Annotated in this window: 101 protein-coding genes, 1 tRNA gene and 3 riboswitches; of the genes, 29 read left to right on the plus strand and 73 right to left on the minus strand. The window is 40.1% G+C overall.

Features of this window, described 5'->3' with window-relative positions:
* Positions 1-98 precede the first annotated feature (98 nt).
* Both ABJL82_RS02815 and acpS read right to left on the minus strand, forming a co-directional pair.
* The gene (locus tag ABJL82_RS02815; protein ID WP_347273192.1) at positions 99-1,550 is read right to left on the minus strand and encodes a radical SAM protein; all 1,452 of its coding nucleotides are present in this window, start codon (positions 1,548-1,550) and stop codon (positions 99-101) included.
* 32 nt (positions 1,551-1,582) lie between these two features.
* Entirely contained in the window at positions 1,583-1,987 is a 405-nt protein-coding gene (gene acpS / locus ABJL82_RS02820; protein WP_347273193.1) for a holo-ACP synthase, read from the minus strand.
* 464 nt (positions 1,988-2,451) lie between these two features.
* Between acpS and ABJL82_RS02825 the strand changes: the two genes are divergently transcribed.
* On the plus strand, positions 2,452-3,192 hold the full coding sequence (locus tag ABJL82_RS02825) for a phosphoadenylyl-sulfate reductase (protein WP_347273194.1): 741 nt from the start codon (positions 2,452-2,454) through the stop codon (positions 3,190-3,192).
* A 32-nt stretch (positions 3,193-3,224) separates the two neighbouring features.
* Positions 3,225-3,689 carry a hypothetical protein gene (locus ABJL82_RS02830; protein ID WP_347273195.1) on the plus strand — a complete coding sequence of 155 codons (465 nt, stop codon included), beginning with the start codon at positions 3,225-3,227 and terminating at the stop codon, positions 3,687-3,689.
* 55 nt (positions 3,690-3,744) lie between these two features.
* Here the strand turns inward: ABJL82_RS02830 and ABJL82_RS02835 are convergent, their stop codons facing one another.
* Positions 3,745-5,877: a sulfatase-like hydrolase/transferase gene (locus ABJL82_RS02835; protein WP_347273196.1), complete on the minus strand. Its 2,133-nt coding sequence runs from the start codon at positions 5,875-5,877 to the stop codon at positions 3,745-3,747.
* 104 nt (positions 5,878-5,981) lie between these two features.
* Positions 5,982-6,335, minus strand: a complete 354-nt coding sequence (locus ABJL82_RS02840; RefSeq protein WP_347273197.1) for a diacylglycerol kinase — start codon at positions 6,333-6,335, stop codon at positions 5,982-5,984.
* 379 nt (positions 6,336-6,714) lie between these two features.
* On the opposite strand from ABJL82_RS02840, the gene ABJL82_RS02845 reads away from it, so the two are divergent.
* Complete coding sequence (locus ABJL82_RS02845; RefSeq protein ID WP_347273198.1) at positions 6,715-7,017, plus strand: hypothetical protein; 303 nt, start codon at positions 6,715-6,717, stop codon at positions 7,015-7,017.
* Between the two features lie 115 nt (positions 7,018-7,132).
* Here the strand turns inward: ABJL82_RS02845 and ABJL82_RS02850 are convergent, their stop codons facing one another.
* From ABJL82_RS02850 to ABJL82_RS02870, 5 genes are all read right to left on the minus strand, one after another.
* A complete protein-coding gene (locus ABJL82_RS02850; RefSeq protein WP_347273199.1) occupies positions 7,133-7,672 on the minus strand; it encodes a shikimate kinase in 540 nt (179 codons plus the stop codon).
* A gap of 97 nt (positions 7,673-7,769) precedes the next feature.
* The gene (locus tag ABJL82_RS02855) at positions 7,770-9,254 is read right to left on the minus strand and encodes a shikimate dehydrogenase (protein WP_347273200.1); all 1,485 of its coding nucleotides are present in this window, start codon (positions 9,252-9,254) and stop codon (positions 7,770-7,772) included.
* A 4-nt stretch (positions 9,255-9,258) separates the two neighbouring features.
* Positions 9,259-10,764, minus strand: a complete 1,506-nt coding sequence (locus tag ABJL82_RS02860; RefSeq protein ID WP_347273201.1) for a 2-isopropylmalate synthase — start codon at positions 10,762-10,764, stop codon at positions 9,259-9,261.
* 105 nt (positions 10,765-10,869) lie between these two features.
* On the minus strand, positions 10,870-11,133 hold the full coding sequence (locus ABJL82_RS02865) for a DNA helicase (RefSeq protein WP_347273202.1): 264 nt from the start codon (positions 11,131-11,133) through the stop codon (positions 10,870-10,872).
* A complete protein-coding gene (locus ABJL82_RS02870) occupies positions 11,130-11,399 on the minus strand; it encodes an AbrB/MazE/SpoVT family DNA-binding domain-containing protein (RefSeq protein ID WP_347273203.1) in 270 nt (89 codons plus the stop codon). Before ABJL82_RS02870 ends, ABJL82_RS02865 begins: the two co-directional genes overlap by 4 nt.
* 325 nt (positions 11,400-11,724) lie before the next feature.
* Between ABJL82_RS02870 and ABJL82_RS02875 the strand changes: the two genes are divergently transcribed.
* The 4 genes from ABJL82_RS02875 (at position 11,725) to cobM (ending at position 15,577) form a co-directional block, all read left to right on the plus strand.
* Complete coding sequence (locus ABJL82_RS02875) at positions 11,725-13,407, plus strand: tetratricopeptide repeat protein (RefSeq protein WP_347273204.1); 1,683 nt, start codon at positions 11,725-11,727, stop codon at positions 13,405-13,407.
* Between the two features lie 329 nt (positions 13,408-13,736).
* Complete coding sequence (locus ABJL82_RS02880) at positions 13,737-14,135, plus strand: carboxypeptidase-like regulatory domain-containing protein (RefSeq protein ID WP_347273205.1); 399 nt, start codon at positions 13,737-13,739, stop codon at positions 14,133-14,135.
* A gap of 290 nt (positions 14,136-14,425) precedes the next feature.
* Positions 14,426-14,791 carry a hypothetical protein gene (locus ABJL82_RS02885; RefSeq protein WP_347273206.1) on the plus strand — a complete coding sequence of 122 codons (366 nt, stop codon included), beginning with the start codon at positions 14,426-14,428 and terminating at the stop codon, positions 14,789-14,791.
* A gap of 54 nt (positions 14,792-14,845) precedes the next feature.
* Complete coding sequence (cobM, locus tag ABJL82_RS02890; protein ID WP_347273207.1) at positions 14,846-15,577, plus strand: precorrin-4 C(11)-methyltransferase; 732 nt, start codon at positions 14,846-14,848, stop codon at positions 15,575-15,577.
* Between the two features lie 41 nt (positions 15,578-15,618).
* Here cobM and ABJL82_RS02895 read toward each other — a convergent pair whose 3' ends face one another.
* On the minus strand, positions 15,619-16,092 hold the full coding sequence (locus ABJL82_RS02895) for a 23S rRNA (pseudouridine(1915)-N(3))-methyltransferase RlmH (RefSeq protein WP_347273208.1): 474 nt from the start codon (positions 16,090-16,092) through the stop codon (positions 15,619-15,621).
* A gap of 122 nt (positions 16,093-16,214) precedes the next feature.
* Between ABJL82_RS02895 and ABJL82_RS02900 the strand changes: the two genes are divergently transcribed.
* Entirely contained in the window at positions 16,215-16,850 is a 636-nt protein-coding gene (locus ABJL82_RS02900) for a radical SAM protein (RefSeq protein ID WP_347273209.1), read from the plus strand.
* A gap of 3 nt (positions 16,851-16,853) precedes the next feature.
* Complete coding sequence (queC, locus tag ABJL82_RS02905) at positions 16,854-17,531, plus strand: 7-cyano-7-deazaguanine synthase QueC (RefSeq protein ID WP_347273210.1); 678 nt, start codon at positions 16,854-16,856, stop codon at positions 17,529-17,531.
* Positions 17,532-17,584: 53 nt separating this feature from the next.
* Here the strand turns inward: queC and hemA are convergent, their stop codons facing one another.
* Positions 17,585-18,892: a glutamyl-tRNA reductase gene (hemA, locus tag ABJL82_RS02910; RefSeq protein ID WP_347273211.1), complete on the minus strand. Its 1,308-nt coding sequence runs from the start codon at positions 18,890-18,892 to the stop codon at positions 17,585-17,587.
* Between the two features lie 199 nt (positions 18,893-19,091).
* The gene (gene ccsA / locus ABJL82_RS02915; RefSeq protein ID WP_347273212.1) at positions 19,092-19,988 is read right to left on the minus strand and encodes a cytochrome c biogenesis protein CcsA; all 897 of its coding nucleotides are present in this window, start codon (positions 19,986-19,988) and stop codon (positions 19,092-19,094) included.
* Between the two features lie 252 nt (positions 19,989-20,240).
* Here ccsA and ABJL82_RS02920 point away from each other — a divergent pair, with 252 nt between their 5' ends.
* The 7 genes from ABJL82_RS02920 (at position 20,241) to ABJL82_RS02950 (ending at position 25,402) form a co-directional block, all read left to right on the plus strand.
* Complete coding sequence (locus ABJL82_RS02920) at positions 20,241-20,465, plus strand: DUF1858 domain-containing protein (protein ID WP_099326601.1); 225 nt, start codon at positions 20,241-20,243, stop codon at positions 20,463-20,465.
* A gap of 18 nt (positions 20,466-20,483) precedes the next feature.
* On the plus strand, positions 20,484-20,702 hold the full coding sequence (locus ABJL82_RS02925; protein WP_099326600.1) for a NifU family protein: 219 nt from the start codon (positions 20,484-20,486) through the stop codon (positions 20,700-20,702).
* Positions 20,703-20,761: 59 nt separating this feature from the next.
* On the plus strand, positions 20,762-21,439 hold the full coding sequence (locus ABJL82_RS02930) for a hypothetical protein (protein WP_347273213.1): 678 nt from the start codon (positions 20,762-20,764) through the stop codon (positions 21,437-21,439).
* Between the two features lies 1 nt (position 21,440).
* Positions 21,441-22,466: a ThiF family adenylyltransferase gene (locus ABJL82_RS02935; RefSeq protein ID WP_347273214.1), complete on the plus strand. Its 1,026-nt coding sequence runs from the start codon at positions 21,441-21,443 to the stop codon at positions 22,464-22,466.
* A gap of 148 nt (positions 22,467-22,614) precedes the next feature.
* Complete coding sequence (locus tag ABJL82_RS02940) at positions 22,615-23,766, plus strand: aminotransferase class V-fold PLP-dependent enzyme (RefSeq protein ID WP_347273215.1); 1,152 nt, start codon at positions 22,615-22,617, stop codon at positions 23,764-23,766.
* A gap of 51 nt (positions 23,767-23,817) precedes the next feature.
* Complete coding sequence (locus tag ABJL82_RS02945) at positions 23,818-24,732, plus strand: NAD-dependent epimerase/dehydratase family protein (protein ID WP_347273216.1); 915 nt, start codon at positions 23,818-23,820, stop codon at positions 24,730-24,732.
* A 28-nt stretch (positions 24,733-24,760) separates the two neighbouring features.
* Positions 24,761-25,402: a hypothetical protein gene (locus ABJL82_RS02950; protein WP_347273217.1), complete on the plus strand. Its 642-nt coding sequence runs from the start codon at positions 24,761-24,763 to the stop codon at positions 25,400-25,402.
* Between the two features lie 91 nt (positions 25,403-25,493).
* Here the strand turns inward: ABJL82_RS02950 and ABJL82_RS02955 are convergent, their stop codons facing one another.
* From ABJL82_RS02955 to ABJL82_RS02970, 4 genes are all read right to left on the minus strand, one after another.
* Entirely contained in the window at positions 25,494-26,996 is a 1,503-nt protein-coding gene (locus ABJL82_RS02955) for a RimK family protein (RefSeq protein ID WP_347273219.1), read from the minus strand.
* 79 nt (positions 26,997-27,075) lie between these two features.
* Complete coding sequence (locus ABJL82_RS02960; protein WP_347273220.1) at positions 27,076-28,185, minus strand: GNAT family N-acetyltransferase/peptidase C39 family protein; 1,110 nt, start codon at positions 28,183-28,185, stop codon at positions 27,076-27,078.
* Between the two features lie 502 nt (positions 28,186-28,687).
* Complete coding sequence (locus ABJL82_RS02965; protein ID WP_347273221.1) at positions 28,688-29,014, minus strand: HU family DNA-binding protein; 327 nt, start codon at positions 29,012-29,014, stop codon at positions 28,688-28,690.
* A 255-nt stretch (positions 29,015-29,269) separates the two neighbouring features.
* Complete coding sequence (locus ABJL82_RS02970) at positions 29,270-31,057, minus strand: carboxypeptidase regulatory-like domain-containing protein (RefSeq protein ID WP_347273222.1); 1,788 nt, start codon at positions 31,055-31,057, stop codon at positions 29,270-29,272.
* Positions 31,058-31,721: 664 nt separating this feature from the next.
* On the opposite strand from ABJL82_RS02970, the gene ABJL82_RS02975 reads away from it, so the two are divergent.
* Together ABJL82_RS02975 and ABJL82_RS02980 are read left to right on the plus strand one after the other, a co-directional pair.
* Positions 31,722-32,726 (plus strand): radical SAM protein, encoded by a 1,005-nt coding sequence (locus tag ABJL82_RS02975; RefSeq protein ID WP_347273223.1) that lies wholly within the window; start codon positions 31,722-31,724, stop codon positions 32,724-32,726.
* Positions 32,710-33,399: a DUF6873 family GME fold protein gene (locus ABJL82_RS02980; protein ID WP_347273224.1), complete on the plus strand. Its 690-nt coding sequence runs from the start codon at positions 32,710-32,712 to the stop codon at positions 33,397-33,399. The genes ABJL82_RS02975 and ABJL82_RS02980 overlap by 17 nt, the downstream gene beginning before the upstream one ends.
* Before the next feature lie 265 nt (positions 33,400-33,664).
* Here the strand turns inward: ABJL82_RS02980 and ABJL82_RS02985 are convergent, their stop codons facing one another.
* The 7 genes from ABJL82_RS02985 to pgeF all read right to left on the minus strand — a co-directional run bounded on the left by ABJL82_RS02985 (position 33,665) and on the right by pgeF (position 45,465).
* The gene (locus tag ABJL82_RS02985) at positions 33,665-34,018 is read right to left on the minus strand and encodes a DUF2149 domain-containing protein (RefSeq protein ID WP_347273225.1); all 354 of its coding nucleotides are present in this window, start codon (positions 34,016-34,018) and stop codon (positions 33,665-33,667) included.
* Between the two features lie 60 nt (positions 34,019-34,078).
* The gene (locus tag ABJL82_RS02990; protein WP_347273226.1) at positions 34,079-34,741 is read right to left on the minus strand and encodes a MotA/TolQ/ExbB proton channel family protein; all 663 of its coding nucleotides are present in this window, start codon (positions 34,739-34,741) and stop codon (positions 34,079-34,081) included.
* A gap of 198 nt (positions 34,742-34,939) precedes the next feature.
* On the minus strand, positions 34,940-38,983 hold the full coding sequence (locus ABJL82_RS02995) for a cobaltochelatase subunit CobN (RefSeq protein ID WP_347273227.1): 4,044 nt from the start codon (positions 38,981-38,983) through the stop codon (positions 34,940-34,942).
* On the minus strand, positions 38,980-39,366 hold the full coding sequence (locus tag ABJL82_RS03000; protein WP_347273228.1) for a DUF4430 domain-containing protein: 387 nt from the start codon (positions 39,364-39,366) through the stop codon (positions 38,980-38,982). Before ABJL82_RS03000 ends, ABJL82_RS02995 begins: the two co-directional genes overlap by 4 nt.
* 63 nt (positions 39,367-39,429) lie before the next feature.
* Positions 39,430-41,622, minus strand: coding sequence for a TonB-dependent receptor (locus ABJL82_RS03005; protein WP_347273229.1), 2,193 nt, complete (start codon positions 41,620-41,622; stop codon positions 39,430-39,432).
* Between the two features lie 31 nt (positions 41,623-41,653).
* A riboswitch (cobalamin riboswitch) is annotated at positions 41,654-41,873 on the minus strand.
* Positions 41,874-42,043: 170 nt separating this feature from the next.
* Positions 42,044-43,264 carry a carbohydrate porin gene (locus ABJL82_RS03010; protein ID WP_347273230.1) on the minus strand — a complete coding sequence of 407 codons (1,221 nt, stop codon included), beginning with the start codon at positions 43,262-43,264 and terminating at the stop codon, positions 42,044-42,046.
* A 348-nt stretch (positions 43,265-43,612) separates the two neighbouring features.
* A riboswitch (cobalamin riboswitch) is annotated at positions 43,613-43,859 on the minus strand.
* Positions 43,860-44,059: 200 nt separating this feature from the next.
* Positions 44,060-44,272, minus strand: a riboswitch (cobalamin riboswitch).
* Positions 44,273-44,646: 374 nt separating this feature from the next.
* Positions 44,647-45,465 (minus strand): peptidoglycan editing factor PgeF, encoded by an 819-nt coding sequence (gene pgeF / locus ABJL82_RS03015; protein ID WP_347273231.1) that lies wholly within the window; start codon positions 45,463-45,465, stop codon positions 44,647-44,649.
* Between the two features lie 754 nt (positions 45,466-46,219).
* Here pgeF and ABJL82_RS03020 point away from each other — a divergent pair.
* On the plus strand, positions 46,220-47,794 hold the full coding sequence (locus ABJL82_RS03020; RefSeq protein WP_347273232.1) for a DEAD/DEAH box helicase: 1,575 nt from the start codon (positions 46,220-46,222) through the stop codon (positions 47,792-47,794).
* A gap of 1 nt (position 47,795) precedes the next feature.
* Here the strand turns inward: ABJL82_RS03020 and ABJL82_RS03025 are convergent, their stop codons facing one another.
* Positions 47,796-49,070 carry a replication-associated recombination protein A gene (locus ABJL82_RS03025; protein WP_347273379.1) on the minus strand — a complete coding sequence of 425 codons (1,275 nt, stop codon included), beginning with the start codon at positions 49,068-49,070 and terminating at the stop codon, positions 47,796-47,798.
* 557 nt (positions 49,071-49,627) lie between these two features.
* Here ABJL82_RS03025 and ABJL82_RS03030 point away from each other — a divergent pair.
* Positions 49,628-49,816, plus strand: coding sequence for a hypothetical protein (locus ABJL82_RS03030; RefSeq protein ID WP_347273233.1), 189 nt, complete (start codon positions 49,628-49,630; stop codon positions 49,814-49,816).
* Here the strand turns inward: ABJL82_RS03030 and ABJL82_RS03035 are convergent.
* The 7 genes from ABJL82_RS03035 to ABJL82_RS03065 all read right to left on the minus strand — a co-directional run bounded on the left by ABJL82_RS03035 (position 49,813) and on the right by ABJL82_RS03065 (position 54,423).
* Positions 49,813-50,832 carry a cache domain-containing protein gene (locus tag ABJL82_RS03035; RefSeq protein WP_347273234.1) on the minus strand — a complete coding sequence of 340 codons (1,020 nt, stop codon included), beginning with the start codon at positions 50,830-50,832 and terminating at the stop codon, positions 49,813-49,815. The genes ABJL82_RS03030 and ABJL82_RS03035 overlap by 4 nt on opposite strands.
* A 157-nt stretch (positions 50,833-50,989) precedes the next feature.
* Entirely contained in the window at positions 50,990-52,162 is a 1,173-nt protein-coding gene (locus tag ABJL82_RS03040; RefSeq protein WP_347273235.1) for a tyrosine-type recombinase/integrase, read from the minus strand.
* Between the two features lie 106 nt (positions 52,163-52,268).
* Complete coding sequence (locus tag ABJL82_RS03045) at positions 52,269-52,499, minus strand: hypothetical protein (RefSeq protein WP_347273236.1); 231 nt, start codon at positions 52,497-52,499, stop codon at positions 52,269-52,271.
* A gap of 35 nt (positions 52,500-52,534) precedes the next feature.
* Positions 52,535-53,077 carry a hypothetical protein gene (locus tag ABJL82_RS03050; RefSeq protein WP_347273237.1) on the minus strand — a complete coding sequence of 181 codons (543 nt, stop codon included), beginning with the start codon at positions 53,075-53,077 and terminating at the stop codon, positions 52,535-52,537.
* A gap of 135 nt (positions 53,078-53,212) precedes the next feature.
* Positions 53,213-53,623 (minus strand): hypothetical protein, encoded by a 411-nt coding sequence (locus ABJL82_RS03055; RefSeq protein ID WP_347273238.1) that lies wholly within the window; start codon positions 53,621-53,623, stop codon positions 53,213-53,215.
* Positions 53,614-53,736, minus strand: a complete 123-nt coding sequence (locus ABJL82_RS03060) for a hypothetical protein (RefSeq protein ID WP_347273239.1) — start codon at positions 53,734-53,736, stop codon at positions 53,614-53,616. Before ABJL82_RS03060 ends, ABJL82_RS03055 begins: the two co-directional genes overlap by 10 nt.
* A gap of 21 nt (positions 53,737-53,757) precedes the next feature.
* The gene (locus tag ABJL82_RS03065) at positions 53,758-54,423 is read right to left on the minus strand and encodes a hypothetical protein (protein ID WP_347273240.1); all 666 of its coding nucleotides are present in this window, start codon (positions 54,421-54,423) and stop codon (positions 53,758-53,760) included.
* A 310-nt stretch (positions 54,424-54,733) separates the two neighbouring features.
* Here ABJL82_RS03065 and ABJL82_RS03070 point away from each other — a divergent pair, with 310 nt between their 5' ends.
* A complete protein-coding gene (locus ABJL82_RS03070) occupies positions 54,734-54,952 on the plus strand; it encodes a hypothetical protein (protein ID WP_347273241.1) in 219 nt (72 codons plus the stop codon).
* 112 nt (positions 54,953-55,064) lie between these two features.
* Here the strand turns inward: ABJL82_RS03070 and ABJL82_RS03075 are convergent, their stop codons facing one another.
* From ABJL82_RS03075 to ABJL82_RS03100, 6 genes are all read right to left on the minus strand, one after another.
* Complete coding sequence (locus ABJL82_RS03075; RefSeq protein WP_347273242.1) at positions 55,065-55,877, minus strand: DNA adenine methylase; 813 nt, start codon at positions 55,875-55,877, stop codon at positions 55,065-55,067.
* Between the two features lie 26 nt (positions 55,878-55,903).
* Positions 55,904-58,516, minus strand: a complete 2,613-nt coding sequence (locus tag ABJL82_RS03080; protein ID WP_347273243.1) for a DUF927 domain-containing protein — start codon at positions 58,514-58,516, stop codon at positions 55,904-55,906.
* 354 nt (positions 58,517-58,870) lie between these two features.
* Positions 58,871-59,077, minus strand: a complete 207-nt coding sequence (locus tag ABJL82_RS03085; protein ID WP_347273244.1) for a helix-turn-helix domain-containing protein — start codon at positions 59,075-59,077, stop codon at positions 58,871-58,873.
* Positions 59,053-59,358: a hypothetical protein gene (locus ABJL82_RS03090; RefSeq protein ID WP_347273245.1), complete on the minus strand. Its 306-nt coding sequence runs from the start codon at positions 59,356-59,358 to the stop codon at positions 59,053-59,055. The genes ABJL82_RS03085 and ABJL82_RS03090 overlap by 25 nt, the downstream gene beginning before the upstream one ends.
* Before the next feature lie 16 nt (positions 59,359-59,374).
* Positions 59,375-60,196, minus strand: coding sequence for a hypothetical protein (locus ABJL82_RS03095; RefSeq protein ID WP_347273246.1), 822 nt, complete (start codon positions 60,194-60,196; stop codon positions 59,375-59,377).
* Positions 60,197-60,524: 328 nt separating this feature from the next.
* Positions 60,525-61,610, minus strand: a complete 1,086-nt coding sequence (locus ABJL82_RS03100) for a hypothetical protein (protein WP_347273247.1) — start codon at positions 61,608-61,610, stop codon at positions 60,525-60,527.
* Positions 61,611-61,961: 351 nt separating this feature from the next.
* Between ABJL82_RS03100 and ABJL82_RS03105 the strand changes: the two genes are divergently transcribed.
* Complete coding sequence (locus tag ABJL82_RS03105; protein WP_347273249.1) at positions 61,962-62,255, plus strand: hypothetical protein; 294 nt, start codon at positions 61,962-61,964, stop codon at positions 62,253-62,255.
* Between the two features lie 157 nt (positions 62,256-62,412).
* Here the strand turns inward: ABJL82_RS03105 and ABJL82_RS03110 are convergent, their stop codons facing one another.
* The 7 genes from ABJL82_RS03110 to ABJL82_RS03140 all read right to left on the minus strand — a co-directional run bounded on the left by ABJL82_RS03110 (position 62,413) and on the right by ABJL82_RS03140 (position 68,981).
* Positions 62,413-62,697, minus strand: a complete 285-nt coding sequence (locus ABJL82_RS03110; protein ID WP_347273250.1) for a hypothetical protein — start codon at positions 62,695-62,697, stop codon at positions 62,413-62,415.
* Positions 62,698-62,877: 180 nt separating this feature from the next.
* On the minus strand, positions 62,878-63,039 hold the full coding sequence (locus tag ABJL82_RS03115) for a hypothetical protein (RefSeq protein WP_347273251.1): 162 nt from the start codon (positions 63,037-63,039) through the stop codon (positions 62,878-62,880).
* Positions 63,036-63,263: a hypothetical protein gene (locus tag ABJL82_RS03120; protein ID WP_347273252.1), complete on the minus strand. Its 228-nt coding sequence runs from the start codon at positions 63,261-63,263 to the stop codon at positions 63,036-63,038. Before ABJL82_RS03120 ends, ABJL82_RS03115 begins: the two co-directional genes overlap by 4 nt.
* Before the next feature lie 2,535 nt (positions 63,264-65,798).
* Positions 65,799-66,446, minus strand: coding sequence for a fructose-6-phosphate aldolase (gene fsa, locus ABJL82_RS03125; protein ID WP_347273253.1), 648 nt, complete (start codon positions 66,444-66,446; stop codon positions 65,799-65,801).
* Positions 66,447-66,508: 62 nt separating this feature from the next.
* On the minus strand, positions 66,509-67,501 hold the full coding sequence (gene holA / locus ABJL82_RS03130) for a DNA polymerase III subunit delta (RefSeq protein ID WP_347273254.1): 993 nt from the start codon (positions 67,499-67,501) through the stop codon (positions 66,509-66,511).
* Complete coding sequence (cobU, locus tag ABJL82_RS03135) at positions 67,501-68,022, minus strand: bifunctional adenosylcobinamide kinase/adenosylcobinamide-phosphate guanylyltransferase (RefSeq protein WP_347273255.1); 522 nt, start codon at positions 68,020-68,022, stop codon at positions 67,501-67,503. Before cobU ends, holA begins: the two co-directional genes overlap by 1 nt.
* A 134-nt stretch (positions 68,023-68,156) precedes the next feature.
* On the minus strand, positions 68,157-68,981 hold the full coding sequence (locus ABJL82_RS03140) for an adenosylcobinamide-GDP ribazoletransferase (RefSeq protein WP_347273256.1): 825 nt from the start codon (positions 68,979-68,981) through the stop codon (positions 68,157-68,159).
* 196 nt (positions 68,982-69,177) lie between these two features.
* Between ABJL82_RS03140 and ABJL82_RS03145 the strand changes: the two genes are divergently transcribed.
* Positions 69,178-71,667 carry a glycogen/starch/alpha-glucan phosphorylase gene (locus ABJL82_RS03145; protein ID WP_347273257.1) on the plus strand — a complete coding sequence of 830 codons (2,490 nt, stop codon included), beginning with the start codon at positions 69,178-69,180 and terminating at the stop codon, positions 71,665-71,667.
* 60 nt (positions 71,668-71,727) lie between these two features.
* Here ABJL82_RS03145 and cysC read toward each other — a convergent pair whose 3' ends face one another.
* From cysC to ABJL82_RS03180, 7 genes are all read right to left on the minus strand, one after another.
* The gene (gene cysC / locus ABJL82_RS03150; protein WP_347273258.1) at positions 71,728-72,285 is read right to left on the minus strand and encodes an adenylyl-sulfate kinase; all 558 of its coding nucleotides are present in this window, start codon (positions 72,283-72,285) and stop codon (positions 71,728-71,730) included.
* 39 nt (positions 72,286-72,324) lie between these two features.
* Positions 72,325-73,713 (minus strand): alkaline phosphatase family protein, encoded by a 1,389-nt coding sequence (locus ABJL82_RS03155; RefSeq protein WP_347273259.1) that lies wholly within the window; start codon positions 73,711-73,713, stop codon positions 72,325-72,327.
* A gap of 171 nt (positions 73,714-73,884) precedes the next feature.
* Positions 73,885-73,957: transfer RNA gene (locus ABJL82_RS03160), tRNA-Thr, on the minus strand.
* A gap of 71 nt (positions 73,958-74,028) precedes the next feature.
* Positions 74,029-74,862, minus strand: coding sequence for a 3-deoxy-8-phosphooctulonate synthase (gene kdsA, locus ABJL82_RS03165; RefSeq protein ID WP_347273260.1), 834 nt, complete (start codon positions 74,860-74,862; stop codon positions 74,029-74,031).
* Between the two features lie 47 nt (positions 74,863-74,909).
* Positions 74,910-75,470 (minus strand): HyaD/HybD family hydrogenase maturation endopeptidase, encoded by a 561-nt coding sequence (locus ABJL82_RS03170; protein WP_347273261.1) that lies wholly within the window; start codon positions 75,468-75,470, stop codon positions 74,910-74,912.
* Positions 75,431-79,009: a pyruvate:ferredoxin (flavodoxin) oxidoreductase gene (gene nifJ / locus ABJL82_RS03175; protein ID WP_347273262.1), complete on the minus strand. Its 3,579-nt coding sequence runs from the start codon at positions 79,007-79,009 to the stop codon at positions 75,431-75,433. The genes ABJL82_RS03170 and nifJ overlap by 40 nt, the downstream gene beginning before the upstream one ends.
* A gap of 482 nt (positions 79,010-79,491) precedes the next feature.
* A complete protein-coding gene (locus tag ABJL82_RS03180) occupies positions 79,492-79,773 on the minus strand; it encodes a hypothetical protein (protein WP_347273264.1) in 282 nt (93 codons plus the stop codon).
* An 89-nt stretch (positions 79,774-79,862) separates the two neighbouring features.
* On the opposite strand from ABJL82_RS03180, the gene ABJL82_RS03185 reads away from it, so the two are divergent.
* A complete protein-coding gene (locus ABJL82_RS03185; RefSeq protein ID WP_347273266.1) occupies positions 79,863-80,144 on the plus strand; it encodes a hypothetical protein in 282 nt (93 codons plus the stop codon).
* A gap of 188 nt (positions 80,145-80,332) precedes the next feature.
* Here the strand turns inward: ABJL82_RS03185 and ABJL82_RS03190 are convergent, their stop codons facing one another.
* The 7 genes from ABJL82_RS03190 to ABJL82_RS03220 all read right to left on the minus strand — a co-directional run bounded on the left by ABJL82_RS03190 (position 80,333) and on the right by ABJL82_RS03220 (position 87,785).
* Positions 80,333-80,881, minus strand: coding sequence for a rubrerythrin family protein (locus ABJL82_RS03190; protein WP_347273267.1), 549 nt, complete (start codon positions 80,879-80,881; stop codon positions 80,333-80,335).
* Between the two features lie 49 nt (positions 80,882-80,930).
* Positions 80,931-82,529, minus strand: a complete 1,599-nt coding sequence (locus ABJL82_RS03195) for an FAD-dependent oxidoreductase (RefSeq protein WP_347273268.1) — start codon at positions 82,527-82,529, stop codon at positions 80,931-80,933.
* A gap of 747 nt (positions 82,530-83,276) precedes the next feature.
* Complete coding sequence (locus ABJL82_RS03200; protein WP_099323696.1) at positions 83,277-83,453, minus strand: DUF1328 family protein; 177 nt, start codon at positions 83,451-83,453, stop codon at positions 83,277-83,279.
* Between the two features lie 150 nt (positions 83,454-83,603).
* The gene (locus tag ABJL82_RS03205) at positions 83,604-84,566 is read right to left on the minus strand and encodes a hypothetical protein (protein ID WP_347273269.1); all 963 of its coding nucleotides are present in this window, start codon (positions 84,564-84,566) and stop codon (positions 83,604-83,606) included.
* 184 nt (positions 84,567-84,750) lie between these two features.
* Positions 84,751-85,707: a hypothetical protein gene (locus ABJL82_RS03210; RefSeq protein WP_347273270.1), complete on the minus strand. Its 957-nt coding sequence runs from the start codon at positions 85,705-85,707 to the stop codon at positions 84,751-84,753.
* Between the two features lie 2 nt (positions 85,708-85,709).
* Complete coding sequence (locus tag ABJL82_RS03215; protein ID WP_347273271.1) at positions 85,710-86,048, minus strand: hypothetical protein; 339 nt, start codon at positions 86,046-86,048, stop codon at positions 85,710-85,712.
* A 36-nt stretch (positions 86,049-86,084) separates the two neighbouring features.
* Entirely contained in the window at positions 86,085-87,785 is a 1,701-nt protein-coding gene (locus ABJL82_RS03220) for a cytochrome P460 family protein (RefSeq protein ID WP_347273272.1), read from the minus strand.
* Positions 87,786-88,226: 441 nt separating this feature from the next.
* Here ABJL82_RS03220 and ABJL82_RS03225 point away from each other — a divergent pair, with 441 nt between their 5' ends.
* Both ABJL82_RS03225 and ABJL82_RS03230 read left to right on the plus strand, forming a co-directional pair.
* Positions 88,227-88,469, plus strand: a complete 243-nt coding sequence (locus ABJL82_RS03225) for a hypothetical protein (protein ID WP_347273273.1) — start codon at positions 88,227-88,229, stop codon at positions 88,467-88,469.
* A gap of 64 nt (positions 88,470-88,533) precedes the next feature.
* Positions 88,534-88,680, plus strand: a complete 147-nt coding sequence (locus ABJL82_RS03230) for a hypothetical protein (protein ID WP_347273274.1) — start codon at positions 88,534-88,536, stop codon at positions 88,678-88,680.
* Positions 88,681-88,957: 277 nt separating this feature from the next.
* Here the strand turns inward: ABJL82_RS03230 and ABJL82_RS03235 are convergent, their stop codons facing one another.
* The 5 genes from ABJL82_RS03235 to ABJL82_RS03255 form a co-directional block, all read right to left on the minus strand.
* Positions 88,958-89,872 (minus strand): formate/nitrite transporter family protein, encoded by a 915-nt coding sequence (locus ABJL82_RS03235; protein ID WP_347273275.1) that lies wholly within the window; start codon positions 89,870-89,872, stop codon positions 88,958-88,960.
* A 163-nt stretch (positions 89,873-90,035) separates the two neighbouring features.
* Positions 90,036-91,409: a sigma-54 dependent transcriptional regulator gene (locus tag ABJL82_RS03240; RefSeq protein WP_347273276.1), complete on the minus strand. Its 1,374-nt coding sequence runs from the start codon at positions 91,407-91,409 to the stop codon at positions 90,036-90,038.
* A 23-nt stretch (positions 91,410-91,432) separates the two neighbouring features.
* Entirely contained in the window at positions 91,433-92,080 is a 648-nt protein-coding gene (locus ABJL82_RS03245; protein WP_347273277.1) for a hypothetical protein, read from the minus strand.
* A gap of 46 nt (positions 92,081-92,126) precedes the next feature.
* Positions 92,127-93,764, minus strand: a complete 1,638-nt coding sequence (locus ABJL82_RS03250; protein ID WP_347273278.1) for a HAMP domain-containing sensor histidine kinase — start codon at positions 93,762-93,764, stop codon at positions 92,127-92,129.
* Positions 93,765-93,961: 197 nt separating this feature from the next.
* Positions 93,962-94,936: a sulfotransferase gene (locus ABJL82_RS03255; protein ID WP_347273279.1), complete on the minus strand. Its 975-nt coding sequence runs from the start codon at positions 94,934-94,936 to the stop codon at positions 93,962-93,964.
* Positions 94,937-95,186: 250 nt separating this feature from the next.
* Between ABJL82_RS03255 and rnpA the strand changes: the two genes are divergently transcribed.
* Positions 95,187-95,567, plus strand: a complete 381-nt coding sequence (gene rnpA / locus ABJL82_RS03260; RefSeq protein WP_347273281.1) for a ribonuclease P protein component — start codon at positions 95,187-95,189, stop codon at positions 95,565-95,567.
* A complete protein-coding gene (gene yidD / locus ABJL82_RS03265) occupies positions 95,548-95,757 on the plus strand; it encodes a membrane protein insertion efficiency factor YidD (RefSeq protein WP_347273282.1) in 210 nt (69 codons plus the stop codon). Before rnpA ends, yidD begins: the two co-directional genes overlap by 20 nt.
* Positions 95,758-95,788: 31 nt before the next feature.
* On the opposite strand, the gene ABJL82_RS03270 is transcribed toward yidD, so the two are convergent.
* The gene (locus ABJL82_RS03270; protein ID WP_347273283.1) at positions 95,789-96,499 is read right to left on the minus strand and encodes a tetratricopeptide repeat protein; all 711 of its coding nucleotides are present in this window, start codon (positions 96,497-96,499) and stop codon (positions 95,789-95,791) included.
* Positions 96,500-96,901: 402 nt separating this feature from the next.
* Between ABJL82_RS03270 and ABJL82_RS03275 the strand changes: the two genes are divergently transcribed.
* Complete coding sequence (locus ABJL82_RS03275; RefSeq protein ID WP_347273284.1) at positions 96,902-99,610, plus strand: pitrilysin family protein; 2,709 nt, start codon at positions 96,902-96,904, stop codon at positions 99,608-99,610.
* A gap of 310 nt (positions 99,611-99,920) precedes the next feature.
* Here ABJL82_RS03275 and ABJL82_RS03280 read toward each other — a convergent pair whose 3' ends face one another.
* From ABJL82_RS03280 to ABJL82_RS03320, 9 genes are all read right to left on the minus strand, one after another.
* Positions 99,921-100,397: a cytochrome c gene (locus ABJL82_RS03280; RefSeq protein WP_347273285.1), complete on the minus strand. Its 477-nt coding sequence runs from the start codon at positions 100,395-100,397 to the stop codon at positions 99,921-99,923.
* Between the two features lie 859 nt (positions 100,398-101,256).
* Positions 101,257-101,415, minus strand: coding sequence for a hypothetical protein (locus ABJL82_RS03285; protein ID WP_347273286.1), 159 nt, complete (start codon positions 101,413-101,415; stop codon positions 101,257-101,259).
* 732 nt (positions 101,416-102,147) lie between these two features.
* Positions 102,148-103,983 (minus strand): alpha-glucan family phosphorylase, encoded by a 1,836-nt coding sequence (glgP, locus tag ABJL82_RS03290; protein ID WP_347273287.1) that lies wholly within the window; start codon positions 103,981-103,983, stop codon positions 102,148-102,150.
* Between the two features lie 245 nt (positions 103,984-104,228).
* Complete coding sequence (locus ABJL82_RS03295; protein WP_347273288.1) at positions 104,229-104,780, minus strand: hypothetical protein; 552 nt, start codon at positions 104,778-104,780, stop codon at positions 104,229-104,231.
* Positions 104,781-105,103: 323 nt separating this feature from the next.
* On the minus strand, positions 105,104-108,313 hold the full coding sequence (locus ABJL82_RS03300) for a CusA/CzcA family heavy metal efflux RND transporter (protein WP_347273289.1): 3,210 nt from the start codon (positions 108,311-108,313) through the stop codon (positions 105,104-105,106).
* Positions 108,314-108,377: 64 nt separating this feature from the next.
* Positions 108,378-108,566, minus strand: a complete 189-nt coding sequence (locus ABJL82_RS03305; protein ID WP_347273290.1) for a GxxExxY protein — start codon at positions 108,564-108,566, stop codon at positions 108,378-108,380.
* Positions 108,567-108,799: 233 nt separating this feature from the next.
* On the minus strand, positions 108,800-110,995 hold the full coding sequence (locus ABJL82_RS03310; protein ID WP_347273291.1) for an efflux RND transporter periplasmic adaptor subunit: 2,196 nt from the start codon (positions 110,993-110,995) through the stop codon (positions 108,800-108,802).
* A gap of 333 nt (positions 110,996-111,328) precedes the next feature.
* Positions 111,329-114,115, minus strand: a complete 2,787-nt coding sequence (locus ABJL82_RS03315) for a cation-translocating P-type ATPase (protein WP_347273292.1) — start codon at positions 114,113-114,115, stop codon at positions 111,329-111,331.
* Between the two features lie 24 nt (positions 114,116-114,139).
* On the minus strand, positions 114,140-115,195 hold the full coding sequence (locus ABJL82_RS03320) for a radical SAM protein (protein WP_347273293.1): 1,056 nt from the start codon (positions 115,193-115,195) through the stop codon (positions 114,140-114,142).
* Between the last annotated feature and the right edge of the window lie 148 nt (positions 115,196-115,343).

Genomic DNA, 115,343 nt, shown 5'->3' on the forward strand with positions numbered 1-115,343 from the left:
TCATCTGAAATGCCCCTTTTTCTGGTTATTGGAATTTTTACATATCACCATCTTAACCAGTAAATTCGGGCATTTCAACCTACCTTACCTCTCTCGGCTTAAAAAATTACGCTTGAAGAAGGACTAAGGTAATATTTTAAGGCTGCCTCATAATCGCCTGAGTTCTGCAAATCTTTCAGATTTTGAATCAAATGCTGATACACATTTTGCCAGTCAAGATTCACGCGAAATGCAAACATAGCGGCATTCATATTATTATTCAACTCATCCTTGGCGCGGTGGAATCTCTTCCGCAACACCTCTGTGGCAAAAATCCTGTCATAGAGGTATTGAAATCCCTCGATCATTTCATCGAGGGTCAGTTTTTTCAATACATACGTCAGATGATGCGATGTGTAATATTTCCAATCTTCGGGAAAATGTGTACGAAAAAGCCTGTTTTCTCTGTTCAGGCGGTGATAAAGCGGTGTATTGATAAACGGGCAGAGTATGCCGCAAGTCATAATATCTATATGCGAATCAAGGATAAAATCGGCTACCCGTTCAAACGTACCGGAGGTATCGGCATCGTTTCCGAATACCATAGTTCCCCACACGGCAAGACCATGTTTTCTTATGTTAGCAATTGCCTCATAATAATTTTCTACGGATATTTTCAAATTCACATTTTTGTTCATAGACTTGAGAGATTCTTCCTCAATGGATTCTATGCCAATCAACACGCCAACGCATCCACTCTTCGCCATATATTCAAGCGTTTCGTCATCCTTATATATATTAAGTGAGGTAAAGCCGAACCAGTTTTGATAAATGCCTCTCTCTACCATACTTTTAAAAAGAGTGCGAACCCGTTCATTCGATTTCTTACTATGTCCGTAAAAATTTTCATCCGTCAGAATCAAACCGCGGTATTGCCCCTTTATAGATTCAAATTCATTCAATATATCGTCTATAGGCCGTTCCCTGTATTTTTGACCCTGAAATTGTGGGACGGAGCAAAATTCACATGCAAACGGACACCCTGCGGTGGTAATAATTCCCGAATACCGGTATTTATATTTATCCTTCAAAAACTTTCTATCCGGGCTTAAATTGCAGTAGATTTCCATAGGAGTAAGGCCGCCGTCATACCTTTTCCGGAGACATCCCTTTTCGAAATCATCAATAATGGTTGACCAAAGGGTGATTCCTTCTCTGATCACGACACTGTCAACATATTTTGCGGCCTCATCAGGATTGCTTGTGGCATGAATGCCTCCCATAATAACAGGAATTCCTCTTTTTCTGCAGGCTGTTGCTATTTTATACGCACGGTCTGCCTGATAACTTACTGAGGTAATCCCAACCAGATCGGCGCCCCCAAAGGTAATGTCGCCTGTATTTTCATCAATAGCATATTCCTGCGTTTCATCAATAATATCGACTTGCCAGTTGCCAGGCGTTAGCACTTTCAAATAACCAAGATTTACCGGCATTTGGTTTAATACTGAGACATTCTCCTCGCCAACGTTACCCATTGGATGTGGATTGATAAGTACAAGCTTTTTCATGCAATTACCCTTTTAATAATCGTTTACAATTTTTATACTGCGGCAGATACCACTCCTGGCACTAATAACACCTGTGCAATAGCGTATTCGTTACAATGTGACAATGAGACCTCGGCAGTATTAATATTCTTCTCTTCGACTAATTTTTTTACATTGCCATAAAAATTCAGATATGGCTTCCCTTTTTCATCATTTAACAACTCGACATCAGTCCATTTTATTTTACCTGTCCATCCGGTTCCTAAGGCTTTGAACATAGCTTCTTTCGTAGCGAAACGTGCCGCTAAATGTTGATGTCTGTTCTTTTTCTGTAAACAATACTCAAGTTCTTTAACCGTATAAATTTTATTTAAAAATCTTTCGTTGGAAAGACACAGCTTCTTTATACGATTTATTTCAACTATGTCAATGCCTATAAACATATAAATCCGAATCAACCAAAACTATCGTAACTCCTTATAAAATAAGTATCTAATATAATTTTTCGCATTGTACAGGCTAATAAATGTAAAGTCAACGACAATTTATTGTACGCGCAAAATTAACATATTTACAGACGATGTATCACCACATATAAATTACATTTTTGATGCACATCACAAAACCCATGATGCGTAATATCATCTTTGCTGTTAAGGCAATAAGCCCTTGTATATCAATAGCTGCATATTTACAAATCTTACCTTTTTGAGCAATCAGTCCTTATTGTTAAAATCTTTACGATTTTACAAAACACCTTACTTATTGCTTGACTCACTGTTAATTGATTAATAAACTGAGGTGAAATTTTCATTTTTCGACCATTACAAAAGGATTGCCCCAGGCATCTTTGTGGAATTTTAATTTTATTTTTACGATAAAACAACTTTTACGTAATTATACCGGGAGTTATGCAAAACGAATGGAACAAACAATACAACTGGATATTATCCCAGTTAATCAAAAACTGAGAGATTTTTCCGCCACGGAAAGAATACAATGGGCAGTTGACAATTTTGGAAGGGATGCAATTTTATTGAGCAGTATGCAAAAGACGGCTTCTGTGTTAATGCACTATTTTTATTCCCTGGGTCTAGAAAATTACATCTTATTTATCGATACGGGATACCACTTTACCGAAACATTACAACTCAGGGATGAATTCATTACACGATACAAATTAAACATGGTCACATTGTACCCTGATCTTACTATAGAGCAACAAGAAAAGCTGTATGGCAAGAAGTTGTATCAATATATTGACGGACAGAAAGAATGTTGTCGTTTAAGAAAAGAGGCGCCATATCTTAGTTACATGAAAAAAAATGGTTTGAGGTTGTCTATGGTTGGTCTGAGACAGACGGAAGGCGGAAAACGCTCGAAATTAGAGCCTTTATTGCGGGATCCGAGAATAGATGGTTATGCACTCCACCCGCTTTTTGACTGGTCGGATGAACAAATAGAATCCTACCTGCTTGAAAATGACGTACCGATTCATCCTTTACATAAAAAGAATTATCCCAGCATTGGTTGCGAGTGCTGCACAACACCCGTAAGGTCGGGAGAAAACCCAAGGGCAGGTCGCTGGAGGCACTTAAATGAATCATCTGACAATATTCCAAAATATTGCAATATTAACTTTTCCGATGGTTCGGGCATTTGACTTTATCCATTGTGGTATGATAGAATCCGGTCATGTATAGAACATTGGCGATATTTTTATGTTTATCAGTAGTTTTATTAAAGACTGCGCACGTTATTGCCGTTGAGGTTGAAGTTGCTCCAAGGATTACCGATAGGGAAATCACTGAAAGACTTACTCAACTTGAATACGGACAAAAAAATTTAGAAAAACAATTTGATGGCCTGCGTTCTGAGATGAACACAAGATTTGAATCTGTCGACAAGAGATTTGATGACCTACGTTCTGAGATTAACGCCAAATTCGCATCTGTAGACAAAAGGTTTGACATACTCCAGTGGATGTTTGGCCTCTTTATTACCATAAGCATTATAATTCTCGGATTTGTTCTAAGAATGTTATGGTTGATGCAAAAGAAGCAAACGATAATGGAATCAACACTTGAAAAACAAAAGGAAGTACTTGCCTGTATAAGAACTTTGATTGAAAAACTTATCCCGCCTAAGGGAATATTATAGAATCCACGATTAATATCATCATTTATCATCATTTATCATCCGTATCGTTTTTTGTTTAATATTCTATCCAATACTCCCAATTCCAGATTCTGTCATCTTTAATAAGTTCCGTGCTTTGCGAGTACACATCTGATACCATACTGTTGTACAATTCAAGCTGTTCTTTGTAACGAGAGTCTTCACATAGATTAAACTTTTCTTCCCTGTCGTTCTCAATATCATATAAATATTCTTTTTTTGAATCAAAATGAGTAAAATATTTATGATTTTCAAACCGGATTCCCGCTGACGCCCCACCATTCGCCGTTGCAAAAAATGCCCTCGCATCCCTATTCTTAAAACGCCTCAGAAGAGAATGTCCAATAAATGGATTTGGGATTTCTATGCCTAATCGGTCAAGGATTGTTGGCCCTATGTCTGCCAATTGTCTGACTTCGCTGATTTTTTGTCCGGGATCAATATTCCAGTTTTTCCCAATAAGAGCGACAGGTATCCATACTAGGTCTTCCCATAATATGTTTTGTTCTCTTTCCGGGTGGGGATAGAACCAATTAATGCCGTGGTCGCTCGTCACAATAATGATGGTATTTTCCAGTTTTTCACTTGATAATACCTTTTCTAAGAAATCGCCCAGTGCATCGTCAGAATATCTTGCAATATTTGATAATTGATTCTTCACATCGTGATGATCGTTCATTTCAAATTCCTTTTCCGGTAATTTAAAAGGATGATGCATGGAAAGTGTCGCAATTGTCATATAAAAAGGCCTCGGGTCATCACGGTTCTCCATAGCACTGTACGCAAATTCAAATAAATCCCTGTCTTTTAACCCCCAGTTAAACATTTCCATATCTTTTATTGGTGCATTTGTACGGTCGTACCTGGTTTCAAACCATCCGGCAAACCGGCTTAATTTGTTTGAAAACCCAATATTGCCTCCGTGAACATAAATCGTTTCATATCCCCTTCTTCTCAGGATTTCAGGAAAAGACAACAAATTCAAATCAATGTTATATTGGAATATCCATTCAGTTGAAAGACGGGGAAGTATGGAACAATATACCGAAATGAGAGACCATCTTGTCTGAACACCATTGCAATAAGCATTCGTGAAGAGTACTCCATTCTCTGTGCAAATGTCGCAAAACCTCGGTGTGGACGGCACAGAATAACCAATGCAATCTACATTAACTGCGCGCACACCTTCCCAATGAACAAATATAATGTTTGGCGGTTCGGCGTCACACCCGGAACAATCTTCATCAATTCCATTTCTCGGAATGTCATATGCTCCGGGATGAATATTCGGGTCATAATCGTTGCAATCATCTTTCAAGTCATAACCATCGCCATCTTTGTCTTCATTGCATACCGCCTCCGGCAATTTCCCAAGTTTACATAAATGGTGCAAGGTTGCCTTTAATAAAGGATAATCAGGGTCGGGATATATCCATGGCTGATTCTTTATACGGTCATCGTTAAGCGGAAGGGTATCTAATATTTTTTCAATACCCTTGGAATTCCTGCTCTTTATTTCATCTCCAAAAACAAGGTGTTTTACAAAGGCGATGTTATAATTTTCCGTCAAGTTGGTAATGAGCGCTGTTTTTAACGGAACAAATTGAACAACTATTCCAGCAACCAGAATAAAAAGAGAGATTGAGAATGAATAACGGGATAAAAACACCTTTTCAAATTGTTTTATTGAAATAACCAAACTAAAAAAAAGAAATATTCCTGGAAAAATAAGAAGTTCAAAAGCCATGCACAAAGGATGAGAAAATTCGAAAAATGAGCTTGAAATATGGCCTGTGTAATTGAGGAAACTAATATGAGTACTATTGAAATGAAAGCCAAAATATCGGAAGAACTCCACGTTGGCCATCATGATTGCAAGGAGTACGGAGAAAAATACTTTCAATGAAATCCCGAAAATTTTTATTACCTTATCAGGTATTATATCTGACACTTTGAACAGATATAAAAGCTGTATGGGGATAAGAACAGAACTGGCAAAAGCCCCGTCCCGCATAAAGCCAAGAATAAACGGATAGACCCCGCCGGTAAGTATCGTAGTATCCGCCGGCAACCCCCCCCGGTAAAAATACCAGGCCCGGGGCACGCTCATAAATATCCACAGGAGTATTATTGGCGTAACAAATGCTTTGTTGAAATAATGCCTTTTCATAATATGCATCAACGAAATTAAATAAGGATTAACATAAACGATGTTTATATAAAGTGGGTGAGGACGCAAATGTATTGATACTTATTTTCCCTCTCTGTTTACAGCTATAGAGCATATAACCATTGGTAAAAAGCAACCATCCATACAATAAACCAACTCACCAGGCTGAGGAAAACAGCGGCGCTCCCGCAGTCTTTTGCACGTTTTACTTTAACATTAAATTCGGGAGAAACAATATCGGCTATTAATTCCAGAGAAGTATTCAAAAGTTCAACAATAAGCACGATAATATTACAAACGATTAACAGAAGTTTCAAGCAGAGCGAAACCTTTATGTATAAAGCAAGAGGCAGCAATATACATGTAGCAATTATCTCTTGTCGAAAAGCATGTTCTGTGGAGAAGGTATCTTTTAATCCACAAAGAGAATACGTAAATGCCCACCATAAACGCTTCATATTTTGTACTTATTTATTTAAAGAAATTAAATAGATAATGCGAATTATTGAGTATGATATATTACCTATATGTCTATTTTTGTTAGAGATAAACGGGTTTCTCACTTTTTTGCTTTATATTAAAAAAGGGGGAACGCTTCAAATAAAAAAAATGCGCATATTTTTATTGTATGTTATGCATCAGTAAAACCAAGTGAAAAATATGTTGATTTTGGTAGTTAGTATCTATATACATATACATGTACAGGATTTTTCTTTTTACAAAAAGCTGCTTTTGTACAACAGATATAAGAATTATAAGCCAAGTGAGATATGATTATTTAAATTAATTGCGTTAAATGAGTAAATAATAATTTTCAGAGGCGGGAAAGAGGAAAATATGAACAAAAAAAACTCATCTGCATCAGGCGGGCAACAAAAAAAATCTACTTCGGGTAAAAAGTCTTCGACGAAAAGAAACGATATATCAAGTAATACGCCTCCGGAACCGAAACTGTCAAAATCTCCATTATTTGATAAAACGTCCGCCGTTACAATTTCAAATGCTATCGATTCCCTTCTGACCTTGGTCGAAAAGAACCCTTTGAAACTCGTTGATACAAATGCGAAAGGAAACGTCGTTAAATCTTGTGAAAAATTAATCAGGAAATTAGTTCAGGAAATAAACAGCACAAGGTCATAATTCATATTAAACAAAATTTATACGGTACATTTTCACATTAAATCAACGGGAAAGGTGTTATAGAATCAACACTGACAATATGAATTTCAATTTATTGTATTATTATAGAATGACATTACCCCATATCAAAATCTATCACACAATTTTCTATAAAAGACGCTATTTTACCTGCCGCTTCACCGATCGACGTCTTTGCCGTGTTTACAACAAAATCGGCCGTCTTATCATATAATGGTTTTCTTTTTTCCAAAAGATAACGTACCTCCTGATATTCCCCATAATTTGTCAGGCCAGGCCTTTTGGTGGTTGAGGTAATGTCTCCTTTTATTCGTTTATACAGAGTATCAACATCCGCTTCCAGAAGAATGGCAACACCGCACTTTTTCATCCTCTTTACATTTTCCTCTTTAAGAACCACTCCCCCGCCGGTGGCAATAACCGTGTTATTTTGCAAACACAATTCGGCAATTACGTCCGATTCTATTTCCCGGAATTTTCCTTCGCCGCCTTCTTCAAATATATCTTTTATGGTTTTTCCTTCTTTTTGCTCCAAATACTCGTCCGCATCAATATATTTCCTATTTAATCGTTGCGCGAGTATTTTGCCTACAGAAGTTTTTCCGGCGCCTCGAAAACCAATTAAAAAAATGTTCAATCGTGCTCCTCATAAATACGTTTATTATCAATGAACATTAAACAGACATCCATATTCCTTACATCAGTATGAAAAAACCCGGAATCAAACGTATTTGCTAGTCTATGTATGCAATATTTTCTATTATATCCAGAAGTGGTTCTGTATTAGTCCACAATCTAAACTGCGCTGCTGCCTGACGAATAAACATAGGCATCCCCCCCACCGTTTTACAACCTATTTCCTTTGCATCTTTTATTAATTTCGTCTCGGAGGGATTATAAATAGTGTCAAAAACAATCATATTTGGCTTCAAAAGTTTTCTATCAACGGGCGTCTCATTTATTGAGGGATACATACCCACCGGCGTTGCATTAATGAATATATCCGTTTCCAAATTTTGCAGATCGTTCTTATTGGTAAAGGAACAACCGACTTCGCCGGCAAGTGATTGCATACGTGTTTGATTTCTACTAACGAGTGTAATATCGGCGCCATACATTTTTAACCCAAAGGCAATCGCACGTGCAACGCCCCCTGCTCCAATAATAGTAACATGCTTGTTTTTAAAGCAAGCATCCGCTGCAGTATGGCCGGATACATTCGCAACCTCTGCGAGCACGGTAATGGCAGCTTCCAAATCAGTATTAAAACCTATCAAACGATTATTTTTATTTACCACAGTATTTACCGCACCAATCTTTTTGGCAATCGGATCCGTATCATCAAGGTAATTTATTATCGATTCTTTATGAGGAATAGTAACGCTGTACCCTGAAATATTTAATTTTTTAAATTCAGAAATAAATCTGCCAATTTCATCCACTTTAAAAGGAACATAAACACAATTCATGCCCATTTCTCTGAAAAGTGCATTATGAATCATGGGACTAATACTGTGAGATACAGGATTGCCAATTAAACCATAAACTGCGGTATGCTTGTTTTGGCTTTTAATATGATACATATTCAAAAGTTCTTCGATATTGATTTGGCCTGGAGCGGATTCTTTTCCTTTCTGAAGTGATGCAAAAGTCAGATAACTGCCAAATATTTTATATAATATACGGCTGATTATTCCGTATTCTCCCATACAGAATGAAATCATGGGTATTTTTGACTGCAGGAGAAGCTGGTATATTTTAATATTATCAGTTATTGAATTAGCATGGGTAACAATCTTTACAATATCCGCGCCACTCTGGCAAAGTTTATTGTATATTTCCGAAAGATTTTCAGGGGTTTCCTTGAAATTATGATAAGAGACAATTATTTTTGTTTTGCTGCCGGCAAACAGGGCATTTCCGTTTTTTTTAACGTTCCGGATGCTGTCATGTTCTATATCCACATAATCGGCTTGCAGTTGTATTGCCTGTTTCAGCAATTGGAGTCTTTCTTCTTCAGTCCCTCTGAATTTTCCCCCTTCCCGAACCGGCCGGTTTGTGACGACAACAGGCTTCGTACATTTTTCCAGTATTTGCCGTAAATTCAAATCATGAATGTAATCAATGCGCAACTCGACAGCATCGGCAATTTTTGATGCGCATTCCATGTCGCGGATGGCATCGTTATTATTATTTGCAACTATTGGTACACAGATCATGGGTTTATTTTGCAGCCACTTTATTTAATGCATTTAAATAGGCTTTTGCGCTCGCCTCAATGATGTCAGTGCTTACCGCACGGCCTTTCACATTCTTCCCGTGTATATCAACATTTACGTAAACCTCGCCCATGGCGTCCTTTCCACTGGTAATAGCCTGAATATGATAATCAAGCAACTTGCCTGAAATTCCCGTGGCGAGATCGATAGCCTTAAAAAGTGCGTCTATGGGGCCGTCGCCTATTGTCGCATTATCAGCCACACTTCCATCACTCAATCTGATCCGAACGCCTGCGGTTGGTACAACATTTGGCCCGCAGCTAATGCTTAAGCTTTCTAACTGGAAAATGTGAGGAATTTCCATCTTTTCCGTATCTATAATAGCTTCTATTTCTTCATCAAATATCTCTTTCTTCTTGTCAGCAAGCCGTTTGAATTCTTCAAAAGCCTTTTCAAATTCAATCTCCGTCAAATCATACCCTAATTCCTTAATTCTTTCTTTAAAAGCGTGTCTGCCTGATAATTTCCCCAACACGATTTTTGTTTTCTGGAGTCCAACATCTTCAGGATGCATAATTTCGTATGTGGTTCTCTCCTTGAGTACGCCATCCTGATGGACGCCAGATTGATGCGAGAACGCATTTTCGCCTACAATTGCCTTATTCCTCTGAACACGCATCCCAGTTAACACACTCACAAGCCGGCTTGAATTTGTTAATTCCCTTGTTTTGATGCGAGTTGAACAGCCATAGTAATCCTGACGTGTTTTTATAGCCATAACGACCTCTTCCAGAGCGGCATTCCCCGCCCGTTCCCCCAATCCATTAATGGTACATTCCACTTGTTTTGCGCCTGCTTTTACCGCCGCCAATGAATTAGCCACTGCCAAACCAAGATCATTATGACAATGTACGCTTAAAACAGCTTTGCTGATATTCTTTACCTTTTCTTTTAATCCGGTAATTATTGACGCATAATGTTCCGGCACTGCATAACCAACAGTATCGGGTATATTAACGGTTGTGGCGCCTGCTGCAATAACAGACTCAACGACCTGGGCAAGAAAATCCATCTCTGTACGGGAAGCATCCTCCGGAGAAAACTCTATATCCTCAACAAATTTTCGGGCATAAGTAACAGCCTTCACTGCCAAATTAATTATTTCATCTTTTGCTTTAAGCAATTTGTATTTTCTGTGAATCTCGGAAGTGGCGAGAAAAATATGAATCCGAGGCCTTTCCGCTTTTTCCAATGCCTTTGCCGCACTGTCTATATCCTTTTCCATTGCGCGGGCAAGTGCAGCAATGGAAACACCGCGAATTTCCTTTGCTATATTGCTCACGGACTGAAAATCGCCCGGAGACGCCATCGGAAATCCCGCTTCAATTACGTCAATATTTAACAATGCCAACTGTCGTGCTATCTGCAGCTTTTCCCCAATATCAAGACTGGCGCCTGGCGATTGTTCCCCATCACGCAAAGTTGTATCAAAAATAATGATATTATCCATAACTTCCTTTTGCCAATATAATTAAATGAGACCTTCAAAGTTTTTGTAACACTTTAGTTTTTTGTTTTTTACGCTATACATAGGATAAAAGACAAACCTTAATTATTAAAAATTATCAATCAATTTATGTGTCCCTATAAAATAAAGCTTGAAGACATTACCCTCTTGTTTAAAGACACAGCGATAGCCCTTATCCACATAAAATTTCCAGAAGTCCGTACCTTCAAGTTTGTGCATCTGTAATGAATTGTGCTTTGGATTGCCTTTCAGACAGGTTAATTGTTTCTTAAACTTCTTCTTTATCTCTTTAGGCAGGCTGTCGTACTGTGGGAAGAATTCGGGTTCTACGGCAATAAGATACTCGCTCACTCCTTTAGTTCCTTTATAAATTTATCTACCTTATACGTCTTGAAATTGCCCGTCTTAAAATTCTCATCAGCATTTTTAACCTTCTCCTGTACTTCGGGCGTCCAAAAATACGACTGTGAACGTGGGACGCTTACTACAGGCTCCAATACAATCCTGCCCCTGTCTATCTTATAAACCAGTCTGTCGCCCTCTTTGATATGCAAAAAATCCCTTATCTCCTTTGGTATTGCAATTTGCCCTTTAGATGATATTGTCAACACCTTCATATTCCCGTATCTCCAATTGTAAATTATATGATAAATGGTAAGAATATCTTACTATACTACCGTTTCCAATTCCACCATTACTTTTTATTTTATCCGGAAAGTCACAAGAAACAAAAACAGATACAAGCAAAAAAGTAAATGAATTTCCTTGAATGCCTTGTAAATACTGGTAATATTTAGAGCAAGGAACTGATAAAGCAGGGGTTGAAGATTTTCAACCACTGCCGGATCGCCCATGCGTTGAGATGTTTCATCCAAAAAAGTCGCCGAAGGCTTAATTTTATTTTTTACTTAAAAACCAATGATCATTAAGAAATATTTCTGGGTGGCTTACATTCTTCTTTTCTTCCCGATAGCATGCAGCTCTCCATACGATACTAAAGATAAAAAAAACATAAAAGGCGGATATATCGGTTCAATAACAGACAAATTGACCGGCGCATTGTCAGCAAAGGAACATAAAACTTTAGGTATTACCTACTTCAAAAAAGGCATGACCGAGGAAGCCATTGACGAATTCAATTTTGCATTACAGGGTATCCGGCAAGATGGAGAATTGCACCATTATTTAGGCAAGGCATACTTCGAAATTAATCAACTTAGTAAAGCAATGAATGAACTAAATAATGCTATCTCTTACTACGACAAATCTAACTTTAAAGGAAAAGCAGAGGCATACAGCGACCTAGGTCTTTTATACAAAAAGAAAAATGAATATACAGAGGCATTTTCCGCTTTAAAAGAGTGCCTGAAATTAAACCCTTCTATGGCGGAAGCATACTACACTATGGCACTTTTATACCTTGAAACAAACAAAATCAATGAGAGCTTTGACTATTTAAACAAAGCAATCAAGCTCGATTCAAACAATCCTGATTTTCATTTTAGCCTGGGATTTGCATTTTACAAAAAAAACATGCCGGAAAAAGCGCTTACAGAGTTTCAAAAAACACTTGAATTGAATCCCAGGGATGCTGAAGCACACAATTACTTGGGTATTATTTACTATGAGATGAACGAAATCGAAAAGGCCATCTCTGCACACCAAACTGCTGTAAAATTGAAAAATAATTACACAGACGCCTATAACAACCTGGGTATTGCACTCTTTGCACATAATAATTTAAACGAGGCAAAAGATGCTTTTGAAACCGCTCTGAAACTAAGAGCGGATTTTGCCGAAGCACACTATAACCTTGGATTAATTTTTAGTAAAGAAGGCAACTCAAAAGAAGCCATCGCATCGCTTGAAAAGGCAATAGCAATAAGCAATGCCATTGCCCCCGCACATTTTAAACTTGGAGAAATCTATACAGAAATTAACATGCCTGACAAAGCTTTATCCGCTTATGAAAGCGCCTTTTCCGATGACCCGTGGTATGAAGAAGCGTATTATAATTATGGTGAACTGGCCGCTGAAATTGGTGATGTAGACAAATCTATCCGTGCATGGAAAAAGACTATAGAAATAAATCCAGAAAACACAGACGCATACTTTAATCTGGGCGTTGCGCTTTATAATCAAGGAAAAATTGATAATGCTATTTCCATGTGGTCAAAGGTGCTTGAAACAAATCCTGATGACTATACTACATTGAATAATCTTGCGGACGTTTACGAATCCAAAGGTAATATTGACAAAGCGATAAAAACATGGGAAAAAATTATCGAAGGCTACCCGGTTAATTCATTGGTATATTACAAATTAGGAAATGCATATACAAAAAAGAATAAGTATACTTCTGCCCTTGCCTGTTGGGAACAATCGGTCATTATTGACCCGGATTTCGTGAATGCTTATTTCAATTTAGGGAAAACCTATAAAAAACTGGGGCGGCTCGATGAGGCAATTGAGGCATTTTCAAAAATAATTGATATAGACCCTGGTGATATTGACGCACACCACAATTTATGGCTCCTTTACAAAGAAAAAGGCATGGATCTGGAAGCTCAAACTGAACTGAGAATCTACAACAGGCTGAAATCATTTAGAGCGGAAGAAGAATGAGGCATTCATAGTCTTTTTTGGTCACAAATAGCCACAAAATCATACCTTAGACGGCATTCATTCCGTGTAGAACGAGAATTTCCCCCCCTAGCAGCCTGATCCGGACAAAGATTTCACGCCACTTCATTCCTCGAAATGACAATTACAGGTGAAACGCTTTTAACCTCTTTTTGTCTTGACTTATCTATTAGGGTTTATATAATACGCCGGATTTTTATTAAGGTGTTTAGTCGATAGTCCGATAATTCAAATCAGCCTTCGAATTAAACATATTATTCTACCATTTATACCTTCAATCTTTTTAACATAAAGCAAAGGAGAACAGTTCTATGAAAAAACGTAAATTTTTTTTTATTTTACCTATGGTTGGTGTATTGATTATATCGTTGGTGTTATCCCTCAAGGCAGGCACGGATGGAGAAAAGGAACTCACTAATAACGTTGAGAATGCTTGCAGTAAAAGGGGGTCTATTTATGGGACGGTAGTATATTTTCAATCCTGTTACATGTCATACATGCAGGCCGCTCAGGTACAATTGAAAGGAAAAAAAACAGGGGTGAAGGATGAGGTTAATACAGATCGAAACGGTAGATTTAAATTTGATGATTTGAAAGAAGATACTTATAAATTGACGGTGGAAAAGAAAAATTTTAAAAATTCAAGAGCTACCGTAAAATTGAAAAGCGGAAGGGCAAAATTTGCCGAAATAGAGATCGAAAAGAAGTAATAATAAATAACCACTGGATTTCATTTTACTGTTAAATAAAACGCATAAGTCTAATTTAAAATTAATAAATTGGCTTATGCGTTTTTTTGTAAGTATATATACCGGAAGTAATCATACCGAAGAAAGGAAATATAAAGAAGGCAGGCGCTTAAAATAAGGATTTTGTTGAAATCTTTACAGAAAAATGGGTATAAGAAAACATATTTATTGTATAATAGGGAAAATTTAATGGCAAATCATACCAGTATAAACAACAAAATACCCGGGAAAAGAGAGAAAAGGAGCAGGAAATGAATTGCAAAATTATTTTGTTTCTATTTTTATTGTTTACTATGCCAGTTAGTGCAAATGGACAATTTATCGATGTGGGATCTCAGCAGATCCGGTTAAAAGCAGGATTGCCCAGCGTTTTTACCATAAGCAATGTAAGACAAATCTCGGGTAGCGAAGGCGAAGCGGTGCTAAGTGTTACTATCACTTTAAAAAACGGAAGAGTGGAATCTGTTGGCAAAGACGGTGCGTATTGGATTATTACGGTAAGAAACAGCAGTAAATCTGCCTCTACCTATGTAATAAAAGATAGCCAATTTAAGATCGTGGGCGAGGAGTCAAAAAAAGTTATCGTGAACTCAATTCATTGGAAAGACGGAAACTGATAGAATACCGTTAATAGACCTTTAACCCTCCCCATTATAAACGGAGTTTTTCTCATGAAAGTATATTTTGTTGGCGCTGGACCAGGTGACAAAGATCTTATAACAGTAAAAGGTTTTAATATACTTAAAGGCGCAGAATATTGTATTTTCGCAGGATCACTGGTAAACGAGGAATTGCTATCTGCCTTGCCATCAAGCGCAAAAAAATACGATTCGTCTAAAATGAATCTGGAAAATATGAAGGAGGTCTTCAAAGAGGCAAAAATGGCAAACAAAGACCTCGTTCGTCTGCATTCCGGCGACCCCGCTATTTACGGTGCTATACAGGAACAAATGCGTGTGCTTGATGAACTAGGGATTTTATATGAAATTATTCCGGGGGTAAGTTCTTTCGTTGCCGCCTCCGCCGCATTGAAACAAGAATTAACGCTTCCAGGAGTCACCCAAACGATTGTAATTACACGAATGGAAGGCAACACTCCCATGCCGGAAAAAGAACACCTCAGCAAACTCGCGGCATCTACTCCTACACTGTGTATTTTTCTTAGCATTGAAAAATTATCTGAGATTGTAAAAATCCTCATTCCTCACTATGGAAAGGAATGTCCTATAGCAGTTGTCTATAAGGCATCATGGCCACAGCAGAAAATCATTCGCTCATGCTTATCGCACATTGATAAATTAGTAAAAGACGAGGCTATAACAAAAACAGCAATGATTATAGTAGGACACGTGCTAAACAAGGAATTTGAGCGATCAATACTTTATAGCGAAAAGGCTCGTTAGAAATAAAAACAGTAACAATACACATGGCATACATATCTCGATCATTCGTGATGATATTTTTCATTCCTGATAATGGTCATTGCCCTGTAGAGTTGCTCTACAAAAAACAGGCGCACCATCTGATGAGAAAACGTCATCTGTGATAATGATAACGTTAAATTTGCCCTTTTTTTTATCTGTGCTGCAATGCCGTATGCCCCGCCGGAGACAAATTTAACTGCCCTGACACCCGTATTCATCTTTTGCTGTAAAAAATCAGCAAATTCAACAGAAGTCAGTTCCCTGCCCTTTTCGTCCAACAGTACAACAAAGTCTGTTGGCGCCAGCAATTTTTCAAGAGCAATTGCTTCTTTTTCCTTCACATCTTCAGACGATTTACTGCTAACAGGTTTTACCGAAGAAATTTCTGCAATATTAAATGCGCAATAATGCTTTAGCCTGTTTGTATAAACAGATATCCCCCTCTTCATATAGTCATCTTCCGTTTTCCCTGTTACTATAAGTTCAATCTTCATGTGAATATCCGTAACCTCCCCTGCCATAAATCGTACATTTAATAACATCCGAATACGAAATGAAATAGTATCAATACCATTAATTACTTTGCAAGGATTTCTTTTGCTGATAAAATTATTGCATGTTAATTAATGAAATATTCAGGAGTATACAGGGAGAGACGTCTTTTACCGGCCTTCCGTTTGTTTTTGTCAGGTTAACCGGATGCAACTTGCGCTGCAGCTATTGTGACACACAATATGCATATGAAGAAGGGAATGAAATGTCAATTTCTTCCATCATTGACAAGGTTGATTCATTCGGATTGAAATCAGTGTGTGTTACCGGGGGAGAACCTCTGTCAAATCACAATACACCTGTATTAGCACGCGAATTACTTAACAGGAATTATACCGTTCTTGTTGAAACAAACGGCAGTTATGACGTCAGTGTTTTACCTGAGGGGACAATAAGGATTTTGGATGTAAAGTGTCCTGACAGCGGTATGAGCCATAAAATGTGCTGGCAAAATATCGCGTATTTGGCGAAAAGGGATGAGGTTAAATTTGTCCTGTCCTCCCGAAACGACTATGAATGGGCAAGCTCAATGATTACTAAATATCATCTAACCGAAATTGCCCATATTTTAATGCTCCCTGTTTACGGAATGATTCAGCCTTCTTTAATTGCTTCATGGATTTTAGAGGATCACATTAACGTGCGGTTGCAGCTTCAGATGCATAAGTATATTTGGGGGCCGGAAACAAGGGGCGTGTAAAAAATGAAAGGAAAAGATACTGCTATTGTGCTTGCCAGCGGTGGTTTAGATAGCTGCGTAACCGCTGCAATCGCAAACGAAACATATGATCTCGCATTATTACATATCAATTATGGACAAAGAACCGAATCAAAAGAACTTTCGGCATTCCATGAAATAGCCGCATATTACAAAGTCCCTGACAAACGAATTCTTATTGCAAATATCGATTATCTTAAAAAAATTGGCGGCTCAAGCCTTACGGACACAATGATACCTGTTCAAGAGGCAGAGCCTGACAGCAAAGAAGTGCCAACAACATACGTGCCATTCCGAAACACCCTCTTTCTTTCCGTAGCAGTTTCATGGGCGGAGGTTATCGGTGCTGAAAAGGTATTCATCGGCGCCGTTTCGCACGATACACCGGGCTACCCTGATTGCAAACCATTTTATTACGAAGTGTTTAACAAATTGATTGCTGCGGGAACGAAACCTGAAACCCGCATAACGGTGGAAACTCCACTTATTTTTAAAACGAAGGCAGAGATTGTAACATTGGGTATATCATTGAAAGCGCCGCTCCATCTTAGCTGGTCATGTTACAAAAACACTGATAAGGCTTGCGGTGTGTGCAATAGCTGTTATCTAAGACGAAAGGCATTCGGAGAATCCGGCTACAAAGACCCGGTTGAATATGCATAATACGCTGGCATTGTGAATACCTGCATGGGGTAGTACGTTTTTACCTGGTGATACTATGAGGCGGGGCTATTTTTGTTTGAATCTTCTGATGAATGGTGATGAAAGACGCCAAAGAGTTTTTTAATTGTCTCTACGTAACGGTATCCCCCTCCGTTTCTTGCTTCCTGTTTTGCTATCTTGGCTGGATGATGCAAGAGTTTATTGAGGGTTCTTTCCATAGTGTAAACCACCTGGTTCCATTCTTCATCATTAATATTCCTCAGTTTTGGTTTCAATCGGCTTAATTCATCTTTTCCGATGGTGTGAAAACTGTTTCTCAATAATGTTATCGCAGGTTCTATCTTTATTTGTTCAAGCTTTGCCATGAAGTGTTCCACTTCTTTTTCAATAATTGCCCGGCATTTTTCGATTTCGCGGGTTCTGTCGTCAAGGTTCTGGTTTACAACGGATTGAAGGTCATCAATATTATATAAATACACATTATCAATATTGCCAACAGACGGTTCTATGTCTCTGGGAACGGCAATATCGATAAGGAACATGGGGTTCCCCCTGCGGTGCTTTATTGCGTCTTTCACCTGGTCACTATGAATTACGTAATGCGGCGCTGAGGTGGAAGTAATAATAATATCCGCCTTTGAAAGGTAATCACCGAGCAATTCATATTTAATTGCCTCACCTTGAAACGCATCAGCAATTGCCTGTGCGCGTTCGAAGGTACGGTTTGCGACAATAATCGTTCGCGCCCCCTCTTCATAAAGATGTTTCAGCAAAAGTTCGCACATCTCACCAGCCCCTACCACTAATACCATTTTGCCGGCAAAATCCTGGAATATCTTTTCAGCAAATTCGACCGCAACAGAGCTGATGGAAACCTTGCCCTGACCTATGGAAGTATTGGTGTGTATCGTTTTGGAAATATTTAAAGCCTGCTGAAATAATTGATTGAGAATTTTCCCGGTTGATTGTTCCATGCTGGCAAGTGTGTATGCCTCTTTAACCTGTGAAAGGATTTGCGACTCACCGATTACCATAGAATCAATGCTGGAACTCACATGGAAGAGATGCATCACCGCACGGTCGTCTTTATAATGATACATATACTGGGAAAATTCATTTTTTTCGATTTTATGAAATTCAGCGAGGAACGAGAGGATATCTTCCAATTTCACCGCATCTGAAGCGGACGACGCATACATTTCTACGCGGTTACAGGTGGATAAAATAACAGCTTCTGACGAAGGATATTTTTGGGAAAATAAAGACAGTGCGTTTGAAACAGAATTATTATTAAATGCAAGCTTTTCCCTGATATCAACCGGAGCAGATTTATGATTTAATCCTACCACTAAAATACTCATGATTTTATTTAATCCTTATTGCAAATCAAAATAATAATAACTCTCACTTCCGCTCCTCAGTCTGCAATCCTCAATCCACAATCGGCAATCGGCAATTTGCCGACTGTAGACTGTGGATTGCCGACTACTTTTTTAATCTGTGTAATCTGTGCAATCTGTGGTTCCTCTTTAGTATTCCGTGCTTCGTATTTTTTATCGGCTATGTCAGCTTAGGGTACTGTTGTTTATTCACCGCTAAAATTTCGATATATGCCGGATTAGTGCTCAGTTTTTGAAAGGCGTGTTTTGACCCGATAAAAAATGTTCCGATAAAGGTGAAAAGAACAAAACAAAAACCGGCAATCGTTAATAACGCTATCTTTGTGCCGTGAAAGGAAGCAACCAGGCGCATGTGTAATAAGGCGGCATAAATAAGCCATGTGGCAAGGCCAAGGATAACTTTGGGGTCCAAATACCACATTTCCCCCAAAATATCCTGTGTCTTTACCCAGAACGTACCAAATACCAAACCAAGAGTAAGTAATGGAAAACCGAAAGAAATAGTCTTCCAAATGAGCATATCAATACCTTCCAAAGAAGGGAGTTTGTTAAACAGACGTCCAAATAGTTTATGCTTTAGATGTCTCTGCTGTGTTAAATACATTATGCTCAAACTAAACGATATAGTAAAAGCCGCATAGCCGATAAAAATAGGAATAATATGGGCAACAAGCCAGAATTTCTGGAGACTCACCGTTATCAACATGTCACTTTTATCAAAAGAGAGCGCCCAGAGAGAAAGCGCCGTAACGAGCGGCATGAGAAAGGTATCCAAAGAAGGCAATTTATAGAGGTAATCTATGTTGATAAAGACAAATAAGACGCACCAGAGCAATGAAACAAAAGATTCATAAACGTTTGTTATAGGAATGTTGTTAGAACGTATGCCAAGAAAGATGAGATACCCGCTATGGATTAAAAAGCCCATTACCGTTGCCCATCTGGCCACTTTTTTATTAAATAAATCAGGTTTTATAATGTGACCAATCGACCATACCGATGAAATAAGGTACAAGATGATGCTTATTATAAATGGAATGTGAGATGCCGTAAACATAATAGGTTAATTTAAAAAATAACCATGTATTAATCAACCATTATTTTCAATCGTCAGCGATAGTGGGAAATTTATTGGTTTTTTTTTAATTGACAAATATTTATTTGTCAGATAACCTGAAAACCGTAATCATTTTTTGAATGGAATCACAACCCGCTTCTATGGTTTCTGCTTTGAATAAGCTTTTTTTCGTGGTTGTACTCAGTAAGAGCTTTTACTTTTAAAACGTATTATTTAAGAAAGGTTTTATCTATGCCGGAAACAAAACCTAAGATAACAAAGAAGACTTCCATAGGCGATGTAATCCAAAATTACCCCGAAACAGAATCCGTTGTAAAAAAGTATTTTGGCGCAGGCTGCTATACCTGCCCCGGTTCTAAAACAGAAGACATTGCATTTGGCGCAACGATGCATAATGTAGACCCTGAGGTTATCATCAAGGAATTAAATGAAATTATCGAAAAACATAAATCATAATTTTAAGGAGAAAGAATAATGAAGGAAAAAATAGAAGAGGCTCTTAAGGGCATTAGGCCGGCATTACAAGCAGACGGCGGAGATATTGAGCTTGTTGATTATGAAGATGGTATTGTTAAAGTGCGTTTAAAAGGCGCGTGTGGTTCATGCCCCAGCTCTCTTGCCACATTGAAATATGGAGTTGAAGCCAGACTTAAGGAAATTATCCCCGAGATTGAATCCGTAGAACTGGCGTAAATTACTATCTATTAGGCAACGCAATACAGAAGAGACTGATAAATAAAAGGAGCGCTATTATGAGTATGGTCCTGGGACCTATCCACCATTGGATGTTTGGAAAAATAAAGACTTCTGAAGCACGAGAAAATAATATTGTCTCTGCATTTAAAGCGAGATACGGTGCTGACGCAGAGGCATTGCTCGGAGAGGTATATAAAAAATACCCTCAAACAGACAGCACTAAATCGTTAGAAGAATTACTGGCAAACAAGTCCATTCATCAGGGGATTCAAAGCATTATTATCGAGGGAGAAACACGGGAGGCAGCTATTATAGCTGCCTTTTGTGCAAAATATGATGATGCCGGGAAAATTGCCTCCGAAGCAGCGCATGCCCATGGCATTCAATGTGGTAAGGAGGCCGTAAACCGTAAAGGGTTATCTGCGAACGAGTGCAAAAGTACATCAAAGGCATTTGAATTACTGGGTGATTACCTGTGCGATGGGATGCCTTGCGACAGAGGCGCTCAGGTTGTGGAAGATTCAGAGAAATGCACCGCATGGGATCATGAGGAATGTGTGCATGAAAAATACTGGAAAAATGCAGGTGCAGATTTTTTAACGATGTGCGATATTGTTAATGCATGGATTTCCGGTTTTTGCAAGGGACTGAATCCCATCTCAACATATAAAAGAGAAAAGGCAATTGCATCCGGTGACAAATCGTGTTTAAGTATTCTAAAAAATAACAGTTAACATGTCTGATCGTTATGTCCGGCAGGAATTATTCTCTGCCATAGGAAAAGAAGGACAAAAAAAACTCTCCCATACGACAGTCGCCATTATTGGCTGCGGCGCATTGGGCTGCACTTCTGCAAATCTCCTGGTACGCAGCGGGGTTAATCGTGTAAAAATAATCGACCGGGATTTTATTGAAGAAAGCAACTTGCAGCGCCAGACATTATTTGATGAAGAAGACCTAAGAAATAATCTACCCAAAGCAATAGCCGCCCAAAAAAAACTACAAAAAATCAACTCCAGCATAATAATAGAAGCAGCCGTCACGGATATTAATCCCTCCAATATCGATACAAACTTACACAATGCAAATATAATCATTGACGGCACCGATAATTTTGAAACCCGGTTTCTCATTAACGATTATTGTGTGAAAAATGACATTCCATGGATTTATGGTGCATGTATTGGCAGCACGGGATTAACGATGACAATCATTCCCGGAGAAACCCCCTGTTTACGCTGTGTTATGCAGGACATTCCCCCTTTCGGCAATACTGAAACGTGTGATACCGCAGGGATACTATCGCCTGCCGCAAGTTTGATCGCCTCGATTCAGGTTGCCGAGGCTTTAAAAATCCTGACGGACAATGGCGCGTCTATTAACAGGCAGCTTCTCAAATTTGATTTGTGGAAGAATGAGATAACAAGGCTTAATATAAACAAACTCAGAGAAATAAATGATTGTAAGGCCTGTAAAAACAAACAATATGAATATTTAAGGAATGAAAAATACTCTTCAACCACTTCTTTATGCGGACGAAATGCAGTGCAAATCGCGCCGGCAAACGGTTCAACTATTGATTTGTCAGCGCTTGCATCGCGTTTGAGGACGGCAGGGAACGTATCTTTTAATAAATATATGCTGCGGCTGAAGGTAAATGATTATGAATTAACGGCCTTCCCTGACGGCAGGACAATTATAGCCGGAACAGATGATGTAATTACGGCAAAAGGTATTTATGCAAAATACATCGGGATGTAAAACCGATTATTGTCGTATATTTTGGATTTGTTTTGAATTTTATGCCTTGTCATTTGGATTTGTTTCGTATTTCATACTTCGAATTTCGTATTTTTTATTTCGTGCTTATTTGGTTCTGGCTACGCCAGCTTAGGGGATCTATTTAATTATGATCTATTTTGATAATGCAGCGACAAGTTATCCGAAACCGGAAATTGTATATACGTCAATGGATACCTTTTACAGGACAATGGGGGCTAACCCCGGACGTTCCGGCCACAGGATGGCAGTCACCGTAGAACGTGAAATTGAAAATACAAGAAAGGTAATTGCAGATTTTCTTGCCATAAAGGATCCAAACAGATTTGCATTTACCTTCAATGCAACTGATGCGATAAATATGGGCATAAAAGGGTTACTCAAGGCAGGCGATCATGCAATCACTTCTTATCTTGAACATAACGCTGTATCCCGTGCTTTAAACGGATTAGCACAAGATAACAAAATAACCGTTACAAAGGTGAAAAATTCCTCTGATGGTTTTATTAATCCTGACGACGTAAAAAATGCCATTACTCCCAAAACCCGCTTAATCGTTCTCACCCATGCAACAAACGTTCTTGGCACAATTCAACCTATAAAAGAAATCGGTTTGATTGCCAGAGAACGAGATATTGTGTTTATGGTAGATGCAGCGCAAACTACCGGGGTATGTGAGATTGATGTTAATGAATGCAATATTGATATGCTTGCGTTTACGGGACATAAAGCGCCCTTTGGCCCAACGGGAACAGGCGGTCTTTATGTCCATGAACGTATCAAGCTTCGTCCATGGAGAGAGGGAGGCACTGGATTTGAACCCGCATCATTAACACAACCGGAAGAAATGCCGTTCCTGCTGGAAAGCGGCACCCCAAATACCGTTGGTATCGTTGGCCTGAAAGCTGGAATTGAATATGTCATATCAAAGGGTACACACACGATTAGGGCGCATGAACAGAAATTAATTCAAAAAATAATCAATGCCCTTCAAAATGATGAACGATTTATTTTATATGGGACGAAAGATGTATCAAGGAAAGTAGGAATACTTTCAATAAACATAAAAGGATATACTGCGGCGGAAGCAGGTGCAATATTAGATCAATCATTTACTATTGCAGTACGACCCGGACTACATTGCGCACCTTTTGTTCATCAGCAAATGGGTACGTATCCCGATGGCACAATAAGAATCAGTCCTGGTTTTTTTAACACGGAAGAAGAAATAGATACATTAATCTCTGCATTGAATGACATTGCAAATGAAACAATTCATTAAGTAAAAAACTGCCATTATCCTATCAATAACCCCTATATTAAACAAATCAGTATGAGTACCGAATTACATGCCGTTACCGGAGCATTTGGATTTTCCGGAAGATATATTGCAAGAAACTTATTAGACCGCGGGCGTAATGTCATTACCCTGACCAATTCCTTGCATCGCCCTAACCCTTTTGGTGAAAGTGTAAAGGCGTATCCTTTTAATTTTGACAAGCCAGAGAAACTTACGGAATCATTAAGTGGTGTTTCAGTGCTCTACAACACCTATTGGGTTCGTTTTAATTACAAGACCTTTGGTTACTCCACTGCAATACAAAATACTTTTGCCCTGTTCGAAGCGGCTAAAAAGGCCGGAGTAAAAAGAATAGTACACACGAGTATAACGAACCCTTCCGAAAGTTCACCGTATGAGTATTTCAGGGATAAGGCAATAATCGAAAAAAACCTTATAGAATCCGGTATTTCGTATGCTATTTTACGTCCGGCTGTCTTGTTTGGCAAAGAAGGCATTTTAATCAATAATATTGCCTGGGCTTTGCGAAAGTTCCCTTATTTTAGTATATTTGGGGACGGTAATTATCGCTTACAACCAATCTACGTAGATGATTTTGCCAAACTAGCGGCAGAGCAAGGTGAGAAAAGCGAAAATACCATTATTAATGCAATTGGCCCTGAAACCTTTTCCTATCGTGAATTAATTGAAGAAATCGGCAGTATCATCGGAAAGAAACGGCCTTTTATTTCTGTCCCCCCTGCCTTCGGATATTTTTTCGCTCTTATTATCGGTAAATTTGTTCATGATGTCATGTTAACAAAAGACGAAATTAAAGGTCTCATGGACAACCTGCTTTATGTTGATGCACCACCCGCGGGCAAAACAAAACTAACCGAATGGGTGAGGGAAAATGCCGATATACTTGGCTCACATTATGAAAGCGAACTTGCCAGAAGAAAAAAATAATTTTGAAACATAATTAAGGAAACGAAAGATGTCAAAAAGCGACAGAAAACAACAGAAGAAAATAGAAAGAAAAAAGGCCAAAAGAAAGGTCATCATTGCGAAAAAAATGGTAAAATCAAAAGATGAATCATCATTTGTTGCAATAGACGCAGAAAAGGTTTCTCACTATCCTGTTTATGAGTGCCTGGTAAGTCGTGAGATCCTTGATATTGGCATTGGAAATGTATTGTTCAGCAGGATACTGCCAAACGATAAGATAGCTGTAATTATACTTACGGTAGATGTATATTGCCTGGGAGTCAAAAACGCATTCTACAGAGTTATTTCTAAAGCTGAATACAATGATACATTGAGGGAACAGCATAACTTAAAAGACAAAATTCAATTTGCAGAAAAAGAACCTTCATGGATAAGAAAATTAGTTGAAGGCAGTGTTTCCTATGCAAAGAATCTGGGGTTTAATCCTCATCCTGATTATATGAAAGCGCGTATGCTTTTTGGAGATGTAGACCCAAATGAGTGTGCAGAAGAAATTGAATTTGGAAAGGGCGGAAAACCATTTTATGTTGCAGGTCCCCGCGAAAATTTTACCCAACAGAAAACTATCATAAATCAATTAACCCGTGTTTGCGGTGAGGATGGATTTGAATATATGGCTTTTATTCAATAGCTCTTTGCTTATTTAATTATCTGTTAACTTGTGGCTATTTCATTTCACAATAAAAAATAACTGATATCATTATTTGTATCGCAGAAAAAACCTATTTTTCATGCTTTTCGCCGTTTTTCATATTCAGTCTTCTAATGAATTCTTCAATAATAATCCGATACAACTTATCGCCTAAACAGCCATCTTCCACGCCTATATCAATTGTAGGATTATCATTTATCTCCATCACCAGCACTCCCTTGTCGGTCTGCTTTAAATCCACACCATACAATCCGTTGCCTATGAGATTTGCAGCTTTTACGGCAATGTAAATAACATCCTGCGGAACGTCTTCAACATGAAATGTTTTAAAGTCTCCCCCGGTAAAACGGCCATCAGGGCCATGTTGTATGATTTGCCAGTGTTTTTTCGACATGAAATACTGGCAGGCATATATCGGAACACGATTTAAAATGCCGATACGCCAGTCAAATGAGGTATATAAAAATTCCTGCGCCAGAATCAAATCGGATTCTTCAAACAGGCGGCTTGTTATTTCTTTTAATTCGTCAAGGTTATCTGCCTTCACAACTCCCCTTGAAAATGAACTATCAGGTATTTTCAAAACAATCGGATAAGAAAACTTTAATTCTAGCGCTTTTATTATTCTATTAATATCTTTTTTCTGCAACAATACCGTTTTAGGTACAGGTACCTTATTGGCAGAAAGTATTTCAAAGAGATATACTTTATTGGTACATTTCACAATTGAATCTGGATCATCTATTACGACCATGCCTTCATTTTCTGCTTTTTTCGCAAATCGGAACGTATGATGATTAATCCTTGTTGTCTCACGAATAAACAGGGCATCATATTCCGCTAGTTTTGAATAATCTTTTTTTTCAATTAAATCAACGTTAACGTCGAGTTTTTTCCCAATCTTGATGAATTTTTGGAGAGACCGTTGGTTGGAAGGAGGTAATTGTTCCGCCGGATTATATAAAATTGCAAGGTCATACTTTTCTTTGCTTTTTACTTTAGGCGTTTGCCAGCGTTTTGTTAAATAGTCATTGAACGACTGAAAAAAAATAGTCTCCTGCCCTTGCATAAGATTATGCACGTATGAAGGTTTTATCGCAAAAATATTCCACTTGCCCTGAAAACGAAACTCTACCTTGAGAATCGGACAGCGAAACATGTCGAATAATTGCCGTGCAAGTTCCTGCAAATCATTCTCTTCACATTGCCCGAAATATATCATGTAATCAAATGACGTTGCGGTTTCCGCCAGGTGTTTCGTTCTTTTCTTTAAGCTTTTTTGAATGGATACGTCAAGGTCTTCTACGTTGAGGCTATAAATTGACTTACTGCTCAGATCATTGATCGTTTTTACGGAAGGAACCACTTTATGCCGTCGTGCTTCCGCAAGTAGCGAACAATAATAGCCGAGACTCAGGTACCGGTAGCTACGGCATAAATTAACAATTTTTATATCTTTTATTTTCAAATATTCCTGGTGTGCTACATAATCTTTTGCTGTCACTACTAATGCCTCAGAATAATGAGGATTCCAATCCTTATAATTTTCCACTAACACAATATGCGTTGCCATTGTTTTTTATCGATAGATAATAATTATTCCAAAATAAGGTTATATAATAATTTCACGGTATGTCTCCTGAATATTCCTATTAAGAGAGGTTATTTGCCTTTTTCTTTTTTACAATGATTACCGATTTTTGCCCTGATTTTCCATATTTTGCCATCCGTTCAAAATCTTTTTTCAAAATGGGCATGTTAATACAGTCTGTTTCTGTTTTATAAACCTCTACATCTACAAATGGGTCATGCACATAAATATATTTTTCATCAAAGCCGGTAACGACTACCCAGTGAGGAAATTTTTCACGGTAAATTCGGTAAGAGCTTATCAGGACAATAGGAATACCGCCTTTATCAAACTTTTCCTGAATTTCGGACACGCTTAATGTTTTATACTTTAATTCGATAGGTAATTGACGAAGTTCTTCAAGAAGATCTTCCTGAACAAGTTGTATCACCTCTTTTTTATCAAGGCTTCTTACCGAATCAATAAAAAACGCACTGCTTTCATTTACATACACTTCAACGTCAAAACCTCTTCGAAAAGCAGCTAGCGCAAGGCCGTAAGGCCCGCAGCCGCCATACCCCGACGTCATAAAAATGGTAGTAGATTCACGCCAAATCCTTAATTCCATTTGACGGTTTATCTCTACAAAGGGGTCCAGCGCCTTCATTGCCATCATCAATACTGAAGGGCCGCAAGTAAAATCTAATGTCTGCCTGTAATAAGGAACATTTACCATCTCCAGCTTAAGATGGGGCGCTAAAAGCTTTTCGAAGCGAATAGCATCCATATGATCCTCATAATAATCTTCAATAACCCCTATTTGTTTATATCCGTTTTTTTTGTAAAACTGTATTGCGTTATAATTGTCTTTTCTCACTTCAAGCCTCATAGAAATACAATCGTAATCAATTGCGGCTTTCTCTGAAGCCCCGAGAAGTTGTTTGCCAATACCCTGATTTCTAAAATCAGGGTCCACTGCAAACGAATAGAGCCTGGCTAATGATGTACCGGTATGGTAGAGTATGATTGAATAGCCCCGAATGGCATTATCGACTATCTCCGCAAGGGTTATTGCATTTGCTTTTGTCAGAAGATAACGAAAATTCCTACGCGACAGCTTATCTGTGGTAAAACTCTTATTTTCCAGTTCTTCCAATTCGTCCAGATGTTCTAATGTAATCTCTTGAATCATGTAAAAACAGTTTATCCCTGTGAAATATGTAAAAGAAATGATAAAAGGTACGGACAGTTTATATAATGGGTATGCCAGAAATGTGCTATTAATAGTTTTCTCTCTATGAAAAATCCATTACTTTCGGTCACAAAGGAGGATGATATTCCCCTTCGTCAACCATTCCGAACATAACGAGGAATCTTCAGGATTTCTCCCTTTGATCGAAAAGACAATTACAAGTGAAACCTTCATGACCCATAATGGTCACAAACGAGGACGAAAATCTATTTTCGGACTAAATTGAAGCGAAAAAATTCTTTTTGTATGATTTATTATAAATTGCTTATATCTGCGCTTTATAAAAAAGTAAAGAAATAATTATTTTTGTAGCAATTTAGTCTTTTAAAAACGTATTTAAATTGGGTTGGGTTTTAAAAGACAAAAACTTAACGGCATTAATTTTTACCCACCCCTCAATCCCCTCCTGTAGAGACGCATTGCATGCGTCTCCCCGTTTTGTTTATTCAGTCAAAAGTCGCCGAAGGCCTAACTCCATTCTCGTTCCCAAGCTCCACAGGTTGTGTAAGATGTCTCCAGTATAGGAAGATGACCATCCCAGTAATTTTCTTAATTTTTGACTGGGATTGAATTTAAATACTTGCGAGTGCCCACATTTCCGCATATAAAAACTTCCCAGACCTGTCAACGAAACGCCTTGTCCTTCCCGGAATGTTTCATAAAGTGTGTCGGTTACTCCATCCACCCAACCAGTGGCCGTTTTTTCGTCCGTGTTCATCCTTACCGCAAGCCTTTGTATAAATTCTTTTTTTGTGAGAGATTTGCTCATGTAAAATTTTCTCCTGTGTTCTTTTGCTCATAACAAAAATCCGTGCTACGTGTTTTTGGCTGGCCTGACTTTATGAGCATCGGCAGGCGCATGCCCATTGATTTTTATTAAGTATACGGGGTCATTTAACATACAATCATTACATGTTTTCAGAAGTCTGTATCCAATTCATAGCAGAATTACTTCAAAGAAATGGGGACAGGGAGAGAAGCTGACGTTAGGCAAATTGCGGAGAAGTAGATGCTTTTAGCTATACTATTTTTCTTCTATTCTGATCTGCACCTCAAGATCTTCACCTTCATTAAGCTGTGCCGTTTGTTTTGTTTCCCAATAACCTTTTTTCTTTGCAGTGATTTTATATGTATCGGATATCAAATTATTAAATTCAAATAATCCCTCCTCATCGGTAATCGTTTTCTCTTTTTTCCCGCTATTCTTACCTTTGATCTTTATTTTTACCGATTCTACGGGATTGTTATCTCCATCTTTTACATTTCCGGAAATACGGCCTGTCTCATCAGTCGCCGTACCATTATTTTCCTGGCCGCTGTATTCATCCGCGCCAATGTCAATCGAGACGCCTTGTATCCTCTTTTCCCCGTCTATATCGTAGTCACCTGTTCCAGGTATTTTCTCCCCTGCATCTATTGCCGGAGAAACCGACGTTATATGAAGATCAAAGGCATCATCGATGTTTGTAAATTCGGGGTCTTTAAAGAGGGAGTTCCGGTCGTTTCCAGTCTCTGTCTTATATTCCTTAAAGCCTGTATATCCTTCGTTTTTCCAATACCACTCGCTATTTTTTTTCCCTGCGGTGGCGTAATATAAATTGTTGTCAACCACGTTGCCGGTATTTTCAGTAAACTCATTACTAATAAAAAGACTTTGTTCGTTCGCATACAAAATATTATTCTTTATTATATTGTCTCGGGTATCATACGATAATGTGATCTCGCCATTTCCGTCCTGCAAGGTATCGTTGTTGTATAAGGTGTTGTTGATTATGGTACAATTTTCGGTACTGCCGCGTTTCTTATCATATCCCCCCATGGCAATACCCGTCATTCTATTGTTGAAAAGGAAATTGTTCCGCACGGTAACGTTGCTGGTAGCTTTATTCTTATGTTCACTTGCTATTTCCACTCCTATATCACACGAATAAACGGTATTCATTTCTATGGCAATATACCTGCCGCCATCAACGTATATCCCCCCGGCGCTGTATTCATTTCCATATGACGGATTCCCGTATGATGATACATTATAAATGGTATTGTTACTAACCACCCCGTTACGTGCCTGATCAAATTCACTATTGGCAGAATCATTCTCAAAGCCAATAAAGTCAAGGGCGATATTGTTAATATCATGGACTATGTTGCCGGTTACCGTAAAATCTTCGACGTTCCCATTTAATACAAGGGCTTCGCTTGATCCCAGTTTTAGGTCGTATAGTTCATTTCCTTCAACGGTAATATTGCTGAGAGAATCGGTATCTGACGTTCCGTAAAATGCAATACCATGTGCATCAGCGCCTGAGAGGTGGTCATCAACCTCAGCATTGGTTGCTATGTCGTGTATCCGATTATTTACAATCTGATAGTTGCTTCCCGCTCCTCTAATGTGGATGCCAACAGGGACAATATCTGTCCTAGTGTCGCTATAATTCCTGATCTCGAAACCCTGTATGCTTATGTAACTCCGATTCTCAATGAGGAACAAACCGTTATTCGTTTTTGAAACAGTAATGCCTGTTCCGTCTATCACAGCCGCCTCATCCGCATAATTCTGAAAATTAACGTATCCTCCTTCAGCAGAACCGGAAACATTAATGGTTACCGCCTCATTATAACTGCCGCCCCTTACATACACATTGCTTCCGGCTTCAACCGTGTCAGCGGCTTTTTGGATAGTTCTCCATGGTTGAGAAAACGAACCCGGGTTGTTATCATTGCCATTCGTAGCAACGTAATAATCATTACCAAATGCAACAACACAACAACTGAATATAATTAAAAATGTTTTGATAATAGTGTTATGCATTTTTTACCTTTTTTCCTTTTCTTTGTACAGACGAATGAATAGTATCTTTCACTAATTTCCTAAGCTGGCATAACCAGAACTAAACAAGCACAAAGCACGAAATACGAAACAAATTCTAATGACAACCGGAAATTGTCATTTGTAGTGCGACGAGGTTCGTCGCACTACAATGTAGGAATTTTTCAAAATACTAAATTGTTACGGGAGCATTCCCGATTTTTTGTAATCCGTCATTTTAGTATGATGAAAAGAGAATATCGCACCGCAGAACAAGGAATATAGAATTACAACCGTAGAGACAGGTTTAAAACCTGCCTCTACAACTCATTTGACATTTATTATTGTCCCGGTATTTGAAAAGGACTCCACCCCCAAACCCCTCTCAAGAAGGAAATTTGATGTAGAGACGCACGGCCGTGCATCTCTACAAGAGGTGATTGAGGGGTGGGTTTGTTCATTGCTTAACTTAAAATATTGAAATCGTTAAACATTTAAGGTCGTAGTAAGGCACGCCTTGCCACTACATGTGGCGGCTATCATATCCGCTAACAAATAAATATGTTAAAACAACACTTGCCCGCAAACATGCATTAAAAAAATGAAAATTCCTATACTATTAAATAATGGTATGGTAAACATTATAATACACTTTTGCGAGGTTATCGTGAAAAAACATTCTAATATACCTATATTTATCCCGGAGCTTGCCTGCCCGCACCAATGTGTCTTCTGCAATCAGGCGAAAATAAGCGGAACGTATTCCATCCCGCAGCCAAAAGAGATTCGGCACATTGTCGCACAATACCTTGAAACAATACCCGAAAACAGAATCATAAACATCGCCTTTTTTGGCGGAAGTTTTACGGGGATACCTGTTGATCTTCAGAAACAGTATCTGAAAGAGGCCTTCGGGTTTGTTAAAAACGGGAAGGTATCGGGCATCAGATTGTCAACCAGACCCGACTATATCAATGAAACCATCCTTGAATTGCTGAAGAAATACGGCGTAACTACCATTGAGCTGGGTGCGCAGTCCACCAACCAGAATGTCTTAAATCAATCAGGACGCGGGCATACCCCCGAAGATATTCAAAATGCCTCCCGGATGATCCGCACATATGGTTTCGAACTTGGCCTTCAGATGATGATAGGCCTGCCGGAAGACAGTTACGAACGGTCTATTCAAACCGCCAACGATATCGTTTCCTTCGGCGCCCGTAATACGAGAATTTATCCCGCAATTATTGTGAAGGGAACCGCCCTGGAAAAGCGGTATCGGGAGGGGAAGTATATTCCGTTATCACTTGAACAGGCGGTAGGGTGGACAAAGGATCTTGTGCGTATATTTGAAAGGAACAACGTATCCGTCATACGGATGGGACTGCATCCGTCCGATGAGCTTGTTTCCGGAAAATCCCTGATAGACGGGCCATTTCATCCTGCTTTTAAGGAAATGGTTATGACAAAGATATGGGAAGAGATCATTCATGCCAAATTGAAGGAAAATACATCGAGTAACATCAGGATATCTGTTTCCGATAAGCAGATACATTATGCTATAGGGTACAAGCAGGCCAACAAGGCGCAATTACAATCAAGGGGGTATACTGTTCAGTTTGCTAGTAACCATACATTTTCTCAGTATCAAATAGATGTTTGCGATAATTGATTCCAGATCGTCAAAAAAGGTGGTCATCACGTTAAAGGGATATGTTGAGGACGTCTTTGCGTTTCAAACGAACGGACTGACGTACGATTCCATTTCGGGGCATCCGGATATTTTCCTCTACCAGGATAACGACCACCTTGTGGTTGCTCCAAATGCACCGGTTGGGTTATTCAAATTTTTAGAGCGCCATAGTATTGCCTATCTAAAAGGAAAAATGGATGTAGGAAATGATCTAGGCAACAGCGTCCAATATAACTGCCTAGGTACGCCTGATTTCTTATTTCACAAGCCTGGATATACTGACCCTATAATTTTAGAAGTAAACAGAGAGAAAGAGTTTATTCAATTGCCTCAGGCCTATACACGATGCAGCCTTGTCCATTTGTACGGAAACAACTATATCACCTCTGACAGGGGTATAGAAAAGGTATTGTTGGGAAAGGGCTTTTCCTGTTTTTATTTTAACCCCGAAGAAATACGCATACGGAATCATAAAAACGGATTTATCGGAGGCGCAGCAGGTGTGTTGGGGAAAAGCATATTTTTTAATGGAAATATCGGGCTGCACGCGGACGGGCAGCGACTGAAAGAACACTTATTGAATCTTGGTCTAGAGATTATCTGCCTTTCCGACGAATATTTATATGATGGAGGTTGTATATTTTTTGTTTGAGTTGGAGAAAATACAAGATTTACCGCTGAGAATATAGTTTCCAGTGCCATTACGTCCCCAAACAGGACAGACTGTGACAAATGGGCAATTGTGCTTTATTTTGTGGGTATTATCCCCCCTTTGTTGGTAAAAGGCAACAAAATAGGCACAAAAACGGGAGTTTATAGCTGTTCCTCCCCACTTTGTAGGCAAAAAAGTTCATTTGTCCCAGTCTGCGTAGACTGGAAACGAGCGTTTCTAATTTTTCAAAAAAATAAAGTGTTACCTATTCAGACCCCTCTGGCACATATATTACTTTTCCATCTTTTAACCGATATGCTATCCCGAGCCGGGCGCCTTCTCCTTGTAATTGCTTATGGGTAACTTTTTCAATTTTTACCTGTTTACCCTTTTTAGTAACAATCTCTACCTGGCCATTTTCGTTTTTCCTGACCATCGTAATTTCTGTTTTGGGCTGGAGGAAATCAAGCAGGCTGTAAGCGCTGATTAAGGAACCGATAAGGCCTACAATAAATACTAATCCCACGTCAAACAGACTAGCCACGCCTGACATGGGATCTTCCTGATGGAGGTCTGCTTCCTTTCCTATAACCATTCGTCTTTTTTTCAGATATTTCATTTCTGTAACGGCTCACCGTGGCGGGACAAAAAAAAGGGGAAATTTCGCTATTCCTTCTGTTTATCCTCCAAAACCACCAGTGGTTGGCTCCTCCTTATTTTTCATAATACCTTCAGTAAAATACTCAATGTTTTTTATATCCTCATGAATCCACCTGTTTTTCATCATCGAAAGAAAATAGGCAGTAATCCCTATCGCTAATCCCACTACGGTTGTGGTAAAGGCAATAATGATATTGCTTGATAACCTTTCAAGGTCGCCCTTTGACAAAGCGGACAGGGCAGGACCCATAGGAATTATAGTTCCCATTAATCCAAGTGTGGGGCCTATACGGATCATGAGCCGTAGTTTATCTAAACTCCTGGCCATTTTTTGTTCCTTGCTTTGCAGCAGGTATTCAATACGAATTCCCCTGGCGTCCTTATCCCCCTTTAACTCATCGATAAATTCCCCTAGAAATTCCCTGAAGTAAGCAGGCATCTCTCTTTTTAAAAAAGGGGATATCTCCGGTGTTTTTTGAGATAATGATTCGATGAGTGATTCAATTATTTCTTTCATTTCCCGTTTAAGGGTATGTTTCTTTCTCTTCCGATATTCCGAAAAAAATTCTCCTGTGGTGATGATCATCCATACAAAAAGAACGACCAATAGAATCATGACAGGATAGAGCATCGCTGATGAAATCACAGAAAGAATACTTTGCAATAGATTAATTAGTTTCATATTTTCTCCTGAAAAACATCCCAGGTTGATTCAGATCCCGGCGGGTTCATGTTTCCAACCTGAACCCATAATTTAATATTGATAGTAGCACGATATACAATCGATGGTTAAATCTACAATATAAAACGTTGGGTTCAAGTTACAAACTTGAACCCGCAGATAGATCGGTCGATAGGGTTCATATTTTTTATCCTTTTGTTAAAACCTTTTCCTTGTCCATCCATAAACGAAAAAACCGATGCCTCCCAACACCACTGCAATACCAACCCAAAGCCTGTTTGATTGATTAAGGATTATTTTGTCTTCGTTCGTTTTTACCTCTGCCATCTCCATCCCTTTAACTATTTCGGTATTTTCAAAAGCATCGTTTTCCAATTTCCATTCATCGGTTTTTTCAATATTTTCTTTCTCCGGTGTTTGTCCGGTATCCTTTTTCTGTTCAATACTTCCAGGGACAGGTTTTGGCATAGACGCAATCCTGTCCATCTCTACCTTTCTTTCGTTTAGTGATTTACCGGTAGCTGTTTTTAAGACTTCTGCATACTGAATCAAGGTATCTGGATTTACAAGGCCTGGGGTATTTAGAATATCCGTTGCGTATTGCTGGAAGGCCGGATTATTGCATGTGTTTTCGCAACATGCCACGCCGTGTTCTATTACTGTTTTTGCATATTCCTTCGCCAGGGTTTGTTTGACTTTTTCCGTCGGCTGCCAGTATCCTTTTCGTATAGTCTCCAGCATTCTGGCCGTAACGGCTTGATACGCATAAGGGTTTTTCTTATTGAAAAATTCCTTTAAATCCATTCCGTATTTATCCTCGACATAGACCTCAAACGTCTCTTCCCAACGGGCGGCATCTATTGTCTCTGGTACGGTGACCTGCCATCCCCACATGTTTTCAACAAATTCAGCCATCTTGTTTGCCCCTTCAAAACCGTCCTTCTTCATTCCTTCAATCCATTCCGGATTCCAATAGCGTGAGCGTAACTCCATACCCATCATCCTGTCGATCGGGGTCATTTCCGGTTTGGCCGGATTCATCATATTTGTAACGACCAATTCAGGTGACTTTCCATCCAGTTCCCTGATTGCAGCGGTAAGTCCTCCTGCGTACATGAAAAAGTCATCATTATCAACAGTTCCGTACAGATTGGTAGAACGGCTGTGAACAACCATCCTGGTTCCGCTTAACACCATTTTGTAGACATCTTCCATCGGTTCTCCCCACAAACCGTTCCCATACCCACAACTCATCCGTTTCAGATATTCATCCGCTACGACAGAATCATCTTCCCAACTTCCACTTGCGCTCACGATTCTTGAAACATTCAAATCATAACGACCAGGGGCTTCATCAAAGATTCTAATAGCCGCGTATTGTTCGGCCTTCTTTTGCGGCAAGCCTTGTTTAATTAATTTATTAGTTAATTCCCCGATATGTTGCCGAACCCAATTATCTTCCTCATCAAGCATCTTTACCATTTGAACGGCCTGGTCGATGTATTGGGTCAACTGCCCAAACATCTCTTCTGCGGCAGAAGAAACGACTATATCAATTCTCGGACGGCCCAGCCTTTCTTTAGGAATGATTTTAATACCTGTCACCTTCCCCCATTCATTCCAGATAGGCTCAACTCCTAACAAATAGAGGATCTGAGATTCCAGTACTCCTTCATGGCGTATCGTTTCCGTACCCCAGATAACAAAGGAAAGTTTTTCGGGGTATTTCCCGTCATTTTTTGCCCGATAATTATCGAGTAGCTCCTGAGTCAATTTAACGCCCACCTGCCAGGCCTCTTTTTTTGGAATTTTATCCGGATTAAAGGCATAAAAGTTTTTCCCGGTTGGTAGTGAACCCGGATTCCTTACAGGGTCATTTCCCGTTCCCGTTGGTATATATTGCCCATTCATTGACTTTATCATATTGGACAATTCCCGTTTCGCGCCTTCCTGAATATTTTTGTCCAGTTCATCGGCAGGAATATCTTTAGCAACTTCTTTTATCGCCTGAATGGTAGACGAACGAAGCAATTTATCAGGCGCATTGCCGAATGTATGCAATCCGTAAGGCATATTAAGCTGCTTCAGTTCCTGAAGATATTCCCCTATCTTATGAATGACTTCATGATCAAACTTATGCTGACCATCGCTATGGGTATCAATATTCAGGCACTCTCCAATTTCTATGTCTTTCTCAAGTCCCAGCTCTTTAATCTTTTTTATGATATTTTTCATGTATTGCCTTGCAAGTGCGGCATCCTGTTCAAGAGACAGGTCGTGGTCACCGATCAGTTCTTCAAGTTCTGCATATTCATGGTAGAGTCCTCCTTTTTTTAGCGGAGGTATCATATGATCTATCACAACCGCAGCGCCCCGCCGTTTAGCTACAAGTCCCTCGCCAACATCATCCACGATGTAAGGATAAATGACCGGCAAATCATGAATCAATGCCTCCGGCGGGTCGTCACCAGAGAGGCCGTTGCTTTTCCCCGGCAACCATTCATGTGTGCCATGCGTGCCAAAATGAATGACCGCGTCAGCGCCAAAGCCATGCTTCAGCCATAAATAGGCGCCCAGATACTGATGGTGTGGCGACAGGTCTTTGCTATGATACATGGCTTCCTTATCTTGCAGCCAGCCTCTTACCGGCTGCGGGAGGATGACAACGTTTCCACGTTGTATTGCAGGAATAACCATATATTTTTTTCTTTGCTTCGGGTCAGTCCACATCATCACATTGGATTCTTCAACCGTTCCCCAATCCTTATTAACGTCTTTTATAAAATTTGCAGGTAAATTCCTCACCCATTTTTGATACTCCTCCAGAGGCAGCAATACACATTTCCTGTTTTTAACTATCTCATCAAGTTCGCCTGTCGCCCAATTTCCCACGTTTCTCCCGAATCTCAGGGAATTTTCAAGGAGTATTTCTTTATCAATCGTTTCATTGCCAACATCATATTTATTTTCCTTCATCATCTTTAAGACATTCTCTATACTGGCAAAGACGTTAAGATAACTTGCGCCGATATGCTGTTTTCCCGGCGGATAGTTCCAGTAGAATATCGCCACCTTTTTATTAGAATTATTTTTTCTTTGTAAATTGATCCATGCTTTTATACGGTCGACAGCCCGATTAATACGCTCAGGTATGGATTTTCGTTGTTCGATAAAAAAGCCCGTTTCATCATCTTTTTCACGAATTCGATATGAAACAACCGTAGGTTGTATAAGTCCGGCAATTTCAGGAATAGCCAACTGCCAGCTTACCTCCAAAGAACTCAAACCTTCAGGATCGTTCTCCCATGTTTTTCCGTCTTTTCCATAAACGGTAATCAGGTTGATTACCGGCACTCCGCATTTCTCTAACGAATCCGTCGCCTTAAAATCTGAAAAACGAAATAAAAAAGAAAGTATACCGGAAACCCTTGAATTCCCTCTGTCATCAACTAATAGTTTTTCAGCGACTGCCCCCTCAGGGTAACCGAACGCTACAAATGCATTAAATCCTTTTTCTTCAAGTTTGCGAATTATGTCATCTTCTACTCCATTTTGGTTTTGTTCGCAAAAAGAGGAGTAAGTCAGAACTGCGATCCATGGCGCATTTTCCTTAAAATAGCCAGACTTTCTATACCAGCCTTCGTATTCCTCAAACGTTTCAAAATACATCTCCTGCGAAATGTGACGGTGGTAGTAACTGTTTTTCAGCCGTTTCATGGGTGACGCCGGTTTAATTTCAGAAATATTGGCATATTTTGCCAGGGAGAATAGTACCATATTCTGAAAATTCTCAATCCCTCCGCAATCAAAATACGAACGAAACCCTTCATCATAAGTAAACCCCAGTTCAATGTACTCCTTATCTAATCCTGCCGATTTGTTAATTGGTAATATACGCGCTCCATTGGAAATAGCCTTCCGGATTACATCATCATCAAAACCCGATTGTGTTGAAGTTGAAATCCGTATACCCATGATGTCAATAACAATGATGTCGGAATCCTCTATCTCATGAGGATCAAAGTTAGTACCCAAATCAGTCTTACTAATGAGTTCAAAATTTACCCGGCTTTTCAAAGATGGATATTTTGTCCAGATGCCTTTTATCGCTTTAACGACCGTAGGAGTCAGGTAGTTTCCAACAAGAAAAGTGTATTTTACCGGCTTGGTTTCTTCTGCGAGAGAAAAAGGAAGATAGAGAACAAACACGGTAAATACGATTATCATCACACATTTTTTCATTGATCACTCCTTCGCGGAGAACAAACATCTTTAGTATATTCCCATCTCATACGATCTCCTTCATTGAGAATGCGTTTATAGGCAAGAGATGTTGCGCGTTTACCATTGATGTCGTAATACCACGCCATATCACCCCTTTGCCCTTCAACACCGTCAATAGAATTAACAAAAATGAACTCGCCAGATTGTTTTGTTTCAATCTTCGCAACAGATTGAAGCGCTTCTAATACAGTAATGCCCTGTTTCCATTTTGTTTCTACTTTACGGCTTTGCGGTAACCCTCCATAATCAATTTCTACCGTTATGCTCTGGTTAGCGCCGAACGTTGCGGGTAAAAGCACAAAAATAACAAACATTCCTAACATTCTTCTTAAGTGTTTCATAGTTGTTGCTCCTCCTTATCTTAATGTCCATTAAACAAACGGTTCTTCTTGCATTTTCGTATTTTAAAACTTGAATTCCACTCCCCCGTACGCTGTAAAACCTAGAGAACCAAAGCCTGTTACCTCTTCGTAATCATAATCAAAAAGGTTTTCGAACCTGACATACGCAGCCATAAACTTTGTGACGTCATAGCGAGTCGCCTGATTGACCGTCCAGTAGTTGTCCATCTTCGTTCCATTGCTGTCTATTCTGTCCCTTACCATTATCCCTGTTACGTTGATATTTAATTTTGCAATGGGATTGGTGTTAATCCCAATCGTTGCTCTGTTTTCAGGTCTGCGTGGCAGTTGCTGTTTTTTTTCTCTGTCCCTGGTTTCTGTATACGTGTACGTTCCGGTAAATGAAAGTATGGTAAATGGTCTATAGGTTAGAATGGTTTCAATGCCCTGTGACTCTGCCCTGGCAGCGTTTTCTGCCAGGTAGCTACCGTCGGGTTGTATTGCAGCGGTAATCAAATTTGTGAAGTCGTTTTCAAAATAGGTAACATCCATGGTTAATTTATCTTTGAGAATCTCTTTCTCAACGCCGAAGTCCCAGCCCTTACTTTCTTCTGGATTAAGGTCGGGATTGCCGAAGAATGGGAAAAATAGTTCGTTTATACTAGGCGCCCGGAAACCCTTTCCCCACGACCCATGAAACCGCGTACTGATTTCCTCGATATTGTAAGACGCGGTTGTTCTGTAGGTAAGGTTGTTCCCAAATGTGCTATAATCGTCATAACGCAGTCCGGCTGTCCAGTTCAATGATTCAAACAATTCTATTTGGTTTTGTAAGAAGACAGCATTATTCCTAAAGGTTTGCTTGTCAAACGTACCCTCGTTTTCACCTTCCAACGCTTCATATTCGTAACCTATGGTCACCGTATCAAAGTCAAGCAGAGAGAAGTCTGATTGATGTTCCACCCTCCAGACTCTTGTAGGAATGAGAAACTCTCCCGACTCGTCAGTAGAATCAAAGCCTTTCAGTTCTGTATCATTGACCGAGACGAGAAACGATGGAGTCCATATACCAAAAAAAGTTTTACTAACCTTTGTAGAGAAGAGAATCTCGTCTGTAGTCTGGCGTCGATCAGGGTCGTCTACCGGACCAGCGATACCAAACGCATCATATTCAAAATCCGAGTGAGACCCCCTTATTGTTGTATCAACCCTCCCGTTATCCAGGAAATTCCATCCCAGCCGTGCAGAACCGGTAAGATTCTTGTAACCGTCCTTCTCACTTCCACTGCTGGCAGCGGATATTCCGAGGGTTTTTAGGTAGGAACCTCCCACTGAATAATCAAAATTCTCCTTTCCTCCTGAAACGTTAACAGTTTCCCTGTAGGTATCGCGCATCCCGTACTCGGTTCCAAGGGTAACTTTGTTATCGCCTGCCCCTTTTTTTGTAATAATATTAACAACACCGCCAATCGCTTCAGAGCCATACAGGGTGCTTTGAGGTCCACGCAGGATTTCTACTCTCTCAATGTTGTCCGTGGAAAGATTTGCAAAATTAAAAACCCCGGATGTGGGACTATTCATCTGAACACCATCAACAAATACGAGGGTATGCGCGGCTGACGCCCCTCTTATGAACAAGCTTGTAGTTCCGCCTATCCCCTGAGTTCTTGTAACTTCAATCCCTGGCGCCTGACGCAAAACATCAAGCAACAGCGGTGCCTTGCTATTCTCAATGTCTTTTTGTGTAATGATTGATAAAGAACTGCCAACATTCTTAGACAACTGTTTCGTCCGTGTCGGTGTTATTACGGTATCTTCCGTATCGTTAACATCTTCGCATTGCCTGTCTTTTCCATCATTTGGCGGTGGGTCTTTCGACGTTTCCGGCGAAGGTATTGTGGTATGGGATAGCGGTATCTTTTTTTCAACCGGAGGCAAAGGGTATACCTCTAGCTCCTCTGGGATATTTTTTACATTGTCCGGTTGTTTTTGAATCGTTTCAATTGATTTGAATTCATCGGCAGGATATGCTTCTTCTATTACTTCGGGTATCTCTTCCTTTCCCAGGATGCGGATAATAAGCTTTTCTTGTGTAGCCTGATTATCCGGCCTTTCCGCCCATTTGGTAAGTATTCTGTCATTTGTTTCCTGTTCTTCTTTTAAAACAGGAATTGATTCCCCTGCTGCCGATACGCCGGGGTATTGATAAAAGGCAAGCGTTAAAATACCTGTTACTATGATTAGCAAATGCTTCACTCGTGTTCTCCTTTTTCCCTCGAAAAAAATAGTATGAGAAGTTGTGCAAGACAGGTCTCCTGGCTTTCGGGTCATCCTACTTTCCGCGCCTTCCCGAAAAGCCGTTCATTAATTTAAACGGCTTTACAGTGGCATTATGCAGATTTCGTCACCAATTACAGTTGCGGGGCAGCTCCCGTTGCTCAGAAATAACGAGATGGGATTCCCTGGCTTCCTGCACATGAATACAGATTATTATTTTTAAGTATTAATACATGAATTCTTCCCCCTTTCTTTGTTATAAGGTAAAAATGCTCATTTGCCAGCCCTCAGTTACAGTCCTCAATCTGCAATCGGCAATCTGCAGTCGGTAATCGACAATTAACAATTGTCAAATTGCCGACTGAGGACTGAGGATTGCCGATTGCCGACTGATAAGGCACTAAAACTCGATTTGTGTTCGTATGCCAAATAAGGTCACAACATCAGTATCCATTAACCCGGCGGGGTTAAAAACGGCCTGAAATAGTGGCGTAATGGCAACGTGCATGTTAAGGACAAAACGGTAGTATATCTCGGTTGCATATTCTTTAATCCCATCATCTGCTTTTGAATAACCAAAGGCAAAAGCAGCGCTGTCTTTTTCACGCATGGGAAAAGGTTGATGCAATTCTGTTCCCGTGCTCCATGCATATTTTATATCGGCGCCGTTTGTCTCATTTATTCCATATCTTGCAAAGGCAAACAGTTTTTGGGTAAGTTGCTGGTCCATGCTTATGCCGATACCTTTTTTGCCATCCCGGTCTCCATTGATTTTAAACCAAAGGCGATAATTGCCTTCTCTTCCAAAAAGGCTATCGGAGTGTAAACCAACCTCTCCTATTCCGTAGAAGCCCTTTCCTATCCCCAGCCCCATATTGTCACTATCTGCACTTTGCAGTCCTAACCGGAAATTCAAGCCGTTTCCCATTTCGTAATAAGATACTGCACCAGGGCCATTATGCGGCACTTCTAATGCAAGATTATTTACAAAGGCGCTGGTTATAAACATGGTTGTCTCATCATTGGCTACGGCATTGCTGTCAAAGTAGTTTGTCAGATCTATCTTTCCTGCCACAAGGCTTACCTGTTGTCCGAACAATTTTGTCTCAAACCACATCTCCCGAATGGATAAGCGATCGGTACCGTTATTGTACCGGAATGCGCCAGCATCATCATTAAGACCGGAAAGACTGTCGGCATGTTCGTCAGGCCCGTTTCCGCCAATTGCCTCTAAATCCAGAAATAATGTTGTGAGATCTGAGGGTTTGTAGAGACAAAATAAATCCAGCGAGCCTTCCGGGAAAAACGCCCGTTTCTCACCACCACTTAAAATCTGCTGAACAATAGCCGTACTACTTAGCCCAATTTGAAATCGTTTTTCTTCAGTGGGATATGTTTCTTCTACAGGTTTTTGTGTTTCTTCCTCTTCGGGGAGGCGGATAACACGCTTTTCCTGTGCGGCTTGATTATCCTGCTTTTTCGGCCAATCGAAAATATCTATCCCGTCTGCTTCTTCTTTTTTTTCTGACGTTGATATCGATTTTATTGCTTCTAATGGTTCGGCATGACCATAAAAAATATGCGCAACAATAATCATTGACATAATTAGCAAACACTTCATTTGTAGTCTTCTTTCCCCATGGAAGCGGGGCTTCCAATGCAATTACGTTCCCAAGCCGGAGCCTGGAAACGAGCGCTTTTAAAGTATCTATTCTTAATAAGGACTTCGGCGATTTTCAACAATGTAGTGGCAAAGCGTGCCTTGCCATTACATGAACAGTTTGAAATCCCTAAACGTTTAATATAGCATTTTAATATTGATATGGTTGGGTGGCGCGGACAAACTCCGCTTGTACGGCGCTACCCTTGTAATGGCGATTAAAACAAAAAAGCCCGTTTCTTCGGATTGGGAAGAGACGGGCTTTTAAAGTACATACGTCACGCTTCACCTCCTTTACGACGAAGAAGTTTTCAGCAAAACATTACAGGCAGGTCTTCTGACTGACGGGTCGTCCTACTTATTGCGCCTTCCCGGAAAACCGTCTCATTGGTATAAACTAATGAAGCGGTTCTCCAGTGGCTTTTGCAACGTTCGTCACCGGATACAGCGGCGGTACCGTTCCCTTTACTCCTCATTTCTGACACAATGAGTTGGAGTTGGGATTCCCTTTTCGTCCCAATGGGTATATTGGAACACCTGTAATGGGTAATTTATTTTTTCATTAAACAATTAACTACATATAAACTCCTTACAAAAAGAATGAATTCCTGATGCTTAAAAACAAAAAAACCCATATCCTCGATACGGAAGATATGGGTTTTCTATTTTTATCGGTACAAGCGGGTTTTGAAAACCTGCCCATACAATACAAGCATTGATATTATATATACCCTTCACCCTCTTTACCATCGAAGACATCGTGAAGCGATTGCAGGCAGGTCTTCTGGCTCCCGGATCATTCTACTAATCACACCTTCCCGGAAAGCTGCGGCTTTCCAGTGGCTTATCATGATGTTCGTCCCCGGTTACAGCGGCGGGTCCGCTCCAATCCTCAACTAAATGAGGCGTGGATTCCCTTTTATTCTTAACAAGCAGCTTGTTAAGAATACCTGCAACCAAAAAATCATTTATAAAAAAGAACTCGTCTTATTTCATTTCGGTGGGATTATACTTTTGAGGGACTACATTGTCAAATTAAATTATGTCGTACTATACTTCCAGCGTTTTACAAATACCATGAATAAGGGGTGCATTCCAGATTTTTTGTAACACATCATTTCAGAGTAGGATGGGTGAAGCGTCAACGCACCCATCAAAATAAATGAAAATGTGATTGATGGGTCTGCTTCGCTTGACCCATCCTACATAAATAATATGCTTTTTACAAAAAAACGGGAATGCGCCCATGAATAAGTCGCCTGAAAAACAAATTAATCACTAATCAAGGTGTGACCCTAATTCCCAGGTCGCTTTTGCAGGTAGGGGGTTTTTTGTGATAAAAATTAACGATTATTGATCATAATTCCCACACCAAATCTTCCTGTTCTCCCATTTTCTTTTCGATAGGAATAAAAAAGAGCATTATTACAGGAAGTGCATATTTTAGCTATTTCTATATTTTTCTCCGGGATACCCATTTTTATAAGCTGTAATTTATTCGTTGTCCATAAATCAAAATACCCTTTGCCATCATGTTTTTCTTGTAAAACTATATCACTTTTCTCTTTTAAATCGTTATTACTCTTAACGATTGTCGCTATATCTACCTGGTAACAACACGGCCCTATTGAAGGGCCAATACCAACAAGGATATCATCCCCCGAACTCCCAAATTTATCTTTCATCAACATCACTGTTTTTTGCGATATCCGATGAACAGTTCCCTTCCATCCCGCATGTACAGCTCCAATTATTTTTTTCCTCACATCAAAAAAAAGAACAGGCACACAATCTGCTACGAGCACCATAAGGCAAATATTTTGAACAGATGTAACCATTGCATCCACCGCAGCTACTGCCGTTTTATAATCATTAGCACCACAACCACGACGGTTCTCAAATATAATCTCGATATTATCCGTATGTATCTGTTGTGATGTAGTAAAATTTTCCAGCGGAATACCCAGTGAATTTGCCAGACGTTTTCGATTTTCTACAACAGTATTTGAATTATCGCCTACGTGAAACCCTAAGTTTAGGGAATTATAAGGTTTATGACTATAACCATCCATCCTGGTAGTTATAAAATGGCGAATTTCGCTATATTCTAATAAATTATGGAAAAAACACGCGGTTATTAAGTCTGTTTTTCTTTCAATCATAAAAAACCAGTTTGAAAATAGTTCAGGGAAAATGATTGCTTCGCCATTGTTTTCCTCTTTTTGGCAAAAACGATACAATGTGTACAAAAGGATTCAGTTTATTTACTTATTATAAACATTATTAATAAATAAGTGAAAAAAAACATTTATCTTATTTATATTATTATACTTAACATAGTATTTAAAAACATAATATTAGCACTAAACCGACATGTTATCAACAATTGTTTTATGGTAAAATACTCTCACAGATTTTCTTTCTGTGGTTTTTCTGCCACCGTTAATAAAAAAAGTCCAAGCCCCTTCCCTTATTTTCTCAGGCGCTTTTTGTAAAATTGTGATCAGATGTATACTTAACACTGGCACACTTAGCCCGTGAGTTTCTGAAACCTTACATTGTATATACTCAAGATGTTCATAAAATGTGAATTTTAAATTGATAATAGGGTGGCACGGACAGGCTTTCTTTCTCACGGGGTAAATCACAAATTGTGCACGTATCGAGTATAGCAACCCCGCGGCTCTCTTACACAAGGAATGGACAAAGGAGGGGTAATAAGATACACAAGGCGGTTTAAAATTTTTGATAAAAAAGCAATGTTTTTTCTATTTGCAGCACCGATACAAAAGGGGAAAACATGTTGCCGAATCAATGCAATTTTTGTATAGTTGACGTCTTTGCAGATAACGTGTATTATTCGCGATAGTTACAAATTTTATACCTATTTAAATAGTGTAAGGATAGAAATAATCTATGGAATCATTTGAAAGTTTAGGACTGTCAGAATCAACACTGAAGGTGTTAAAGGAAAAGGGGTACGAAGAACCTACGCCAATTCAGCAAAAAACCATACCGGCAATACTGAGTGGAACTAAGGATATCGTGGGGCAGGCGCAGACGGGAACAGGCAAAACCGCGGCATTTGGACTTCCCATTCTTGAACTCTTGCAGGAAAAATCAAAAAATGTTCAGGCACTGGTACTCACTCCAACACGAGAATTGGCAATTCAGGTGGCAGAGGAACTCAATTCGCTGAAAGGAAAGAAAAGATTGAGCATTGTTCCCATATACGGAAGGCAATCCATGGAATTACAGCTAAGAAGCCTTAAAAAGGGGATTGATATTGTTGTCGGCACGCCAGGCCGTGTCCTTGATCATCTGAAACGGGGCACATTAAAAATAGGCAAAATATCGTTTCTTGTCCTTGATGAAGCGGATGAAATGCTGAATATGGGCTTTATTGATGACGTCAGAGAAATCATTGAAAACACAGGACATGAAAAAAGGACTTTGTTGTTTTCTGCGACTATGCCCTTTGAAATAATGCAAATAGCCAAAAATTATATGCGAGACTTTGACGTGCAGAAAGTCAACGCCGGACAGCTTACCGTAAGCCGGACAGATCAGATTTATTTTGAGGTATTTGCGGCGGACAAATTTGAAGCGCTTTGCAGGATAATAGATATCGAGAAGGAATTTTACGGACTTGTTTTCTGCCGGACAAAAATTGATGTTGACGCCGTTGCCAGCCATCTGATTGAACGCGGTTACGATGCGGACGCATTGCACGGTGATATATCTCAAAGCCTGAGAGAAAAGATTCTTGCCAAATTTAAAAAACGCCAGATCAACATACTTATCGCAACTGATGTGGCGGCGCGGGGATTAGACATTCACAACCTTTCCCATGTAATAAATTACTCCCTTCCGCAGGACCCTGAATCATATGTCCACAGGATTGGGCGCACCGGACGCGCGGGGAAAGGGGGAATTGCTATAACATTTATAACCCCGGAAGAATACAGGAAACTGCAATTTATACAAAAAGCTGCAAAGACGGACATTCGCAAGGAAAAACTTCCAAAGATAGAAGATATTATACAGGCAAAAAAACTTAAAATTAAAGACCATATTAATGAAATAGTGGATTTAAACGCCCATAATTGCTACATTGAAATGGCAAAAGAATTGACCGAACATAAAAACCCCGAAGATATCATATCTGCATTACTGCAGTATTCCTTTCCAGATGAACTTAATGAAAAACGCTATGTTGAAATAGAAGAGGCAGTAGTTGACAAGAAAGGGAAAACAAGGCTCTTTGTAACACAGGGGAAACAGGAAGGATTAACACACAAAAAATTAGTGACGTATATCAAGGATATATCAAATATCGCGAGTGAAAAAATACGGGACGTGCAGATTCTTGATAAGTATTCTTTTGTAACACTCCCTTTTCGCGAAGCGGAAATATTATTAACGAGTTTTAAAAGAAGAAAAAAGGGATCCGGATTGTTTATCACCAAAGCGAAAAAAATGCGGACATAGACTATTTATCCTCCTGACCTTTTCGCTTACCCTTATAAAAGGAAAGTCGTTTCCTGATTTCTGCATCAAATCCATTTTGCGTCGGATGGTAATATTCCTTACCATCCAATTCTTTTGGCAGATACGACTGTTCAACATATCCACCGAAGCTGTGTGGATATTTATAATCCTTGCCGTATCCCATCTCCTTCATAAGAGTGGTAGGCGCATTTCTTACATGCATTGGTGCAGGCAGTGCCCCTCTTTCTCTTACATCTTTTATCGCCGCTAAATATGCCATATACGACGCATTACTTTTCGGCGCACAGGCAAGATAGGTGACCCCCTGCGCAAGCGGTATCCATCCTTCAGGCATACCTACAAAATGAAACGCATCTTTCACCGATACGGCTAATTGAAGGGCGGCCGGGTCGGCATTGCCGATATCTTCCGCTGCAAATATGACCATTCTCCGCACAATAAAGAGAGGGTCCTCACCCGCCTCCAGCATACGCGCCAACCAATAGAGTGCGGCGTCGGGGTCGCTTCCCCTCATTGACTTTATGAAAGCGGAAATCACGTTGTAATGCTCTTCTCCCCCCTTGTCATAGAGTAATGCCTTTCGCTGCATTGCCTCCCTGGCAATTTCCATGGTGACAATGCGAATGTCTTTTTTGTTTGGACGCGCAAGCATAACGGCAGTTTCCAGGGTATTCAGAGCCGCCCTTGCCTCACCATGCGAAAACTCCGCTATAAAATCAATGACGTCTTGCGGTATTTCTATCTTCTGGCCGCCCAAACCATGTTCCTTATCCGACAAGGCCTTTAACAAAATAGCAATGATATGGCTCTTTCTGAGCGGTTCTAAAACAAGTACCTTACATCGTGACAAGAGAGGTGAATTGACCTCAAAGGAGGGGTTTTCCGTTGTTGCACCTATTAAAGTAATAGTACCATCCTCCACATGATGTAAAAAAGAATCCTGCTGGGCTTTGTTAAACCGATGAATTTCATCAACAAAAAGAACCGTCCTTTTGCCATGGAATTTAAGCTGTTCCTTTGCCTCCTCAATAACCGCCCGTATTTCTTTTACACCGGAGAGTACCGCTGAAAATGTTATAAAATGTGCGTTCATCGCATTTGCAATAATCAAGGCAAGCGTTGTTTTCCCAACACCCGGAGGACCCCAAAAGATTAATGAAACAAGTTCTTTATTTTCGATAAAACTTCTCAGCATCTTGCCCTCCCCCACGAGGTGTTCCTGTCCCACAAATTCACTGAGATTTCGCGGCCTCATCCTGTCTGCCAGGGGTGATTTTTTTGCATCATCACGGACTGTATCAAATAAACTTCTTTGCGCCTTTTTTGTAATCAACGCCTCATTCCTCTTTTCTTTTAACGAAGCTTTTAGGAATCAATACTGTTTTTCAACAAGTTTCACACATATAGTCAAAAACAGGGGCGAAGCATTTGCTATAAATTGTCATAAATGCGTTCATACCCAAACGGGCAAATGCTTCGCCCCTACACTGTGCGGAAAACATCGCTATTATTGGAATTTTTCAAAAAACTAAATTGTTACAATACTTTTCATAGTAGAACAAACTTTAAAGGCAAACCTATCTCAACGTGTGTGTGGAAAAAATATGCAGGTTTTGCATTTTTAATTATAAAAAAATACCGCTTAAAAAAAATAAAACGGTTATTTGTAATAGTCACATTGCTATGGCAATACGTAACTTAGTACAATATTATTTAATAAATTAATATTTGGCATTATTATTGCTCTTTATCCGGATAAGGGGAAAAACAGAAAGTAGTGAATGATAAAATTTTCTAAAACAGGAGGTAATTATGGTGATAACAGATGCTGAAATGGAAAAACAAAATTTTCTTAGCTGGTACTGCTTTTACGCAAAACCGAAAGAAATTGAATGTGCAATGAAAACACACAGGGCAAAAATGGAAAGGTACATCGAGAAATATTATTCCGAAATCATGAGAGTGAGAATGATAAACAGCCTCCGCGAAAAAATGTTTTAACGGTGAGGCAGGGGAACATTTTTTCCAAGAAGAAAGACAACAATAACGATCCCCATCGCTAAAAAGGCGAAAACAAACATGACAGAATCACGCAGTGTATAAAGTTTTCCATACCCCTCATTGACGTCTATCTCCGCGATTACCCCCCAATCATAATCCGGCATCCAATGCCAAAAGCCAAGTACCCGTACTCCCCTGTAATCCGGATAACCATGCGCATCATAGCCTTCCCCGCCGTTAATACATTCAAGCGCTCCTTTTGTCGGCTTTTTCGTGTAAGGATCAACAATTTTTAACTCCAATGGGGTCCTTTTTTTGATACGGTCAGCCTGAAGTAATTCATCAGTGAACCTTGAGGTAGTTAACATATATCCGTTTTTATTTATCAGGTATGTTTCTCCCGTTTTCCCGAAATGAACACTTTTCATCACCCTGTCTATTTCGGCAACATCCACACATACCGCCAGCACCCCTAAAATTGCATCCTGAGTGTCTTTTACCGGCAAGGACATGATCATTGCCGGTGTATCTGCCTCCGGGAATCCGGCAACATTGCCGGTGAGTTCCCGGGAGGATTTTATATTCGATACAAAAAATGCCCCGGCAATTGCCCTGCGATAGTAATCCTGTTCCAATATATTTTCACCGTACAGTGCCTTGTTGGATGCAAATAAAATTTCTCCGTTACGGCCAGCGTAAAAAATCTCTTTATAGCCAAAATCGCTGCAAATGGATTTAAAATATTCGTTAATATCAATGACAGGCGCATTCCCAGTTTGCATTGCTTGAATTAAGAACGGATTCTTTGCGATGTGCCGGGCATTTGATAAGCGGCCTTCCATCCATGCCGCAATTAATTCAGACTGTTTATTTGCCGCAAGCCCCAAATTACGAATAATTTCATCCCTTAACGCATTGAAAGCAATGGGATAAACAACAAGACGCATGATAAATAACGGCAGGAACGAAAAGATGAGCAAAAATATAATGAGTTTGTTTTTTGTGTATTTTATCATATTTTTATCTGTTTCTATTTATTCCTTCCTATCCTTATCTAATCAGTAAATTCAATAGTAAGGAACACATGTCTTATTTGCCTGGCCTAATTGATTTTGTTCTATTTTGACTCAGAATGCGAACGTGGTACGACTTGTTTTTGTTGTTGTTTTCCTGTTATGCCGTGGCGATTATACCTCTTTGTGTTGTAGTATTCAATACATGTTCTGTTAAGGCATTGATTGCCATTTTCTTTGAATCCATACCGGTATGGGAATACTTTTGCAACATCCCTAAACTGGAATGCCCTGTCATACCCTGAACAACTATTGCACCAATACCCAATTCGCCCTGAAGGATACTTGCAAAGGTATGTCTCAGATTGTGGAAGGTGAAATTTTTAATACCTAAATCCCTGAATAGTTTACTAAAGTAACCGCTATACCTAACAACCACACATTTTGTTATCTTACCATCAATAAATAACGTGTTTCCAGTATTAGCGCTCTTCCACGCAAGAAGTTCACCCACCAAGTACTTCGATAAAGGTATAGATACCATCTTACCGGTTTTATGGCTAGAGTGAATTAAGCCTTTATCCAGGGCTATATCATCCCATGAGAGGCCCAAAACACCGCCCAAACGTAATCCGGTAAAAAGCCCTATCAAAACCATCAGGCGATCTTTTCCTTGCAATTTATCAAGCAATACGGCTATTTCCTCTTGTGCTAAAACCCGATCCTTCGTCTGCGCTATCCTTGCTTTTTTTACTTGAGAACATGGGTTTTTATCGATTAATCCTTCTCTTATTGCTGTATTGAAAATACTGCCAAGAAATGCGACATCCTGATTAATAACGATTTCCTTGACATCATCCTTCTCCTTTCGCTCCATACGGAATCGCTCAATCATAAACGGCGTAATTTTATCCAAACGATGATCTCCAAGATATCTCACCAAAACCTTAACAGCCCTCCGCTTTGCCAGGAGTGTGTTTTCTTTATTCCCTTTTGATAGCTCCAAATACTTATTTGAGTAATCACTCAGAACGGGTACCTTCCTCGCCTGTGGCAATCCTATCAGCCCCCTTCGAATATTCGACCTGATATCTTCAAAACATTCCTTTGCTTCCGTCTTCGATATCCCTGGAAAGACCTTTGAAACCCACCGGCCGTTAATTTCGCGGTAATCAATCGACCATGCCCCGCAAGGGTTAGAGACGCCTTGGGGGCAATGTGATCCACGCCTGCCATTGCATTTAATTCCTTTCTCAATAACCTTGCCGTATCTGTTGCCCTCAGCACGTTTGCCTTTGCACGCAGCATTGTATTTTTTCCACCGAACAGCCATATATTTAACTCCTTTCCTTTTCAGTCTTTACTGGTCTTATAAAAGGCGCTTACCGTGTCGATAATCGCGTCCCGGCATGTTCTTCCAGCCATGTCATCGCTTGTTGCTAGGAAACTACATCAATTCCTTCCCCGCCGCATACGCTATTACTCCCGCATGCTCTGGCATATCCCGTCTTGGCGCCGCCTTCCCCGGCTATGAAATAAGCGCCTTTTTTTGTCCGGTACAATGATTCCTTTATATATCCAAAATCCGACGTATACTTGCCATTACTCCATGCGTGTAATAACTCAGCTGTCTCTGTGTTGTAAATCTTCCCATCAATTACTTTTTTCATCCTTTACCCTCCCGTAATAACCCGACACCATTTTTTCATATTTCTGCCGGATAACAAATTGTGACGATCCACCCTTTAAGGTGTCTTTCTGGTATTGCCCAAATCTCCCCGGTTGCGTCCGGTATCTTGATAATTCCCGAGGTGCCTTTATCAAAGGCTTCCTCGGCGGCACGAATAATGTCGTCCACGTTTGGCAGCGCGCCAACGGTCGCCGTCGTGTAACAGAGCGCCTCTCGCTTCGGCTGGGTAAAGCCCTCGCACTCCGGCGGAATGGGGCAGCCCTTGAGTTTTAGGAACCTCAGCATGAATGCCACTGAGTAATCCCCACAGTTCACGCAACAGGCGTAGCCGGCGTTGCTCTCGCAGGAGGCTACATACTCCCGCGCCTCGTCTATTGTGGCGGGGCCTTCTTCCATACAAGCACATTCAGGGCAGATAGGATGCCCGCACGAGGGGCACAATACCTCTGATTTCTGTATAGGTTCCTTGAATTCGACGTAGCCTCCGTGGATATCGCAGTTAAATCCGCTCACCAGTCCCTTTTTGTTGCAAATCTTCCCATCAATTACTTTTTTCATCCTTTACCCTCCCGTAATAACCCGACACCATTTCCGACCCGGGACGCCACAGGCCAGTACTATCTTAATCCCTACTTAATCCCCTTTGCCCACAATGCCAGAATCTTTACCGTACAAAACCGGCGTTGCCATGCTTCATCTTGCTATAGATTGGAAGCGGATCACCCGGCATTGGTTTTTCTTTAGCTCCCTTTCCCCGCGGTCTTCCTCCTTAAATTTGGCATTCCTGGTTTCATAAAGCCAGTTTATTTTTTTAATAGTCGCCTCCCGGACCTCCTGGTTTTCCCCCCCCAATATTCCTATTAGTTTGACTATTAATGCTAGATTTTTTACCATACCCCTATGTCCTTTCCATACACTGCCGACTATTAGTTTGACTATTAATGCTAGATCTTCCGTTGAATCCGTTTCGTCTAAATCCATTTCATCCATTTTTCTAAAATACCAGTTTATATCTGCGATAGCCACCCTCCTGACGTCCTGGTTTTCCTCCTGCAACATTCCTATTAGTTTGACTATTAATGCTTGATCTTCCGTTAAATCCATTTTTCTAATATCCTTTCTTCCCAAAAATCACAATTCCAAACATGACAGACCTCAAAGTTTTCAGAAAATGTCTTTCCATTGCCCGGATACATGGCAATTTCTCTTGTAGCCATGTGGATCATGCTCCTTTCTTTTCATTGCTCATGTGGCGCCTCCATTATCAAAAAATGAAAATTGATTGTTATAATTTCAGAAACGAAGACTTCAAACTCATCCATAATCCTATTTAATGCAGCGCTGATGCCGCAGTACAAGAGGGGGTCAAAAACGTCATCCAGCATGCTCGCTTGAGCTGCGCCCTCTACCGCGCACGATAATACTGCCAACCTGGTAAAAATATTTTTAAGTCTAGAAGGATTGCCAACGTCAAAGACTACTCGTCCGAACTTATCCATAATCCTATTTAATGCATCGCTGATGCTGAGGTACACGCAGGGGTCAAGAACTCTACCCTGCATGCTCGCTTGAGCTGTGACCTCTACCTTGTACGATAATTTTTTTAACCTGAGAAATTCATATTTAAGTTTAGTAAGATTGTTAATTGCCAATATTTCGGAGGAACGCTCACAGAGAAAGCCGCTGGTGCGCCGGTCTGCCAGCCACTGCACAGTTTCCTTATCTGTAAGAGGGTATATACCGGAGTGTGCGATTGCGTTTTTGATACCATAGGCTATAAAATAATCTCCATTTTCCGTAATATACAAGTCTTCTTTTTCTGTTTCTGTGAGGCAGCTAATATTTGTATACAACAACTCCGATGTTTCGGTGTTGTATATTTTACCCTGGCAAACTTGTTTCATTTTTTCAATCTCCATAAAAAAACAAAAAAAATAAAATACAAATCAGGCAAACTTTCCCGGCGTCATCCCCCTCCTTCCTGAAATAAAAAAGGCAACAAACACCCTTGAATGACGGTTCAAGAATGCCGTTGCCTTTAGCTGCCTGTTTTATCAGGCATATTCTCTATGGCGTCCGTCAACACCAGTATTTGAGTACGTTTACCGTACTCTCAAACTATTTGTCAAGTGTTATTTATTCTTACGCTTACTTTTGTGTTTTTTCAGGCTATCACGTCAAAACCAGGCAAGGCATACGCAGAGAAACGCTCTGATGATTTCGAACAGGAACAAATATGACAGCATGTCGATAAAGTTTATGTTCATGTTTGTTGCCCCCCCCGGTTTTGTTCTGGTGGATATTGCCCACCCTGCATCGAAAAATATGGGCAGCGACCCCGGCGAAGGATTCCGGAGTCGCGCCCATGGCAGACGGGCAGTCTCTTTAAAGAGGCTGCCCGTGGGTGGAAGTCCCACAGGCACTTTTTTTTAATTCAACTACCCGCCCGCCTCGGTAACCGGCAACGACACACCTGCAAAAAGAGTCGCCAGGGAACCCCAGTAACCCGTGACGTTTTTTCAGTTGTGCCGTCATCCGGACCATTTTAATAATTCAGCCATACACATTCCAGCGTCCGTGGTTTTGTGCCGCCGACGCTCTTGTGGCTGCCTTTGAAGGATTGCCGCTGATACCGCGTCCAGCCTGCGTAGTACTCGCTATGGAAGGGATGATCGGTATGGCTGATCATCACCTTGCCCTTGATTTCGTGCAGTAATTCTGCCAGGCGAACGTGGTCAACCATCCCAAACGTATCGGGGTAAAAGCGCTCGCACGATAAATATGGGGGATCGACATAAAAAAAAGTGCGTGGCGAATCATATTTTTTAATGCATTCCCAGAAAGATACACACTCAAAGAGGACATTTTCAAGCCTTTTTGCCATTTCGGAAAGGTTTTTTACAACATTCCTGAAGGTAACGCCAGGGTTTCTGCCTGTTAATGAAGGCGCGGCAAAGCCGCCATATTTTTGATCAGCGGCAAAGGTTAATCTGTTGAGGTAAAACCATTCGCTCAATGCAGGGATCAACTCGCCTGGCTTGCGGCGATGCCACTTGCGGTTTAAATGCTGCCAGTAGGTGCGCGAAATGGGCATGCTGTCTAAATATTCCTGTATTTCCCGGAGGATGTTGGGTTTGCGAATGGCGGAGAAAAACTCGATGAGGAAATTATCTTTGTCGTTAAGAATCTCTACCCGCGATGTTGGGCCTTTGGCGAATAACAGGCTCGCCCCGCCGCAGAAGGGTTCGCAGTAAACCACGTGGTCAGGGATAAACGCCCTCAGCCATGGCGCAAGACGCGCCTTGCCGCCGATGCGTGAAACAGGCGATTTCAGTTTTTTGAGTGTGCTTTGTATCATATTTTTACCTCAGAAAAAGTTGTATATCAGATATCGTTGAAACTTTTGACTACGTGCCATGGGATAATGGTTAACCGTCTATTCTTAGTTGTTCCCTCTTCTATCCTGACCGTCCGTGAACATGTAAACTTTCCGCCTTCGACCTTAATCCACTTCTTTTCCGCCCACGCTTTTAATACTCCCCTTACCGAGTATTTTTCTTGCCTCAAAACCTCTGCAAGCTTATGCGGATAAACCCCAATGTATTCCCCATCCTTCCACTGTCCATACGATTCACCATCGGTTTTTTTAAAGTATTTTTCATTACCGCTTGCCCATGACATGAGAAATTGCATTGCACGTGTGCCGATATCAACATCCTCTAGCGATTCATCAATCACACGATCAAATACCTTGTCGATATTCTCCTTCGCCGTAACAGCGTCATCAATACCAAGAATATTGTTTACAAGATCAGCCGCCAGTTTTACTACCGCAAAATACTGACTGTACCTGTCGCCCACTTCTGAACTTGCTTCCGCCGACAATGCCCGCTGGTACATCTTGTAATCCGATTTAAGCCTTGCCACTTCAACCTGGCTATTCCAAAGTGACAAAAGACCTTGTATGAATTTTATACCCGCATGCCCATAGTTTTCTCGAATGCATTGTTTAAGATCATTAATAAACTCAGCGCCCGCATTCGGGAAAGGGCTGCCATACAGTTCAATAGTCCGCGCCCTCGCACCTGAAAAATTTGTGCATTCGCACAATGGACGTTCGCCGGTTGAAAAACAGATGGTGTGCCAAGTAGGGGTATGCCTGATGCCTGCCGTTGATCCCCGTCCCCTGCCTACTCCGTTTGCAACCTGATACAACATACTTGTCATAGTGCGGTCGTCAACTGTTTGCGAATCGTCTGGGAAGATGGGAATATCGCAAAAGAAATTCGCTATCCTTTCAAGAAATACCCGCGTTGCGTCCCATCCAAATACTAACCCGCCTGCTTCTTTATGAGGATTGCCCCACACACTGGCAGCAAGCTCAAGGACGGTTGTCTTGCCAAGGCTGGTCTGCCCCCAGAAGTCAATAATAAAATTGGGCGCTTTCAGCATCCGTAAGAGCGGCGCCGCAAATGATGCATACAGGGCAAAAGCCGCGTAGGGGTGTTTTATCGCGGGTTCTATACCCATTCGCCATTTTTCATATGCCCCTGATGGTTCTAATGCCTTGACGAAGCGCTCGAAACCCGGTTCGGGGAAAAACTCAACGGAGATATCCTCCCCGTCTTGAAAAGTCTTGTTTCCCTGCACCATTTTATTGAGGATAAATACCTGTTTGCCTTCAATAGTTTTTCTGCCAACGCCCTTGGAAATATATGTTCGTGGAATAATATTCATATTACACGCCTCAAAGGTTGCAAGGTATTCAACCATTTTTCCAGCATTGCGGCTGTTCACCGGCAGTCCCTGATCGGAAATTTCCAGTATTTTTTTCGAGTCTGAAATGACACGTTTAGATACCCATGTATATTTCAACTTGCCGTCCCTTTTGAAGGCAATTCTCACGTCTTCAAGGCCAAGCTCCACGTCTATAGCTCTTCCAACGATGAAAACCGGCGCATAAAAGGCAGGTTTTTTCACAGAGGTATTGCCGTAGTAGGTTGTTTGAACAACGCGACCCTCTTCAACCTCAAATCCTTCGGGTTCGATAAACTTAATCCCGGCAATCTCTTTGATCTCACACAAAACCTCTTTTGCATTATCAACCAGTCGCTGAAAATCCTCTTTAGTTTTCCCCATCGTAACAAAGTAATCCGTTACGTCCTTCCGGTCTTTGGAATCCATGCCGGACGGCCATACAATTGTTTTTATGCTGCCTGCAGTACCTTGAAGATGGTAAATCACTTTTTGCGATCCTTCTTTTCCAGCCTCGTCGTTATCGTATGCAAGGATTACATTGAGGCCACAAAAGAAAGCATTCCATTCCCGTTTCCACGTCCCGGCCCCGGCGGTGCCGGAGGTCGCAGGAAAGCCATTCTGATTAAGCAGCAACGCCTTAAATTCGCCCTCAGTGATGATGATATAGGGCAAACCTTCCGGAGCAATATTGGGGTATAGCATTGCCTTCGCCCCTTTGGTCTGCGTCCCCTTGTGTTCCTTGATGGTCCATTTGTCGGTCGCAGCCTCCATGGGAATGGCATAGTGGTCGTTTTGGTATCCTATAAAGTATTTTTCTATCGTCTCAAGAGAAAGTCCGTATTTGCTGCGAAACGTCTGTAATGCAGTCTCGTTTTTTGTGAGTTGAGTATGAATGAGTTTCACCTGCTTTAAGCTGAGATACGCGGTTCCCCGACTTTTGGCATCAGGTTTAATTTGTCCGCCGCTGGCGGGGGTAGGTGGTGGAGATACTGCTTCCTCGCTAATCATTTTCATAGCGCCCTTTTTATCGAGATTATAGCGCAATTGCAGAAATATAACCGCGTCGCCCTTTTTCCCGCATGCGAAGCAATTGAACATGCCCTTTTCCAGGTTTACTGAGAGGGAGGGGTGTATATCGTCGTGGAAAGGACAGAGACACGAAACCTCTGCCTTGCCGTTTGCCTCAAATTTAGGTATGTGCTTTGTATAAAAGCTACGAAAGTCAATTGTTTCTTTCATTTTTTACTCTCCCTGCGTGTTTGCGATACGTTTCAGCCAGTGCTTTGAGAACCAGCATAATTTCCGCTCGGTGAGCATCGAGGCCATCAAGGAAGCAAAGAAATGAAAGCGCTTTGACTCGCCTGACAAGGCGCGCCCGATTAGGGGTAGGGCATTTGAGGCACAACTTGAAACCTGCTAGAATTTCCTTTTTTGTGGGGTTTTTTTTCATCTTTTTCACCTTCGATTTTTGGTTGATTTTTCGTAACTTTTTAACCCTTCCAGTTTGGCAAGGATAACGGCGGGGGCGGAATTTCGGCGAGACCGCCCCCTAAAGTCGGCGATGGAGGTACGCCGCCGACCGACCGCATTTTTTTAAAACTCCTGGCTGCGCTCCGCTACTGTACAACTTTCAAGCCACTTGTCGATCTCGCCCTTCCGGAAGCGTATGAGTCGACAGCCCGCAACACGGATGGTGGGAATTTTCCTCAGCCATACCAGCCTGTAGATACCGCCCGACCCCATGCCCAGGTACTTCGCAAGTTCCGTTACATTCATTATTTGATCGTCTTGCTTTGCCATGTGCCCCCCTTTAATTTTTTCAAAATTTTTTCAGGTATATTCTGCTGGTCGATTACCTCAAAAAACAGCTCGTAGCGGGTCATCTCTGAAAAGTCGCCGTGCGCGCCAATTCGTTTCGACCGTTCCACACGTGCCTCCACACTCGTCCCCCAAAAGAGTGTCTTGTCTGAGAGTTCGTCTTCCTGAATGAGATCGCCGGCATTGCTGATCCAATACGGAACTGGCTTCATCCCATTCTGGTTAAGATATACCTTAAAACGATACATTTTTTTTATATCCATTTTTATCCTTTCAAAATTACTGGTAGTCGTCAGGGATCAAAAGATCCTCTTCCGCCTCTTTCAAAGTTTTCGTTTTAAGTGGTTTTTTTTCCGATTTCTGGTTGCAAATCTCGCAATTTGCTCTCAGGCACAGCTCGTCAGAATGGTCCTCTGATGCCTTGTAATCCCCTACTAATAGATCGTCGTAATTATTTCCCATCTCGATTTCCCCTGTTTTATTTGATTTAACGCCCATGCCCGGTTGTGCTCCCAGGTAAACAAGGCTGCCTTCTGCTGCTTCCGTCGCCCTTCCTACCCCTCGATATTCACGATATAAGATTTCCCCTTCGTGGCCTGTTATTGGCACAAGGGCTTCCGCGCGGAAGCCGATGGATGCGTAGTCGTAAATGCCCGCGTCGATTTTGGTGATGGTTTGTTCGTCAATGCCATTTCTAGGAATATAAAACCAGGGGGATAGGACCTGAACTTCTGAAACCCCAAGGGGCAAAAAGAGATCCTCCCCAAGGTTTTTCTTGGCTTCTTGGACGGTCATCCTTTCAATCTCAACGTCAAAGAATTTGCCAATAGCATTTTTCCTTGATTCAAACTTGCCATGATCGAATAACATAGTTTTCCTAATAATTGTCTGTGCGAAACGCTCCAGCACCTCTTCTGAAAAACGCTCGCCGTCCCGGTCAATGGCGTTGTGCGCCAGCCGAAGCTGTCCGATATATATTTCGTCCGTTTCAAACTTGCGGCGTGTGAACGTGTTGATTTTTTCTAACTGTGCCTCCGTCGGTCTGGTTGGCGAAACCTTAAAGGGGTGGTTAGTTTGTAACTGTTTTTGACCTTGGTGCATTTCTATCTGCCTCCTTTTTTAAATTTTTTTTAAGATGCATCGACACGGCGGAGCGCACAAATTCTGAAAAAGTTTTATCAATTTTAAAGCAATACAACTTAGCCTGTTGGTACATACAGTGGTCAAAATAAATTGTGCATAATCTCCGGCCTTCACTTTTGTTCATTTTATTTGTCTCCTTTCATCTGAAAAATGTTTAAAAAATGTTTTTTGATTAACTACTTGCATCTTAAATATTTAATTTTCTTTTAAAACAAAAAACATGGTGTCAAGAATAATTTTTGGGGTGCCATCCCGCTAGCGGCTTAATACAAGGGTTTGCGCCACGCTATGGCACCACCTTGACACCCCAATTTTTTTTGATCGTCGCGTGTGTCATATTTATTTCAAAAAAGTTTGTCTCGTTTATTAGTTCCGATATTATTTCATTCGCATGGGGGATAACTTTCTGTGTTAGGTTTTTGTATCTCCCGTCAGACGTCACCTTTCCTGGCAACTCCCGCCCCTCAAACGCCTTAAACAGGGCAGGAGTCTCACAACTGCCTGTTCCCCCTGAAAGTTTCGCCATGGCCTTAATCAGTTTGATTGTATTTTTTTGTATTGGTATATGTATTGACTTAGCACCGAAGGAAATGGTTTTCTTCTTTTCATTAAAAACCAGTTCCTGGCTGGGGTTGAAAATTTCAAATAAGCGAAGCTCTGCCTGGCTTAATGCCGGTATCTCCGGCGCGGAAATGATAAGATATCCGCTTGGGACGTATTTGTTCTTCCTGAAAATGTTAATAAATCGCTCAAAGAATCTGAGGTGGTGAGGGTTAACATTTCGCAGGACAAGCGATGTCCCAAGCAATGGGAGATATCCGCGCGAAAACGTTTCGTCATGGCGAAACATTGGGGGACGGTCTTCCTGTTTCTGAACGGGGTCGAATAAATATTTTTCAATAGCCTGCTTGGCCCATCCCCTGTAGTCTTCATAAACAAAATCGAATCCAGCGTATGCATTATAAAGTGTCAATGCTGCTATGCCGCTGACAAGGCTGTAATCCTCGCTTATGACAATGATCACCCGGCGGTTATTCGCCTTTATAAATTCCAGCCAATTTTTAACAGTGGGGTCAAGACCGGATATTGTTTTTTTAAAAAATTTGTGGTAGGGCTCTTTTCCGTGAAAACTCGGCACTCCATGGAAATTCTGCAAATTGTAGGTTTCAGCGAAGCGAAAGCATTGGTCGAATAAGTCACGCCCCGGCAGGAAGGCGGGTAAGGCGGGTGGTTCTTCAAATAGCGGGAAGTCGTATGTTTTCTTATCTGTTGGTTTATAACTAACTGTTTGCGCCTTGCGTGCACCACCAGTGCCGGAAGAAAAGTCGGGCGTTTCTTTAACTTGAGGTTTGTTGCTACGGGGTTTCTTCATCGTAAGACCTCCTGAATATTTGTATTTTATAAAACCAGGAACCCTTGTAGTTATCGATAAACCACCAGGATTGAACGCCGCTCACATTTACCATGTGTGGATAGATGTAGCTTGCAATGTACGTACTACCGTACTTTCGACGGTATTGCAATAATTTATTGTATATTTTTTTTTATTACGACTGTGTTTTGCGGCGTTATAGCATACCCGCAAAACTGTGATGATATGGTATTTCAAGAAACGAGTTCTGCCGACAGTAAGAGTTCTCCAGGCTGCTTTCGGTAGTGGCCTTTTATCTACCTCTTTTCAAAGGGAATACATGGGATAAATATACGCCCTGGACTGTATGACATGGAAAAATCGGGGTTGAGATTTCCGGAAAGCTATCAGGAATCCTCCTTTGCATCCAGGATTTTGGGGTATACAGACCCATCCTCACTGGCACAATTGCTAAGAACATACCAGATTATGACCCCTAAAATAGGGTCTTTTGGACTTGAAGTCCAAAAGATCATCCGGGAAACATTTCAATTGGATGAAAAAGATAGTAAAGCTACCTTTATTCCGTATGAAGGGATATTAATTGCCGGTATGCAGGGAACCACGCCGTCCTGTGGTTCGGCGGGTTTTCCCTGTTATGTATGAATTTTATGGCAAGATATTCCGGAGATGGTAAGGGTTAATCAGGCTGCTTTCGGTAGTGGCCTTTTAGCTACCTCTTTTCAAGGGGAATACATGGGAAGGATATACACCCTGGACTGTATGACAGGGAAAAATCGTGGTTGAGATTTCCGGAAAGCTATCAGGAATTTTCCTTGCAGTCCTCTGGTGGGTCTTCGTATTCAGATGGATAAATGGCTTTGTTTATTTTTTCCGAAACGGCGTTAACATAGGCCTGTGTGGATCGCAGCGCCTGGCGAAAGAGTTCTTTTAAACGCGGATCACCGTGTACCTCTTCAAGCGCCCGAATATATTTCCGGTGGTTTTCCGGCGGTAGTGATGCGAATTCCTGCTGCCGGAAAATATCGTGCAAGTGCGCCCATGTTGAGGTTTCCAGCTTATGACGCAGGGTAGTTGAGTCGAACATATCTCTGTGTGATCCTTTTTTTTGTGGATAGTTATAGTTTATTTTTATGCCTGGTGGTTCCTAAAAGGATTGATTTTTACCGGGGACCGCCTTCACAGTGGACAGTCCCCGGTATTTTTACATCCACCAGGCTAATAAATAGCATTGCTATGGCATAAATAATACGCTCCGCGATAAACTTTACACATGGCAACATACGGCAATAAATGCCGTATGTTGCCATACATGGGCGGTGAATTTCCCGTCTCCCTGTAAAATTTGGCTTAAAACAACTTGCACTGCCAATGCACCACGTTCCGGTATAAACATGTTTTGTTTTAAAATCGCAACATATCTCATCATAATTTGTCCCAATCAATGCCGTTTTTAATGCAATATTCCTGGAATTCCTGCATAGCATTTTCACAAAATTCATCAATACCCTTTGATAAATCCGCCTGGTTTTCCTCTGCCAGCTTTTGCAAAAGCACTTCCGCGTCCCCGATTAATTCTGGAAAGTTAAGATCGTTAATATCAATAGTCTCTCCCTGCGATTGGGGGACGTTGCAAGGTTCTCTGCCTGACATAGCATTATCTCCTAAAAAAAAAGGCAACACAGGATGGGCGTTCAGGTCATCGCAGTGTTGCCTTAAAATGCCCCGGCTTTTTGTCGGAGCAAATCTTTAAATTTTGTATAAACGCGCTTAGGTACGTACTATCATTGCCGCGAAAAAATTACAAGGGAAAAATTATATTTTAAGCGAAAAACAATCCCAAAAGACCTTTTCCCGTTTGCTTCGGTCTTTTCTTCACCGGCTGACTTGCTGGAAAGATAACAAATTTGTGATGTTTCATAAATAGAGAATTTTCGCTATTAATGGGCCGGTGCGAAAGTGCTGTACCACCTTCATGATGAAGACACCCCACGAATTCACTTTAACCACCTTCATTACGAAGGTGGTTAAAACAAATCAGACTCAAATATCACATAAGTTGTTATTTAACAAGAACAAACAGCAATTTTCTTGGATTTTTTCCGCATGTAATCTAGGGGATTGCTCAAATGAAAAATACGGTGTAGTAAGGTGATTAGGTGTATTAACCCGCGCCAGTCAAGGGATTCCGGGATGGTAGTAGGTGCGGTAGAGGTGTGGCAAGGTGTAGTTAAGGTGTAGTAAGGTGTATTAGAAAAAAAAAGGTGTGTTAGGAAAATAGACTTGTAAGCCTTATATTTACTAGGTTACTACACCTACTACACCTACTACACCTTGATTTCCTATAGCAACTTACATTTTACACCGCATTTTTTCCAAAAAAGCTCAAAAAGCGGATAAAAATTAAAAACCTTTTTCAGATCAGCTACAATTTATAAACAATCATAATATGAAAATGACCCGTTAAGGATAGAATCTTTTGCAGGGGGGATAGTAGCTTTTCCTCAATCCGAAGAACTCTCTGATTTTGGGACGGACTTCATCTCTGTCGCATCATAATCATTCGGTATTTGCTGCCGAATCCCCCTACACCCGCTCAACGATGCATACAGGGCAAAAGCCGCATAGCGGGTTCTATCCCCCCCCGCTGGTTCTAATGCCTTAACAAACCGCCTAAATTTGCGGCAAATTTGAAACGTGAGGATTGAGAGATATTCACACGATAGGCAGGACTAAAACGTCTTAAACAGCCTTTAATGGCGTTCTTGTTCTGCCTAAGGTGTTTTTGGTCGTTAAATGTCAAGAAAATCGATTCTGGGGTAAGGGAAGTATCTATGGGGAAGTTTAAGAAATGGATGCTTTGTTGCAGGGTCCATGATAACCCGGCGATATTCAAGAAGGGGTGGTATTACCATGTGAATGGACAAGCCGCTTAATATATTAACAAAATACGCCGGGTTCGGTATTTATTACCGAAACAGGCGCATTGTAAGGGGTATAATGCACTCACCAGGCATATTGTAAGGGGTATAATGCACCCACCAGGCGTATTGTAAGGGGTATAATGCACCCACCAGGCAGATTGGAAGGGGTATAATGCACCCACCAGGCAGATTGGAAAGTAGATGATAAAAATAAGAATGTCCCGGATTGATTGTAAAATAAAAAAAACCTTTTCAGGTTAGCTACAATTTATAGATAGTCATCATACAGAAATGACTGTGAATGGTCAGTATCTTTTACAGGGGGGGTGTATATATAACCAGGAAATAGTTGTTTCAAATCACCATGCTTGAGACCTAATAACAGGTTATATTTGAGGCAAAATTAACAAGTAAAATAACTTGTCCTTATTTTGCTTTTCGTCCATCTATTACCAATAAACCATTTAACCATAAAGGGTTACGAGTTTTGATTTATTACTGATATTCTTCAATAAAATCAAAGACAACATAGAAACAATCACGTTTAAAGACTGAAAAGGAAAGGAGTTAAGTATATAGTTGTTCGGTGTATTAAGTCGCATTAAAGTCGTACTTACCCAAAAATTCTTCGATGATTTTATTACAATATCATATTCCGCTAATTTGTAGCTAGGGAAAACACATTTCAATAGAAAGGCAATACAGATTGGATTGTAACCGGCTACATTACCACTAAGACAAACATAAGACGCCTTAAAGTTATAAGTATACATAACCTATTTTATTTATAGCAATCAACAAGTGGCAACCAAGTCCCCGATTAATTCTGGAAAGTTAATATCGTTAATATCAACGCAGGGTTCTCTGCCTGACATAGCATTATCTCCTATAAAAAAAGGCAACACCGGATGGGCGTTCAGGTCATCGCAGTGTTGCCTTAAAAAGCTCCGGCTTTTTTGTGAGCAAATCTTTAAATTTTGTATAAACGCGCTTAAGTAAGTAAGCCAGCAAAGTACGTATATGGCATGATTCAATTTTAAAAAGTGCCAACAACAAATCTCTAGAAACCCAACAAACACAAGGCTTTCATAGATGTACACAGAAAAAAAACAGATATAATGAGTTTGTTTTTTGTAAAGTTAAACAATGCGCAGCACTCCAGGAAATAAGCAAAACAGCGTTTTTGAATTTTTATCTATTGTTTGTCTGTTGAAATCATCAATTTAGTCCCTTCTTATCATTTTCCTGTGCCGGACTTATACTATTATTTTTTCGGAACTTTTTCCCAATCGGCAAGAAACTTTTTGATACCGGCATCCGTTAACGGATGCTGCACCAACAAATTGAAAACGTTAAAGGGGATGGTAGATATGTCCGCTCCCATTAATGCCGCATCACGAACATGATTCGGGTTCCGGATACTTGCCACAATTATTTCCGTAGTAAACCCATAATTATCATAGATTGCCCGTATATCCTCTATGACGTCCATTCCTGTATGCCCTATGTCGTCCAGCCTTCCCACAAAAGGACTAATGTAGGTTGCGCCTGCCTTTGCCGCTAACAGCGCCTGATTGGCAGAAAAACAAAGGGTAACATTCGTATTTATGCCTTCATCCGATAATATTTTCACCGCCTTAAGCCCGTCTTTTATCAGGGGTATTTTTACTACTATATTCTCAGCAATTTTTGATAACTCACGAGCTTCATCCACGAGGCCCTGTGTATCGAGGCTTACCGCTTCAGCGCTCACGGGTCCCTTTACTATGGAGCAAATTTCTTCAAGCGTTTCACGGAACGGTCTGCCCGTTTTTGCAACGAGGGACGGATTCGTCGTTACACCGTCGAGAATTCCAAGGTCATGCGCTTCTCTTATCTCTTTTACATCTGCGGTATCAATAAAAAATTTCATAACAATTCCTTTCTAATGCAAATAGAATTAATGTGTCAAAAAAAAATCGTGGCCATAAAATATCATGCACACAATTTATGTACCAAGAGTTCAAGTAATAGTTGTTTATTGAATACGCTTGTCTTGCTTTGTATGTCAGATTCAAGCAGGGAGGCATGTTTTTTCATAAGGTCATTTTCGGTAAAATCCCTTACCTGATCAAAAAACTTTTTTTTAAAAAAAGGAGCTATTTGAAGCTCAGAAGATATGCTATTTTCATCTTTTCCCTGCGCCAATAATTGTCTGGCCCTCCAAATCCTTCTGATTTGCCATGCCAGCAATGTGATAATTTTCACTGAATTCTCACCGTGTGTCAACATCTGATTGAGAATTTTAAGCGCCTGTGGAAAATTTTTCCGGGCAACCGCGTCAGTAAGCTCAAATATCGTTCTATTCCTGTCGGCGGTCACTAATGCATCAACGTCTGATTCATCTATTGTAGCTTTATTATCCTTGTAGATAGAAAGTTTCTCAAGATGCATGTCTAATATGGCCAGATTGTTTCCTACATCCTCGGCTAACCGCTGTGCGGCTCTAAGGTTCATCGTTTTTTTGTAATGTTTTGCGCGGGACATAAGCCAGTTGGACAATTGATATTCCTTTATCTTTTGACAATCTGCGACAATGCCGGTTTTCTCCGCTAATTTTGACAGCCTTATTCTTTTATCCCATCCGGTGCATATTAAAATCAAATGCGCATGCGTTGATGGCTTTTGCAAATAACTCTCTAATGAATCTTTGTTTTTTTCCACAAAGTTGTCTGCATTAATTACAATAACCAGCTTTTTATTTTTCTGGAAAAAGGAACGTCCCCTTAATTCATTAAAAATAACCGGAGCCGGCGTATCATTTCCGCCGATCTCAATTATCACCGGGTCAGTATCGTTATCGGCAATTAAAGCGGCTTTTATTGTCGTTACCGCTTCTTTAATAAAGAATTCTTCATTCCCGAAAACAACAAAAACCGGGCAGTCCTTCTTCTTCGCTATTGATGTTTTGAGTTCCTGAATATCCATTACTTTATCTTTTGTGCAATTCCTGAAATTACGAAATATACCTCTGTTGCGCGCTGCGCCAGTACTTGGTTTGCAGAACCGGCTATATCGCAAAAATGCCGCGCCAATGCATTTTCCGGCATGACGCCAAGTCCGACTTCGTTTGAGACGATTATAACGTCTGAAGTTATTTCTTCACAAACGCGGCACAGTGTATGTATTTTATCAATTATCTGTGACGAATCCTGACTTCCCGGCATTACAAGAAGATTGGTAATATATAAGGTAATGCAGTCTATAAAAACCAGGTCTGCCTTTTTATTCTGGTCGAAAACAACTTTTTCCAAATCATACGGCGATTCAATTGTTTGCCAGCACAATGGTCTCCGTTCCCGATGTATCCGTATGCGTTCACGCATCTCATCATCCTTGATTTCAGCGGTAGCCACATACACCACTGTTTTGTAACGTTTCGCCATGGTTTCCGCAAATGAAGATTTTCCGCTGCGGGCGCCGCCAAGCACAAGGATAGTCTTCGCCATAGAACTCTGTAAAAACCTCTTTTTTTAATTTCTTATTCTTAAACAACTCTTCATTCCCGAAAAATACAGAGAGAAAATGCTCCACTATGGAATTTTATAAAAATCCATATTTTTACAAGAAATGGGTTTAACCTTTAAAAAACAACAAAGAGTGCTAACAGGAAAACAATTTCTGCCGTCTCATTGATCGCGCCCAATGTGTCGCCTGTCATACCGCCAATCTTTCTTTTGATATACCAGATTATGAATAATGTAAAAACAACAATTATTGCACATACCGCCAGGCCCTTTAAACGGCATAAATACAGTAAAAGAACGAAGGGAACAACGGATGCAACAGCCACATGTTTTTGCGTGGTTCCGTTCACGATGAAACTTCCTGTTCCCGATACATCTCTTGCATAATCTGATACTCCGGCGGCAAACACCTGCGCCCAACGCCCTACTGCAGGCATCAAACACAGCACAATAATTTTTGTCATTGCAGCGGAAGAAGCGTCTCTACTGTATGGCTCACCAAATGATGGTAATATCCCGGCTGAAATGTCTTTTATATTCAAAAAAACAAAGCCTTCTCCTGTATGCAGAAGGCAGGTATATCTCAGTCCCAGAATACACATTAAACCAATAACGCCATAACTCCCAATATGGCTGTCTTTCATTATCTCCAGCCGTTTTTCCCTGTTCCATCCTCCATAAATACCGTCACATGTATCGGCTAATCCGTCGAGATGCAACGCGCCGGTTATTACAATATACGTTATTAGAATGAAGGCATATGTTATAAACGGAGGAAAAACGTTTTGCAAAAGCAGGGAAACAACTGATAAAATAGCACCGATGACAATTCCTACAATTGGGAACCAGCACACGGCGTAACTGCTTTTAGGCAATTCCACGGATCTGTTATTAATGGGAATGATGGTGAGAAATTTTAGCGCCCATAGAAAATTATTCATGAATTGCCATTACTAATGTGGGGTAGCCATAATTTTACGTATTACACTGAATAGTTTGTCATGACCAAACATTACCAAAATTAATTGTCCGTGCGCAAGGATAAAGTGTTCTTATTAATCAGCCTTTCAAACAGACAACTATTTTCCTTTTTTTTATACTTATATTATACGGCATTTAACCAGAAAAAACACTATCATGGACAAGAATAATACACTAAAAAAACTTATTGATACTATATCTGCCACGGATATCAAATCAATTCAGAAATCCTTTGCCAATCATATCGCATGTTCTTTGTCCAAAGACACCTATTCGGCAACAAAGCTGGATATTTATAAAAGCATTGCCTATACCGTTCGTGACCGTCTCGTGGAACGCTGGATTGCCACACAACAATCCTATTATGACAATGACGTAAAGCGTGTGTATTACCTTTCTCTTGAATTTCTTATGGGCAGAGCGCTCGGAAACAACCTTATCAATTTAGACTTTCTCGATGAATGCCACAAGGCGCTGCATGAATTAGGGTATGAGTTAGAAGAAATTTGTGAAACGGAATGGGATGCGGGCCTTGGCAACGGCGGGCTGGGAAGACTTGCGGCTTGTTTTCTTGATTCTATGGCTACCCTTGAACTGCCGGCGTATGGATATGGCATTCGCTATGAGTATGGGATTTTTTTCCAGGGCATCCTCAATGGTTATCAGGTTGAACTGCCTGACAACTGGCTGCGCTACGGCAATCCGTGGGAATTCGAACGCCCTGAACACCTGTATCCGGTAAAATTTTATGGGCGCGTGGGGGAATATACTGACGAAAAAGGCATCTTACGAAGTGAATGGATAGATACCCAGACAATTATGGCGATGGCATATGACACCCCGATTCCCGGATACCGCAACAATACCGTCAACAACCTGCGCCTTTGGTCTGCAAGGGCAAGCCGTGAATTTGATTTGGAGTCATTTAATGAGGGAAATTATTTTAAGGCGGCGGAGGAAAAACAAAGAAGCGAGACAATTTCAAAAATCCTGTACCCTGTTGACAAAATCCATACGGGGAAAAAACTACGCCTGAAGCAACAATACTTTTTTGTGTCGGCAACCCTGCAGGATATTATTCGCAGGTACAAAAAAACACACACCTCCTTTGATCTTTTTCCCGATAAAGTAGCTATCCAACTGAACGATACCCACCCTGCCATTGCAATCCCGGAACTAATGCACATCCTTATTGACAAAGAAGGTATTTCATGGGAAAAAGCATGGGATATCACTGTCAATACTTTTGCATACACAAACCATACCATCCTTCCCGAAGCATTGGAAAAATGGAGTATTCACCTGATAGGCGAGTTATTGCCGAGGCATCTTCAGATTATCTATGAGATAAACCACAGGTTTCTTGAAAGTGTAAAAAGCAAATATCCTGACGATGCAGACCGGTTATGCCGTATGTCATTAATTGAAGAGGGCAATGAAAAACAGGTAAGAATGTCACATTTGGCAATTGTAGGAAGCCATTCAACAAATGGCGTAGCCGCTTTACATACACAAATTCTAAAAACAACCGTTTTCAGAGATTTTTTAGAACTTTACCCTGACCGTTTTAACAACAAGACAAATGGCATTACCCAGCGACGATGGCTAAAAAAATGCAACCCTGCGCTTTCTAAACTAATATCAGATACTATAGGAGACGGCTGGCTAAAAAATCTCGAGGATTTAAAAAAATTGATACCGTTTGCCGGAAATAAAGCATTTTGTGAGACTTGGCGGCATATTAAAAAAGGGAACAAAATACGGCTTGCTGAATACATAAAGCAGACTACCAATATTGTGGTAAATACCGATTCATTGTTCTGCTGCCATATAAAACGCATCCATGAGTACAAGAGACAATTGATGAATATTATGCATGTTATTTTTCTCTATAATTCACTGAAAAACAATTCCATTGAAAACTTTGTGCCGCGTACCATACTATTCGGAGGGAAGGCGGCTCCCGGTTATTTTATCGCAAAGCTCATTATTAAACTGATAAACTCTGTCGCTGACGTCGTTAACAACGACCCCGACATAGGCGATAAGCTTAAAGTCGTTTTTTTGCCAAATTATCAGGTCTCAATGGCAGAACGTATTATTCCCGCAGCAGACCTATCCGAACAAATTTCCACCTCCGGTATGGAAGCCTCAGGTACGGGAAATATGAAATTTGCCCTTAACGGCTCCTTAACGATCGGAACGCTTGACGGCGCTAATATTGAAATTATGAATGAGGTAGGATATGATAATATCTTTATTTTCGGACTTACCGAGAAAGAGGTCGATCATATCAAACGTGTGGGTTACAATCCGTATGAATATTATCGTAACAATACCGCTCTTAAAACGGCAATTGACATGATTGCGAATGGATATTTTTCATCTTCCGATATTTCACTATTTACGCCAATTACCAACTCACTTCTAAAAAGCGACCAGTACATGGTGCTTGCAGATTTTGCCAGCTATGTCAACTGTCATGTGCTGGTAAGCAAGTTATATCGTGACCAGGATGAATGGACAAAGAAATCAATCATTAATGTCGCCCGTATTGGAAAATTTTCCAGCGACAGAACCATTCATGAGTATGCAAGGGATATTTGGAATGTAAAATCTGTTCCTATTCGGTTAAATGGGAAGTAAGCGTTGCTGATAGTTGATTCCACCCTTACAATGAATTTTATTTAAGATTTATAAATCTTATTATTCATCTTTCAAAAATTCTATTTGTTTGACTATATACTGTAATTCCAACAGTTTTTTCAATATTTTACCGGTTGATTCTTCAGCAGTTTCTTTGTCTGTTTCCACGACAAGATCGGGATTTAATGGTTCTTCATAGGGATCTGATTCTCCCATAAAATTCAGTATATTGCCATTTAAGGCTCTTTGATAAATACCTTCCACGTCTCTTGCCACACATAATTCAAGGGGACATTTGACATAAACTTCAATGAAATTGCCTGTTTCCCTGCGAGCCTTTTCTCTTGATGTCCAATGGGGAGATGTTACTGAGGAGATCACCGCGATTCCATTCCGCGACAATAATTTGCAGATGAAAATAGCGCAGTGTATATTAATACCCTGGTCGTGCCTGGCGTGTTCAAGGTTAGGGCACAGGTTTGCTCTGATTAATTCACTTGTGAGTACTTCAACATTTGTTTGATAATTTTTCCTTAATCTATTTTCCAGCAAATGAGCTATTGTTGCCTTGCCAGCCCCAGGCAAACCGGTAAGCCATACGGTAAAGCCTTTATTCACCCGAATACTCCTCTGAAGAATCCGCTGCTATGGCATTGATTATGCAATAACCCGTCCTTCCATATTTTCAGGTATTTTAACGTCCAAATATTGTAAAATCGTAGGAGAAACATCATAGAGGGTAGTGCCATTCTTTCTGATGCCGCCCAAATGCCCATTTTTTTTCAAAATAAAAATACCATGTTGAGAGTGGTTCGCATCATCCGGGCCGGTATCATTCTCATCTGCCCAAATGGAACCGCTACCAACACTGCCAATTGACCGCCAATCAAGGTTGCCATAATAGACAATTAAATCAGGCGGAACCCCTGCACATTCAGAGTAAATCTCCTCGGGTTTAAATACTTTTGTATTTATATTGTTTCCGTTTTCGTCCCGTAAATCTTCCAGTTTTCGTATCAATTCATTTCTGAAATTTTCATAATTGTGTTTGGGGATTACACCATGTGGCTCGCGGCCTTGTACGTTCAGAAATACCCTACCATAATAGCCCCCTTCTCCCCACACCGAGGTATTCTTCCAGTCAACCATAAGTTTATTGAAGGGAGTTGTTGTTTTCGGATACTCAACCAGTTTCATATAACCGTTTTGTATAAGCCATTCATTAATGCAAATACCGCCAACCATCTTTTTTGAGCCATGGTCGGATACTATAAGTACCATTGTATTTTCATCTAAAAGCGCAAGTGTTTCCCCGATTTCCTTATCCAGGTATTTATAATAATTTAAAATAGCGTCTTTATACTCAGAACCCGACGGATGTTTCGGATGTGTTTCATCAAAATATTTCCAAAATGCGTGATGTATCCTATCAGGACCCATTTCAACCATCATAAAAAAATCCCATTCCTTGGAATGGATATACTTTTTTGTCAGCTTAAATCTCTTTTCGGTCATATCATATATTTTTTTCAGTATATACTCTTTCTTTTCACTCCTGAATTCATCCACATCAAGTATATATCCGTTTGTTATACTCTCCACCTCAGCCTTTAATCCGGCAGGGTATGTGTACTGACTCTTTGTGTCCGGAGTCATAAAACAAGTAACCATACACCCGTTTACGGGTCTTGGAGGATAGGTCATGGGAATGCCTATCAAAACAACTTTCTTCCCTATCCGGGATAAAATATCCCAGACAGCATCAATTTTAATTGTTTTTGAACTTGCGAAACATAATCCGTCATAATTGTAGTTTGATCGATTTCTGAAACCGTACAAACCAAGTCTTCCGGGATTGGCGCTTGTCATCATAGACGGCCACGCCGGGCATGTAATGGCAGGAATGGTGCTTTCCAATCCTCCATAGAGACCCTCAGAAACCAATCTTTTTATATTGGGCAATTGATTCAGCCATCGGTCAAAAAGTAATTCCGGCGGTATTGAGTCCAAACCTAAAACAAACACCTTTTTTTTATTAATAACCATGGCATTATTGCATTGTTAATCTTCTAACCGTTTAAAGAATTAATTACTTCTTAACGAAAAATATATTGGTCATTGGTCAATCGCCGACTGTAGAAGGGACAATTAAGTATTTTGGCAAAAGATGCAGAGAAATTACTGCGAAGGTACTAAGACGCCTTTGTGTGTATAAAAAGCCCGCGATCGGAGTCGAACCGACAACCTCATCATTACGAATGACGTGCTCCGCCAATTGAGCTACGCGGGCTTATTGCATAATAAAATTATGTGGCGATTATAAAACAAATTTACCGATTTTCAATCTTTTATAGTAAAGTATTACATTTTTACAGATTTTTTTACAATGTTGTAAATATCCTTCGTTTGTTCTATAAGTGACTGCAACTCATTCAACGGCAGCATTGTGGCGGCATCGGAAAGCGCCCGTTCCGGATGCTCATGCACTTCCAGAAAGAGTCCGTCACACCCCCCTGTTGCGACAGCCGCTCTTGCAAGCGGCGCGACCATAGTTCTATCACCGCCGGACATGCTTCCCTGTCCTCCGGGAAGCTGTGTGCTGTGTGTTGCGTCAAAAATAACAGGACAATTTAACGTTTTCATAATAATCAGGGAGCGCATATCGCTTACCAAATTATTATATCCAAAACACGCGCCGCGTTCTGTGAGAAGAATCTGCCCGTTTCCGGCGCTTCTTATTTTTTCAACAACCGATTTCATATCCCAGGGCGATAAAAATTGCCCTTTTTTTATATTAATAGGTTTACCGGTATTTGCCGCAGCGACGATTAAATCCGTCTGTCTGCACAAAAAAGCGGGGATTTGAATAATATCAAGCACGTCTGCCGCCATTGATATCTCTTCCGTGCAATGTACGTCGGACAGGATTGGAATCTTCAACTGTTCTTTAATCAGACGTAATATTCCCAACCCTTTTGTAATGCCGGGACCTCTGTACGAATGAACGGAAGTCCTGTTTGCCTTGTCATATGAAGCTTTGAATATGAAAGGGGCATTATTTTTCAGAAAAATATCCTTCAACGTTTCCGCTAACCGAAAACAGCTTTCTTCGCTTTCTATTATGCAAGGCCCTGCGATAAAAAATAATTCAGATTCGCCTATCGAAAAGTTATTTAATGATATTTTATTTGACATAGCTTCAGGAGTTTGGGGAACAAGTTGTGCTTCGGTAGTTTAATGGATTACACTGAACAGTTACCAATTTCATTGAATACCTTCTTTACTATTTCAGGTATTGCATTTTTTAATTCCCTGGAAAGTTCCGTTCCATATTTAACCGTTTTTGGCTGGATTCCAATAATCCTTATCTCTGGGAGATTGTCAAGGAGTGTTGCCATTTTAATCACTTCCAACAAGTCGGTTTCGTGTAAGGAATATCTGATTTTTCGATAAGAAGAATAAATGGCGTCGCCTTTAAAGCTGATTATTGCACCGGGTTTCTTACCATTGTCAACCGCATCTATAAAGATAACCCTGTCTGCTTCATACATAAGTTCAATCAGTTTAAACCCGCCGGTACCGCCGTCAAATATTTCGATATTTTCCGGTAATTTATACTTCATTAATTCATTTACTGCATGGATTCCAATACCTTCATCCATTAAGAGAAGATTGCCGATCCCTATGATTTTTATTTTAATGTATTTCCTCATCCATAATGCATTCTGGGATGTGAAAACAGCGGATTCATCCCAATGTATTTCTACGGCTTCCATTCTGCCATATGTTTTAACAACTTCCATCTTCTCCGGATATCCGCTTCTGCACGTTTCATCAACTCTTTTGCCATCTCAGGATTGGAGGATCTAAGGGCCTTATATCTATTTTCGCGGTAGGCATATTCTTCGAATGGGATTGATGGATCCTTACTGCTGATTACTAAAGGATTTTTGCCTTGTGCTTCAAGGTCTGGATTGTAACGATATAGTGGCCAATATCCACAGGCAACGGCCTTTTCCTGCGCCTCTATTCCCTTGCTCATATCCATACCGTGCGCAATGCAAGTTGAATATGCTACGATTAAAGCAGGGCCTTTATATGCATCCGCTTCAAGGAATGCTTTGAGCGTTTGTGCCTGATTTGCCCCAAAGGCTATTTGCGCAATATAGACGTTGCCGTAAGTTGACATAATCATGCCAATATTCTTCTTTGGCGTCCGTTTCCCGCCTGCAGCGAATTGTGCAATTGCCCCTAAAGGAGTCGCCTTTGACATCTGCCCGCCGGTATTTGAATACACTTCTGTATCCAAAATAAGCAGTTTAATATTTTCCCCGGACGCCAAAACATGGTCTACGCCGCCATACCCGATATCGTATCCCCAGCCATCGCCCCCTACAGACCATACAGATTTTTTCACCAGATAATCTGCAAGGGAAAGCAGGTGTTTTGCTTCTGAAGAACTATCATTTTTTAACAACTGTTTAAGTTTTTCAACACGCCCTCTTTGTTCTTCAATTGATTTCTGATTCGATTGGTCTGCATCAATTAGCGCGTCAAATAGTTCTTTAGAACCAGCATAAGTATCTTTTACTGATAGTTTATTAATAAATTCTACTGCCTGTTTGTGGAAATTATCCACCGTTTGCCGCATACCAAGGCCAAACTCCGCCGTATCTTCAAATAATGAGTTTGACCATGCAGGCCCCCTTCCGTCATCCCGCTTCGTGTAAGGAGTAGTTGGCAGGTTTCCACCATAAATAGAACTGCAACCGGTTGCGTTTGCTATCAATAACCGGTCTCCAAACAATTGTGTAAGTAATTTAATATACGGTGTTTCCCCGCAACCAACACAGGCGCCGCTATATTCAAAGAGTGGCTTTACAAACTGACTGCCTTTTACGTTCGAAATACTGAACCTTGATGTATCGGTTTCCGGCAGCTTTAAAAAGAAATCATAATTTTCTGCTTCAATGCATCTTAAAGGTTCTTGTAATTTCATATTAATTGCCTTAACCCCCGGTATCTTATTACCACTAGAGTCCTTTTTCTGTCCAGGGCAATTGAACACACAAGATGCGCATCCGGTACAATCTTCAGGAGCAACCTGTACAGTAAATTTAAGACCCTGAAGATCTTTTCCCATGGCATCTATGGATTTGAAAGCAGAAGGGGCATCTTTAAGCAACGAAGGATCATATGCTTTAATTCTGATTGTAGCATGAGGACACACAAAAGAGCACTGGCCGCATTGTATACATGCATCAGGTTCCCATATCGGAATATGAACGCCAATGTTTCTCCTTTCATATTGCGTAGTTCCTGTAGGCCAGGTCCCGTCATCCGGGATTGCCGATACCGGTAATGAATCTCCTTTATTTGCAAGTAATTTTGCCGTTACATTCCTGATAAATTCAGGCGCATTGTCCGGTACAGGCTTAATCATCCTTACCTTGCTAGCGGCTTTATCAGGAATCGGCACCTCAACAATACTTTGCAGCGCCCGGTCAACTGCTTCATAATTCAACTTCACCACATCTTCGCCCTTCTTTATATAGGTCTTTTTAATCTCTTTTTTAATAGACTCTACTGCTTTTTCTTTTGGGATAATACCTGATATAACAAAAAAGGCTGTTTGCATTATCATATTTATTCTTGCGCCAAGTCCAATTTCTTCGGCAAGGGAAATGGCGTCGATTATATAAAGCTTCATCTTTTTCTTAATGAGTTGTTCCTGGACTTCAATGGGCAGTGAGTCCCATGCGTCATCCCTGGTATACGAAGTTGTGAGAAGAAATGTTGCGCCTTCTTCTGCATTGGATAACATATCAATTTTTTCAGGGAAAGCAGGATTGTGACAGGCAATAAAATTTGCCTTTGAAATAAGATAGGGTTTATTGATTTTTTCTTTCCCAAATCTCAGATGTGATACAGTTGTTGCGCCGGCTTTTTTCGAATCATAAACAAAATATGCCTGTGAATAATTATCCGTTTCGTCGCCAATGATTTTTATAGTGTTTTTATTGGCGCCTACCGTGCCATCAGAGCCTAATCCATAAAATAATGCCCGAAATACCTTGCTTTCATCATTATTAAAGTTCTCATCATATTCCAGGCTCGTATTACATACATCATCGTTAATGCCAATGGTGAAGTGATTCTTTGGAGTCTCTTGTGAAATATTATCATATACGGCTTTTACCATTGCAGGGGTAAAATCTTTTGACCCAAGTCCATATCTTCCGCCGACTATCTTTGGATAGTCCCTGAATTTTACAATGCCCTTTTCCATCGCCTCACCTACCGCAGTTCTCACATCAAGATAGAGGGGTTCACCAATAGCGCCAGGCTCTTTTGTCCTGTCAAGCACCGCAATAGATTTTACGCTTGCCGGCAATGTTTTCACAAACGTATCAATATCAAAAGGCCTGAACAACCTGACCTGCAGAAGCCCCAGTTTTTTCCCGTTTTTATTAAGGGCGCTAATGGTGTTTGCAACTGTCTCACCGCCTGAACCCATAATAACGATGATATTTTCCGCATCGGGCGCCCCATAATAGTCAAAAAGTTTATATTGGCGGCCAACAATACCTGCAAATCTGTCCATCGCTTTTTGCACTATCGCGGGAGTTGTGTTGTAGTATTTATTCACCGTTTCCCTGCCTTGAAAATACACATCAGGATTCTGTGATGTACCTCTGATAAAGGGATGATCCGGGGAAAGCCCTCTTTTGCGATGGGCAATAACAAGATCGTCATTTATCATCGCACGCATATCATCAAAGCTTAGTTCCTCAATCTTCTGCACCTCGTGAGAGGTTCTGAAACCGTCAAAGAAATGAATAAACGGAATCCTGGACTCAAGAGTAGCTGCCTGTGATATAAGGGCAAAATCCATTGCTTCCTGAACATTCTGGGAACACAGCATTGCAAATCCGGTAGCCCGGGCAACCATTACGTCAGAATGGTCGCCAAATATCGACAGGCCCTGGCATGCAAGCGAACGGGCTGTTATATGAAAAACAGTAGGCGTTAATTCGCCTGCTATTTTATACATATTCGGTATTATAAGTAATAATCCCTGGGAAGCAGAAATAGTCGTTGCTAATGCCCCTGTTGTTAAAGAACCGTGGACAGCGCCTGCAACACCAGCTTCAGACTGCATCTCACTCACCTTGGGAACCGACCCCCATATGTTTACTTGTCCTTTCGCTGACTTAGCATCACAAATCTCCGCAATTGGGGAAGATGGGGTTATTGGATAGATTGTAATTATTTCGTTTGTAGCATGTACTACATGTGCGCATGCGGTACAACCATCGACGATTACTGTCCTACGATTCATTCCTTTCTCCTTGCAGATTATATTTATCCATTACTAAAATACTTCAATTGAGGCCAAAAAAGCTTAATTTCAAAATAAAATAATAAAAATTATTTTATTTATTCAATAATAATAAAAAGAAAATTATTTTACACGTAAAAATTGAATTTTATCTTACATTAAATTAAAGACGCTATGTCCGAAGGATAGACATTGAATTGAATTGAATTGAAACAAAAAAAGCCACACAACGATTATTACTTTTCATTGCGTGGCCTATCCTTTGACAGGCAAAATAAAACATTGCCCCTCTCGTTTCTGCCCCCAACCTTTTGCCATTAGGTATGCTATATAAAAAATCCATGAAGTCAAACTAAAAAATAGCATAAAAACGCAACTATTCAGCATAAACATTACACGACTCCCGGCGGGTTCAGGTTTGCAAAAGGAAATATCATTAGTCAAATTGGTCATTGGCCATTGGTAAATTTGTAGTGAATTTTTTAATCTGTGTAATCTGTGGTTCCCCTTTTTGTAAGTTTTTCTTTTTGTCCTTTGTGGTTAAACGCTTTTCTGTTGAGGCTTTGCTGCGATATGTAATCAACGGCAGAATCGACAATATAGAATGTTGGGTTAAAGTTTGCCTGTCTGCGTACACCGTACAGGCAGGCAAACTTTAACCCGCAGGGAAAGCCTTCTAATGGGTGGCCCCACATTGCCTGTCCCGTGCGTGGTTGGCCTTTTTTAAATATTGACAATGGAATTGCGGTGTCTATAATGCACACACTATTTTACCCTATAAACTTTTACATATTTAATAAGGGCAATACTTATTGAAAAATCGGAGGTTGAAAATGCTGACAGTAGGGGTGAATTGCATTCGCCTGATGTGATACACGATGCCGGATGCGAGATACATGAAAATCGTGACTCGTACATCAAATCATGTAGGCTGGATGAAACCTGTCCTGAGCCTGTCGAATGGGCATGCCCTGAGCTTGTCGAACGGGCGGAATGCGCCCAACAAATCAGCGATTTACATTCCCCAACTCCAAACTCCCAATCCCTGAATACTAATACACTATTACAGGGCATTGCATTAAAAGAAACGCTTGTAGACGTAAAAATGAAGGAAATAAAGGGCGAAGATAGGTAAAATGATCAAAAGAAGTGGAAATCCAATATTTCCACGTATGGTGTGGTTGATCTAAGAGAAGTCTATAAGGGCATATAATTAAAACTCAAGGCATATGGGAATGATTAAGACACTTCCCAGATTTCTTGCTTGATCTAGGAAAATAAGGGAAGTGTCCCTATATTTATAATAATGATAAAGAAAAATACTTAAGCAAATTTTTCAAATTTTTCTTTAGTAGCGTCGCAAAGAGGGCACGTGTCAGGAGCTTCACCCTCCAAAGTATAACCGCAAACGGAACACACATGGATCGCATCAAGTTTTGGATCATTATTATTATTCACGGCATCTTTCGCCTTATCAAATAGCTTTTTATGCATTTTTTCTGTTCCAAAAGCCCATTCAAAACTCCGTTGTGCATCATTTTCCTTCTGAAATTTTGCAACTTCAATATAAACAGGGTACATTTCATTGATTTCAAACTCTTCCCCCATCAGAGCAAGATCCAGATTCTTTATCGTTTCACCGGGACCGAAAGTAGCAGCACTATTCGCCACAAATCCACCGTTCAAATGTTTTAATGTTTCATAATGGCTTCTTGCATGAATCGTTTCTGCATGGGCAATTGCCCTGAATAATCGACCGACATTCGGATAGCCTTCTTTATCAGCCAGGCTCGCAAAATGGGTGTAACGCATAAAGGCCTGACTTTCGCCACCAAAAGCATTAATCATATTCTGTTCTGTCATCTTTCTCATGTGTATTTTCCTCCAGCAGTTAAATTATCAAAATATGCTAAAAATTTACTTACATAAGGTGATTTTTATAGATGCTTTCCCAATCGACTTCTCCCTTTTTGATCTTTTCAACTGGCGGCAACATATGCAATCTGATACATTCTTCAATTATGCATAACTCGCGCAACCTGTCCTTGCCCGCAACAGCATGTAATTGATTATTTTTTAAATAGTACATTAAAAAGGCGTGAGAAAGGTCACCATTAATTATAGTTTCATCCCAATTCTGCGCATGCCCAAGATATGACAGATGAAAATCATACTGTTCCGTCCAAAAGAATGGGATTTTATCAAATGTATATCCGGGAGACATCATATTGAGTGCAGCAACAATCCCCTGTTGCTCAGCCATCCGCCAATGCGCAATCCTGATATTTTCACCGGTATATTTGTAATCAAAACTTACGATATCTCCAGCGGCAAACAGAGTGCCATCGGCATTTTTCATCCGCATGTATTCATCTACTTTTACACTGGAATTGTTATCTAAATACGATTTTGCCAAAATATTTGTATCAGGGCTCACTCCCATACCCAAAATTACCATATCGGCATCTATCTCTGTGCTATCGTCCAATTCCACCTTCTTGACTTCATTATCACCTTTAAATGCCTTTACTTTTGTATCCAGCCTAAATGTAACACCTTTATCTTCATGAAGACCTTGAATTATTTTGCCCAGCTCGTATCCCAGAACAGCTTCAAACGGTACGGCCTCCATCTCAACAACTATCACCTCAATGCCTTTTTCTATCAAAATTGCAGTACATTCCAGTCCTATAAAACTCGCCCCAACAATGACCAGTTTTTTAGATTTTTCTGCTGCTTCAAAAATTGTATTAGCATCTTCCAGAGTACGGAGTGTAAAAATATTTTTCAATGTTGAACCCGGTAAGTCAGGACAGATCGGCGAGCTGCCTGGAGCAATGAGGAGTTTGTCATATTTTATTTGATCATCATAAAATTCAATTACTTTTTTCTCAGTATTTACAAACTCTGCGTTTTTGCCTAAAAGAAGATCTATCTTTAATTTTCTATAAAAATCTTCATTACGATAGGGAATCCGTCTTAATGTTTTTTTGTTCTGCAAATACTGTTTACTGAGGATTGTCCTGTCATACGGCAACTGATTTTCTTTCGTAATTAACGTAATTTTTCCATCAAATCCATTCTTTCTTAATGTTTCAGCGGCTGCAGCGCCAGCCGCACCTGCCCCTACAATTGCATAATGAGAAGAATTTGAAGGTGAATGTTTGGCAGTCACGTTCGGAAAAGAATTTTCTCTCGTCTGTGTTTCCGGGAGGTTTACATAAATGTCTTCCCCTTCAATTTCCACATCATATCTGAATATGCCATCCAATCCAGGAGGTTCTTCCAACTGCCCGCCTTCCAGAGAAAATTTCGCATGATGTAAAGGACAGATGATACTTTTGTCTGATACAATACCCTTAACCAGTCCGGCATTGTGGTGCGAACAGTTTGTTTCTAATGCATAATATGTACCCTTATGGTTTAGCAAAATGATACTTTTATCATCCAAAGAGATTGTTTTGCTTTCACCTTTTTTCAGGTCGCTTCGTTTCGCAATTTTAACCCGTTCCGTTTTCATAATTCCTCCGTTGATTTTTAGATCAGGCCTTCGGCAGCTAGAAACAATTAAACGTTTTCCACCATGATGGGTGGGACTGGGAGATAGAGATAGAGAAACCAGTATCTTTTATCCCCCCTCAGAACTCACCCTATCAAGGTGAATTAATTAGTATAAATTCCCATCTCGATAAACATGGAAATGTTTATCTTTTCATAAAAAGGAAAACAAATGATTACAAATAATAACCTAAAACGGCATGATTAATCTTTAAATTTTGCCATTGCATTGCTGAGAGCAGACTTAAGTGCTTCCCAAGCTGTTTATGATCCTGCTTTTATATCCTCCCAGGATTCATCTGCTGCGGATTTGAGTTGTTGGAGCTTGCCTTGCAATGCTTTATAGTCGTTTTCCAATGAATTGATGTTCTTATAGTATTCTATCTTTATTTCTGCATTTGCCTTGTCCGCTTTGGCCTTTAATTCTCAATCTTTGATCTCCATTCTCTTAGTTGTGCATCTAACTTTTCTTTATATGCATTTCTCTTATCCATAATAAATCTCCTCTTTCTAAATACGCCTGATTAAAAATTAAATGAGCAAAATTACCAGGATAAATCCCAAAGAACCGCTTGGATAAAACCCCCAACTTATACTATAGGGGCCACGTCGGTTCAGTATCGTTCTTAACAATTTATATCTCCTTTTAAAATGGTATAAGATGAAACATATTTTGCTTTTTCACACCTTGAAAGTCTGAAAAAATATTTCAAACCGGTGGTCTTCGCCTCCCGAATAATCCGGCTATCAAAAAGAAGATAAAGACAACGATAAAAATAAAGAACAATATCTTTGCTATCCCTGCCGACGCAGCCGCCAACCCGCCAAAACCTAAAAAAGCAGCAACAATTGAAATGATAAAAAAAACCAAAGCCCAGTAAAGCATTGTATTATCTCCTTCATTTTAAAAAAAAGATTTAAATAACGATTTTTACAGTTTTCATGCAAAAAACGCTTAACTGCAAATGGGAAAAATACGTTTATCAAAAATGCACCTGTTGTAAGAATACCTGACAAAAAAATTGACTGACGCAGGCTACCATTGTTTTGTTTTGTCGCTATCTTCATCAAATAACTTGCCCGTCGCAAGAAGGTTTTGAATTGTTTCCTGATAATACGGCTTTCCCCTGCTTGCAAGGGAACCGGGAAACGTTGCAAGCGTTATATCTGCACATGATTCTGTAAATTCATTCAGTACAATTGCACACCGTTGGTCATACGACAGGGTAACATTATGAATCATAGGAAAATCGAAAAGGCTTACCCAAAACTCGGTAGTTTTTTTATCGACTTCCGTAGCATTCTCCTTTATCGTCCTGACTTCCAGCCTGAGTAATATTTCTTTTGATTCGATGTTGACTTTTATTACACTCGTTTTATAGTTTCTCTCGATACCTTCTACTATAAGGCTATCTTCTTCTAACTGAAGGGACCCATGGCTTTGTTCAAGCCGTTCAATATCAACAATTCGCGAAAATTTATCGCCGGCTCCTTCCAAAATCAACATCTGCTTTTCAATTATTATCTGTGCAGTTTGATACAAACGCGTTAAATACTCTTTATGCATACTATCGGATAGAGAAGAAACAGACATTTTTTCTTTCATATATTCAAAAAAAGGTTTCAGATTAAAACTTTCATGGAAATTATTTGCAATAAGTTCAAAATTTAACATTTGCTCATTCAGTTTAAACGTATCAGCTTCAGAAAATATTTTTATACTTGAATTGAACAGATATTCACGCAATTTATTTTCCGCTTCTTCTTGTTTCCTCATAATACCTGAGTAGACTTGAATTGCTTCCATGGTGAGTACTCCTCTTTCTGTAAGTGCTTTAGCAGCCGCCCGTTCCTTTAAATAATTGGAGCCTAAATATGCGGAAACAAGGATAGCCGTTGCAACAAAAAGGCTTCCACATGGCCCGATATAACAGCTGATAAGCCTTTCTCCCCTGCTACAGTATTGAATATTCTTCTCTTCTTCTTTCTCATCTTCCATGCTTATTTTCTCTGTATAAAGGAATCAACATCCTTTTATCTTACAACCCCACATGAATAGGTTATGTTTCAAAATAAATAACGTTGGTTTTGAAAAAGGCATTTCTATTACCATTATTTCTCCAGAAAATCGTTACGTTTTTTTATACACTTTTCCAACAAAATACTTTGTTCATATTATAAGGCTACCAAAGTTCTTTGTTGATATTTTCATCAAATAATTTTCCTGTTACTAGAAGGTTTTGAATCACATCCTGATAATAGGGTTTTCCCCTTACGGCCAAAGAACCGGGGAATGTTACCAGTGTGATATCCGCACATGATTCTGTAAATTCATTCAATACAATTGCACACCGTTGGTCATGTGCCAGGGTAACATTATGAATCATAGGAAAATTAAAATAATCTAACCTATACTCAGAAATTATTGTATTAACGTCTTCTGAAGATTTTTTCTGTGTTCTTATTTCCAACCTGATCAACATTTCTTTTAATTTATCGTTCGCTTTTCGTACATAAATTTTATAGTTTCTCTTTATCCCTTCTACAACAAGACTTTCTTCTTCTAGTTGAAGACTTCCCTGAATTTGCCCCAGCCTTTCCAAATCCACCATTCTGGAAAATTTCTCACCCTCTCCTTCTAAAACCATCATTTGCTTTTTCATTATCGATTTTGCTGTAGCATATAAACGAGTTAAATATGTTTCTTTCGGGTCATATACCGAAGAAACTGGTATTTGTTCTCTTATAAAACGAAAAAAAGGTTTCAAATTAAAAGTTTCATGGAAGTTTAAAGCAAGAAGTTCCAAATTTAATATTTGTTCTTCAAGTTTATAGGTGTCCGGCATAGAAAACACTTTCATACTTGAATTAAACATATCTTTACGCAATCTATTTTCCGCCTCTTCTTGTTCTCTCATCATATTGGAGTAAATCTGTATTGCCTCCATGGTGAGTACACCCTTTTCTGAACGTGCTTTAGCAGATGCCTGCTCCTTTAAATAATTGGAACCTAAATATCCTGAAATAAGTATTGCAGTTGCAATAATCAGGCTTCCACATGGCCCTAGATAACGGGTAGTAAACTTTTCAAATTTAGTACCCAAATATTTTTCTTTTTTAGCTTTTTCTTGCTCCTCCATGCTTATCTTCTCCTTACAAGGAAAGAACCGTTTTTTTCTTCTAAAACGAAATCATATTGGATCGCATTCTCATAGATATATATTAAAATCGGTTCTGACATTAATTCTTCATTCCGTATTATAAGAAGGCCACGTCCTTTCCCCGGCACATATAATGAATAGGATCCATATTTTGCACATTTTGAAGAGTAAGTCTTTCCGGATGTTAACATTTCGAGTTCTATCTCTGACCCTTCTGCTATAGGCTTTCCATCTTTTTTTATTGTTCCGTAAATTTCTCCTGAAAAAGCAATAGTAGTATTAAGCAACAGAAACAATATAACTATTAAATATTTTTTCATTCCCGATTCCTTCATTGCCTCCAAATGCTTAATCGATTAGTAGGTATGCATTAATTTTAAAGGAGTTGTCATGATATAATCATTACTTGTCTGTGCCCCATGGCATTTAATACATAGTGACAGCTTACCGGCCAGCTTGATGGTCTTCGTCTCTCCGCCTTCTTCTTTCTCTATGACCATAACGTCACCATTCGGTTCATATTTAATCCAGAACCAATCCTTCGCATCAGGATCAAAACCTTTTATTTTCTGCATTACCGTTATAGAATCAATGTTTTTATCCTTTCTATAATTCTCTTTAATTATTATCGCACCTGGTTGTAATTCACCTTTCTTATGTTTAATTGCCTCATGGGCGAGATCGTTTACATATGTGGTAAGCCAAAACCCATGTGGTTCTGTTCCTTCATAAAAAGCACTTTTCCCGGGCCACATTTTCCAGTTTTCCCGATACTTTTCATTTTGCATTCTTTCCCATAGTTCTTTCGCCATTAATTCATAAACAGGCTCAGTTCCTTCCGGTTTTTCCTCTGTTATTTCTTTTTTTGTAATACCTTTTACAAAACTTGTATAAATATAATCATTAAGAAACTGGTTTTTGTGACAAGAAATGCAGTTATCGACTTTACCAGCCAAAGAAATAGTTTTCCCATATTTTTCTTCAGTCATTATTGCACCATTTGGTTTAAATTTGATCCAAAACCAATCATTGTTTTCCGGATTAAAACCTTTTATCTTCTTCATTACGGTAATGTATTCCAAACTTTTATCAAACATATAGTTTTCAGTAACGATAACAGCATCAAAAGGCATGGACTCTTTCTTATTTACAATAGAATCATAAGCCACTTCATTTACATACGTGTTCAATAAAGTCCCATGTGGATCAATTCCATTATAGAAAGCCTCTTTATCTGGCCACATTTTCCAACTTTCCTGGTAATTGTCACTCTTCATTTTATCCCAGATTTCAATAGCCATCCTCTCTGTATTCATAATTTCTTCTTCTTTCTTTTTTGTCTCGCTTATTTCCTGCTCTATGTCAATAATTGGACTTGTATAAATATAATCATTGTCGGTTTGCAAACTATGACATTCTATACAATTAGCAACTTTTCCCGCCAACTTTAATGCCTTATTATCTTTTTTAACAGTTGTAATTTCACCATCAGTTTCATATTTTACCCAAAACCAATCATTCGCAAGCGGATTGAAGCCTTTTGTTTTCTGCATTACTGTTAAAAATGTAATATGCCTATCTGATGTATAATTCTCAGTAATGATTATGGAACCAACAGGCAGCTTTCCTTTCTTATTTTTAATTGCTTCATAAGCAATATCATTAACATAGGTAGTTAGCAATTCCCCATGTGGTTCCCTTCCTTTATAAAAGTCTTGCGTATCAGGCCATAGCTTCCAATTTAATTTGTAATTCTCTTTGTGTATCGTATCCCAAAGTTCCTTTGCTTTCCCCTCAGCATCTGTTATTATCATTTCCGTTTTTTCTGTTTCAGGCAATCCTTTCTCCGTCTCCAAAGATGTTCCTTCTCCTGTAATTCCGGTCTTTTCTTTTTCAGAAACGTATGGTGATTTCTCTTTAGCAGACTCAGGTGTACTTTTTTCAACCGTTTCTGTTGATTCTTCAGGTTTGTATCCCTTACCTATCTTTTTACATCCTATTATGGGGAAAAAACCAATTGCAATTACAACTAATAATGATAATAAATATTTTTTCACTTTTATCCCTCTCATTAATTTTTTGATTTAATTTTAGTTTGCATTCTTCGTCATATGACAAAATATTTTAGTAAACTGTATCAATTTACTGCATACACATTTCAGTAGTACTGTTTTGCTTCTCATTTAATTTACCTCGCACATCATCATGTCTTTGATGTAGATCTTCAATTATTTTATTATTTGTAACTATTCAGCGTAAACAATTCACGGCTCCTTCCCAAACAGATACTTCAATATGTTCAGTACAAGGTTTGGGAACAAGTTGCCCTACACTCCGGCAGTTTGGCAAATTACTTAGTTTCTCAATTTATACTGTGAAGCAGATGTTTTTCTCTATTATTTCCAATATAGACAGGTTTTTTTTCCTGTCAATACCTGAAAATGGGGGTATTGAAAACATGTCTATGCTGCTTTTTCCCCGCTGGACATTCTAAATGAATGGTTCTCGTGCTCATTGTGGGGAGAATGGTTCATCCTGGCAGCGAGCGTGATACCGTGCAATGGCTTTCTGAAACAAGCGGGGCGAGAGAGATATTTTCCCTCAAAGAGACGGTGATTTTATATGATTTAACAAATACCTATTTTGAGGGTAGCAAAAGAGGGAGCAAGGTGGCCCGGCGCTACAAATCAAAAGAGAGTCGTAATGATTGTCCGTTAATTACGCTATCCAAACCGGCTTGATCTTAGCGGGGAAGAGATATCAAAGCTTCATAGGTCGCTGAGTACTGTGGAAAGTTTTAAAACAATGAAAGGCCACCTCGGTTTACGGCCAAACTTTCACCACACAGATACCCCAACCATTGCCCACGTGCATGTCACGGTATTGGCCTATCACATGCTTGCCGGGATATTAAAAAAGCTAAGAACCGCAGGGGTTCATTATAAGATGTAGTGCTGAAAAATGAAGGACTAAAGCCGTAACACACAGATATTAAAAGCGATACGATTTCTGCTTGTCGAAGTTGGGTTACTTTCTATCAACCGATGATATTCTTTAACGTTAAAACGATGAATTGATAATGCTGTATTCATAATCACAAACCTCCATAATCAAAAAATTAACTACAGATACAGCCGGATAAACACGGATTTGAATTTCTAAAACGAGCGCATCTTTAGTATTTCGTGCTTATTTGGTTCCGGCTTGTCCAGGTTAGGTCATGTATGTTTCACTTATTGTAGTCAACGGGACCGCCCATGTGTGCTTTTTTCGTACGCTGCCGAAGATAAATAAACCAGAACACGATACCGATTAATATAACCCCTCCTACGATATTCCCCAAAGTAACAGGCAAAAGATTATTGATAAAAAACCCTTTCCATGTAAGCAGGGGCAGGTTCAGAGCCCTTCCCGCCATTTTTTCAGCAGCATCAACAACAAAGTGATTTTCCCGCAACGTTATACCCATCGGGATAAAATACATGTTTGATACACACTGCTCAAAGCCACTGGCAACGAAACCCCCGATAGGAAATATAATTGAAAAAATCTTGTCCGCTGTACTCTTTCCACTAAAGCATATCCAAATTGCAAGACATATCAACGCATTGCAAAGGACTCCACGGGTAAAAGCTGCGTTAAAAGAAAGATTAACCTTATTATGTGCTATAAGCAGGGCTTTCGCACCAACCATATGGTTGAAAAATTCCCATTGATGTGTTTCATACATCCACCACACCATTGTGAGACTGCCCACTAAATTGCCAATGTATATGACACCCCAATTTGTTAGCAGTTCATATAAAGTAATCTTTTTGCCTGCAAATCCAATAATACCGAGACAGTTGCCGGTAAAAACTTCTGCGCCTCCAATAACTGCCAGTATAAATCCAAGAGAATATACAATCCCTTCGATAAGTGAGGTAATTCCGTAGTGCAAGGTTGAATCACTTGTTACCAATGTAGAAAACTGTGCGCCAAAACCAAGATAAATCCCGGCCAAAACGCCAAGAGAAAAGGTTCTGGAACGGTTTAGCGCTGCCTTATGTATAGTTACATCATAAATTGTTGTTGCGATTTTATATGGCGTATAGGCGTCTATATCTATTAGCTTGATAGGGGGTTGAGCGTTATCTTCTTTCACAGCTTCCCTCCTGTAATTTAAGGGTCAGGCTTCGCGGTTTTGTGGTGATAAAACTTCTTGTGCGCCGTCTACGCACAAAAGAATAAATCGGTATTGTTTGAGATTTTAAAAAGCCGGTTTCTACTGAACACTCCGGGGATTATTACATAATAAAATGTTACTTTTACAATTTACTAACATGTGCTTTATAATCTTCAGGATTAATATTGTATTTTTTTATCAGCTTATAGATATCAGCCCTGTAACGGCTTGCCATTTTTGATGCATTTGTAACGTTGCCATTGTTTGCCTTCAGTAGATTTTCGATGTATTCCCTTTCGAATCTTTCTTTCGCATCCTTGTAAGAATGAAAAACATTTGTGGTGGTATTTCTTTCCGGGAAAATATCTTCCGGTTCAATATTATTTTTATTTGCCACGATGGCCGCATGCTCTATTTTGTTTCTTAATTCGCGAATATTTCCCGGCCAGTCATACAAAAGCATCCTTTGTAAGGCAGCAGGAGAAAATCCAAGAGGGTCTTTCTTTAAAGCCTTGCAAAATTCCGTTATAAAATACGTTGCCAATAGCGGGATATCATCTTTTCTTTGTCTTAAGGGAGGAAGATAGACAGGCATTACATGTATTCTGTAAAACAAATCATCACGAAAAGTCCCTTCGCTTACTGCCTTTTGCAAATCGGTGTTCGAGGCGGCAATAATTCTGACGTTGATCTTTCTGTTCTTTGTGCTTCCGACTGGTTTAATTTCCCTCTCTTGCAAAACTCTCAAAAGTTTTATTTGGAATATCATTGAAGTATTGCTGATTTCGTCAAGAAAGATTGACCCTTTATCGGCTTGCGCAAAAAGCCCCTCTTTTGATTCATGTGCGTCCGTATAAGCCCCTCGTATATGTCCGAACAGTTCATTTTCCAACAATCCCTCCGGTATAGCACCGCAGTTTGTAGCAATAAACGGCTCATTGGCGCGATTACTATTTTGGTGAATCGCCCTTGCTATCAATTCTTTTCCAGTACCGCTTTCTCCATAAATGATAACATTGCAATCAGTTTTTGACACCCTTGAAACCAGTTCAAGGATTTCCAGCATCTGTTTACTTTTCCCGATAATCGGATTAAAATTGTTTCGTTCATCAAGCTGATTCCTTAGGTATTCTATTTCCTGTGTAAGCCGTTGTTTCTCAAGGGCATTTTTGATCTGCACTGCCAGATCATCATTCCTGAAAGGCTTGGTGATATAACTATATGCGCCCTTTCTCATGGCTTCTACGGCGCTTTCGATGCTCCCATGCGCCGTTATTATAATAATGGGGAGCGTTGGATAATTCTTTATGATATCTCCCATTAATTCTACACCATTTTCTTCAGACAACCGGAGGTCAACAAGAACAAGGTTAATCTTGTTCTGAAATAATGCCTTTTTAGCCTCATCTCCGTCCTTTGCTATTGATACAGAATAGCCTAATGCTTTTAAACGCATTTGCAGGACTTCCAAAATGCTCGCATCATCATCTATAATAAGTATTTTTTCTTTTGGCATAATAACAAATTATTACGTATGAATTATTCCGGTTTTCTTATAGGGGTATCGCTTATCGTGGCCTTGGGAAGTAAATCTAATGGATTTACGGTAATACTAAGACTGTCAGCTTCTTTCTTTTTTTCTTCTATTTGTAAATCGATTTCACTGAGCTTCCCAATATCTTTTTTAAGTGTTTTAATCTCAGTGGCGGCGCTGTGAAGGTCGGTAGAAAGTTTTCCTATTGCCTGGTCTTTCGTGGCAAGACGGTCAAGAAGTTCAGATTTTTGGAGTTTTTCGATATTGTTTTTTAGTGTTTCAATCACCTCTTTAGATGTACGGAGTTCATCAGAAATCTTTCCGATTACCTGATCTTTTTGAGAAATACGGTCTAACAGATCACTTGCCTTAAGTTTTTCAATTTCTTTTTTGAGTGATTCTATTGTTGCTGAAGCAGTGCGGATTTCATCCGTAAGCCTTCCAAGTTCCTGATCTTTCCATGAAAGGCGGTCTAAAAGATCATTTATTGCTTTTGCCTTATGTTGCACGTCAACCTTCATGGTGTTAATTTCTTCGGTTTTTTTGATTAATTCTTTTTTATAAGTAGTACTTGCGCAACCGATACACATTGAAAACGCTGGGGCTAAAAGTAATGATAAGAAACATACTCTCTTCTTATTAATGATATTCATGTCAACTCCTCTTTATAATGGATAGTTCTATTTAGTTTTAATATTTTCAAGCGTTAAGCACAAAATCAACACGCGATGGGAGTGTAAAGTGGAACGTGCTTCCGCTGCCACAATTACTCTCTAACCATATATTTCCTCCATGGTCTTCAACAATATGTTTTGCTATAAAAAGCCCTAATCCTGTACCTTTAATGCCACTTTCTCTCTTATTAACAACCTGTTGAAATTTGTCAAAAATAGAATTTTGATATTCTTTGGGTATTCCAATTCCTGTGTCTGAGATGCTTATTTGCAGAAATGATTGTATATTGTTCAGCTTGCTTTGTTGCACGAAAATAGGGGAAAGCATGGATGCATCAACTACAAATGCCTTTATGGTAATAAGACCACCTGCGGGTGTAAATTTAATCGAATTACTCAATAAATTATCCATTACCTGTGCGATTTTTCCCCGGTCTAATAAAACATGGGGAACGAGAGAATCGTCTTCGTATTGAATAAAAATACCTTTCTTTTCCGCCAAAAAACGAACATCCTCAATGCTTTCCAAAATAACATCCCTAATCTGTGCAGGTTGAAAATTGTATCTCATCAATCCTCCCTCTATCCTTGATATATCTAGTAAATCATTAATCATCAGGATAAGCCTAAGGGTATTTCCCTTGATAATATTGAGCAATTTCATCTGTTCCGCAGATATTTGTCCCGCTATTTTGTCCAGCATAAGTTCGTTTGCTTCTTTAATAGCCGTCAAAGGCGTTTTCAAATTGTGTGAGATATTTGAAATAAAATCTGATTTCATGGTATCAAGCTGTTCAAGTTTTTTGCTCATTTCATTAAATGACCTTCCCAGAGAACCAATTTCATCGTTTGATGTAATATTGATCCTATGCTCTAAATCACCTTGTGCAATATGGTCAGTAGCCGCTTTAAGTGCGTTTATGGGCTTGTATATACTCCTTATGAAAAAGAAGGAAAAAACCGTAACAAATGTGATTGCAAATAACATAATTGCCAGCGATATTCGGGTAGATTTTTGAACAGTTTCCTGAAATAGTCCCATTTTCCTAAATAAACCTGTTTGTTGCAAAATAATGAGATTATTAATAGTATTCCTTAATTGGTCAATAGTTTTGTTTTTTTCCTCACCCATTGAAGAATAAGAAGGATCGTTTGCGTTATATTTCAAAAGTATGAATTCTTTTGCAGTGATTCCCAGATAAATATTATAAAGCGTTTCAATTTGAGAGGTAATTGTTATTAATTCTTTACTATACCTTGCATCTTCTGCGGCGCTGAAAGGATAGAACCGTGTACCCCAGAAATATTTTACATACAAGGTGTTAAACTTATTAAAAATGTTATTTGTTTCATGGTTTATTTTTATCAATTTATTTACCAAATCAAGCCGATGGATAAATTCGCCTTTCTTTGCAGCAAAGATATCTAAAAAAGCCGCATCTCTTGTGATTGTGTACTTTTTTTCAATACTGACTTGTTCCAATAGGATTTTTAATAACTTCTCTTCATTCTCTATAGAAGGAATGTCTTTGCTCAGAATTGAGGTGGATGCCTGATTGAGGTGTTTTAAGCGAAAAATCAAATAAAAACTCATCGACAACATAAGCAGCGTAATAACAACATAACCCAAGACCATGCGTTTCCACAAACTATTTTTTACCATAAGAAATCACTATTAAACTCTCAATTGTTTTTATTTGTCGTTTTTGCAGTAAATCCGGGTTGCGTGAACAGGCATGCTATTGTTTGTAAATGACCATTGAAAATGGAAGTATTTTCAATTTCAAGATTTCTCAAAGTCTTTTTATTTTTATCTATTGGCTGGCAGGTGCAGGTGAAATTCCTTTACCATCAAAGGGGTTAAATGAGATATTCATATCCTGCCGTTTTAAGTTCCTCTTCCATATTAATTGTTTTTACCGCTTCACGCCAGTGAGGATTTTCCGGCGCAAAAAAGGAAGGGGTACGATTAATATTTTTCTGTACCCATTCAAGTACATGCTTCGGCAAAGGCCTATCCATGAATTCATATAGTGTTTTCAAGGTTTGTTCCGGCGCCAGGAGCAGGTCTTCATGCCGAAAGAGAAAATAGTTGTTTCCAAACAGTGCTTGTCCATCATCGTGGGTTCTGCGAAACATAATTTTCCACAGGAGCATAACCCGCATGTAAGCCTTGCATTTTCTGAGATGCGCATATTCATGCGTGTTCAGCAGTACATCAGACAATGTGCGGCTGGCGCCTATCAATGCTTCCTGTCCGCTCCCGAAGAAAACATTCTCGTCAGGAAATTTATCGCGCTGACGTTGCTTTTTCCCAAAAAAAAACGATGCTGTGACCGAACGGGGATCACGCACAATATGAATAAATTTTGCTTTAGGATCAATCTCCCATAGCGTCCGGACCTTAGAAAACATCCTGGTAAACTTTATTACCGTGTGTTCTGCCCGTGAAATCATGAATTTGATGTACTCTTTTGCGTAATCAGGCATATCCGTTTCAAATTCAAGCTCCGGTTTTCGTGGAGCACCGTAATTTAGCATATTTTCTATTTCTATGGCGGGCATTTTGCCGGACAATATATTTTTAAGGGATTTGCATAGGGTGGTTTTCATATTTATCTTTTCCACATAAGGGTATTTTTCCATGAAAGATGCACGGCATTGCCTTACCTTTTCATAAAAATCCACAGACCTCATTCCGCTTCCACCCCCAAAGGTATCGTCGGTTGCGGTTGATAAAGGTTCATAGAAACAATCAAAATTCCCATCTTCCCATAGAATATCAAATGCAATGGTCGTCCCGGAGCGTCGCATTCCCTGCATAAAAACGTTCATGTATCATGCCTCAAAGATGTATGTATTAGGATTAAATTATAATGTGTTATTAAATCAGACCTTTGCAATTGTAAGTACAAGCATAAATATATTTATATTGCGCTATTTATGTCAAGATGATTTAATTACTACACAGACAAGGAGATTTCTTATTTCACCCCAAAATGGTAATTTTGCCTGAAATATCATTTTTACCGGTAATTACGATTTCAACCTCTTCACTTTTTATCAATTTCGGGAAACGAACTAAATGGATACAATCCGTTATACCTTCACAAAAGCGGAACGTCTGTTACGAAAGAAGGAGTTTGATAAAGTATTTGACGAAGGTAAGGTATTTAAAAACAAATTTCTAGTTCTGTACGTCGCACCCGGCGCGCAGAAATGTTCACGTATGGGACTGGTAGTGAGTAAAAAAATCGGAAATGCCGTACGCCGGAATCGCGTGAAAAGATTATTACGGGAGGTATTCCGGCTGAATAAGAACAGGTTAACGGTACCAGTAGACATTGTTATCATCCCACGAAACACGTTCATCTCTTCTTTGAAATTGTTTGATATTAGCGCCGGATTTCAACAGGCAATTCATCAAATCAACAAAAATTTTGCGAATGAAATTCATCATAATTAAACTGCTTCAGTTATACCAATATGCCATTTCCCCCCTTTTCCATCATGCCTGCCGGTTTGAACCCACCTGTTCTCAGTACATGATTGACGCCGTAAAAAAGAAGGGGTTATTGCGCGGCGTCTGTTTGGGGATGTGGAGGATATTGCGCTGCAATCCCTTTGGCGGCTCAGGATATGATCCGGTAAAATAATTTTGCGGTGATTGTTTTATGGAAACCACATTCATTTCTCTTGCGGTGTGTTGTTGCTTAAAGCCTCATAGAGTTTTAATTCCTTCTCTGCGTCTTCAATCAACCCTTTCTTCCGGTAAGCAAATTCAAGGTTTTTGTGAGACATCGGGATTTTTGGGTTGAGCTGGATGGATTTTGTTAATGCTTCGATAGCCTCCTCCAGTTTGCCTGTTTCCGTATAAGCCGCCCCTAAATTGTTATACAAAACGGGATCGTCTGGTTGTGTTTCAAGCGCCTTCTTATATGATTTGATGGCGTCGTCAAAACGGTTTTTTTGCGCGTATGCAATCCCCAGCGCATAGTGCGTCTCCGTAAAATCCGGCTTCAATTCAACCGCCTTTTCCCAAAAAGCAATAGCATTATCCTGATTATTATTTCTTGCTTGTATCGCCCCCACATTGTAAAGAATTTGCGGGTCGTAGGGATATAACTCCAATACTATTTTATACTCTTCGAGGGCTTTATTGAGCTGCCCTTTTTTATGATAAACAGTCGCTATGTTGCAGTGGGCGTCTCTGTTGTACGGGTCTATACTCAATGCTTTTTTATAATACTGCATAGCTTCATCCAGTTTCCCCTGGCTGTCAAAAAGAACGCCCTGGCGGTTGTAATTGTCGGGGTCTTGCACCCCGCAACTATTTATTGCCAAAATAAGAAGGAGAAACAGGAACATTTTGTGTTTTGCATATGTTTGAAGAAGCATGAATTTAAACCTCTCTTCTATCGTTTAATTGTATAGGAATTTTAACCCGAAAATACCAGTTATCGTAACCTCTCAACTTATTGAGAATTTACCATTTAGACTCCCCCCCAGGAATGAAATTGCTTGGTTTTTTATAATATCACGAATCCAAATACATTTTCTAATAAATTCTTAAAATGGCAATAATTTCAGAGATACTAAATTGCATTTTTTGTAAAACAGCGCCTAAGCTGATTAATTACGGTGAGATAATACCTTAAAAGTTATTTCTTTGCATTTTTTGAAAAAATATTTAATGGTGAAATACGAATATTTAGTTTTTTAATCTGTGTAATCTGTGGTTACGCCTTTCGTATCTCGTGCTTGTTTTTAGTTCTGTCTTGTCCAGGTTAGGAGAATCCTATGGTTTACAGGAATACATTTTTTCGTTATCTGCACTGTGTTTTTTTTATTAGAAAGCTACGGCTATTTACCCTTTCTCTGATTACGGTTCTCTCGCTGTTTTGTGGAACGGGGGGTATTGCCGGTTACGCCGAAGGTATGGATGAAGGGGTTTCCGCATTATTCCATGATACACAAAATGCCTTCGTGTTTTACCTTGATAATGGTATGGAGGTGATACTGGTTGAAAATCATGCCAGCCCGATGATCACCGCTTTTACCATTGTAAAGACAGGCAGTTTTAATGAGGATGAGTCAACCAACGGCTGTGCTCATTTCCTGGAACATCTTCTTTTTAACGGTACAAAATCACGCACACAGAAACAACTTTACGATGAGATGGATTTTTACGGAGGATACAATAATGCGCACACAACCACCGATTATACAAATTTTATGATCCTTATGCCGAAAGAATATATTTCTCAGGGCATGGATATTCAGGCAGACATGTTATTTAATTCTATTTTACCGGAAGAAAAATTTGAAAAAGAGCGGGGTATTGTCATAGAAGAAATCGGAAAAGGGGAAAATGATCCGGCGCAGCAGGCGCAAAATCATTTTTTGCGTACATTTTTTGCAAATACCCCTTACGAGTGGCCAGTACTCGGTACGGTTTCCACTATTTCACATCTGAAATATGACGCGGTGCGCGAGTATTACAAAACATGGTATGTTCCCAATAATATGATATTGATGGTCATTGGCGATTTTATAACAACGGAAATAATTGAACTGGTAAAAGAAAAATACGGAAAATATCCTGCCGGAAGATTGCCGGAGAGAAAGGGTATTCAATTCAATCCCCCAAATAAATTACGCATTATTCGGGCAAATGGTATTGGTAATTTTCCGGCAGACAGACAATATCTCACTATGGGATATGTGCTTCCCCCCCCGACCGGTGAAGATTTTCAGTCATCGCAAATACTGGCTGAATTTCTTGGCGGGAAGGAGAATTCTGTGCTGGATGTATTGTTTCGTAAGGAAGAGAATAGCGATTTACTCTATTCGATAAGCGCCAACATGGAATTTCACCGTGAATTTTCAACACTGCAAATATCGGCAGAACTTCCCTCTGACTCCGATACGGATCATGTCGTTGGTCTCATTTTACAGGCAATAAATGATATGGCGGTGAATCCCGTATCCACTGATGAATTGAACACCCTGTTAACCTCCGGATTAATCAATGAAATATATCTGCAGGAAAAATTGCATTATTATGCAATGATGAAGTCCGGTTATCTTGCTGCGGGGGGATATGCATTTTATCGTGAATATATGGATGGGCTAATGAAAGTTACCCCGCAATCCATTCAAAAGGTCTGCCAGAAATACCTGAAAGACCAAATACCTGTTATAACAGCAATGTCGCCTTCCACTCCTATAAACGAAGAAACGACAAAACGTTCACAGATCAGTTACTATCAGGAAATCTTACCTAACGGATTGACTGTTGCCATAAAGGAAAACCAGGACAGCAGGGTTGTGGGGATACATCTGCTGGCAAAGGATCGCTGCATTGCAGAAGGAGAGGGAAAGCACGGCTTAACAGAAATATTGCAGCGGATGTTCCTGTCGGGCGGGACGCTTCATTACCCGGAAGATGCATTGTATAAAAAGTACGAATCCATAGGGGCGGAAATCAAATTGTATGATAATCCTCATATTGATTTTGATGATTACTATAATTCCCCGCGTTTTGCATATATTCGTTTAAAAGTGGTTGATTTTTATTTTGAAAAAGGGATTCAACTGTTGGCAGAAACAATACTCCGCCCGCAACTTACACAGGAGCATTTTGAACAGGCAAAAAAAGAGGTGATTCCCCTTGCAGCCAAGGCGGAATCAGATACACCACTTAGGGCAAAACGTGTGTTTTATAAAAACTTGTTTGCCATGGATATTGGGTATGGCAGTGAGATTGGTTTTCCAGAACAACTGGATAAATTATCCTTAGAAGATGCAAAATCCCTTTACAATAAATTGTATAATCCATCAAATTTGATGCTTGCCGTTTCCGGAAATATTCCGGTGGATGAGGCGTTGCTTCTGATAAAGCGCAGTTTTGGAGGGACATGGGGCAATGCGGGCTGGAATGCGCCGGTGCAGCATATCGTTTTTAATGAACCGGTGGGAAGGATAGTCCGTGAAAAAACAGGAAAGACACAATCGTATATTTCTGTGGGCAGCACGTATGAAATACAAAAAGGCGAAATACCGGCGCTTGCAGTTTTACAATATGTATTCTCCGAAAGTTTAGCCTTTCAACTGAGGGAAACGCAAGGGCTTGCCTATAGTATTGGCGTCAGTTTCCCCTTACATAATAATGCGCAATGGTACAGGATTACCATGGGCACCCGTCCTGAGAACATAGACCTTGCCATAAGCGGCATACAAAAGGAAATTAATGATATACGCAAGAGAAAATACGAGAAGGATGAGGTGCAAAAAGCCATTAACGCGATATTAGGACGTCATGGCATGCGCAGGCTGGACAGGGTGAATCAGGCGTATTATATGAGTATGGAGATACTTGACGGCAACCCGCCGGAAGAGGATGAATTATTTTTGGAAAAGTTAAAAAAAGTAACCCCCGAAGAAGTAGAGCAACTGGCACAAAAAGTATTTAAGAGTGACGACCATCTAATCATTATAATAGAGTAACTCGTATTTTTGTGCTGGGGTATGAAGGTAAAATATTTTCGGGTGCGAATTGCAAAAATAGGATTAACCACTACCGTAAAGTTTCAAAAGAGTTATTATGCGGTATGAAAATCAAGTTTATCGTAGTAAGGAGAGAAATTTCCGGTTTTGCATGGTAAATACTAACCGTGATGAGATAGAAGATATGACCGCAATTCACGTTTCAGGACGGAAATGATGTGATTATTTTAAATTACAAAAGGCTGGATAGGATGCATTCCTGATCCAGCCTTTTATTATAAAAAACCACTTAATTATTTTTGCTTAATGATTATTTGCGATATTTCGCATGGCAATTTATACAGCCGTTTTTTAATAATCCTGTAAAAGCAGACAACGCTTGATCTGAGTCCTGGGAGTCGGCGGCTTTTTTCAAGGACGCAACTTGCTTATTTATCTCCTCCACATAATTAGCAAAATCTTTTTTCAGTATGTCCCTTTCCGGATTTTCTTCCACCTTCCTAAATCTATTACTGTTTTCAAAAAAACTTATAAACATACTTTTGCTTTTTTCTGCAATATGGTCAGCTTCCTGCTTGATGTAATCAAAATCCCCCTCTAGTATGCCATCTAAAATGTTATTTACTGCATGTTCCAACTCCCTGGTGAATGTCTTAACAGGTAAATTAACTCCTTCATGCTTTCCGGCCTGTTCATGAGTTATTATTTGTCCCTCACTTCCGAATGTATGATTAGAAATTGCAAAATTTAACATACCGACGATTCCAAAGAAACTTACTAAACCCATCTTTACCGTAGTCACCCGTTCCATAAATATTTCTCCTTTCCCTATAAAATATAAAACTATTAACAGTATCTATCCGGCAAAATTAAACAATTATGTTTTTCACTACAAGCATAATTATTCAGCGTAAATACTACACGACTCGTCCTCAAAACTCCTGTTTGGAGACGCCTGCCTACAGGCAGGTAATTGCAATGGAAAATATGTTCCCAGTAAGGAACATTCCAGCTTTTTTGTAAACAATACGTGAAGATTAAAAGTAACCCATGCATCCAGCTTGAGTGTTAAATATCAAAAGCAGGACTTTCGGTTTCTGATGCCATTATTTTATTGTTTGCTAATAACGGCAACAAAACAACACGCGAATAACCAATACATTTTTTACATGATGCATGTTACAACACCTCCTATGAAAAAACCTCAAAAGAAACTAGCTGTCTACAGCTATAATTTATTCTAATGCACACAAGCTATATGGAGTCCTCTTTAATCTGTTTTAAAGATTCGCTTAATGAAAAATTGCTCCAAATAATTTGTAAAAAGGTAATAAAGGTAATAACAGAAATATAACAAAACAAAAGAAGTTGTCAATATGCCAATATGGGTCGGCCTTTATGAATGCCCCCGTTTGGGTGTATTGTTTTTTATGAGCTACTATCATAGAAAAACCATCAATTAGTCTTATTGTAACACTTTAGTTTTTTTAAAAATTCCAACAATGTAGTGCGACGAATCTCGTCGCACTACAAATGACAATTTCCAGTTCTTTTGTGCCAATATCTGCTATGGTATCCTATCTTGCTACAAACAGGTTGCTCCTATGGGTCTTATAGGAAATACGTTTTTCAAAAGACTAAAAGTGTTACGTAAGTTCTCTTTTGTAAACATTCTCATTACGTTCAGCAGTTTCCAGACGCATGCAATGCGTCTCTACTACAAAAATATTGAAATTCCCAAACGTTAACTTATCGCTCCCGGCGGGTTCAGGTTGCAAACCAATGTCATTAAGTAAAGGATGCATTCCTGATTTTTTCTGACTTACGCCAGTTTTAAATAAAACATTACAGTAAGTTAACCCTGACAGGGTTGTCTCGTCCTGACCCCATCAACAGTTACAAAAGACAAGTAGATTCACTTAATAACATTGGTTTGCAACCAATGCGTTTACGCAGATAATGGGGCCATATACTGCGGTAAAATTACAATGCCCAAATCACAAAATCCGTAACAGTTTAGATTTTTAAAAAAATATAAATGCTCGTACCCAAGCTCCCAGACTGGGCCAAATGAACCTTGTTGTCTCAAAAGTGGGGGCAACTTAGCACATTTTGCCTATTTTATGCTCAATTTATTACTGTTTTTCTATTAAAGTGGGAAATTCATATCGTGAAATAGGATAAAATTGCCCATTTGACTCAGTCTGGGGGGTTTGGGAACGAGTTGTGCTTCGGTAGTTTCATAGATTACGATTAATAGTTACTGTATATAAAAGGGCATGAAGAGACAGAGGAAATTCCACGACAGCAGCGATTTGTTGGAAGACATGGCCTTGAAACATTGTTTCGCAAGAAGATAGGATCGAATAAACGGGAAATAAACGTAAAAATATTAGAATCAGTTGAAAAGTACAGTTACAGCCAGCGGGAAGTAGCTGACTATCTTGACTATGTTATTCAACCATAAGCAGACTGTTGAAAAAGAATCCACTCTCATTATAAATAGCAATATTAAATACCTGACCCCATTGCTATGTTTAGCAAAAGTAAGAATTTAAAACATACTGCAGAACCATCCTGTGCGTATTAAAAAATGAGGCATTAATCGCTATTGAATGTTTCATTATATCAATCCATTTCTCTCTATCATTATAAAACATCGGGACAATGACCGCCTCCAGTTTTTCATACATTCCCTGTATTTCGGTTTTTCCATCGTCACTGATATCTGAAGCTTCTTTACCTATAGACCAGCCGGTTATCCCCTCAATATGCCCCTCAACCCACCAGCCATCCAATACACTGAAACTGGGGACGCCATTATGTGCTGCCTTCATACCGGAAGTACCGGAGGCCTCATTTGGTCTCAGCGGGGTATTTAACCAGAGATCTACCCCTGAAGTAAGCTTCTTTCCCATATCTATATCATAATTTTCCAAATATATTATTTTTATCTGCCCCTTCAATTGTCTTATGCTTGAAAAAATCCTCTTAATCAACTCTTTACCAGGCAAATCCTGCGGGTGTGCTTTGCCTGCAAAAACAAATTGTATGTTACCAACCTTCTGCGAAATAGTTTTCAGCCTGTTTACATCAGAAAAAATCATATCCGCTCTCTTATACACAGTAGCACGCCTGGCAAACCCAATGGTAAATACATCGTAATGAAAGCCTGCATTTGCTTCTTTGTTTATATAATCAATAAGCATCTTCTTTGCCTTCATGTGTGCCTGCCATATTTCGATTTTTGGAATACTTAAAGCATATCTCAGACTGAAAGGATCGTTTCTCCACCCTGCTATATATTTACTATACAATTCCTTAAAACTATCGCATGTCCATGTACTCGAATGTACTCCATTCGTTATAGAATCGATGGAATATCCCGGGAACATTGATTTAGACACTTCGCCGTGCTTTTTTGCAACACCATTGATATATCTACTTAAGTTCAAGGCAAGTAATGTCAAATTTAATCTCTCTTCTCCACCAAGCATCTTCATAATATCAAAAGGCATATAGTCCCCTAAAACACTCTTTACCAAATCATAGGAAAACTGATCGTGTCCTGCTGGCACCGGAGTGTGCGTGGTAAACACACAGAGACTCCTTACCTCATTGAATTTCCATATTGTTTCATCCTCTGTTCTCCGCATTCTTAATAATTCCAATGTTAATAAACTTGCATGACCTTCGTTCATATGATATTTCTTTATTTGTGAATAGCCTAAATCATGCAACATGCGCAAACCACCTATTCCCAAAATGATTTCCTGAATAAACCGGTACTTCTGATCTCCTCCATACAAACAATCATTCAGTCCCCTGTCATATTCACTATTTTCTTCAAGGTTTGTATCTAAAAATATGACAGGCACACTGTGGCCGGTTATGCCAATGACCTCATATTGCAAGGCACGAATAAAGACTGTCCTGTTTTCTATCCGTACACTTGCCCTGCTCGTCAAAGGAGTAATGAAATCTTCGGGATTCCATTGAACAGGCATCTCTTGCTGATTCCCATGAGTATCTAGTTTTTGATAGAAATACCCTTTCTCGTATAATAGAGTAACCACTACCATAGGCACTTTCAGATCAGCACAAGACCTTATGGTATCCCCTGCCAGTACACCCAATCCCCCGCTATAGGTGGGGATACGAGACTCAATACCTACCTCCATGGAAAAGTATGCAATCCTTCTTTCCTGCTTTTCACCTAAAGGAACGGAGACATCTCTTTGACTTAAATATTGTTCAGGAAATCGCTTGAACTCGTCTCTGCATAAATCAGAGCAAAAACAAAATTTCTGATCTCTATATTCATATGCGATCTCTTTTTTTGCTGACATGCCACAAACCGGGTCTTTCATCATCCTTTATCCTTTGCGGATTAATCTCATTTGTTTAAAAAATTAAAAGGACAATCCTGGAACACCTTGTTTATAGTTTGAATTCTTTATTGAATTTTAGTGCAGATGGGTGGAAAGAAACAGTAGAGGTATATTAAAATATATACCTCTACTGGAAATTTTTCATCTTCTCGTGTATTTTGGGTAAAGATGTTTTTTAACTTCCTCAAAAAACACCACTTTTAATACCCAATGTTCCTGTCCTTACTCTATTTTTCTGTCTTCTTTTGTTCCTTTTCACAAAGAGGGCAGGTCAAAAAGTCTATATCACATTCATCACAATGCTGGAGAGTCCATTCCTGTGTCTTTTTCTTGCAATCAGGGCATTTCATCTCCCACTTGGAAAATGCCTTGGCTTTGATATGTCTGGATTTTACCATTTTGCATTTGGGACATTTTGCCTCTTTCGTTTCCGCTTTTAACTTTGCGGATTCCGCCTTGCACATTACACAAACCAACGCATCTTTGTCACATTCATCACAATGATGAATATCCAATTCCGTTATTTCCTTTTTGCAGTCAGGGCAAACCATACCCATTGGAGCAACCGTTTTCCCTTTCATTGGTCCTAAATGCCCTTTTTTACAAGAAGGGCACTTCGGCAATTCAATGGTTTCCGGTATCTGCCGTTCCTGCGCCAGCGGTTTCACACTATGTTTAAATGTTTCTTCTTCCGAATACGCATAATTACTGCTCCATAAAACTGCGGAAAATATTACCGCACTAAAAAAAACCGGCATTGACAATTTTTTGTTTTTCATCGCTATCCACTCCTTTGTTTTTATATAAAACGCAACAATAAAAAATAAATCTTCATCTCTATTCCAGCCTTCCCCCTTTCTGTTAAAAATTCAGGATGTAAAAGAAATAAGATGTTTTCTGCACGCCATACCACGAATTTTCCAATCCGTTACCGCTAGTTTTAGTTTATCTTAAATATTTAATATATATGAATCTTATACTAGGGAAATCGGTGATTAATATCAAGAGAAAAGCTTAACTACTAGTGAGGTTCAAGGTTCAGTGATTTTCAACCTTGAGCCTCGAACCTTAAACCCTGAACCCTTTAAACCTTCCTTTTAAATCATACAACAATGCCTTCCTCAGCAATTTCAGGATTCTTTTCCAATTCCTTCTTAAATTTACGTTCTTTTATCCATGCATTCAGGCATGGCACCATAAAAAACACAATCATCGCCATTGTCATGCCTCCAACGGAAGGGATCGCCATTGGTTTTGCAATTTCAGAGCCTGCGCCGGTTGACCATAGAATGGGCATCAGGCCGAAAAATGTTGTCGCAGAAGTCATTACGGCCGGGCGTATCCTTCTCGTCCCCGCCAAAACAATGGTCTCCCTTATTTCCTGAATACTTTTTATTTTTTTATCCTTAAACAGATCATTTATATATGTAGTGATAAGTACGCCATCGTCGTCGACGATGCCAAACAGAGAGATAAAACCGACCCAAACGGCGACGCTAAAATTATATCCGAATAAATATTGCAGCAGGATGCCGCCTGCTATGGCAGTCGGCACACCGGTAAATAAAATAATCAGCACTTGTGAAAATGATCTGAATGCCATGAAGAGGAGAATAAATCCGATAAACATTGACAATGGGACAAGAATCTGCAATCTTTTTCTTGCCCGTACCTGGTTTTCAAACTGTCCGCTCCATTGGATAAAATACCCCTGCGGCAACATGACTTTCTCTGCTACCACCTTTGACGCCTCTTCAACAAAGCCCATAGTATCCCTGTCGCGAACGTTCATAAGGACGTACGCCCTTAACAGTGCGTTTTCACTGCTGATCATGGCAGGCCCCATGACGTAACGAATATCTGCAACCTGCGTAAGGGGGATAAGTTTCCCGGTGGAACTGGAAACATAAATCCTTTTCAATGCATCAAAATTATCGCGGAGTTCCCGGACGTATCTTATCCGGACAGGATAGCGTTCCCTGCCTTCCACTGTCGTTGTAATATTTTCTCCCCCGATAGCGGTCTCAATAATATCCTGCACATCTTTGATATTTATGCCATAACGTGCGATCTCCTCCCGCTTTATCATGAATTCAAGATATGGCTTCCCCGTAATCCTCTCCGCATAGAGATCCACCGCCCCTGGAACATCTCTTAGCGCCATTTCCACGTCCAGCGCCAGTTGCTGCAACACGTTAAGGTCTGTCCCGAATATCTTAACGCCCACTGATGTACGGATGCCTGTCGCCAGCATATCAACACGGTTCACGATGGGCTGTGTCCATATGTTTGCCACGCCGGGTATCCTCATGGCCTCATCCATTTCCTGAATAAGCTCCTGTTTCGTAATCCTCCGTTCATCGGGCAGAAACCAATGAAAAACAGGGTGAATGAATGCAGGCACATATTGCAGAAAACCATACTCTATCTTTTTCTTTCGCCATTCCTCTTCAGGTTTTAAGGTAACAATTGTCTCAAACATCTCGACGGGAGCAGGATCTGTGGGAGTCTCCGCCCTGCCCAGTTTTCCCACAACCATATCCACCTCCGGAAAGGACTTGATGATAACATCCTGTTTCTGCATCACCTTAAAGGCATCGGTAAGCGCAACGCTCGGCAGCATAACCGGCATAAAAAGGATAGACCCTTCATCAAGGGGAGGCATAAATTCCCTTCCGATCCTTTTCGCAACAAAAACAGATAAAATAATCACAACGACGGGAATCGTAAGAAATAGTCTCTTATGCTCCAATACCCAACGAAGCATCGGTGTATACCCGCTCAGAAGCAGCCTTGAGGTATAATTCCTCTCCATTGGCCGCAGTTTGCCTTTTAACATAAAAAAGCAAAGTGTCGGCACCAGAGTAAGTGCGAACACAATAGACGCTCCTAATGCAAAGGTCTTTGTCCATGCAAGCGGCCTGAAAAGTTTTCCCTCCTGCCCGGTAAGCCCAAACACAGGCATAAACATAAAAATAGTAGTAAGGCCGGCAAAGAGGATTGGTGCCCCCACTTCTTTCGAGGAGTCGAGTATTATTTGAAACCTGCTCTTTTTGCCTTCATATTCTATAAGATTCCTGTAGATATTTTCGGTGACAATAATTGCCATGTCACTCACCTCGCCAATGGCAATAGCAATACCGGTAATTGTCATAATGTTTGAATCAATCCCCATAAAATACATGCCCAGGAAGGAGATGATGATGGATATGGGGAATCCCAGACAACAGACAATAATGCTTCGAATGTGCAATAAAAATATTACGACAACAATGGAGGTGATGATTATTTCTTCTATGAGCGCTTCTTTCAGTGTGGCAATGACGCGATAGATAAGCCCTTCTCTGTCGTAGAAAGGCACTATTTTTACCCCTGGCGGCAAGCCGGGTTCAATTTCCTTAATCTTTTCCTTTACTCTCTTTATAACTTTTAACGGATTTTCCCCCTGACGCATAATAACAACCCCGCCTGTAACCTCTGCGCCTTCCTTGTCCAGCGCCCCCCGCCTGAAGTCGCCTCCAATCTGAACCGTTGCTACGTTTTTTACAAAGACAGGTACGCTGTTATTGCTGCCAACGGTAATATTCTCGATATCGGAGACGTTTTTAATAAACCCAAGGCCGCGGATAATAAATTCCATATTATTGTTTTCCACCACCTTGGCGCCCACATCGATATTGCTTTTTCGAACAGCCTCAAACACATCTCCCACAGTCAGGTTGTGCGCCATTAATTTATTGGGGTCCACATCCACCTGATATTGTTTGACAAAACCTCCCACGCCGGCAACTTCCGAGACGCCTTCAACGGCGTTGAGCTGGTATCTGACAAACCAATCCTGGATAGACCGCAATTGCCCCAGGTCATACCCTTCCCCTTCAACGGTGTACCAAAAAATCTGTCCAAGCCCCGTTGCATCGGGACCTAGTCTTGGGAGAACATCTTTTGGAAGCAATGCCTGTATAAAGTTTAATCTTTCAAGCACCCTGGAACGTGCCCAGTAAAAATCGATATTTTCCTTGAAGATCATATAGACCATGGAGAAACCAAACGCAGACTGGGAGCGTATAACCTTTACGCCGGGAACGCCCAAAAGATTAACGGTCAGAGGATAAGTAACCTGATCCTCCACGTCCTGCGGGCTGCGGCCAGGCCAGTCCGTGAAGACAATACACTGGTTTTCCCCGATATCAGGAATAACGTCCATATTGATATGCCTCACCCCAAAGATGCCGCCGAATATTACCAGCAGGTAAAAGCATATGACGAGGAAACGGTTGTTAAGACAGATTTCGATAAGTTTGTTTATCATAGGAATAAGAAACCACAGGTTGCACGGATTAAAAAAGAAGAACAAATACCTGTTTTGATAAAATTCAATTTTTGAACCTTCTATAACGAAGGGATTCTTCGCCAAAGTTTATAAGCAATCCTGTGCTATGGCGACTAGTAATAAGGCTATTTATTAACTGTGCTTCATCGACCTTTGACAAAGATTTTTCTGCTTTTATTTCAACTATAATTTCATTGTAAACAATGAAATCCGGAACATAATATTTTTTCAACTTCGCGGGTTCAGGTTTGTAACCTGAACCACACGTTTTATACTTTCAATCCAGCCTTCTATTAGGAGAACAAATGACAAATAAATTACAGATTCCAAACAGGGATTTTGTGATTTGGGCATTGGAATTTTGCCGTAGTACATTACCCCATTATACGCATAAACTCATGGGTTCAGGTTGCAAACCTGAACCCGCCGGGAGGTGTAATCTGTGGTTTCAAAATATTTTTTTGCCTATTTTTCTTCCTTAAACTCAATCGCTCCGCCATACAATGCGCTTGCTCCGCCTGTGAGCTGGCTCTGGGAGTCTATGAGGAAGTTGGCTGATGTGACAACCCTGTCGCCTTCTTCAAGTCCCTCCATAACAGGATAATAATCGCCCGCCTTTGGTCCAAGAATCACTTCCTTCCCAACGTATTGACCGTTGCCTTTGTCAATATAGACAATCTTTCGTACACCCGTATCCAAAACCGCTGTGGCAGGAATGGCAAGCACTTGTGTGATTTTTTCCAGACGCATGCCGCACTTAGTGCAATCTTCAGGTTTATCCGATGTTACTTCAGGATGCATGGGGCAGGCGTAAATGGTACGTTTTCTGTGTTCTGTTTTTTTCACCTTCATTCCTATGCCTTCCATGACTTTCCATCTGCCCATTTGCCTCTTGCAATCGGGACACTCGCCCGGTTTGTCTGAAGTAATGCACGCCATGGGACACATGTATACGAATTTTTCCTTCTTTTCACCTGTAGGCAAAGTTACAGTTATACTCTTTTGCAACATCATACCGCACATGGGACACGACTTGGGTGATGTCTCAGGATCCCATTCCTGCGGACAAATACACTTCACTGTTTCGTCAACAGGCACTTCCCTTTTTTCGAGATGCATACCGCATACCGGGCAATCTCCGTCAGTCTTTGAAGTATGGCACTCCATAGGACACACATACATCTTTGTTGTTGTTGTTGTTCTGACGATATCTTTCTCTTTTGTTCCTCCGGAAAATGGACGTTTTTCCAGCTTCATACCGCATACTGGGCAATCACCCGGTTTGTCAGATACATAACAGTTCATCGGGCAAACATACTCATATTCAGTTTCCTTCTCAAGCGGCACCTTCTCCAATTTCATACCGCAAACAGGGCAATCTCCAGGCTCTTTGGCATTGTGGCATTTCATGGGGCACACATACTCGTAATCCGTTTCACGCTGCAATCCTGCCATTTTTCCGTTAACAACCATTCCTGTTTGTGTAATAGCTTTTTTTTCAAAAGGAACATTATCCTCCGGGCATATACCGGGCCTGCTTGACTTAATTTCCGGATGATTTGGGCATACATAATCCAGCCCGCTCACATAGTTCCTGTCCTGCCTCTCCAATTCTTCAACAGGTATCCGTATGCGTGCATTGACATACATGGCGGGTTTGAGTTTGAGGTGCCAGTTGGGAATATCACAGCGTATCCTTACCGAACGCGTCTTGTCGTCAAGAAACGGTTCTATAAAAGATACCGTGCCGATAAATGCCTCACCAGGATACGCAGGAGTTGTAACTTCAACTTCCTGTCCCACTTTAATCCACGCCATTTCATACTCGTAAATGTTGGCCATCATCCAAACATTCGAAAGGTCGGCAAGTGTGTATATCATCTCGCCAGTTATAACATATTGCCCTTCCAGCGGCTTCTTCTCTATGACGATACCGCTTATCGGGGCATAGATGATCGTATGTTGTTTTATTTTTCTTTTCCTTGCAAGTTCTTCAATCTGCTTGTCCGTAATACCCCACCATAACAATCTTTTTTTGGTTGCATCTATGAGAGATATTGCGCCGTCCACCACTTCCTTAAAAGGGCTATTCTCTACTTTTTCAAAGGTTTCCAGCGCCAATAGATACTCTTCCTGTGTAGATACCAGATCAGGACTATACATCCACACTAATGACTCGCCTTTCACTACCTCCGTACCGGTAAAATCAATAAACAGTTTATCGATTCTGCCGGGGACCCATGCAGAAACAAGCGCTTTAAGCCGTTCATCGTATTCAATCAATCCAACCGTATAAACATCTTTCGTTAACGACCTGAAACCGATAACATCTGTTTTGACCTGCGCCAGTCTACGGGCGCGTTCACTTAATTCTACCGTGGCCAATGCGCCTTCTTCCTCCATCCCTGCGCCTTTCTCATATACAGGAACTAAGTCCATGGCGCAAATAGGGCATTTCCCCGGCTTATCCATCCTGACAGAGGGATGCATGCCGCATGTCCAGTAGAGTACTTTCTTCTCTTTTGTTTCTTCAGCATTTGCGGACGAAATAAAATATATTCCTTCATAATTGGATACTTGCATACCAAAAAGAATATTAAGGATAACAGGAACTATTATCAGAGAATATTTCCTATAAAGAAATTTTTGTTTAAAAAACATAAGTATCACACCTTTCAGATTACCCCATGGCGGGTTCAGGGTTATAACCCAATGTCATTAAGTTAAGCAACCTGCCGCAAAGTAGAGACAGGTTTCAAACCTGTCTCTACGAAGGGGGATAAAGGGGGTTGTTTTTAATCAAATAACCTTAACTTAATGACATTAGTTTGCAACCTGAACCCATAGTTTATTTGGCGAATAACGCTACATGTATTTAATGACAAAATTCCCCTTGCTGGCATAGGGACAATATAAAACGTGGGGTTCAGGCTTCGTCGTGAGCTCAGCCGAACGGTTACAAACCTGAACCCGCCTAAGAGGAAACAACCCCCCCTAAGACAGATGAGAGACCGCCGGCGGCGGACTATTGATAAATCTTCTGCCGTATTTAAATGCCTCCATAATAATAAATGTGAAAGAGGAAAATACGAAAACAGTACACCAGTCATAAAACCCCAGTGGTTTCACCCTGAAAATATCTTCAAAGAAAGGGATGTAAATAATAGCCGCCTGCATAGCCAATGAAAGGGCAATCGCCATCAGCAGTTTTTTATTGGTAAGAACGCCGATTTCGAAGAGTGACCGCCTTGCATTTCTGCAGTTAAAGGAGTGGAACAATTGTGAAATAACGATTACACAAAAGGCAATGGTTCTCGCCAGTTCAATATCTCCGCCTGTTACAGGGGCAGCCGTTTCCTTGTGAAACCAGTGGTAAATATAGTCAGGTATTGCGTTGATTCCATAGTACAGGACATACATATATGCCAGAAGGGTGCTCATGGCAATGAGAAAACCCTGGAATATGATAAGACTGCCAAGGCGTTTGTCTATGATGTGTTCTGTAGACCTTCTTGCCGGTCTTTTCATGATGTCAGGATCTTCTGCATCAACAGCCAGCGCAAGCGCAGGCAGACCGTCAGTGGCAATGTTAATCCATAATATCTGGATAGGAAACAAGGGAATAGGAAGGTTAAATACCGCTGCGAAAAGCATCGTCAATATTTCACCGGTATTACATGAAAGCAGATAGTGTATGGACTTCCTTATGTTGTCATAAATACCCCTTCCTTCTTCAATAGCTGCCTCTATGGAGGCAAAATTATCGTCGGTTATTACCATATCGGAGGCCTCTTTTGTGACATCGGTGCCGGTAATACCCATAGCTACTCCAATACTTGCCTCTTTCACGGCAGGGGCGTCGTTTACGCCGTCTCCGGTCATTGCCACCACATCTCCCCGTTTCTTCCATGCCTTTACAATCCTGAGTTTGTGGTGCGCGGAAACACGCGCATAAACGGCTATCTTTGATACTTCTTTTTCCAGATCGTCGTCAGAAAGCGCATCTAACTCTGAACCATCAATAACCTTTGGAGAGTTGCCTCTGAAAAATCCCAGTTCTTCCCCGATAGCCCGCGCCGTATCTTTGTGGTCGCCGGTAATCATAACTGTTTTTATACCGGCTGTATGACAAACAGTAACGGCCTCTTTGGCCTCCAGCCTTGGCGGGTCAATCATTGCCAGTAATCCAAGGAAAATCATATCTCTTTCAACCGTATCAGGAACCGGCTCATTGATTTCCCTGTCAAGCGGCCTGAATGCCACACCAAGTACCCGCAAAGCAGTCCCCGCCATCTTATTGTTTTCATTCAAGATGGCTTGTACATCACCCTCTGCCAAATCTCTTATCGTTCCGTCAATATAAATCCCTGAACAATCATGTAAAATCACATCCGGCGCACCTTTTTCACATACCTGTAAAGCAGGAGGAATACCTCTGATTACGGACATCTTCTTTCGTTCGGAATCAAAGGGAATTTCAGAAAAGAGGGGTAATTCTTTATCCAGCTTTTCCTTCCAGATGCCTGCCTTTCCTGCCGCACTTAAGATCGCGCCCTCTGTAGGGTCTCCAATAATCCCCCACGCATTCCCTTCCTTTTTGAGGTGGGCATTGTTGCATAATATACCTGTTTCCAGTATCTTTTTCAGGGTTTCATGATCGGTTTCCACAAGAGATTCTCCGTTGACAAGAAAACTTCCTTCAGGCGTATAACCGGAACCTGATACATCAATAGTTTTGCCATTGGTAAATATCTTACGAACGGTCATTTCGTTTTGTGTTAAAGTGCCTGTTTTGTCCGAACAAATAACCGTTGCGCACCCGAGGGTTTCTACCGACGGGAGTTTTCTAATCAGTACATGCCGTTTCACCATACGCTGCACCCCCAAAGCCAGGGCAATAGTCACGATGGCAGGAAGCCCTTCCGGAATAGCGGCAACGGCAAGGCTTACCGAAATGAGAAAGGCCTCGAATAAAGGATCTTTTCTCCACAATTCCAAAAGGAATACAATTGTTACGATTCCCAGACACAGATAAACCAGTTTTTTCCCGAACACCTCAAGCTTGCGCTGAAGTGGGGTCTCTTCTGTCCCTGCCGCCTGAATGAGACCGGCGATCTTACCCAACTCCGTTTGCATCCCTGTTGCTACAATAACGCATGTACCTTTACCGCTCGTTACCGAAGTACCCATAAATACCATATTTTTTCTGTCGCCTATGGATAAAGCAGGGTTTGGAAGCGGTTTATGGAACTTACCTACAGGCGTCGATTCCCCTGTAAGGGACGCCTCCTGGGTCATGAAACTAAAGGAAGCGCATACCCTTCCATCAGCAGGGACGTAATCCCCCGCTTCCAGCAATACAACATCTCCGGGTACAACTTCACAGGAGGGAATGGAATATATTTCACCGCCCCTCATTACCTTTGAAAAAGGCGCAGACAGTTTCTGCAAGGCATCAAGCGATTTTTCCGCCCTGTATTCCTGAATAAATCCGATAACAGCATTGATAATAACTATTGCAAGGATAGCCAGTGCATCGACCCATTCCCTCAGTATTCCTGAAACAACCGCCGCTGCAATCAGTACCCATACGATAAAATTATTGAACTGTCCCAAAAAGATTACCCATGGAGATGCGCCTTCTTTTTCTTCAAGCCGATTATCTCCGTACTTTTTTAACCGGTTATCTGCTTCGTCACGGCTAAGTCCGGAATCGACTGACGTATCGAGACTTTTTACTACCTCATTGGCCTGCATTGTATGCCACTGTAATTCAGTCATTTCGTTTTACACTCTCGCATTATTTCATGTCTTATACTGCATTTTTAATCTTTTCCTATAATTCATACAGGGATGGTTTTCACTTGTTTCGCACAGATGTTTGCCTTCCTCGTTGTCTTTATGTAATCTTTGTATGCACACTTCGAGAGGCAACTCTGACACATTATATTTGTCAGACGGCAACAATATACACGATGCTGTATAACCTTCCGGATTAATATGGATGAATTCACTTCCCGCCTTTCTGCTACAGTCCAAAAGACGGCCATCGTTTGGAAGATGCAGTAAATAAGTATTCGTTCTTTCTTTCAGATTTAAAAACCATTGCCTAAACAAAGTCCGCTGTTGAGTTGATAGGGATAGCCCGTAATCATGCGATCTGCCAGTCGGCATATATTCTATAAATAATCCTAACCGGGCGCCAAAAGGGTACTTTTCCAAAAATGACTCTTCCACTTGAATTAATTCAACATTCTCTGCTGTAACCGTTATAGAAAAACCATAGAATATTTTATTGTTTTTCAGATTTGCAAAGGCATTCATAACATTATGATAGACGCCAGCGCCCCGCCGTTTATCAGTCTCTCTTAAATCTCCTTCCAAACTAATTACAGGAATTATATGAGGTAATCCGGACAACTTTTTTGCAACAGTCTCAGAAATCATAGTCCCATTCGTTATCAGGATAAAAAAACTATTCTTATGGCCGCCTAAAATCTCCATGAGATTTGGATATAGCATAGGCTCGCCACCCGTAAGCATAAAAATGAAACTACCCAATGATTCAGCTTGTAAAAGAATATTTTCTAACATTTCTCCCGGCAAAATCTTTTTTTCCTTATAGACCCTGGCATAACAATGATCACAAGCAAGATTGCAATCAGAAAGAAGACTTATAAAAATAGTATGAGGGATGGGATTGCCATTATTATCCTTCAGTTTATATCTCTTCTTTATCTTTTTATAAAAATTCCATAATACTCCCAGGTATCTGGGAGAGGTAAATACCCAAGGTAAAAAGGCCTTCCTGAAAATGCGAAGAATATATTTATTACTGCTGATATCGGAAGATAGAGACATTATTCTATTTATTTAATTAAACCAGGCATTAGGCGGCTTTCAATAACTTAACATCCTTTACTCGTTCCCAAACTCCTGTTTGTAAACAAGCAGGAGTAGGAACACGGCATTCCAGCTTCGCGGGTTCAGGTTTGCAACCCAATGTCAT

It is taken from the genome of Candidatus Kuenenia sp. (assembly GCF_039794105.1).
Lineage (GTDB): Bacteria > Planctomycetota > Brocadiia > Brocadiales > Brocadiaceae > Kuenenia.

Coding starts and splice junctions, on each gene's coding strand:
- ABJL82_RS02815 (WP_347273192.1), bottom strand. CDS start 1,550: ATGAAAAAGCTTGTACTTATCAATCCACATCCAATGGGTAACGTTGGC.
- ABJL82_RS02825 (WP_347273194.1), top strand. CDS start 2,452: ATGGAACAAACAATACAACTGGATATTATCCCAGTTAATCAAAAACTG.
- ABJL82_RS02830 (WP_347273195.1), top strand. CDS start 3,225: ATGTATAGAACATTGGCGATATTTTTATGTTTATCAGTAGTTTTATTA.
- ABJL82_RS02835 (WP_347273196.1), bottom strand. CDS start 5,877: ATGAAAAGGCATTATTTCAACAAAGCATTTGTTACGCCAATAATACTC.
- ABJL82_RS02840 (WP_347273197.1), bottom strand. CDS start 6,335: ATGAAGCGTTTATGGTGGGCATTTACGTATTCTCTTTGTGGATTAAAA.
- ABJL82_RS02845 (WP_347273198.1), top strand. CDS start 6,715: ATGAACAAAAAAAACTCATCTGCATCAGGCGGGCAACAAAAAAAATCT.
- ABJL82_RS02855 (WP_347273200.1), bottom strand. CDS start 9,254: ATGATCTGTGTACCAATAGTTGCAAATAATAATAACGATGCCATCCGC.
- ABJL82_RS02860 (WP_347273201.1), bottom strand. CDS start 10,764: ATGGATAATATCATTATTTTTGATACAACTTTGCGTGATGGGGAACAA.
- ABJL82_RS02870 (WP_347273203.1), bottom strand. CDS start 11,399: ATGAAGGTGTTGACAATATCATCTAAAGGGCAAATTGCAATACCAAAG.
- ABJL82_RS02880 (WP_347273205.1), top strand. CDS start 13,737: ATGAAAAAACGTAAATTTTTTTTTATTTTACCTATGGTTGGTGTATTG.
- ABJL82_RS02885 (WP_347273206.1), top strand. CDS start 14,426: ATGAATTGCAAAATTATTTTGTTTCTATTTTTATTGTTTACTATGCCA.
- cobM (WP_347273207.1), top strand. CDS start 14,846: ATGAAAGTATATTTTGTTGGCGCTGGACCAGGTGACAAAGATCTTATA.
- ABJL82_RS02895 (WP_347273208.1), bottom strand. CDS start 16,092: ATGAAGATTGAACTTATAGTAACAGGGAAAACGGAAGATGACTATATG.
- ABJL82_RS02900 (WP_347273209.1), top strand. CDS start 16,215: ATGTTAATTAATGAAATATTCAGGAGTATACAGGGAGAGACGTCTTTT.
- queC (WP_347273210.1), top strand. CDS start 16,854: ATGAAAGGAAAAGATACTGCTATTGTGCTTGCCAGCGGTGGTTTAGAT.
- hemA (WP_347273211.1), bottom strand. CDS start 18,892: ATGAGTATTTTAGTGGTAGGATTAAATCATAAATCTGCTCCGGTTGAT.
- ccsA (WP_347273212.1), bottom strand. CDS start 19,988: ATGTTTACGGCATCTCACATTCCATTTATAATAAGCATCATCTTGTAC.
- ABJL82_RS02920 (WP_099326601.1), top strand. CDS start 20,241: ATGCCGGAAACAAAACCTAAGATAACAAAGAAGACTTCCATAGGCGAT.
- ABJL82_RS02925 (WP_099326600.1), top strand. CDS start 20,484: ATGAAGGAAAAAATAGAAGAGGCTCTTAAGGGCATTAGGCCGGCATTA.
- ABJL82_RS02930 (WP_347273213.1), top strand. CDS start 20,762: ATGAGTATGGTCCTGGGACCTATCCACCATTGGATGTTTGGAAAAATA.
- ABJL82_RS02935 (WP_347273214.1), top strand. CDS start 21,441: ATGTCTGATCGTTATGTCCGGCAGGAATTATTCTCTGCCATAGGAAAA.
- ABJL82_RS02940 (WP_347273215.1), top strand. CDS start 22,615: ATGATCTATTTTGATAATGCAGCGACAAGTTATCCGAAACCGGAAATT.
- ABJL82_RS02945 (WP_347273216.1), top strand. CDS start 23,818: ATGAGTACCGAATTACATGCCGTTACCGGAGCATTTGGATTTTCCGGA.
- ABJL82_RS02950 (WP_347273217.1), top strand. CDS start 24,761: ATGTCAAAAAGCGACAGAAAACAACAGAAGAAAATAGAAAGAAAAAAG.
- ABJL82_RS02955 (WP_347273219.1), bottom strand. CDS start 26,996: ATGGCAACGCATATTGTGTTAGTGGAAAATTATAAGGATTGGAATCCT.
- ABJL82_RS02960 (WP_347273220.1), bottom strand. CDS start 28,185: ATGATTCAAGAGATTACATTAGAACATCTGGACGAATTGGAAGAACTG.
- ABJL82_RS02965 (WP_347273221.1), bottom strand. CDS start 29,014: ATGAGCAAATCTCTCACAAAAAAAGAATTTATACAAAGGCTTGCGGTA.
- ABJL82_RS02970 (WP_347273222.1), bottom strand. CDS start 31,057: ATGCATAACACTATTATCAAAACATTTTTAATTATATTCAGTTGTTGT.
- ABJL82_RS02980 (WP_347273224.1), top strand. CDS start 32,710: ATGTTTGCGATAATTGATTCCAGATCGTCAAAAAAGGTGGTCATCACG.
- ABJL82_RS02985 (WP_347273225.1), bottom strand. CDS start 34,018: ATGAAATATCTGAAAAAAAGACGAATGGTTATAGGAAAGGAAGCAGAC.
- ABJL82_RS02990 (WP_347273226.1), bottom strand. CDS start 34,741: ATGAAACTAATTAATCTATTGCAAAGTATTCTTTCTGTGATTTCATCA.
- ABJL82_RS02995 (WP_347273227.1), bottom strand. CDS start 38,983: ATGAAAAAATGTGTGATGATAATCGTATTTACCGTGTTTGTTCTCTAT.
- ABJL82_RS03000 (WP_347273228.1), bottom strand. CDS start 39,366: ATGAAACACTTAAGAAGAATGTTAGGAATGTTTGTTATTTTTGTGCTT.
- ABJL82_RS03010 (WP_347273230.1), bottom strand. CDS start 43,264: ATGAAGTGTTTGCTAATTATGTCAATGATTATTGTTGCGCATATTTTT.
- pgeF (WP_347273231.1), bottom strand. CDS start 45,465: ATGATTGAAAGAAAAACAGACTTAATAACCGCGTGTTTTTTCCATAAT.
- ABJL82_RS03020 (WP_347273232.1), top strand. CDS start 46,220: ATGGAATCATTTGAAAGTTTAGGACTGTCAGAATCAACACTGAAGGTG.
- ABJL82_RS03025 (WP_347273379.1), bottom strand. CDS start 49,070: ATGAGGCCGCGAAATCTCAGTGAATTTGTGGGACAGGAACACCTCGTG.
- ABJL82_RS03030 (WP_347273233.1), top strand. CDS start 49,628: ATGGTGATAACAGATGCTGAAATGGAAAAACAAAATTTTCTTAGCTGG.
- ABJL82_RS03035 (WP_347273234.1), bottom strand. CDS start 50,832: ATGATAAAATACACAAAAAACAAACTCATTATATTTTTGCTCATCTTT.
- ABJL82_RS03040 (WP_347273235.1), bottom strand. CDS start 52,162: ATGGCTGTTCGGTGGAAAAAATACAATGCTGCGTGCAAAGGCAAACGT.
- ABJL82_RS03045 (WP_347273236.1), bottom strand. CDS start 52,499: ATGAAAAAAGTAATTGATGGGAAGATTTACAACACAGAGACAGCTGAG.
- ABJL82_RS03050 (WP_347273237.1), bottom strand. CDS start 53,077: ATGAAAAAAGTAATTGATGGGAAGATTTGCAACAAAAAGGGACTGGTG.
- ABJL82_RS03055 (WP_347273238.1), bottom strand. CDS start 53,623: ATGGATTTAACGGAAGATCAAGCATTAATAGTCAAACTAATAGGAATG.
- ABJL82_RS03060 (WP_347273239.1), bottom strand. CDS start 53,736: ATGGCTACAAGAGAAATTGCCATGTATCCGGGCAATGGAAAGACATTT.
- ABJL82_RS03065 (WP_347273240.1), bottom strand. CDS start 54,423: ATGAAACAAGTTTGCCAGGGTAAAATATACAACACCGAAACATCGGAG.
- ABJL82_RS03070 (WP_347273241.1), top strand. CDS start 54,734: ATGATTTCGAACAGGAACAAATATGACAGCATGTCGATAAAGTTTATG.
- ABJL82_RS03075 (WP_347273242.1), bottom strand. CDS start 55,877: ATGATACAAAGCACACTCAAAAAACTGAAATCGCCTGTTTCACGCATC.
- ABJL82_RS03080 (WP_347273243.1), bottom strand. CDS start 58,516: ATGAAAGAAACAATTGACTTTCGTAGCTTTTATACAAAGCACATACCT.
- ABJL82_RS03085 (WP_347273244.1), bottom strand. CDS start 59,077: ATGGCAAAGCAAGACGATCAAATAATGAATGTAACGGAACTTGCGAAG.
- ABJL82_RS03090 (WP_347273245.1), bottom strand. CDS start 59,358: ATGGATATAAAAAAAATGTATCGTTTTAAGGTATATCTTAACCAGAAT.
- ABJL82_RS03095 (WP_347273246.1), bottom strand. CDS start 60,196: ATGCACCAAGGTCAAAAACAGTTACAAACTAACCACCCCTTTAAGGTT.
- ABJL82_RS03100 (WP_347273247.1), bottom strand. CDS start 61,610: ATGAAGAAACCCCGTAGCAACAAACCTCAAGTTAAAGAAACGCCCGAC.
- ABJL82_RS03105 (WP_347273249.1), top strand. CDS start 61,962: ATGGAAAAATCGGGGTTGAGATTTCCGGAAAGCTATCAGGAATCCTCC.
- ABJL82_RS03110 (WP_347273250.1), bottom strand. CDS start 62,697: ATGTTCGACTCAACTACCCTGCGTCATAAGCTGGAAACCTCAACATGG.
- ABJL82_RS03115 (WP_347273251.1), bottom strand. CDS start 63,039: ATGATGAGATATGTTGCGATTTTAAAACAAAACATGTTTATACCGGAA.
- ABJL82_RS03120 (WP_347273252.1), bottom strand. CDS start 63,263: ATGTCAGGCAGAGAACCTTGCAACGTCCCCCAATCGCAGGGAGAGACT.
- fsa (WP_347273253.1), bottom strand. CDS start 66,446: ATGAAATTTTTTATTGATACCGCAGATGTAAAAGAGATAAGAGAAGCG.
- holA (WP_347273254.1), bottom strand. CDS start 67,501: ATGGATATTCAGGAACTCAAAACATCAATAGCGAAGAAGAAGGACTGC.
- cobU (WP_347273255.1), bottom strand. CDS start 68,022: ATGGCGAAGACTATCCTTGTGCTTGGCGGCGCCCGCAGCGGAAAATCT.
- ABJL82_RS03140 (WP_347273256.1), bottom strand. CDS start 68,981: ATGAATAATTTTCTATGGGCGCTAAAATTTCTCACCATCATTCCCATT.
- ABJL82_RS03145 (WP_347273257.1), top strand. CDS start 69,178: ATGGACAAGAATAATACACTAAAAAAACTTATTGATACTATATCTGCC.
- ABJL82_RS03155 (WP_347273259.1), bottom strand. CDS start 73,713: ATGGTTATTAATAAAAAAAAGGTGTTTGTTTTAGGTTTGGACTCAATA.
- kdsA (WP_347273260.1), bottom strand. CDS start 74,862: ATGTCAAATAAAATATCATTAAATAACTTTTCGATAGGCGAATCTGAA.
- ABJL82_RS03170 (WP_347273261.1), bottom strand. CDS start 75,470: ATGGAAGTTGTTAAAACATATGGCAGAATGGAAGCCGTAGAAATACAT.
- nifJ (WP_347273262.1), bottom strand. CDS start 79,009: ATGAATCGTAGGACAGTAATCGTCGATGGTTGTACCGCATGCGCACAT.
- ABJL82_RS03190 (WP_347273267.1), bottom strand. CDS start 80,881: ATGAGAAAGATGACAGAACAGAATATGATTAATGCTTTTGGTGGCGAA.
- ABJL82_RS03195 (WP_347273268.1), bottom strand. CDS start 82,529: ATGAAAACGGAACGGGTTAAAATTGCGAAACGAAGCGACCTGAAAAAA.
- ABJL82_RS03200 (WP_099323696.1), bottom strand. CDS start 83,453: ATGCTTTACTGGGCTTTGGTTTTTTTTATCATTTCAATTGTTGCTGCT.
- ABJL82_RS03205 (WP_347273269.1), bottom strand. CDS start 84,566: ATGGAAGATGAGAAAGAAGAAGAGAAGAATATTCAATACTGTAGCAGG.
- ABJL82_RS03210 (WP_347273270.1), bottom strand. CDS start 85,707: ATGGAGGAGCAAGAAAAAGCTAAAAAAGAAAAATATTTGGGTACTAAA.
- ABJL82_RS03215 (WP_347273271.1), bottom strand. CDS start 86,048: ATGAAAAAATATTTAATAGTTATATTGTTTCTGTTGCTTAATACTACT.
- ABJL82_RS03225 (WP_347273273.1), top strand. CDS start 88,227: ATGGTTCTCGTGCTCATTGTGGGGAGAATGGTTCATCCTGGCAGCGAG.
- ABJL82_RS03230 (WP_347273274.1), top strand. CDS start 88,534: ATGAAAGGCCACCTCGGTTTACGGCCAAACTTTCACCACACAGATACC.
- ABJL82_RS03240 (WP_347273276.1), bottom strand. CDS start 91,409: ATGCCAAAAGAAAAAATACTTATTATAGATGATGATGCGAGCATTTTG.
- ABJL82_RS03245 (WP_347273277.1), bottom strand. CDS start 92,080: ATGAATATCATTAATAAGAAGAGAGTATGTTTCTTATCATTACTTTTA.
- ABJL82_RS03250 (WP_347273278.1), bottom strand. CDS start 93,764: ATGGTAAAAAATAGTTTGTGGAAACGCATGGTCTTGGGTTATGTTGTT.
- ABJL82_RS03255 (WP_347273279.1), bottom strand. CDS start 94,936: ATGAACGTTTTTATGCAGGGAATGCGACGCTCCGGGACGACCATTGCA.
- rnpA (WP_347273281.1), top strand. CDS start 95,187: ATGGATACAATCCGTTATACCTTCACAAAAGCGGAACGTCTGTTACGA.
- yidD (WP_347273282.1), top strand. CDS start 95,548: ATGAAATTCATCATAATTAAACTGCTTCAGTTATACCAATATGCCATT.
- ABJL82_RS03270 (WP_347273283.1), bottom strand. CDS start 96,499: ATGCTTCTTCAAACATATGCAAAACACAAAATGTTCCTGTTTCTCCTT.
- ABJL82_RS03275 (WP_347273284.1), top strand. CDS start 96,902: ATGGTTTACAGGAATACATTTTTTCGTTATCTGCACTGTGTTTTTTTT.
- ABJL82_RS03280 (WP_347273285.1), bottom strand. CDS start 100,397: ATGGGTTTAGTAAGTTTCTTTGGAATCGTCGGTATGTTAAATTTTGCA.
- ABJL82_RS03285 (WP_347273286.1), bottom strand. CDS start 101,415: ATGCATCCTTTACTTAATGACATTGGTTTGCAACCTGAACCCGCCGGG.
- glgP (WP_347273287.1), bottom strand. CDS start 103,983: ATGATGAAAGACCCGGTTTGTGGCATGTCAGCAAAAAAAGAGATCGCA.
- ABJL82_RS03295 (WP_347273288.1), bottom strand. CDS start 104,780: ATGAAAAACAAAAAATTGTCAATGCCGGTTTTTTTTAGTGCGGTAATA.
- ABJL82_RS03300 (WP_347273289.1), bottom strand. CDS start 108,313: ATGATAAACAAACTTATCGAAATCTGTCTTAACAACCGTTTCCTCGTC.
- ABJL82_RS03310 (WP_347273291.1), bottom strand. CDS start 110,995: ATGTTTTTTAAACAAAAATTTCTTTATAGGAAATATTCTCTGATAATA.
- ABJL82_RS03315 (WP_347273292.1), bottom strand. CDS start 114,115: ATGACTGAATTACAGTGGCATACAATGCAGGCCAATGAGGTAGTAAAA.
- ABJL82_RS03320 (WP_347273293.1), bottom strand. CDS start 115,195: ATGTCTCTATCTTCCGATATCAGCAGTAATAAATATATTCTTCGCATT.